The sequence below is a fragment of the Streptococcus sp. LQJ-218 genome, assembly GCF_003428885.1.
Classification (GTDB): domain Bacteria; phylum Bacillota; class Bacilli; order Lactobacillales; family Streptococcaceae; genus Streptococcus.
Window position 1 is genome coordinate 1 of record NZ_QQRU01000004.1, and the last position, 115,343, is coordinate 115,343.

General features: G+C 39.5%; 111 protein-coding genes, 2 tRNA genes, 1 other RNA gene and 8 pseudogenes (1 of these 122 running past the window's edge). 88 read left to right on the forward strand and 34 right to left on the reverse strand.

The genetic code is table 11. From position 1 onward, the window contains the following. On the forward strand, positions 1–815 hold an 815-nt coding region (locus D2908_RS04165; RefSeq protein WP_117305103.1), incomplete at its 5' end, for a Rib/alpha-like domain-containing protein. 47 nt (positions 816–862) lie between these two features. On the opposite strand, the pseudogene D2908_RS04170 reads toward D2908_RS04165, so the two are convergent. Next, a pseudogene (locus D2908_RS04170) lies at positions 863–1,243 on the reverse strand (transposase); the annotation flags it as partial. Between the two features lie 79 nt (positions 1,244–1,322). On the opposite strand from D2908_RS04170, the gene prfB reads away from it, so the two are divergent. The 5 genes from prfB (at position 1,323) to D2908_RS04195 (ending at position 7,279) form a co-directional block, all read left to right on the forward strand. Further along, positions 1,323–2,418, forward strand: a protein-coding gene (gene prfB / locus D2908_RS04175; RefSeq protein WP_117305105.1) for a peptide chain release factor 2 whose coding sequence is annotated in 2 segments (ribosomal slippage) — positions 1,323–1,394 and positions 1,396–2,418 — 1,095 coding nt in all. Because the reading frame shifts where the segments join, the coding sequence is not laid out codon by codon here. A 17-nt stretch (positions 2,419–2,435) separates the two neighbouring features. After that, positions 2,436–3,128 (forward strand): cell division ATP-binding protein FtsE, encoded by a 693-nt coding sequence (ftsE, locus tag D2908_RS04180; protein ID WP_049494898.1) that lies wholly within the window; start codon positions 2,436–2,438, stop codon positions 3,126–3,128. Beyond that, a complete protein-coding gene (gene ftsX / locus D2908_RS04185) occupies positions 3,121–4,047 on the forward strand; it encodes a permease-like cell division protein FtsX (protein WP_117305107.1) in 927 nt (308 codons plus the stop codon). The genes ftsE and ftsX overlap by 8 nt, the downstream gene beginning before the upstream one ends. A 184-nt stretch (positions 4,048–4,231) precedes the next feature. Next, positions 4,232–6,412: a PTS transporter subunit IIBC gene (locus D2908_RS04190; RefSeq protein WP_117305108.1), complete on the forward strand. Its 2,181-nt coding sequence runs from the start codon at positions 4,232–4,234 to the stop codon at positions 6,410–6,412. 51 nt (positions 6,413–6,463) lie between these two features. Beyond that, positions 6,464–7,279: an endonuclease/exonuclease/phosphatase family protein gene (locus tag D2908_RS04195; RefSeq protein WP_117305110.1), complete on the forward strand. Its 816-nt coding sequence runs from the start codon at positions 6,464–6,466 to the stop codon at positions 7,277–7,279. A 58-nt stretch (positions 7,280–7,337) separates the two neighbouring features. Here the strand turns inward: D2908_RS04195 and D2908_RS10105 are convergent, their stop codons facing one another. Continuing rightward, entirely contained in the window at positions 7,338–7,520 is a 183-nt protein-coding gene (locus tag D2908_RS10105) for a hypothetical protein (protein ID WP_240628273.1), read from the reverse strand. Positions 7,521–7,626: 106 nt separating this feature from the next. Here D2908_RS10105 and D2908_RS04205 point away from each other — a divergent pair, with 106 nt between their 5' ends. The 8 genes and pseudogenes from D2908_RS04205 to D2908_RS04240 all read left to right on the forward strand — a co-directional run bounded on the left by D2908_RS04205 (position 7,627) and on the right by D2908_RS04240 (position 17,987). Continuing rightward, entirely contained in the window at positions 7,627–8,970 is a 1,344-nt protein-coding gene (locus D2908_RS04205) for a DEAD/DEAH box helicase (RefSeq protein WP_117305112.1), read from the forward strand. A gap of 820 nt (positions 8,971–9,790) precedes the next feature. Beyond that, positions 9,791–10,981 (forward strand): methionine adenosyltransferase, encoded by a 1,191-nt coding sequence (metK, locus tag D2908_RS04210; protein WP_117305114.1) that lies wholly within the window; start codon positions 9,791–9,793, stop codon positions 10,979–10,981. A gap of 76 nt (positions 10,982–11,057) precedes the next feature. After that, a pseudogene (locus D2908_RS04215) lies at positions 11,058–11,862 on the forward strand (transposase family protein). 69 nt (positions 11,863–11,931) lie between these two features. Next, a complete protein-coding gene (gene pgdA, locus D2908_RS04220) occupies positions 11,932–13,323 on the forward strand; it encodes a peptidoglycan-N-acetylglucosamine deacetylase PgdA (RefSeq protein ID WP_117305115.1) in 1,392 nt (463 codons plus the stop codon). 78 nt (positions 13,324–13,401) lie between these two features. Beyond that, positions 13,402–14,244 carry an aldo/keto reductase gene (locus D2908_RS04225; RefSeq protein ID WP_117305117.1) on the forward strand — a complete coding sequence of 281 codons (843 nt, stop codon included), beginning with the start codon at positions 13,402–13,404 and terminating at the stop codon, positions 14,242–14,244. A gap of 278 nt (positions 14,245–14,522) precedes the next feature. Then, positions 14,523–15,440: a glycine--tRNA ligase subunit alpha gene (gene glyQ / locus D2908_RS04230; RefSeq protein ID WP_117305119.1), complete on the forward strand. Its 918-nt coding sequence runs from the start codon at positions 14,523–14,525 to the stop codon at positions 15,438–15,440. A 211-nt stretch (positions 15,441–15,651) separates the two neighbouring features. Then, positions 15,652–17,688 carry a glycine--tRNA ligase subunit beta gene (gene glyS, locus D2908_RS04235; protein ID WP_117305120.1) on the forward strand — a complete coding sequence of 679 codons (2,037 nt, stop codon included), beginning with the start codon at positions 15,652–15,654 and terminating at the stop codon, positions 17,686–17,688. Positions 17,689–17,729: 41 nt separating this feature from the next. Next, on the forward strand, positions 17,730–17,987 hold the full coding sequence (locus D2908_RS04240) for a DUF896 family protein (protein WP_117305122.1): 258 nt from the start codon (positions 17,730–17,732) through the stop codon (positions 17,985–17,987). Positions 17,988–18,101: 114 nt separating this feature from the next. Here the strand turns inward: D2908_RS04240 and D2908_RS04245 are convergent, their stop codons facing one another. Genes D2908_RS04245 through D2908_RS04255 form a run of 3 tightly spaced genes read right to left on the reverse strand, consistent with a single transcriptional unit; the run spans position 18,102 to position 20,952 of the window. Next, positions 18,102–19,346 carry an NAD(P)H-dependent oxidoreductase gene (locus tag D2908_RS04245; protein ID WP_117305124.1) on the reverse strand — a complete coding sequence of 415 codons (1,245 nt, stop codon included), beginning with the start codon at positions 19,344–19,346 and terminating at the stop codon, positions 18,102–18,104. A gap of 17 nt (positions 19,347–19,363) precedes the next feature. After that, positions 19,364–19,969, reverse strand: coding sequence for an NADPH-dependent FMN reductase (locus tag D2908_RS04250; RefSeq protein WP_117305125.1), 606 nt, complete (start codon positions 19,967–19,969; stop codon positions 19,364–19,366). A 59-nt stretch (positions 19,970–20,028) separates the two neighbouring features. Next, positions 20,029–20,952: an FAD:protein FMN transferase gene (locus tag D2908_RS04255; protein WP_117305127.1), complete on the reverse strand. Its 924-nt coding sequence runs from the start codon at positions 20,950–20,952 to the stop codon at positions 20,029–20,031. 307 nt (positions 20,953–21,259) lie between these two features. On the opposite strand from D2908_RS04255, the gene D2908_RS04260 reads away from it, so the two are divergent. The 5 genes from D2908_RS04260 (at position 21,260) to D2908_RS04280 (ending at position 27,131) form a co-directional block, all read left to right on the forward strand. Beyond that, the gene (locus D2908_RS04260) at positions 21,260–22,639 is read left to right on the forward strand and encodes an FAD-dependent oxidoreductase (RefSeq protein ID WP_117305129.1); all 1,380 of its coding nucleotides are present in this window, start codon (positions 21,260–21,262) and stop codon (positions 22,637–22,639) included. A gap of 304 nt (positions 22,640–22,943) precedes the next feature. Next, a complete protein-coding gene (gene pdxS, locus D2908_RS04265) occupies positions 22,944–23,819 on the forward strand; it encodes a pyridoxal 5'-phosphate synthase lyase subunit PdxS (protein ID WP_117305131.1) in 876 nt (291 codons plus the stop codon). Next, positions 23,820–24,401: a pyridoxal 5'-phosphate synthase glutaminase subunit PdxT gene (pdxT, locus tag D2908_RS04270; RefSeq protein ID WP_117305132.1), complete on the forward strand. Its 582-nt coding sequence runs from the start codon at positions 23,820–23,822 to the stop codon at positions 24,399–24,401. It begins immediately after the preceding gene. A 664-nt stretch (positions 24,402–25,065) separates the two neighbouring features. Beyond that, on the forward strand, positions 25,066–25,797 hold the full coding sequence (locus D2908_RS04275) for an ABC transporter ATP-binding protein (RefSeq protein ID WP_117305134.1): 732 nt from the start codon (positions 25,066–25,068) through the stop codon (positions 25,795–25,797). A 17-nt stretch (positions 25,798–25,814) separates the two neighbouring features. After that, complete coding sequence (locus D2908_RS04280) at positions 25,815–27,131, forward strand: beta-carotene 15,15'-monooxygenase (RefSeq protein ID WP_117305136.1); 1,317 nt, start codon at positions 25,815–25,817, stop codon at positions 27,129–27,131. 101 nt (positions 27,132–27,232) lie between these two features. Here the strand turns inward: D2908_RS04280 and D2908_RS04285 are convergent, their stop codons facing one another. Together D2908_RS04285 and D2908_RS04290 are read right to left on the reverse strand one after the other, a co-directional pair. Next, a complete protein-coding gene (locus D2908_RS04285; protein ID WP_117305138.1) occupies positions 27,233–27,880 on the reverse strand; it encodes a hemolysin III family protein in 648 nt (215 codons plus the stop codon). Continuing rightward, positions 27,880–28,323, reverse strand: a complete 444-nt coding sequence (locus tag D2908_RS04290) for a DUF1836 domain-containing protein (protein ID WP_117305140.1) — start codon at positions 28,321–28,323, stop codon at positions 27,880–27,882. The genes D2908_RS04285 and D2908_RS04290 overlap by 1 nt, the downstream gene beginning before the upstream one ends. Before the next feature lie 134 nt (positions 28,324–28,457). On the opposite strand from D2908_RS04290, the gene D2908_RS04295 reads away from it, so the two are divergent. The 7 genes from D2908_RS04295 to trxB all read left to right on the forward strand — a co-directional run bounded on the left by D2908_RS04295 (position 28,458) and on the right by trxB (position 32,812). After that, complete coding sequence (locus D2908_RS04295; protein WP_117305141.1) at positions 28,458–28,952, forward strand: GNAT family N-acetyltransferase; 495 nt, start codon at positions 28,458–28,460, stop codon at positions 28,950–28,952. Beyond that, positions 28,952–29,470 (forward strand): methylated-DNA--[protein]-cysteine S-methyltransferase, encoded by a 519-nt coding sequence (locus D2908_RS04300; RefSeq protein ID WP_117305143.1) that lies wholly within the window; start codon positions 28,952–28,954, stop codon positions 29,468–29,470. Before D2908_RS04295 ends, D2908_RS04300 begins: the two co-directional genes overlap by 1 nt. A 5-nt stretch (positions 29,471–29,475) precedes the next feature. Then, positions 29,476–29,832 (forward strand): arsenate reductase family protein, encoded by a 357-nt coding sequence (locus D2908_RS04305; RefSeq protein WP_117305145.1) that lies wholly within the window; start codon positions 29,476–29,478, stop codon positions 29,830–29,832. 157 nt (positions 29,833–29,989) lie between these two features. Further along, a complete protein-coding gene (locus D2908_RS04310) occupies positions 29,990–30,790 on the forward strand; it encodes an amino acid ABC transporter permease (RefSeq protein WP_117305147.1) in 801 nt (266 codons plus the stop codon). Beyond that, the gene (locus tag D2908_RS04315) at positions 30,790–31,533 is read left to right on the forward strand and encodes an amino acid ABC transporter ATP-binding protein (RefSeq protein ID WP_049497723.1); all 744 of its coding nucleotides are present in this window, start codon (positions 30,790–30,792) and stop codon (positions 31,531–31,533) included. The genes D2908_RS04310 and D2908_RS04315 overlap by 1 nt, the downstream gene beginning before the upstream one ends. Positions 31,534–31,610: 77 nt before the next feature. Then, complete coding sequence (locus tag D2908_RS04320) at positions 31,611–31,835, forward strand: DUF4059 family protein (protein WP_165847440.1); 225 nt, start codon at positions 31,611–31,613, stop codon at positions 31,833–31,835. Between the two features lie 65 nt (positions 31,836–31,900). Next, positions 31,901–32,812 carry a thioredoxin-disulfide reductase gene (gene trxB / locus D2908_RS04325; RefSeq protein ID WP_117305151.1) on the forward strand — a complete coding sequence of 304 codons (912 nt, stop codon included), beginning with the start codon at positions 31,901–31,903 and terminating at the stop codon, positions 32,810–32,812. A gap of 370 nt (positions 32,813–33,182) precedes the next feature. Here the strand turns inward: trxB and rlmB are convergent, their stop codons facing one another. Together rlmB and def are read right to left on the reverse strand one after the other, a co-directional pair. Next, the gene (rlmB, locus tag D2908_RS04330; RefSeq protein WP_117305153.1) at positions 33,183–33,911 is read right to left on the reverse strand and encodes a 23S rRNA (guanosine(2251)-2'-O)-methyltransferase RlmB; all 729 of its coding nucleotides are present in this window, start codon (positions 33,909–33,911) and stop codon (positions 33,183–33,185) included. 44 nt (positions 33,912–33,955) lie between these two features. After that, the gene (gene def, locus D2908_RS04335; protein WP_004260025.1) at positions 33,956–34,567 is read right to left on the reverse strand and encodes a peptide deformylase; all 612 of its coding nucleotides are present in this window, start codon (positions 34,565–34,567) and stop codon (positions 33,956–33,958) included. Positions 34,568–34,741: 174 nt separating this feature from the next. Here def and D2908_RS04340 point away from each other — a divergent pair, with 174 nt between their 5' ends. The 4 genes from D2908_RS04340 to ssrA all read left to right on the forward strand — a co-directional run bounded on the left by D2908_RS04340 (position 34,742) and on the right by ssrA (position 37,956). Continuing rightward, positions 34,742–36,061: a CapA family protein gene (locus D2908_RS04340; RefSeq protein WP_117305155.1), complete on the forward strand. Its 1,320-nt coding sequence runs from the start codon at positions 34,742–34,744 to the stop codon at positions 36,059–36,061. Between the two features lie 21 nt (positions 36,062–36,082). Beyond that, entirely contained in the window at positions 36,083–36,910 is an 828-nt protein-coding gene (locus tag D2908_RS04345) for an HAD family hydrolase (protein ID WP_117305157.1), read from the forward strand. Between the two features lies 1 nt (position 36,911). Next, positions 36,912–37,547 carry an SGNH/GDSL hydrolase family protein gene (locus D2908_RS04350; RefSeq protein ID WP_117305159.1) on the forward strand — a complete coding sequence of 212 codons (636 nt, stop codon included), beginning with the start codon at positions 36,912–36,914 and terminating at the stop codon, positions 37,545–37,547. Between the two features lie 61 nt (positions 37,548–37,608). Then, positions 37,609–37,956: a transfer-messenger RNA gene (gene ssrA, locus D2908_RS04355) on the forward strand. A gap of 206 nt (positions 37,957–38,162) precedes the next feature. Here ssrA and D2908_RS04360 read toward each other — a convergent pair. Continuing rightward, a tRNA-Ser gene (locus tag D2908_RS04360) sits at positions 38,163–38,250 on the reverse strand. A 161-nt stretch (positions 38,251–38,411) separates the two neighbouring features. Here D2908_RS04360 and D2908_RS04365 point away from each other — a divergent pair. The 4 genes from D2908_RS04365 (at position 38,412) to D2908_RS04380 (ending at position 44,398) form a co-directional block, all read left to right on the forward strand. Then, complete coding sequence (locus D2908_RS04365) at positions 38,412–39,152, forward strand: DeoR/GlpR family DNA-binding transcription regulator (protein ID WP_117305161.1); 741 nt, start codon at positions 38,412–38,414, stop codon at positions 39,150–39,152. After that, a complete protein-coding gene (gene pfkB / locus D2908_RS04370) occupies positions 39,149–40,060 on the forward strand; it encodes a 1-phosphofructokinase (RefSeq protein ID WP_117305163.1) in 912 nt (303 codons plus the stop codon). The genes D2908_RS04365 and pfkB overlap by 4 nt, the downstream gene beginning before the upstream one ends. Continuing rightward, the gene (locus D2908_RS04375; RefSeq protein ID WP_117305164.1) at positions 40,057–42,009 is read left to right on the forward strand and encodes a fructose-specific PTS transporter subunit EIIC; all 1,953 of its coding nucleotides are present in this window, start codon (positions 40,057–40,059) and stop codon (positions 42,007–42,009) included. Before pfkB ends, D2908_RS04375 begins: the two co-directional genes overlap by 4 nt. An 85-nt stretch (positions 42,010–42,094) precedes the next feature. Then, a complete protein-coding gene (locus D2908_RS04380) occupies positions 42,095–44,398 on the forward strand; it encodes a DNA translocase FtsK (RefSeq protein WP_117305166.1) in 2,304 nt (767 codons plus the stop codon). Positions 44,399–44,441: 43 nt separating this feature from the next. Here D2908_RS04380 and D2908_RS04385 read toward each other — a convergent pair whose 3' ends face one another. Further along, entirely contained in the window at positions 44,442–44,870 is a 429-nt protein-coding gene (locus D2908_RS04385) for a DUF6556 family protein (RefSeq protein ID WP_117305168.1), read from the reverse strand. Positions 44,871–45,032: 162 nt separating this feature from the next. Between D2908_RS04385 and D2908_RS04390 the strand changes: the two genes are divergently transcribed. The 7 genes from D2908_RS04390 to D2908_RS04420 all read left to right on the forward strand — a co-directional run bounded on the left by D2908_RS04390 (position 45,033) and on the right by D2908_RS04420 (position 52,930). After that, on the forward strand, positions 45,033–47,117 hold the full coding sequence (locus D2908_RS04390; protein WP_117305170.1) for an ATP-binding cassette domain-containing protein: 2,085 nt from the start codon (positions 45,033–45,035) through the stop codon (positions 47,115–47,117). Between the two features lie 9 nt (positions 47,118–47,126). Then, entirely contained in the window at positions 47,127–47,504 is a 378-nt protein-coding gene (locus D2908_RS04395) for a hypothetical protein (protein ID WP_117305172.1), read from the forward strand. Positions 47,505–47,664: 160 nt separating this feature from the next. After that, positions 47,665–48,807: a cysteine desulfurase family protein gene (locus D2908_RS04400; protein ID WP_117305174.1), complete on the forward strand. Its 1,143-nt coding sequence runs from the start codon at positions 47,665–47,667 to the stop codon at positions 48,805–48,807. Positions 48,808–48,815: 8 nt separating this feature from the next. Next, positions 48,816–50,030, forward strand: a complete 1,215-nt coding sequence (thiI, locus tag D2908_RS04405) for a tRNA uracil 4-sulfurtransferase ThiI (RefSeq protein WP_117305175.1) — start codon at positions 48,816–48,818, stop codon at positions 50,028–50,030. A gap of 135 nt (positions 50,031–50,165) precedes the next feature. Then, positions 50,166–50,990, forward strand: coding sequence for an alpha/beta hydrolase (locus tag D2908_RS04410; RefSeq protein WP_117305177.1), 825 nt, complete (start codon positions 50,166–50,168; stop codon positions 50,988–50,990). Between the two features lie 20 nt (positions 50,991–51,010). Then, on the forward strand, positions 51,011–51,751 hold the full coding sequence (locus D2908_RS04415) for an esterase family protein (RefSeq protein ID WP_117305179.1): 741 nt from the start codon (positions 51,011–51,013) through the stop codon (positions 51,749–51,751). A 12-nt stretch (positions 51,752–51,763) separates the two neighbouring features. Next, a complete protein-coding gene (locus D2908_RS04420; RefSeq protein WP_117305180.1) occupies positions 51,764–52,930 on the forward strand; it encodes an ATP-grasp domain-containing protein in 1,167 nt (388 codons plus the stop codon). 570 nt (positions 52,931–53,500) lie between these two features. On the opposite strand, the pseudogene D2908_RS04430 reads toward D2908_RS04420, so the two are convergent. After that, positions 53,501–54,544 (reverse strand): annotated as a pseudogene (locus D2908_RS04430) (helix-turn-helix domain-containing protein); the annotation flags it as partial. A gap of 172 nt (positions 54,545–54,716) precedes the next feature. On the opposite strand from D2908_RS04430, the pseudogene D2908_RS10235 reads away from it, so the two are divergent. The 8 genes and pseudogenes from D2908_RS10235 to D2908_RS04465 all read left to right on the forward strand — a co-directional run bounded on the left by D2908_RS10235 (position 54,717) and on the right by D2908_RS04465 (position 62,480). Next, positions 54,717–54,881: pseudogene (locus D2908_RS10235) on the forward strand (PhrA family quorum-sensing system peptide). A 444-nt stretch (positions 54,882–55,325) separates the two neighbouring features. After that, positions 55,326–57,341 carry a DUF1430 domain-containing protein gene (locus D2908_RS04435; RefSeq protein WP_117305184.1) on the forward strand — a complete coding sequence of 672 codons (2,016 nt, stop codon included), beginning with the start codon at positions 55,326–55,328 and terminating at the stop codon, positions 57,339–57,341. 1 nt (position 57,342) lies between these two features. Beyond that, entirely contained in the window at positions 57,343–57,975 is a 633-nt protein-coding gene (locus D2908_RS04440) for an ABC transporter ATP-binding protein (RefSeq protein ID WP_000571434.1), read from the forward strand. Positions 57,976–58,115: 140 nt separating this feature from the next. Beyond that, positions 58,116–58,310: pseudogene (locus D2908_RS04445) on the forward strand (hypothetical protein). A 576-nt stretch (positions 58,311–58,886) separates the two neighbouring features. Continuing rightward, complete coding sequence (gene gla, locus D2908_RS04450) at positions 58,887–59,792, forward strand: aquaglyceroporin Gla (RefSeq protein WP_117305185.1); 906 nt, start codon at positions 58,887–58,889, stop codon at positions 59,790–59,792. Positions 59,793–59,917: 125 nt separating this feature from the next. Continuing rightward, positions 59,918–60,643: a CppA N-terminal domain-containing protein gene (locus D2908_RS04455; protein ID WP_117305187.1), complete on the forward strand. Its 726-nt coding sequence runs from the start codon at positions 59,918–59,920 to the stop codon at positions 60,641–60,643. Then, positions 60,640–61,575 carry a serine hydrolase domain-containing protein gene (locus tag D2908_RS04460; protein WP_117305189.1) on the forward strand — a complete coding sequence of 312 codons (936 nt, stop codon included), beginning with the start codon at positions 60,640–60,642 and terminating at the stop codon, positions 61,573–61,575. Before D2908_RS04455 ends, D2908_RS04460 begins: the two co-directional genes overlap by 4 nt. An 8-nt stretch (positions 61,576–61,583) precedes the next feature. After that, a complete protein-coding gene (locus tag D2908_RS04465; RefSeq protein ID WP_117305191.1) occupies positions 61,584–62,480 on the forward strand; it encodes a DMT family transporter in 897 nt (298 codons plus the stop codon). A gap of 45 nt (positions 62,481–62,525) precedes the next feature. On the opposite strand, the gene D2908_RS04470 is transcribed toward D2908_RS04465, so the two are convergent. Continuing rightward, positions 62,526–63,224, reverse strand: coding sequence for a GntR family transcriptional regulator (locus tag D2908_RS04470; RefSeq protein WP_117305193.1), 699 nt, complete (start codon positions 63,222–63,224; stop codon positions 62,526–62,528). 140 nt (positions 63,225–63,364) lie between these two features. Between D2908_RS04470 and guaA the strand changes: the two genes are divergently transcribed. The 10 genes from guaA to D2908_RS04520 all read left to right on the forward strand — a co-directional run bounded on the left by guaA (position 63,365) and on the right by D2908_RS04520 (position 73,100). Further along, positions 63,365–64,927, forward strand: a complete 1,563-nt coding sequence (gene guaA, locus D2908_RS04475; protein WP_117305195.1) for a glutamine-hydrolyzing GMP synthase — start codon at positions 63,365–63,367, stop codon at positions 64,925–64,927. Between the two features lie 242 nt (positions 64,928–65,169). After that, the gene (locus D2908_RS04480; RefSeq protein WP_117305197.1) at positions 65,170–66,456 is read left to right on the forward strand and encodes a U32 family peptidase; all 1,287 of its coding nucleotides are present in this window, start codon (positions 65,170–65,172) and stop codon (positions 66,454–66,456) included. Between the two features lie 313 nt (positions 66,457–66,769). Beyond that, the gene (locus tag D2908_RS04485) at positions 66,770–66,970 is read left to right on the forward strand and encodes a F0F1 ATP synthase subunit C (RefSeq protein WP_049497680.1); all 201 of its coding nucleotides are present in this window, start codon (positions 66,770–66,772) and stop codon (positions 66,968–66,970) included. 34 nt (positions 66,971–67,004) lie between these two features. Then, the gene (gene atpB / locus D2908_RS04490) at positions 67,005–67,721 is read left to right on the forward strand and encodes a F0F1 ATP synthase subunit A (RefSeq protein WP_117305199.1); all 717 of its coding nucleotides are present in this window, start codon (positions 67,005–67,007) and stop codon (positions 67,719–67,721) included. Positions 67,722–67,734: 13 nt separating this feature from the next. Next, complete coding sequence (gene atpF, locus D2908_RS04495) at positions 67,735–68,229, forward strand: F0F1 ATP synthase subunit B (RefSeq protein WP_117305201.1); 495 nt, start codon at positions 67,735–67,737, stop codon at positions 68,227–68,229. Further along, positions 68,229–68,765 carry a F0F1 ATP synthase subunit delta gene (locus D2908_RS04500; protein ID WP_117305203.1) on the forward strand — a complete coding sequence of 179 codons (537 nt, stop codon included), beginning with the start codon at positions 68,229–68,231 and terminating at the stop codon, positions 68,763–68,765. The genes atpF and D2908_RS04500 overlap by 1 nt, the downstream gene beginning before the upstream one ends. 14 nt (positions 68,766–68,779) lie before the next feature. Beyond that, positions 68,780–70,285, forward strand: coding sequence for a F0F1 ATP synthase subunit alpha (gene atpA / locus D2908_RS04505; RefSeq protein WP_117305205.1), 1,506 nt, complete (start codon positions 68,780–68,782; stop codon positions 70,283–70,285). 15 nt (positions 70,286–70,300) lie between these two features. Continuing rightward, entirely contained in the window at positions 70,301–71,179 is an 879-nt protein-coding gene (locus D2908_RS04510) for a F0F1 ATP synthase subunit gamma (protein ID WP_117305207.1), read from the forward strand. Between the two features lie 84 nt (positions 71,180–71,263). Next, on the forward strand, positions 71,264–72,670 hold the full coding sequence (gene atpD / locus D2908_RS04515) for a F0F1 ATP synthase subunit beta (protein ID WP_117305209.1): 1,407 nt from the start codon (positions 71,264–71,266) through the stop codon (positions 72,668–72,670). A gap of 10 nt (positions 72,671–72,680) precedes the next feature. Then, on the forward strand, positions 72,681–73,100 hold the full coding sequence (locus tag D2908_RS04520) for a F0F1 ATP synthase subunit epsilon (RefSeq protein ID WP_117305211.1): 420 nt from the start codon (positions 72,681–72,683) through the stop codon (positions 73,098–73,100). Positions 73,101–73,143: 43 nt separating this feature from the next. On the opposite strand, the gene D2908_RS04525 is transcribed toward D2908_RS04520, so the two are convergent. Then, the gene (locus D2908_RS04525) at positions 73,144–74,157 is read right to left on the reverse strand and encodes a lactonase family protein (protein ID WP_117305213.1); all 1,014 of its coding nucleotides are present in this window, start codon (positions 74,155–74,157) and stop codon (positions 73,144–73,146) included. A gap of 170 nt (positions 74,158–74,327) precedes the next feature. Here D2908_RS04525 and D2908_RS04530 point away from each other — a divergent pair, with 170 nt between their 5' ends. The 5 genes and pseudogenes from D2908_RS04530 to D2908_RS04550 all read left to right on the forward strand — a co-directional run. After that, positions 74,328–76,112, forward strand: a complete 1,785-nt coding sequence (locus D2908_RS04530) for a peptide ABC transporter substrate-binding protein (protein ID WP_117305215.1) — start codon at positions 74,328–74,330, stop codon at positions 76,110–76,112. A gap of 117 nt (positions 76,113–76,229) precedes the next feature. Beyond that, on the forward strand, positions 76,230–77,396 hold the full coding sequence (locus D2908_RS04535) for an AI-2E family transporter (RefSeq protein WP_117305217.1): 1,167 nt from the start codon (positions 76,230–76,232) through the stop codon (positions 77,394–77,396). Beyond that, positions 77,386–78,615, forward strand: coding sequence for a tetratricopeptide repeat protein (locus D2908_RS04540; RefSeq protein ID WP_165847442.1), 1,230 nt, complete (start codon positions 77,386–77,388; stop codon positions 78,613–78,615). The genes D2908_RS04535 and D2908_RS04540 overlap by 11 nt, the downstream gene beginning before the upstream one ends. A gap of 140 nt (positions 78,616–78,755) precedes the next feature. Beyond that, positions 78,756–79,112 (forward strand): annotated as a pseudogene (locus tag D2908_RS04545) (ABC transporter permease subunit); the annotation flags it as partial. Next, positions 79,112–79,495: pseudogene (locus tag D2908_RS04550) on the forward strand (transporter substrate-binding domain-containing protein); the annotation flags it as partial. The pseudogenes D2908_RS04545 and D2908_RS04550, both read left to right, overlap by 1 nt. Before the next feature lie 61 nt (positions 79,496–79,556). On the opposite strand, the gene lysS reads toward D2908_RS04550, so the two are convergent. From lysS to D2908_RS04575, 5 genes are all read right to left on the reverse strand, one after another. After that, the gene (gene lysS / locus D2908_RS04555; protein ID WP_049494865.1) at positions 79,557–81,047 is read right to left on the reverse strand and encodes a lysine--tRNA ligase; all 1,491 of its coding nucleotides are present in this window, start codon (positions 81,045–81,047) and stop codon (positions 79,557–79,559) included. Between the two features lie 137 nt (positions 81,048–81,184). Then, positions 81,185–81,802, reverse strand: coding sequence for a histidine phosphatase family protein (locus D2908_RS04560; RefSeq protein WP_117305219.1), 618 nt, complete (start codon positions 81,800–81,802; stop codon positions 81,185–81,187). Continuing rightward, positions 81,802–82,284 (reverse strand): aminoacyl-tRNA deacylase, encoded by a 483-nt coding sequence (locus tag D2908_RS04565; protein WP_117305221.1) that lies wholly within the window; start codon positions 82,282–82,284, stop codon positions 81,802–81,804. Before D2908_RS04565 ends, D2908_RS04560 begins: the two co-directional genes overlap by 1 nt. Next, positions 82,284–83,126, reverse strand: coding sequence for a DUF368 domain-containing protein (locus D2908_RS04570; protein WP_117305223.1), 843 nt, complete (start codon positions 83,124–83,126; stop codon positions 82,284–82,286). The genes D2908_RS04565 and D2908_RS04570 overlap by 1 nt, the downstream gene beginning before the upstream one ends. A gap of 94 nt (positions 83,127–83,220) precedes the next feature. Beyond that, a complete protein-coding gene (locus D2908_RS04575) occupies positions 83,221–84,021 on the reverse strand; it encodes a glycoside hydrolase family 25 protein (RefSeq protein WP_117305224.1) in 801 nt (266 codons plus the stop codon). A 154-nt stretch (positions 84,022–84,175) separates the two neighbouring features. On the opposite strand from D2908_RS04575, the gene glmU reads away from it, so the two are divergent. From glmU to D2908_RS04610, 7 genes are all read left to right on the forward strand, one after another. Further along, positions 84,176–85,555, forward strand: coding sequence for a bifunctional UDP-N-acetylglucosamine diphosphorylase/glucosamine-1-phosphate N-acetyltransferase GlmU (gene glmU, locus D2908_RS04580; protein WP_117305226.1), 1,380 nt, complete (start codon positions 84,176–84,178; stop codon positions 85,553–85,555). A 9-nt stretch (positions 85,556–85,564) separates the two neighbouring features. Further along, positions 85,565–86,110, forward strand: coding sequence for an NUDIX hydrolase (locus D2908_RS04585; protein ID WP_117305228.1), 546 nt, complete (start codon positions 85,565–85,567; stop codon positions 86,108–86,110). An 11-nt stretch (positions 86,111–86,121) separates the two neighbouring features. Continuing rightward, positions 86,122–86,433, forward strand: a complete 312-nt coding sequence (gene macP, locus D2908_RS04590) for a cell wall synthase accessory phosphoprotein MacP (RefSeq protein ID WP_117305229.1) — start codon at positions 86,122–86,124, stop codon at positions 86,431–86,433. Between the two features lie 16 nt (positions 86,434–86,449). Beyond that, positions 86,450–87,142 carry a 5'-methylthioadenosine/adenosylhomocysteine nucleosidase gene (locus D2908_RS04595; RefSeq protein ID WP_117305231.1) on the forward strand — a complete coding sequence of 231 codons (693 nt, stop codon included), beginning with the start codon at positions 86,450–86,452 and terminating at the stop codon, positions 87,140–87,142. Positions 87,143–87,218: 76 nt separating this feature from the next. Beyond that, positions 87,219–87,710 carry a chromosome segregation protein RocS gene (gene rocS / locus D2908_RS04600; RefSeq protein WP_000021242.1) on the forward strand — a complete coding sequence of 164 codons (492 nt, stop codon included), beginning with the start codon at positions 87,219–87,221 and terminating at the stop codon, positions 87,708–87,710. A 98-nt stretch (positions 87,711–87,808) separates the two neighbouring features. Further along, complete coding sequence (locus D2908_RS04605) at positions 87,809–88,399, forward strand: 3'-5' exonuclease (RefSeq protein ID WP_117305233.1); 591 nt, start codon at positions 87,809–87,811, stop codon at positions 88,397–88,399. An 8-nt stretch (positions 88,400–88,407) separates the two neighbouring features. Beyond that, positions 88,408–90,171 carry a glycerophosphodiester phosphodiesterase gene (locus D2908_RS04610; protein WP_117305234.1) on the forward strand — a complete coding sequence of 588 codons (1,764 nt, stop codon included), beginning with the start codon at positions 88,408–88,410 and terminating at the stop codon, positions 90,169–90,171. Positions 90,172–90,243: 72 nt separating this feature from the next. Here the strand turns inward: D2908_RS04610 and D2908_RS04615 are convergent, their stop codons facing one another. The 7 genes from D2908_RS04615 to D2908_RS04650 form a co-directional block, all read right to left on the reverse strand. After that, a complete protein-coding gene (locus D2908_RS04615; RefSeq protein ID WP_117305236.1) occupies positions 90,244–90,543 on the reverse strand; it encodes a YbaB/EbfC family nucleoid-associated protein in 300 nt (99 codons plus the stop codon). 327 nt (positions 90,544–90,870) lie between these two features. Further along, positions 90,871–91,263 carry a DUF6287 domain-containing protein gene (locus D2908_RS10270; RefSeq protein ID WP_346426294.1) on the reverse strand — a complete coding sequence of 131 codons (393 nt, stop codon included), beginning with the start codon at positions 91,261–91,263 and terminating at the stop codon, positions 90,871–90,873. A 938-nt stretch (positions 91,264–92,201) separates the two neighbouring features. After that, positions 92,202–93,671, reverse strand: a complete 1,470-nt coding sequence (gene mobV / locus D2908_RS04630; protein WP_117305238.1) for a MobV family relaxase — start codon at positions 93,669–93,671, stop codon at positions 92,202–92,204. A gap of 282 nt (positions 93,672–93,953) precedes the next feature. Beyond that, positions 93,954–94,799 (reverse strand): replication initiation protein, encoded by an 846-nt coding sequence (locus tag D2908_RS04635; RefSeq protein ID WP_117305239.1) that lies wholly within the window; start codon positions 94,797–94,799, stop codon positions 93,954–93,956. Between the two features lie 292 nt (positions 94,800–95,091). Beyond that, positions 95,092–95,733 (reverse strand): hypothetical protein, encoded by a 642-nt coding sequence (locus D2908_RS04640; protein ID WP_117305241.1) that lies wholly within the window; start codon positions 95,731–95,733, stop codon positions 95,092–95,094. A gap of 10 nt (positions 95,734–95,743) precedes the next feature. Continuing rightward, positions 95,744–96,076 carry a replication initiator protein A gene (locus D2908_RS04645; RefSeq protein WP_117305243.1) on the reverse strand — a complete coding sequence of 111 codons (333 nt, stop codon included), beginning with the start codon at positions 96,074–96,076 and terminating at the stop codon, positions 95,744–95,746. Positions 96,077–96,084: 8 nt separating this feature from the next. After that, positions 96,085–96,363, reverse strand: coding sequence for a DNA-binding protein (locus D2908_RS04650; RefSeq protein ID WP_117305245.1), 279 nt, complete (start codon positions 96,361–96,363; stop codon positions 96,085–96,087). Positions 96,364–96,515: 152 nt separating this feature from the next. On the opposite strand from D2908_RS04650, the gene D2908_RS04655 reads away from it, so the two are divergent. Beyond that, a complete protein-coding gene (locus D2908_RS04655) occupies positions 96,516–97,082 on the forward strand; it encodes a helix-turn-helix transcriptional regulator (protein ID WP_117305247.1) in 567 nt (188 codons plus the stop codon). A gap of 64 nt (positions 97,083–97,146) precedes the next feature. Continuing rightward, entirely contained in the window at positions 97,147–98,304 is a 1,158-nt protein-coding gene (locus D2908_RS04660) for a tyrosine-type recombinase/integrase (RefSeq protein WP_117305249.1), read from the forward strand. A gap of 104 nt (positions 98,305–98,408) precedes the next feature. Here D2908_RS04660 and D2908_RS04665 read toward each other — a convergent pair whose 3' ends face one another. Both D2908_RS04665 and D2908_RS04670 read right to left on the reverse strand, forming a co-directional pair. Then, positions 98,409–98,651, reverse strand: coding sequence for a type B 50S ribosomal protein L31 (locus tag D2908_RS04665; RefSeq protein ID WP_000710764.1), 243 nt, complete (start codon positions 98,649–98,651; stop codon positions 98,409–98,411). 96 nt (positions 98,652–98,747) lie between these two features. Next, positions 98,748–99,683, reverse strand: coding sequence for a bifunctional oligoribonuclease/PAP phosphatase NrnA (locus D2908_RS04670; RefSeq protein WP_117305251.1), 936 nt, complete (start codon positions 99,681–99,683; stop codon positions 98,748–98,750). Between the two features lie 103 nt (positions 99,684–99,786). On the opposite strand from D2908_RS04670, the gene D2908_RS04675 reads away from it, so the two are divergent. The 6 genes from D2908_RS04675 to D2908_RS04700 all read left to right on the forward strand — a co-directional run bounded on the left by D2908_RS04675 (position 99,787) and on the right by D2908_RS04700 (position 101,886). Beyond that, positions 99,787–100,230 carry a flavodoxin gene (locus D2908_RS04675; RefSeq protein WP_117305253.1) on the forward strand — a complete coding sequence of 148 codons (444 nt, stop codon included), beginning with the start codon at positions 99,787–99,789 and terminating at the stop codon, positions 100,228–100,230. A 115-nt stretch (positions 100,231–100,345) separates the two neighbouring features. Further along, positions 100,346–100,612: a chorismate mutase gene (locus D2908_RS04680; protein WP_117305255.1), complete on the forward strand. Its 267-nt coding sequence runs from the start codon at positions 100,346–100,348 to the stop codon at positions 100,610–100,612. Beyond that, the gene (gene crcB / locus D2908_RS04685; protein WP_117305257.1) at positions 100,609–100,983 is read left to right on the forward strand and encodes a fluoride efflux transporter CrcB; all 375 of its coding nucleotides are present in this window, start codon (positions 100,609–100,611) and stop codon (positions 100,981–100,983) included. Before D2908_RS04680 ends, crcB (D2908_RS04685) begins: the two co-directional genes overlap by 4 nt. Continuing rightward, complete coding sequence (gene crcB / locus D2908_RS04690; protein WP_117305259.1) at positions 100,977–101,306, forward strand: fluoride efflux transporter CrcB; 330 nt, start codon at positions 100,977–100,979, stop codon at positions 101,304–101,306. The genes crcB (D2908_RS04685) and crcB (D2908_RS04690) overlap by 7 nt, the downstream gene beginning before the upstream one ends. Positions 101,307–101,424: 118 nt before the next feature. Further along, positions 101,425–101,772, forward strand: a complete 348-nt coding sequence (gene rplS, locus D2908_RS04695; protein ID WP_001068669.1) for a 50S ribosomal protein L19 — start codon at positions 101,425–101,427, stop codon at positions 101,770–101,772. Between the two features lie 42 nt (positions 101,773–101,814). Continuing rightward, a tRNA-Arg gene (locus tag D2908_RS04700) sits at positions 101,815–101,886 on the forward strand. Between the two features lie 50 nt (positions 101,887–101,936). On the opposite strand, the gene yidA is transcribed toward D2908_RS04700, so the two are convergent. Together yidA and D2908_RS04710 are read right to left on the reverse strand one after the other, a co-directional pair. Beyond that, entirely contained in the window at positions 101,937–102,743 is an 807-nt protein-coding gene (yidA, locus tag D2908_RS04705) for a sugar-phosphatase (RefSeq protein WP_117305261.1), read from the reverse strand. 12 nt (positions 102,744–102,755) lie between these two features. Next, on the reverse strand, positions 102,756–104,060 hold the full coding sequence (locus D2908_RS04710) for an HD domain-containing protein (protein WP_117305263.1): 1,305 nt from the start codon (positions 104,058–104,060) through the stop codon (positions 102,756–102,758). A 71-nt stretch (positions 104,061–104,131) separates the two neighbouring features. Between D2908_RS04710 and D2908_RS04715 the strand changes: the two genes are divergently transcribed. The 3 genes from D2908_RS04715 (at position 104,132) to ffh (ending at position 106,515) form a co-directional block, all read left to right on the forward strand. Next, positions 104,132–104,509 (forward strand): DUF1934 domain-containing protein, encoded by a 378-nt coding sequence (locus D2908_RS04715; protein ID WP_117305265.1) that lies wholly within the window; start codon positions 104,132–104,134, stop codon positions 104,507–104,509. Positions 104,510–104,599: 90 nt separating this feature from the next. Beyond that, positions 104,600–104,932: a putative DNA-binding protein gene (locus tag D2908_RS04720; RefSeq protein ID WP_000402066.1), complete on the forward strand. Its 333-nt coding sequence runs from the start codon at positions 104,600–104,602 to the stop codon at positions 104,930–104,932. An 11-nt stretch (positions 104,933–104,943) separates the two neighbouring features. After that, the gene (gene ffh, locus D2908_RS04725) at positions 104,944–106,515 is read left to right on the forward strand and encodes a signal recognition particle protein (protein ID WP_117305267.1); all 1,572 of its coding nucleotides are present in this window, start codon (positions 104,944–104,946) and stop codon (positions 106,513–106,515) included. Between the two features lie 95 nt (positions 106,516–106,610). On the opposite strand, the gene D2908_RS04730 is transcribed toward ffh, so the two are convergent. Then, positions 106,611–107,894 carry a solute carrier family 23 protein gene (locus tag D2908_RS04730; protein ID WP_049496312.1) on the reverse strand — a complete coding sequence of 428 codons (1,284 nt, stop codon included), beginning with the start codon at positions 107,892–107,894 and terminating at the stop codon, positions 106,611–106,613. 306 nt (positions 107,895–108,200) lie between these two features. Beyond that, positions 108,201–108,914 (reverse strand): 16S rRNA (guanine(527)-N(7))-methyltransferase RsmG, encoded by a 714-nt coding sequence (gene rsmG, locus D2908_RS04735; protein ID WP_117305269.1) that lies wholly within the window; start codon positions 108,912–108,914, stop codon positions 108,201–108,203. Positions 108,915–109,007: 93 nt separating this feature from the next. Between rsmG and D2908_RS04740 the strand changes: the two genes are divergently transcribed. Both D2908_RS04740 and htpX read left to right on the forward strand, forming a co-directional pair. After that, positions 109,008–109,568, forward strand: a complete 561-nt coding sequence (locus D2908_RS04740) for a LemA family protein (RefSeq protein WP_117305271.1) — start codon at positions 109,008–109,010, stop codon at positions 109,566–109,568. A 1-nt stretch (position 109,569) separates the two neighbouring features. Then, the gene (gene htpX / locus D2908_RS04745) at positions 109,570–110,469 is read left to right on the forward strand and encodes a zinc metalloprotease HtpX (protein WP_117305272.1); all 900 of its coding nucleotides are present in this window, start codon (positions 109,570–109,572) and stop codon (positions 110,467–110,469) included. A gap of 54 nt (positions 110,470–110,523) precedes the next feature. On the opposite strand, the gene D2908_RS04750 is transcribed toward htpX, so the two are convergent. Together D2908_RS04750 and D2908_RS04755 are read right to left on the reverse strand one after the other, a co-directional pair. Beyond that, complete coding sequence (locus tag D2908_RS04750; protein WP_117305421.1) at positions 110,524–112,083, reverse strand: ATP-binding cassette domain-containing protein; 1,560 nt, start codon at positions 112,081–112,083, stop codon at positions 110,524–110,526. A gap of 200 nt (positions 112,084–112,283) precedes the next feature. Next, positions 112,284–112,651, reverse strand: a pseudogene (locus tag D2908_RS04755) (helicase BlpT). Between the two features lie 167 nt (positions 112,652–112,818). On the opposite strand from D2908_RS04755, the gene D2908_RS04760 reads away from it, so the two are divergent. From D2908_RS04760 to D2908_RS04775, 4 genes are all read left to right on the forward strand, one after another. Continuing rightward, complete coding sequence (locus D2908_RS04760) at positions 112,819–113,361, forward strand: DUF177 domain-containing protein (RefSeq protein ID WP_049494836.1); 543 nt, start codon at positions 112,819–112,821, stop codon at positions 113,359–113,361. After that, a complete protein-coding gene (gene nth / locus D2908_RS04765) occupies positions 113,361–113,990 on the forward strand; it encodes an endonuclease III (protein WP_117305274.1) in 630 nt (209 codons plus the stop codon). The genes D2908_RS04760 and nth overlap by 1 nt, the downstream gene beginning before the upstream one ends. A 210-nt stretch (positions 113,991–114,200) precedes the next feature. After that, positions 114,201–114,722, forward strand: coding sequence for a bifunctional pyr operon transcriptional regulator/uracil phosphoribosyltransferase PyrR (pyrR, locus tag D2908_RS04770; protein ID WP_117305276.1), 522 nt, complete (start codon positions 114,201–114,203; stop codon positions 114,720–114,722). Positions 114,723–114,740: 18 nt separating this feature from the next. Next, positions 114,741–115,343, forward strand: the 5' portion of a protein-coding gene (locus D2908_RS04775; protein ID WP_117305277.1) for an aspartate carbamoyltransferase catalytic subunit. Its footprint extends 321 nt past the window's final position; only the first 603 of its 924 coding nucleotides appear in the window; the start codon lies at positions 114,741–114,743; its stop codon lies beyond the right edge, outside the window.

The following is a 115,343-nucleotide window of genomic DNA, read 5'->3' on the forward strand; positions in this document are numbered from 1 at the left end:
TTCCAGACGGAACTAAGTTCGAATACAAGACACCAGTTGATACAACAACACCAGGTGACAAAGACGCAACAGTTGTAGTAACTTACCCAGATGGATCTAAAGATGAAGTTCCAGTTAAGGTAACTGTTACAGATCCACGTACTGATGCGGATAAGAACACACCAACACCTAAAGAACAATCTGTTAATGTTGGTGAAACTCCAGATCCTAAGAAATCAATCGGAAACGTTGGAGACCTTCCAGACGGAACTAAGTTCGAATACAAAACACCAGTTGATACAACAACACCAGGTGACAAAGACGCAACAGTTGTAGTGACTTACCCAGATGGTTCTAAAGATGAAGTTCCAGTAACTGTTAAGGTAGTAACTCCAAACATGCCAGCGCCTTCAACTCCAAATATGCCAGCGCCTGCAACACCAAGTACAGATGCGGATAAGAACACACCAGTAGCTAAAGATCAAACAGTGAACAAAGGAGAAACTCCAAACGCTAAAGATTCAATCGGAAACGTAGGAGACCTACCAAATGGAACTAAGTTTGAATACAAGACACCAGTTGATACAACAACACCAGGTGTCAAAGACGCTACAGTTGTGGTAACTTACCCAGATGGATCTATGGATGAGGTTCCAGTTAAAGTAACTGTTGCGGACAATTCAGCACAAGCATCTGATAGCACTTCAGCTAAGAAAGAAGAAGCGAAGGAATTGCCTAATACAGGTACAGAAGCCCATGCAGGCCTAGCAACTCTTGGACTTCTTGGAGCTCTTAGTGGATTTGGACTTCTTTCTCGCAAGAAAAAAGAAGACTAAAAACTAAAAGTCTTGGCTATCTATCAATTGTAAATGATTGAAAAAAGCTAAGCTAAAGAAAGGACGAAATTCGTCCTTTCTTTTTTGATGTTCAGAGCTATAAAAATCCTCTTTTTGAAGTTTTCAAAGTTCCGAAATCCAAAGGCGTTTCGTTTGATAAGTTTGATGAGATTATTGGTGGCTTCCAATTTTGCGTTGGAATAAGGTAATTGAAGAGCGTTGATGATTTTCTCTTTGTTCTTTAGAAAGGTTTTAAAGACAGTCTGAAAAATAGGATGAACATGCTTCAGATTGTCCTCAATAAGTCCGAAAAAATTTTCAGGGTCTTTGTTCTGAAAGTGAAAAAGTAAGAGTTGATAGAGTTCATAGTGGTGTTTTAAGTCTTCTGAATAGATCAAAAGCTTGTATAGAATCTCTTTATTGGTTAATTTCAAAGGAGAGTAGAGAAAATGATGGAAAGAAATAAGAGATTATGGTATAATGAAATGATATCAAAAAGGAGTACTTATGGATATTTCAGAAATTCGTCAGAAAATTGACTCAAATCGTGAAAAATTAGCTTCTTTTAGGGGGTCTCTTTGACCTCGAAGGTTTAGAAGAAGAGATTGCTATCTTGGAAAACAAGATGACAGAACCTGATTTTTGGAACGATAATATCGCGGCCCAAAAAACGTCGCAAGAATTAAATGAATTAAAAAGCACCTACAACACCTTCCACAAAATGGAAGAGTTGGAGGATGAAGTTGAAATTTTATTAGACTTTTTAGCTGAAGATGAGTCGGTGCATGAAGAATTGGTAACGCAGTTAGCCGAACTTGATAAGATGATGGCTAGTTACGAGATGACCCTTCTCTTATCAGAACCTTATGACCATAATAATGCCATCTTGGAAATCCATCCAGGATCGGGTGGGACTGAGGCACAGGACTGGGGTGATATGTTGCTACGTATGTACACTCGCTATGGAAATGCCAAAGGCTTTAAAGTAGAAGTTTTGGATTACCAAGCAGGAGATGAAGCTGGCATCAAGTCAGTAACCCTATCATTTGAAGGGCCTAATGCCTATGGTCTTCTCAAGTCAGAAATGGGTGTTCACCGCTTGGTGCGAATCTCACCATTTGACTCTGCTAAACGTCGCCATACCTCTTTCACATCCGTAGAAGTGATGCCTGAGTTGGACGATACCATTGAAGTGGAAATCCGGGAAGATGACATCAAGATGGATACCTTCCGTTCAGGTGGTGCTGGTGGACAAAACGTCAACAAGGTTTCAACAGGTGTACGTTTAACCCACATTCCAACTGGAACTGTCGTCCAATCAACGGTTGATCGTACCCAGTACGGAAATAGAGATCGTGCCATGAAAATGTTGCAGGCAAAGCTCTATCAAATGGAGCAAGAAAAGAAAGCAGCGGAAGTTGATTCCCTCAAAGGTGAGAAAAAGGAAATCACTTGGGGAAGTCAAATTCGTTCTTATGTTTTCACGCCATATACCATGGTAAAAGACCATCGAACTAGCTTTGAAGTTGCGCAGGTAGATAAGGTTATGGATGGAGACCTAGATGGTTTTATCGATGCTTATCTCAAGTGGCGAATCAGCTAAGATAGAAAGGAACTCATATGTCAATCATTGAAATGAGAGATGTCGTCAAAAAGTATGATAACGGAACGACAGCTTTGCGAGGTGTCTCAGTCACTGTTGAACCCGGAGAATTTGTCTATATTGTAGGTCCTTCAGGAGCCGGAAAATCAACTTTTATTCGTGCCCTATATCGCGAAGTAAAAATCGAAAAAGGAAACTTAACTGTAGCAAATTTTAATCTAGTAAAAATCAAGAAGAAAGATATTCCACTTCTACGTCGTAGCGTTGGAGTGGTATTCCAAGACTATAAACTGTTGCCAAAGAAAACTGTTTATGAAAATATTGCCTATGCAATGGAAGTTATTGGTGAAAGTCGCCGTAATATCAAAAAACGTGTTATGGAAGTTTTAGACTTGGTTGGATTGAAGCACAAGGTTCGTTCTTTCCCAAATGAACTTTCAGGTGGAGAACAACAACGGATTGCGATTGCTCGTGCCATTGTAAACAATCCCAAAGTATTGATTGCGGATGAGCCAACAGGAAACTTGGACCCAGATAATTCATGGGAAATTATGAATTTGTTGGAACGCATCAATCTCCAAGGTACAACTGTCTTGATGGCTACCCATAATAGTCAGATTGTAAATACCTTGCGCCACCGTGTCATTGCCATTGAAAATGGCCGTGTCGTTCGTGACGAAGCTAAAGGAGAATATGGATACGATGATTAATAGATTTTTTCGTCATTTATTTGAATCATTAAAAAGTTTAAAACGAAATGGCTGGATGACAGTAGCTGCTGTCAGTTCGGTTATGATTACTTTGACCTTGGTTGCAATATTTGCATCTGTCATCTTTAATACGGCTAAATTAGCTTCAGATATTGAAAATAATGTCAGAGTAGTGGTATATATTCGTAAAGACGTAGCTGATAATAGTGAGACGATTGAAAAAGAAGGCCAAACAGTTACAAATAACGACTACCATAAGGTATATGATGCTTTGAAAGGTATGCCAACCGTTAAGAATGTTACTTTTTCAAGTAAAGAAGAACAATATGAAAAGTTGACAGAAACAATGGGAGAAAACTGGAAAATCTTTGAAGGTGATGCCAATCCTCTCTATGATGCTTATATAGTAGATACAAATACACCAAGTGATGTCAAGACAGTAGCAGAAGAGGCTAAGAAAATTGAAGGGGTATCAGAAGTTCAAGATGGTGGTGCCAATACAGAACGCTTGTTTAAGTTAGCTGCCTTTATTCGTGTCTGGGGTCTATTTATAGCGGGATTATTGATTTTTATTGCAGTCTTCTTGATTTCTAATACTATTCGTATCACCATTATTTCACGTAGCCGTGAAATTCAAATCATGCGTTTAGTAGGTGCTAAGAATGGCTATATTCGCGGACCTTTCTTACTTGAAGGTGCCTTCATTGGTTTATTTGGAGCAACACTTCCATCAGTTCTGGTGTTCATTGTATATCAAATGGTTTACCAATCGGTTAATCAGTCATTAGTTGGTCAGAACCTTTCAATGATATCACCAGAGGTATTCAGTCCACTGATGATTGCCTTATTATTTGTGCTTGGAATTTTTATCGGTTCAATTGGATCAGGAATTTCTATGCGCCGATTCTTGAAAATCTAAAATAAAATAGAAGTACATTTGAGGAGATTTTAATATCTCCTTTTTTACTACAAAAATTTTAGAAAAAAGTCTACTTTTTTTTATAAAAGCCTTTACAAAAAAAATTAAAGTGGTATAATTGAAATATAGAAAGTGCAAACGTTTTCGTAAAACGTTTGCCTAAATAAAAATAAAGGAGATTTGAATGATGAAAGATACATTCAAAAATGTCTTGTCTTTCGAATTTTGGCAGAAATTCGGTAAGGCTCTAATGGTGGTTATCGCTGTTATGCCAGCGGCTGGATTGATGATTTCAATCGGTAAGTCGCTTGCATTGATTGACCCAAATCTTGCCCCTCTAGTCATTACAGGAGGAATTCTTGAGCAAATTGGTTGGGGAGTTATCGGTAACCTTCACATTTTGTTTGCCCTAGCAATTGGAGGAAGCTGGGCTAAAGAACGCGCTGGTGGTGCTTTCGCCGCTGGTCTTGCCTTCATCTTAATTAACCGTATCACTGGTACAATCTTTAGTGTAAGCAGTGATATGTTGAAAGATCCTAACGCAATGGTATCAACACTTTTTGGTAACTCTATCAAGGTTTCTGATTACTTCATTAGCGTACTTGAGGCACCAGCCCTTAACATGGGGGTATTTGTAGGGATTATCTCAGGTTTTGTAGGGGCAACTGCCTACAACAAATACTACAACTTCCGTAAACTTCCTGATGCACTTTCATTCTTTAACGGAAAACGTTTTGTACCGTTTGTCGTTATTCTTCGTTCAGCAATCGCTGCAATCGTACTTGCTGCTTTCTGGCCAGTTGTTCAAACAGGTATCAATAATTTCGGTATCTGGATTGCGAATTCACAAGAAACAGCACCTGTTCTTGCACCATTCTTGTATGGTACTTTGGAACGTTTGCTCTTGCCATTTGGACTTCACCACATGTTGACTATCCCAATGAACTATACAGCTCTTGGTGGTACTTATGATGTGTTAACTGGTGCAGCAAAAGGAACTCAGGTATTTGGTCAAGATCCACTTTGGCTTGCATGGGTAACAGACCTTGTTAACCTTAAAGGTACAGATGCAAGTCACTACCAAACGTTGTTAGATACTGTTCACCCAGCTCGTTTCAAAGTTGGACAAATGATTGGTTCATTCGGTATCTTGATGGGTGTGATTGTGGCAATCTACCGTAATGTTGATGCTGACAAGAAACACAAATACAAAGGTATGATGATTGCAACAGCTCTTGCAACATTCTTGACAGGGGTAACTGAACCAATCGAATACATGTTCATGTTCGTCGCAACACCTCTTTATCTTGTTTACTCACTTGTTCAAGGTGCTGCCTTCGCAATGGCTGATATTGTGAACCTTCGTGTGCACTCATTCGGTTCAATCGAATTCTTGACTCGTACTCCACTAGCTTTCAATGCTGGTCTTGGTATGGATATCATTAACTTCGTTTGGGTAACTGTTCTCTTTGCTGTGATCATGTACTTTATCGCAAACTTCATGATTCAAAAATTCAACTATGCAACTCCAGGACGTAACGGAAACTACGAAACTGCTGAAGGTTCAGAAGAAGCTAGCAGCGAAGTGAAAGTTGCAGCAGGTTCTCAAGCTGTAAACATTATCAACCTTCTTGGTGGACGTGCAAACATCGTTGATGTTGATGCATGTATGACTCGTCTTCGTGTAACTGTAAAAGATGCTGATAGAGTTGGTGATGCAGAACAATGGAAAGCTGAAGGAGCTATGGGTCTTGTCATGAAAGGACAAGGCGTTCAAGCTATCTACGGTCCAAAAGCAGACGTATTGAAATCTGATATCCAAGATATCCTTGATTCAGGTGAAATCATTCCTGAAACTCTTCCAAGTCAAATGACTGAAACGCAACAAAACACTGTTCACTATAAAGGTCTTACTGAGGAAGTATACTCAGTAGCTGACGGTCAAGTTGTTGCTTTGGAACAAGTAAAAGATCCAGTATTTGCTCAAAAAATGATGGGTGATGGATTTGCTGTTGAACCTGCAAATGGAACCATTGTATCTCCAGTTTCAGGTACTGTATCAAGCATCTTCCCTACAAAACATGCTCTTGGTCTTGTGACTGAAGCAGGTCTTGAAGTACTTGTTCACATTGGCTTAGACACAGTTAGTCTTGAAGGAAAACCATTTACAGTTCATGTAACTGAAGGACAAAAAGTTGCCGCAGGTGACTTACTTGTCACAGCTGACTTGGATGCTATTCGTGCAGCAGGACGTGAAACTTCAACAGTAGTTGTCTTCACAAATGCTGAAGCTATTAAGTCAGTTAAATTAGAACAAACAGGTTCTCTTGCAGCTAAAACAGCAGTTGCTAAAGTAGAATTGTAATATACTTGAGGTTGGAAGCTGTTTTCCAACCTCTTGTTTTAGGAGAAAAGCATGAAATTTTTAACACTCAATACTCATAGCTGGATGGAAAAAGAAGCTGAAAAAAAATTCCAACTCTTGCTTGAAGATATTCTTGATAAAGACTATGATTTGATTTGTTTCCAAGAAATTAATCAGGAGATCACCTCACTAGAGGTGGAGGTTAATGATCTCTATCAAGCTTTGCCAGCAGCTGAGCCTATTCATCAAGATCACTATGTTAGACTCTTGGTTGAAAAGTTGTCAGAGCAAGGAAAAAAATACTATTGGACTTGGGCCTATAATCATATCGGTTATGACCGCTACCATGAAGGTGTGGCTATCTTGTCTAAAACACCTATTGAAGCAAGAGAGATTTTGGTTTCGGATGTGAATGATCCAACAGACTATCATACTCGCCGCGTTGCCTTGGCTGAAACTATAGTTGACGGTAAGGAACTTGCGGTTGCCAGTGTCCACCTTTCTTGGTGGGATAAAGGTTTCCAAGAAGAATGGGCTCGATTTGAGGCTGTTTTGAAAGAATTGAACAAACCACTTTTGCTTGCTGGAGATTTCAACAACCCAGCTGGTCAAGAAGGATATCAAGCTATTTTAGCTAGCCCATTAGGCTTACAAGACGCATTTGAAGTTGCACAAGAGAAAAGTGGTAGTTATACTGTCCCACCAGAAATTGATGGCTGGAAAGGGAACACTGAACCTCTTCGAATCGACTATGTTTTTACTACAAAAGAATTAGCCGTGGAAAATTTACATGTCGTATTTGATGGTAACAAGAGTCCGCAAGTTAGTGATCACTATGGCTTGAGTGCTATTTTAAACTGGAAATAAGGACTGATACTCTTCGAAAATCTCTTCAAACCACGTCAACGTCGCCTTGCCGTAGATATCATAGGTATAGGTAACTGACTTCGACAGTCTTATCCACAACCTCAAAACCGTGTTTTGAGCTGACTTCGTCAGTTCTATCTGCAACCTCAAAGCAGTGCTTTGAGCAACCTGCGGCTAGTTTCTTAGTTTGCTCTTTGATTTTTATTGAGTATGAAAAGAGGTTGGGATTATAAAATTCCATCCTTTTTCTGACTAGAGAAGCTACTGAAAGTAAGCTCTATGAGTGAGACTACTGAAATAGAATAAAATGTGGTATAATTGATACGATAGATAGAATCGAGGATATTATGTCATTTACGAAATTTCAATTTAAAAACTATATTAGAGAAGCCTTAAAGGAGTTGAAATTTACAACTCCTACAGAGGTTCAAGATAAGCTGATTCCGATTGTTTTGGCAGGTCGTGACCTTGTCGGTGAATCAAAAACAGGTTCAGGTAAGACTCATACTTTCTTGTTGCCGATTTTCCAGCAATTAGATGAAGCCAGTGATAGTGTACAGGCAGTGATTACTGCACCGAGCCGTGAGTTAGCTACTCAGATTTATCAAGCAGCTCGTCAGATTGCAACCCACTCGGAAGCAGAAGTGCGTGTAGTTAATTATGTAGGAGGGACAGATAAGGCTCGCCAGATTGAAAAATTGGCAAGCAACCAACCTCATATTGTTATCGGAACGCCTGGCCGTATTTATGACTTGGTTAAGTCTGGTGACCTAGCTATTCATAAGGCCAAGACCTTTGTGGTCGATGAGGCAGATATGACCTTGGATATGGGATTCTTGGAAACTGTTGATAAGATTGCTGGCAGCCTTCCAAAAGACTTACAATTCATGGTCTTCTCAGCGACTATCCCACAAAAGTTGCAACCATTCTTGAAAAAATACTTATCAAATCCTGTTATGGAGAAAATCAAGACCAAAACGGTCATTTCTGACACTATTGATAATTGGTTGATTTCTACTAAGGGACGTGACAAGAATGCTCAAATTTACCAGTTGACTCAGTTGATGCAACCGTATTTGGCAATGATTTTTGTGAATACTAAAACGCGTGCTGATGAATTACATGCTTATCTGACTGCTCAAGGTTTGAAGGTGGCAAAGATTCATGGAGATATTGCCCCTCGTGAGCGCAAACGTATCATGAACCAGGTGAAAAATCTGGATTTTGAGTACATTGTCGCAACAGATTTGGCCGCGCGTGGAATTGATATTGAAGGTGTCAGCCATGTTATCAATGATGCAATTCCGCAAGACTTATCTTTCTTTGTTCACCGTGTTGGCCGTACTGGACGAAATGGCCTTCCAGGTACAGCCATTACCCTTTACCAGCCAAGTGATGACTCAGATATCCGTGAGTTGGAGAAATTGGGAATCAAGTTTACTCCTAAGATGGTCAAAGACGGGGAATTTCAAGATACTTATGACCGTGATCGTCGTGCCAACCGTGAGAAAAAACAAGATAAACTTGATATCGAAATGATTGGTTTGGTCAAAAAGAAAAAGAAAAAAGTCAAACCGGGTTATAAGAAGAAAATTAAATGGGCGGTTGATGAAAAACGCCGCAAGACTAAGCGCTCTGAAAATCGCGCTCGTGGTCGTGCAGAGCGTAAAGCAAAACGCCAAACATTTTAATAGTAATTGTTGGAGTGCTGAGCTCCAACTTTTTGCTTTATGAGAACGAAATATCTACATTGAAACATTACATTAATACTCGATGAAAATCAAAGAGCAAACTAGGAAGCTAGCCCCAAGTTGCTCAAAACACTGCCTTGAGGTTGTAGACAAGACTGACGAAGTCAGCTCAAAACACTGTTTTGAGGTTGCAGATAGAACTGACGAAGTCAGTAACATCTATAAGATAAGGCGAAGCTGACGTCGCTTGAAGAGATTTTCAAAGAGTATAAAGACTGCAAATTGCGCTTAAAAATGATATAATGGTAAAGTTATATAGTCCCGATAAGATGGTAGAAACTTCTATTTTTTCTTTCGAGTCGTAACTCGCAAAGAATGACGGCTCCAAAGTAGTCGCTCATCATTCTACGGTTGCCGCTATCATGCGGTCACCCTATGCGCCTTACTAGCTTCAGAAATAAAAGGTATCGTTTTTATTTCTTTCGAGTCGCAACTCGCAAAGAATGACGGCTCCAAAGTAGTCGCTCATCATTCTACGGTTGCCGCTATCATGCGGTCACCCTATGCGCCTTACTAGCTTCAGAAATAAAAGGTATCGCTTTTATTTCTTTCGAGTCGCAACTCGCAAAGAATGACGGCTCCAAAGTAGTCGCTCGTCATTCTACGGTTGCCGCTATCATGCGGTCACCCTATGCGCCTTACTAGCTTCAGAAATAAAAGGTATCGTTTTTATTTCTTTCGAGTCGCAACTCGTAGAGGGTAGGAATTTTTATCAGTACTTTGTAACTCTATAACACTATTTTTAAGGGGGGACATGTTTATGTCAGAACGTAAATTATTCACGTCTGAATCTGTATCTGAGGGGCACCCAGATAAGATTGCAGACCAAATTTCAGATGCAATTTTGGATGCTATTTTAGCAGAAGATCCAGAGGCGCACGTTGCTGCTGAGACAGCTGTATATACTGGTTCTGTTCACGTTTTTGGTGAAATTTCTACAAATGCCTATGTGGATATTAACCGTGTGGTTCGTGATACCATTGCAGAGATTGGTTATACCAATACTGAATATGGCTTTTCTGCTGAAACTGTAGGAGTCCATCCATCTTTAGTGGAACAATCTCCTGACATTGCCCAAGGTGTTAACGAAGCCTTGGAGGTACGTGGAAATGCAGATCAAGATCCGCTTGACTTGATTGGTGCTGGAGACCAAGGACTCATGTTTGGATTTGCAGTGGATGAAACAGAAGAGCTCATGCCTTTGCCAATTTCACTCAGTCATAAATTGGTTCGTCGTTTGGCAGAACTTCGTAAGTCAGGGGAAATTAGCTATCTTCGCCCAGATGCTAAATCTCAAGTTACAGTTGAGTACGATGAAACTGACCGCCCAATACGTGTGGATACAGTCGTGATTTCAACCCAGCACGATCCAGAAGTCAGCAACGAACAAATTCATAATGATGTCATTAACAAGGTTATTAAAGAGGTCATTCCAGCCTCTTACTTGGATGAGCAAACAAAATGCTTCATCAATCCTACTGGTCGTTTTGTAATCGGTGGGCCTCAAGGGGACTCAGGCTTGACTGGTCGTAAGATTATCGTAGATACTTATGGTGGCTACTCTCGTCACGGTGGTGGTGCCTTTTCTGGTAAAGATGCGACTAAGGTAGACCGTTCTGCGTCATATGCGGCTCGCTATATTGCTAAGAATATCGTTGCAGCGGGTCTAGCTAAGAAAGCAGAAGTGCAATTGGCTTACGCAATCGGTGTAGCTCAGCCCGTTTCTGTTCGTATCGATACCTTCGGTACTGGAACGGTAGCTGAAAGCAAGCTTGAAAAAGCAACTCGTCAAATCTTTGACCTTCGTCCTGCAGGAATTATCCAAATGCTGGATCTCAAGCGCCCAATCTACCGTCAAACAGCAGCTTATGGACATATGGGACGTACAGATATTGATCTTCCATGGGAACGTCTGGACAAGGTAGATGCTTTGAAAGAAGCAGTCAAATAAAATTTTAAGAGGGGACCTCCTCTCTTTTTACATACACAAGACTTCCTATAAAATAAAAATTTGATACAATAAAACTATGAATTATGAAGCGAGTAAACAATTAACTGATACACGATTTAAGCGCCTTGTTGGTGTTTAGCGTACTACTTTTGAAGAGATGTTAGCTGTGTTACAAACAGCTTACCAACTTAAACACGCAAAAGGTGGACGCACCCCTAAGTTAAGCTTAGGGGACCTCCTCATTGCTACTCTTCAATACATGCGAGAGTATCGTACTTATGAACAAATTGCGGCTGATTTTGGCATTCACGAAAGCAACTTAATCCGTCGGAGTCAATGGGTAGAAGTAACTCTTATCCAGAGTGGTTTCACTATTTCAAAAACTCATCTTAGTGCAGAAAATCCAATGCTTATGGATGCCACAGAGGTAAAAATCGCTCGTCTTAAAAAAGTAACTAGAAAATTATTATGATAAAAAGACAAGACATGTTATGAAGCTTCTAGCGATGGTCATAAGCCAAGGGAGAATTGTTTAGTTGGATATTACGGTGAAGGGTTGCCACGATGTAAAGTTGTTTAAAATGAGTCGTAGAAATATCAGACCAGCTGGTAACATCTTATCTGACAGTGGTTATCAAGGGACCATAAAGATGTATTCACAAGTGCAAACTCTATGGAAATTAAGCAAACTAAAGCTATTCATTTTTGAAGACACATCCTATAACTATGCGCTGTTAAAAGAAAGAATCAAGGATGAGAATATATTTGCTCAAGTAAAAATATTTAAAATATTTTTAATAGCCGTTTGAAATCAAGTCAAACAGTTTGGATTACGAATGAATTTGATTGCTGGCATTATTAACTGTGAACGAGAACTTTAGTTTCGCAGGAAGTCTACTATTTCCTATAAAATCATTGAAATTATAGCTTGAATTTGATATGATATTTATATGGATAAAAGTAGATCAAAACGTGTCAATCACGATAAAAAGAGAATCGGGTTAATAACCCTAGTAGCTATCTTTTCAGTAAGTATTTGTGTCCTTGGTTCAATAATTGGATACAAAGTATATACAAAGCATAGTTTCGAACAAAAAATTGAATCTTTAAAAAATGATAAAGATAATCAATTGAGTGAGGGAAATCAGAAAGATCATTTTCGTAAGGGGCAAGCCGAAGTGATTGCCTATTATCCTCTCCAAGGAGAACAAGTGATTTCATCTGTAAAAGAAATCATGACACAGGATATAAAAGACAATCTAGAGGATAAGGAAAATCTAGTTTTTTATTATACGGAGAAACAAGATTCGACTTTAAAAGGAATTGTCAACCGAAATGTGATCAAACAAGTCTATGATTTAACTTCCTCAAAAGTTGAAGAGACTGAAAAAACGAGTCTAGCAAAAGTCCATTTGACAGAAGAGGGTAAACCTTTTACACTTGATCAATTATTTTCAGATGCTAGTAAAGCCAAAGAGCAGTTGTTAAAAGAAATCACCACTTTCTTACAGGATAAGAAAGTAGAGCAAGAAAAGATTGATCAGCTAGTTAAAAGCTTTTCTGATCAAGACTTATCTGCTTGGAATTTTGATTATAAAGATAGTCAAATTATTCTTTATCCAAGTCAGGCTGTGGAAAATCTAGAAGAGATTGACTTGCCAGTCACTAACTTCTTTGAGGTTATTCAATCCTCATATCTGCTTGATAAGGATTCAGAACTTTACAAAGCTTATTATGAAAAGAAAAATCGAAAAGTGGTAGCCTTGACTTTTGATGATGGCCCAAATCCAGCGACGACAAAACAAGCATTAGATACTCTTTCTAAGTACGGTATTAAGGCAACTTTCTTTGTACTAGGTCAGAATATTTCTGGAAATGAGGAGATTTTGAAACGCATGAAATCAGATGGCCATGTCATTGGAAACCATAGTTGGAGTCATCCAGTGCTTTCAAAACTTTCGCTTGATGAAGCTAAAAAACAGATTACTGATACTGAGTATGCAATAACTAAAGTATTGGGAACTAGTTCAAAACTGATGCGTCCGCCTTATGGGGCCATTACAGACGACATTCGCAATAGCCTCGATTTGAGTTTTATTCTGTGGGATGTGGATAGTCTGGACTGGAAGAGTAAAAATGAAGCAGCGATTTTGACAGAAATTCAGCGTGAAGTCAAGAATGGTTCTATCATTCTCATGCATGATATCCATGCTGAGACGGTAAATGCTTTACCGAAGGTTATTGACTACTTGAAAGGGCAAGGTTATGACTTTGTAACAATTCCAGAATTGTTAAATACTCGTCTTAACCCTCATCAGCTCTATTACGATCGTGACCAATAATACAGAAAATCTAAAGAGATCAGTTTTCCTTGAAAATTTGGCTCTTTGGATTTTCTTCTAATTTGGAAAGGAAAAGTTATGAAATCTTATACTTTGAATAATGGCGTTACGATTCCAGTTCTGGGATTTGGAACCTGGAAAGCAGAAAATGGAGAGATTGCCTACCAAGCAGTTTTAGAGGCTTTAAAGGCAGGCTATCACCATATCGATACGGCGGCCATCTATAAAAACGAAGAAAGCGTTGGTCGGGCTATTCAAGATAGTGGAATTCCGCGAGAGGAAATTTTTGTAACCAGTAAATTGTGGAATACAAATCACAACTATGAGCAAGCTCGTCAGGCTTTTGAAGAGTCTTTAGAGAAGATGGGGTTGGACTATTTGGATCTGTATTTGATTCATTGGCCAAATCCAAAACCACTAAGAGAAAATGACCAATGGAAAATCCGAAATTCGGAAGTATGGAGAGCAATGGAGGATCTTTACGAAGAAGGTAAGATCCGTGCTATCGGAGTTAGTAATTTCCTTCCCCATCATTTGGATGCCTTGCTTGAAACAGCAGCTATCATTCCAGCAGTTAATCAAGTTCGTTTGGCACCAGGTGTGTTTCAAGAAGAAGTCGTAGATTACTGTCGAGAAAAAGGTATTTTATTGGAAGCTTGGGGGCCTTTTGGTCAGGGAGAATTATTTGATAGCAAGGAAGTGCAAGAAATAGCTGAAAATCACGGAAAATCTGTTGCTCAGATAGCCTTGGCATGGAGCTTAGCAGAAGGATTTTTACCCCTTCCGAAATCTGTTACAGTATCTCGTATTCAGGCTAATCTTGATTGTTTTGAAATTGAACTGAGTCATGAGGAACGTGAAACCTTAAAAAGGATTACTGTTCAGTCGGGTGCTCCACGAGTTGATGATATGGATTTCTAGAAAATCATAAAAAGAATTGTACATTGTTCTAATTTTTGATATAATAGTCAGCAGGAAAGAAAGTCTTATGGCGTTCTTCAAGCGAGCTTGGGATAGTGGGAGCCAAGTAGGGCAAAATAAAGAACTGGCACTTTCTGTAGTATTTTCAAAAATAATGAAGTAATAAATTAGGGTGGAACCGCGTTTCTGACGCCCCTAGGTTAAATCAACCTAGGATTGTCGGACGCGGTTCTTTTTGTATCCAAAGTCACAAGAATTTATAGAAAAAGGAGAAAAACATGTCTAAAAAATTGACTTTCCAGGAAATCATCCTTACTTTGCAACAATTTTGGAATGACCAAGGTTGTATGCTTATGCAAGCTTATGATAATGAAAAAGGTGCGGGAACCATGAGTCCTTACACTTTTCTTCGTGCTATCGGACCTGAGCCGTGGAATGCAGCTTATGTAGAGCCATCACGTCGTCCTGCGGACGGTCGTTATGGGGAAAACACTAACCGTCTCTACCAACACCACCAATTCCAAGTGGTCATGAAACCTTCTCCATCAAATATCCAGGAACTTTACCTTGAATCTTTGGAAAAATTGGGAATCAATCCATTGGAACACGATATTCGTTTTGTTGAGGATAACTGGGAAAATCCGTCTACTGGTTCAGCTGGTCTCGGTTGGGAAGTTTGGCTTGACGGGATGGAAATCACTCAGTTTACTTATTTCCAACAAGTTGGTGGATTGGCAACTGGCCCTGTGACTGCAGAAGTTACCTATGGTTTGGAGCGCTTGGCTTCTTATATCCAAGAGGTTGACTCTGTCTATGATATCGAGTGGGCTGATGGTGTAAAATACGGAGAAATCTTTATCCAGCCTGAGTACGAGCACTCAAAATATTCATTTGAAATTTCGGACCAAGAAATGTTGCTTGAAAACTTTGATAAGTTTGAAAAAGAAGCTGGTCGTGCCTTGGAAGAAGGCTTGGTTCACCCTGCCTATGACTATGTTCTCAAATGTTCACACACCTTTAACTTGCTTGACGCGCGTGGCGCAGTATCTGTAACAGAGCGTGCAGGCTATATCGCTCGTATCCGTAACTTGGCCCGTGTTGTAGCCAAAACTTTTGTCGCAGAACGCAAACGCCTAGGCTACCCACTTTTGGATGAAGCAACACGAGCTAAACTCTTAGCAGAAGACGCAGAATAAAGAGAGTGACAAATTACGAAAATGGGCGAACAGAGTGAGCCTTGAGCCAGTTGCCGTAGTGATGAAGGTATCCTTAGTGAAGCTAAGGATACTAGGCAAAATTGGAGACTTTCGGCTCCAATTTTAGCAATGAAACAACGAAGTTGGTTGCTTGCGTGCCGATCACATAAGGCAAACTGGAAAATAAAAAGATACTTTTCGGAGAAAAAACATGACAAAAAACTTATTAGTAGAACTCGGTCTTGAAGAATTACCAGCCTATGTTGTCACACCAAGTGAAAAACAACTAGGCGAAAAAATGGCAACCTTCCTCAAGGAGAACCGTCTGTCTTTTGAAGCTATTCAGACCTTCTCAACCCCACGTCGTTTGGCTGTTCGTGTGATTGGTCTTGCAGACAAACAGGCTGATTTGACAGAAGATTTCAAGGGTCCAGCAAAGAAAATTGCCTTGGATAGTGATGGGAACTTCACCAAAGCAGCTCAAGGATTTGTCCGTGGGAAAGGATTGACAGTTGAAGATATTGAATTCTGTGAAATCAAGGGTGAAGAATATGTCTATGTCACTAAGGAAGAAGTTGGTCAAGCAGTTGAAGCAATTGTTCCAGGTGTTGTGGATGTCTTGAAGTCACTGACTTTCCCTGTCAGCATGCACTGGGCTGGAAATAGCTTTGAATACATTCGCCCTGTTCACACTTTAACTGTTCTTTTAGATGAAGAAGAGTTTGATTTGGATTTCCTTGATATTAAGGGAGGGCGTGTGAGTCGTGGTCATCGTTTCTTAGGACAAGAAACCAAGATTCAGTCAGCCTTGAGTTATGAAGAAGACCTTCGTAAGCAGTTTGTAATCGCAGATCCACGTGAACGTGAGCAAATGATTGTTGACCAAATCAAGGAAATTGAGGCAAAACATGGTGTAAGTATCGAAATTGACGCTGATTTGCTGAATGAAGTCTTGAACTTAGTTGAATACCCAACTGCCTTTATGGGAAGTTTTGATGCCAAATACCTTGAAGTTCCAGAAGAAGTTTTGGTGACTTCAATGAAGGAACACCAACGTTACTTTGTTGTCCGTGATCAAGATGGAAAACTCTTGCCAAACTTCATTTCTGTTCGTAACGGAAATGCAGAGTATTTGGAAAATGTCATCAAAGGAAATGAAAAAGTCTTGGTAGCCCGCTTGGAAGACGGAGAATTCTTCTGGCGTGAAGACCAAAAATTGGTTATTTCTGAACTTGTTGAAAAATTAAACCATGTCACCTTCCATGAGAAAATTGGTTCTCTTCGTGAACACATGATTCGTACGGGTCAGATTGCTATTCTCTTGGCAGAAAAAGCTGGCTTGTCAGTCGATGAAACAGTTGACCTTGCTCGTGCAGCAGCCATTTATAAGTTTGACTTGTTGACAGGTATGGTTGGTGAATTTGACGAGCTCCAAGGAATTATGGGAGAGAAATATGCCCTTCTTGCTGGTGAAAGTCCAGCAGTCGCGGCTGCTATTCGTGAACACTATATGCCTACATCAGCTGAAGGAGAACTTCCAGAGAGCAAGGTCGGTGCAGTGCTTGCCATTGCAGATAAATTGGATACGATTTTGAGTTTCTTCTCAGTAGGTTTGATTCCATCAGGTTCTAATGACCCTTATGCCCTTCGTCGTGCTACACAAGGTGTGGTTCGTATCTTGGACGCCTTTGGTTGGCACATTGCTATGGACGAGCTGATTGATAGCCTTTATGCATTGAATTTTGACAGCTTGACTTATGAAAATAAAGCTGAAGTTATGGACTTCATCAAGGCTCGTGTGGATAAGATGATGGGTTCTACTCCAAAAGACATAAAAGAAGCTGTTCTTGCAGGATCAAACTTTGTTGTGGCAGATATGCTAGAAGCAGCCAGTGCTCTCGTAGAAGCAAGCAAGAAAGAAGATTTCAAACCATCTGTTGAATCACTTTCTCGTGCCTTTAACTTAGCTGAGAAGGCAGAGGGAGTTGTAGCAGTTGATTCAGCACTCTTTGAGAATGAAGAAGAGAAAGCCTTGGCAGAAGCAGTAGAATCACTCGTTTTGTCAGGGAGTGCCAGTCAGCAATTGAAACAGCTCTTTGCGCTTAGTCCAGTTATTGATGCTTTCTTTGAAAATACCATGGTAATGGCCGAAGATCAGGCTGTCCGTCAAAATCGTTTGGCTATCTTATCGCAATTAACCAAGAAAGCAGCTAAACTTGCACGTTTTAACCAAATTAACACTAAATAAAATTTAATAAACGGACTTTATCTTATCACAAAGGAGAAGAAATGGATCCGAAGAAAATTGCTCGTATCAACGAGCTCGCTAAAAAGAAAAAAACAGAAGGCTTGACCCCAGAAGAAAAAGTGGAACAAGCTAAACTACGTGAGGAGTACATCGAAGGTTATCGTCGCTCTGTTCGTCACCACATCGAAGGGATCAAAATTGTAGACGAAGAAGGAAACGATGTTACACCAGATAAGCTACGCCAAGTCCAACGTGAAAAAGGATTACATGGACGTAGTCTCGATGATCCCAATTCATAATAAGTATTCTTTCTTTTAACAAAGATAGATGAAAGAATAACCAAAAGACTAGCAATTTGTGTTTGCTAGTCTTTTTTATCACGAAAAAAGGAACCAAGATGGTTCCTAAAATGATTAGTTACTTGCTCCAGATGTAGCGTCAGCGCCACCACCGTGACCACCGGCATCACCTGAATCAGAAGCTCCAGATGTAGCATCTGCATCGCCGTGACCATGTCCGCCAGCAGGAGCTGCAGCATTTCCACCAACTAGACGTTGACCAGTTGTTTCTAAGTACCAATCAAGCCATGGTTGGAAGTTAAAGACAATTTCATTGATACCAGCGTATGATCCATCAGGATAGTACATTGCTTGGTAGTTGTGGGTATTGATGACACCTGCAGGAGAACCTGGAACGATAGTACGGACGTATTCTTGATTTCCGTTACGAAGTGTTCCGATAACCCACTCTACGTTCTTCATACGTGCTGGTGGAAGAGAACCATGAACAGTCGACATACGGTTACCTGATTGAGGTGGTACACGTTTAGCAAACATGGTGTTTGGATCTTGGTGAGCGTTGTTGTAGTAGAGGAATTGGTTGTTGTCGTCGGCATATGTCAATTCAAATGGCATAGCTTTCAAGAACATATCAAGTTGGTTAACTGTCAGGATACCGTGGTCCAACTTGACATAGGTATCACCAGAAACAGCTCCAGTAATTTCTGCAACTTTTTCTACCCATTCTGGATCGTCAGGATCAACTTCTGTAATGGTTGTAGCAATTGGTTTTCCACAATCTAAGTCTTCTGGTTCGATTGGTTTTGGTTTTTTCAATTTCGAAACGACTCCTACGTATTTTACAAAGTTATCTAAGCAAGTTTCAAGGAATTTAACAGTGCCTTCGTTTGTGATATTTCCGTCGTTATCAAAAGCTTCCTTAGCTTTACCAAGAAGGAATTCGTTACCCGGAAGCGTGTAGGCATTAACGCCTGGAGCGTCAAGGATTTTACGAAGGTGAACTTGGGCACGTGAAGTTCCTTGGTCGTAATATGATGCTCCCACAATCATGACTGGTTTGTTTTCAAATGGATGAACTTCGTATGAAAGCCATTCAAGTACAGATTTTAGGGAAGCTGAGATAGTGTGATTGTGCTCAGGAGTAGCGATGATCACACCATCAGCACGTGTAATTTTGTTATACAAGAAACGCAATTGGAAGCTTTCGTCCCATTTTTCGTCTTGGTTAAACATTGGAACTTCGTCGATTTCAAGTACTTCTAATTCAAATTTGAATTTGAAATTGCGACGGATAAATTCCAAGAGTTTGCGGTTATATGATTGATCGTAGTTTGATCCAACAAGTCCAACAAATTTCATTCTTTCGGTCTCCTATCTTACAAATTTTCCCAGTCAAATTCTTCTGCATCTTTGCGAAGTAATTCTTGTGCATTGCGCAATTTTTCTGTAATTTTTACAAAGATACGAAAGTCGTCAAAAGTGGCATCCAATTTCTTGATGACATCAAGATCAACCAAGTCGCCACTTGGGTTAAATGCTTGAAGAGAGTATGAGAGCAAGAATTCATCTGGTAGAACATTTGCCTTGATTTCAGGAGCGTTCAAGATTTGACGAAGTTGTAATTGGGCACGTGATGAACCAAGCGTACCGTAAGAAGCACCAGTAATCATGATTGGTTTGTTCAAAAGTGGGTAAATACCGTATGATAACCAAGCAAGAGCGCTCATCAAAACAGCTGGGATAGAGTGGTCATACTCAGGAGTACCGATAATAACGCCATCTGCCTCTTCAATTTTAACAGCAATTTCTATAATTTCAACAGGTACTTGCTTGTTAGCTGGTTTGTTAAAGACAGGAATGTCTTTAATTTCAACAAGTTCAATTTCAGCTTTTTCAGCAAAGTGTTTTTGCATGTATTGAAGCAATTGGCGGTTTGTAGAACGTTTTGAATTTGTTCCAACAATAGCAATAAGTTTTAACATGAGATTTCCTTTCTCTTTTTACATAATACGATTTTAAAGCTCCATTGAAAGATCTATTTCTATAGAGTTGGAATTCCTGAAGAACAGCTTAGGTGACCTTCTTTATCGATGAGGATAGCTTCGATGCCCTCCAAACTTTCGACTTGCCAGAGGATAGAAGCAGGTCTTTCTCCAAAGAGACGAGTTGTCCAGATTTCGCCATCAACTGATTTATCAGAGATGATGGTGAGACTTGCTAGTTCCGTTTCAACAGGATATCCTGTTTGACTGTCAAAAATATGATGGTAGTCTTTTCCATCGACTGTCAGGTGACGTTCATAAATGCCTGAAGTCACGACAGATTTATTGACAACAGGGATAGTCATTAAGTGATTCCCCCTCGGATTGGCTGGGTCTTGAATCCCAATTTGCCAAGGTTGATCACCTCTTGCCTGATTTTTTCCAATGGTTAGGATATTTCCTCCTAGATTAATCAAGGCTGAGGTCACTCCCTCTTCTCTCAGAAATTGGGCAACCTTATCCGCACTATAACCCTTGGCTAAACAACCTAAGTCTATCTTCATTCCTTTCTGTTTTAGAAACACAGTAGAAGTAAAAGAATCTAACTCGATATAATGAGGATTGATCAAAGGTAGCACCGATTCAATTTCTTGAGGTCGGGCAACTTTGGCATCTGAAAAACCAATACGCCAGGTTTGAATCAAGGGACCAATACTGATGTTGAGGTGGCTAGAGGGCGCTAGGCTATGCTCTAAGCCAAGTGAAATCAGTTCGAACAGGTCTGGATGAACCTTGACTGGAGCTCTTCCAGCTTGATAATTGATTTCCATCAACTCCGATTCTTGACTATTGGCATTGAAGCGGTATTCAAGCTCTTTGAGCAAATCAAAGGATTTTTGGAGCAAGCTATCGGCTCTCTCATCCACTAATGAAATAGTAATAGTAGTTCCCATTAGTCGTTCAGAATGTGAGCTAAGAGGCACGCTACCAACTCCTTTCTCTTATGAAAAGAAGGTTGAAATATTGTAAATTTATATTAAATTTAACCCCTTACATTTTCTTTCCATGTTACTAGCATACCATAAAGTCAGCGTTTTCACAAATAAAATTTGTAAAGTTGTCAAGAAATATGCTCACGAAAAAAGAGTAATTGTAAGAAAGACTGATAAAATACAAATTATTTACATTTTTTTACAAAAAAATCAGGAAAATTAACTAAACTCTTGTAAACGCTAACAGTAAATGATATACTAGAAGGGTAAATATAAAATTGAAGGTAGGAATTTTTCTATGAGTAAAATCGTTGTAGTTGGTGCTAACCACGCTGGTACAGCATGTATTAATACTATGTTGGATAATTTTGGAAATGAGAACGAAATCGTTGTATTTGACCAAAACTCTAACATCTCTTTCCTAGGATGTGGAATGGCCCTTTGGATCGGTGAACAAATTGACGGTGCTGAAGGTTTGTTCTATTCTGATAAAGAAAAATTGGAAGCTAAAGGTGCTAAAGTTTACATGAACTCACCAGTTCTTTCAATCGACTATGATAACAAAGTAGTTACAGCAGAAGTTGAAGGAAAAGAGCACAAAGAATCTTATGATAAATTGATTTTCGCTACAGGTTCTACACCAATCTTGCCACCAATCGAAGGTGTTGAAATTGTCAAAGGAAACCGAGAATTCAAAACAACTCTTGAAAACGTACAATTCGTGAAATTGTACCAAAACGCTGAAGAAGTGATCAACAAACTTGCTGACAAGAGCCAGCACCTTGACCGTATCGCCGTTGTTAGTGGTGGTTACATCGGTGTTGAACTTGCTGAAGCCTTTGAACGTCTTGGAAAAGAAGTTGTCCTTGTCGATATCGTAGATACTGTCTTGAACGGTTACTATGACAAAGACTTCACACAAATGATGGCGAAGAACTTGGAAGACCACAACATTCGCTTAGCTCTTGGTCAAACTGTTAAAGCAATCGAAGGTGATGGTAAGGTTGAACGCTTGATTACTGATAAAGAAACTTTCGATGTGGATATGGTTGTTCTTGCAGTTGGTTTCCGTCCAAATACTGCTCTTGCTGATGGTAAAATTGAACTCTTCCGCAACGGTGCCTTCCTTGTAGACAAGAAACAAGAAACATCAATTCCAGGTGTTTATGCAGTAGGTGACTGTGCGACTGTTTATGACAACGCTCGTAAAGACACTAGCTACATCGCACTTGCTTCAAACGCTGTACGTACGGGTATCGTAGGTGCTTTCAACGCTTGTGGACATGAATTGGAAGGAATCGGTGTTCAAGGTTCAAACGGTATCTCAATCTACGGTCTTCACATGGTTTCAACTGGTTTGACTCTTGAAAAAGCAAAAGCTGCTGGTTACAATGCAACTGAAACAGGCTTTAACGATCTTCAAAAACCAGAATTTATGAAGCATGACAACTATGAAGTAGCTATCAAGATTGTCTTTGACAAAGACAGCCGTGAAATCCTTGGTGCTCAAATGGTATCTCGTGATTCTGCAATCAGCATGGGAATCCACATGTTCTCACTTGCTATCCAAGAGCATGTAACAATTGATAAATTGGCATTGACAGACCTCTTCTTCTTGCCACACTTCAACAAACCATACAACTACATCACAATGGCTGCACTTACAGCTGAAAAATAAAAATGAATGAGCTATCTGGCCTTAATTGAAGGTCAGATAGTTTTTTAGTTATACTCTTCGAAAATCTCTTCAAACCACGTCAGCTTCGCCTTACCATAGGCATATGTTACTGACTTCGTCAGCTCTATCTACAACCTCAAAACAGTGTTTTGAGCAGCCTGCGGCTAGCTTCCTAGTTTGCTCTTTGATTTTCATTGAGTATCATTCTGTACCCATACAATTATCCTTTTTTTATCTTGTCATTCATTCTAATCTAACTTAAAATGAAATGGTAGCTACCAATACAAATGATGAGGACAAACAAATGACTGAAAATAGATATGAATTAAATAAAAACTTGGCGCAGATGCTTAAGGGTGGGGTTATCATGGACGTTCAGAACCCTGAACAGGCTCGTATTGCAGAGGCTGCCGGTGCGGCGGCTGTTATGGCCTTGGAGCGGATTCCAGCTGATATTCGTGCAGCTGGTGGGGTTTCCCGTATGAGTGATCCAAAAATGATCAAGGAAATCCAAGAAGCGGTTAGCATTCCAGTAATGGCCAAGGTCAGAATCGGGCATTTTGTTGAAGCTCAGATCTTAGAGGCTATCGAAATTGACTATATCGATGAAAGTGAAGTTCTATCTCCAGCTGACGACCGTTTCCATGTGGACAAGAAAGAATTCCAAGTTCCCTTTGTTTGTGGAGCCAAGGACTTGGGTGAAGCCTTACGTCGTATCGCTGAAGGCGCTTCTATGATTCGTACCAAAGGAGAACCGGGTACGGGAGATGTCGTCCAAGCTGTTCGTCATATACGCATGATGAATCAGGAAATTCGCCGCATTCAAAACCTACGTGAGGACGAGCTTTATGTTGCTGCCAAGGACTTGCAAGTACCTGTAGAATTGGTTGAATATGTCCATGAACATGGGAAATTGCCAGTTGTAAACTTCGCAGCTGGAGGCGTTGCAACGCCAGCAGATGCTGCGTTGATGATGCAATTAGGGGCAGAAGGTGTATTTGTCGGTTCAGGTATTTTTAAGTCAGGAGATCCAGTTAAACGAGCGAGTGCCATTGTCAAAGCGGTGACTAATTACCGAAATCCACAAATCCTAGCACAAATCTCTGAAGATTTAGGGGAAGCTATGGTTGGTATTAATGAAAATGAGATCCAAATCCTCATGGCTGAGCGAGGAAAATAGATGAAAATCGGAATATTGGCCCTGCAAGGTGCTTTTGCAGAACATGCAAAAGTACTAGATCAATTAGGGGTCGAGAGTGTTGAAATTAGAAATCTAGAGGACTTTCAGCAACATCAGAGTGACTTGTCGGGTTTGATTTTGCCGGGTGGTGAGTCTACAACCATGGGCAAGCTCTTACGTGACCAGAGTATGTTGATTCCCATCCGAGAAGCCATTCTATCTGGTTTACCAGTGTTTGGAACCTGTGCGGGATTAATTTTGCTGGCTAAGAAAATCACTTCTCAGGAAGAAAGCCATCTTGGAACTATGGATATAGTGGTTGAGCGCAATGCCTATGGGCGCCAACTAGGAAGTTTCTACACGGAATCAGAATGTCAGGGAGTTGGTCAGATTCCCATGACCTTTATCCGTGGCCCGATTATCAGCAGTGTTGGAGAGCGTGTAGAAATTCTAGCAACAGTAAATAATCAAATCGTTGCAGCCCAAGAAAAAAATATGCTGGTAACTTCTTTTCATCCAGAATTGACTGATGATGTGCGCTTGCACCAGTACTTTATTAATATGTGTAAAGAAAAAAGATAGTAAAAAAGTGCAAAAAATCACTTCCTGCGCTATACTGTAATTGAAATTTGTTTAGTTTTTGCGTTAGAACTGTTTCCTCAGTCCTAGCGCCTTTTCTTTTTGATAAGTATGATTGGTGGAGAGTACAGTATATTGAAATAAGATGTGAACACATCTATTAGGAAAGTCAAATTAATTTCTAGAAATGTTTTAGCAGTTATGGTGTACTATTCTAGACTCAATATGCTATAGTTTGTAAACGATTCTGAGAATCTTATGAGCACAAGCAATGACTGCTTTCATATTGCCTCCTCTTTGAGAAATTCGATTGTAAAACTCTAAGCAGGCTCTTCCTGCTTAGAGTTTTACATATGTTACTATCTTCGTTATAGCTAACTTTAATTCTCATTTATTAAGTATACCTAAGTTTTATGTTTAAGTTTTGTATAGAATAGCTGTATCTCTTAATAAAGCTATGTTTACGCTTTCAATCAAGTCTCATTTATGATACTATTATGATAATAGAAAAAATTCTTAGTTCGCTAAAGACCTTTATTCGAGATCCAGAGGAAATAGAAATTTTATCCATTAAAAATACATTTAATAAGTTACTTACTTAATATTAATAGAATTCCAATATTGTATAATTAAATCAAAGATGACACTGGAATCAGGAGGATTTATTATGGTTAATAATGTAGCTGTTAAAGTCTCAAACCTTTCAAAAGAATTTTTGTTAGGGCAAGACAAAACTGTCTCTATTTTGAAAAATATTTCTTTATCTGTCAATTATGGGGAATTTGTATCAATACTTGGTGTCAGTGGTTCTGGAAAGTCTACTTTGCTAAGTTGCTTATCAAGTTTATCTGAACCAACAAGTGGCGAAGTTGTTATCAATGGTGTAAATCCATATACCTTAAAAGAAGGGAAGCTTGCTAAATTTAGAAGACAAGATATTGCAATAATTTTTCAAAACTATAATCTGGTACCTGCTCTACCTGTACTAGAAAATGTTACACTTCCTCTGAGACTCTCAGGAAAGAGTGTTGATAGCAATAAAGTAAAAAAAATGTTGGATAGTTTGAATTTTAAAGCAGAACTATCATCATTAGTTGCTACCTTATCAGGTGGAGAACAGCAAAAAGTGGCTATTACTCGTGCAATAATAGCTGATAGTAAAATTATTTTTGCTGATGAGCCAACAGGAGCTCTGGACAGCGTCTCAAGAAAACTTATATTTGAAACACTTCGTAATTTAGCGAGTCAAGGAAAATGTGTTCTTATGGTCACTCATGATATTGAGTTGGCTTCAAAAACTGACAGAGCACTCATTTTAAAAGACGGAAAAATATCTCGACAAATTATTAAACCTTCAGCTGATGAGCTCTACCAAGCACTTGAAAGTAGTAAAGATTAATTTGAGGAGAATTTATTATGCTAAAATTAATCATTTACCAATTTCAGTACTCAAAAAGACAATGGTTAGGAACAATACCATTACTATTTGTATCTAGCCTGATTGTTGGAACATCTTTATTTGGTATTGCTAGTTCAATAAAGACTGCTAATATTAACGCTTCACAACTTTTTCAAATGCTAATAATTTTTGGCGGGACTACTCTATTTTTCCTTATTTCAAATAATATAAGACTGCTAATAGATATCTTTAAAAAGGATTACCAATTATGGGCTATCTTAGGCGCAAGCAGAACTCAGCTATCTTTATTAGTATCTGGACAGTTTTATTTAATGGCAGTGATTGTTAGTAGTATTGGTACAATACTTTCATTTATCATGGCAGATAGTTACTACAAATTTTTACAAAATTTATTAGGAAGAGATGAGTTACCTGATTTAGTTATTACAGCCAACATTCAATCAATTTTATTGAGTGTTTTTATAGTCCCAACAATTGTCGGGATAGGGGCTTACTTTTATTCAAGTCGAATACTTAAAATATCATCAATATTAAAACCAAAAAAGAAAAAAAGAAAAGTTACAGTAGCTGGATTTGTTAATATCTCTGTTCGTTTATTCCTATGGTTACTATGTATAGGTTCTATTGTTTCAGCAGGTTTTATCAGAAACAAAGAAATAATTGAAAAACAGTCAAGCATAGTATTATTTTTACTAATTATTCACATCCTTATTATTCAATCACTATCTCCATCAATTCAAATGTTTCTAATAAAATTTTTAATGAGGATATTTCCAACTGAAAATTATGTAATTAATACAGGCTTTTGGAATCTACTATCCAATCCTAGCTATTTGAAAAGTATACAAACTTCAATGAGCATGGGAGTAACTCTCATTTCTGGGTTTATTCTTTACACCCAAAATATGTATTCATTCATGAATACAGCAAACGGAGTACTCGAAGCAAGAGCTTCCTTTATTGCTTATATGTCTGCTCCAATTATTCTGATTATTACTAGTTCTATTTCTCTTACAATTTTATCTTCTAATAAAGATATTGAGGACATTAAACAGTTAAAGACACTGGGAGTGTCAAGATCACAACTTTTTAAAATACGTATAGGCGAGGCAATAATACATTCGGTGTTAATTTTATTAGTATCAGTAATTTTCAATTTAATTATTTTAATTTTAGTTAGCTTTATTGGCCAACTTTTAGGTCAAAGTGTAGTAGACATATCGGGTTTTTGGCAACCGAGTCTTATAGTTATTTCTTTGTTAGTTATTTTTTATAGTATTACAAAGGGATTTTATTTATTTCAAGATAGATAAATTGGAATAGTTACTGATTCAAAAAGAACACACTTATTGACATTGAAACCAAAGCAGTACTAAAACTAAAAGGCAAGGATAAAAAACCTTGTCTTTTTTTTTTACATGTAATAAACAATAGCAATATATTGGAGGGCAGATGCTGCTAGGATAAAGAGATGCCAAATCATGTGGAAATAAGGTTTTTTCTTGGCGTAAAATCCAGCTCCAACTGTATAACAGAGTCCGCCAGTTACCATAAGACTCCAGAAAATTGGTGTCGTTTGACTGATAATGACAGGAATGATAGCCAGAACCAACCAGCCCATAATCAGGTAAAGAGCAAGGCTAAATTTCTCATTGACTTTTTTAGCAAAGATTTTATAGAGAATACCAAAGATGGTCGTTCCCCATTGGATGGCAATAATCAGATAGCCAAACCAGTTATTCATTAAGGTCAAGACGACGGGCGTGTATGAGCCAGCAATGGCAACATAAATCATAGAATGATCAATGATTCTCAAGACGAATTTATGGGTCGAACCATAGGCCATAGAGTGGTAAATAGTCGATGATAGAAACATGAGAAAGAGACTAATAATGAAAATCGAAACTCCGATAGATGATAAAAATCCGTGTGCTTCATAAGTATAGGTGGATGAAATAGGCAGTAAGATGAGCATGATGACTGCACCTACGGCATGGGTCACACTATTAGCAATCTCCTCTCCAAAACTGAGTTGTTTGCTGAGTTTAAGACTAGTGTTCATTAGATTTCCTCCTCTTGAGTAGGATGGATTAAGGCTAGAGTTTGATGATAGAGTTTAACAGTTTGGCATCTAGTTTGGATGATAGGGTTAGCTGGGTCAATACCTTGGTTCATGTAGTCCACAAAAGCATCATAGAGTTGGTCTGAATTTGCTTGAGTTTGGAGCGTATTCAGTGTCTGAGCTATTTCTTGGATAGAAAATACTGACTTGAGGGTTGTGATAGCAATCAGACGGGCAATCTGTTGGCGTTGGTATTTTTTCTTGTCGGGCTTTGGTAGGTAACCATGTTTGACATAATTGTTGACCATGGATGCTGTTAGGCCCTTGTCTTTATCAGGAGAGATAGGGGCGCAGACCTGATTGACATAGAGCAACACCTGGTCCAGATAGAGGTCAATGTTTGGAATTTCTGACCATTTTGGGTAAGAAAAGGTAGCTTTCATTTTTAACTCCTTTTTATCTAGTTTTAATAACTAGATTATAAAACAACAAAAACAGAAAGTCAAGTTTTAACTGCTTGTAGAAAGACTTAAATTATGCTATGATGGGAGAAACTAGTCAGAAATGAGGAGAAAAGATGGAGATTCGTTTAGCTTTTCCAAATGAAGTAGATGCCATCATGCAGGTGATGGAGGATGCTAAAAAATGTTTAGCAGATGCTGGTAGTGACCAGTGGCAAAATGGTTATCCAAATGCTGATATTATTATTGAGGATATTATCTCGGGCCAAGCCTACGTAGCCTTGGAAGAGGGAGAATTACTAGCTTATGCAGCTGTGACAAAGAGTCCAGAGGCAGCCTATGAAGCCATTTATGAGGGAGAATGGCAAGCTGGAGAGTCAGAGTATCTAGTTTTTCACCGTATCGCTGTGGCTGCAGATGTGCAGGGACAGGGGGTTGCTCAAACCTTCTTAGAGGGCTTGATTGAAGGATTTGACTATCTAGATTTTCGTTCAGATACCCATGCTGCAAATAAGGTTATGCAACATATTTTTGAAAAGCTTGGATTTAAACAGGTTGGTAAAGTGCCTGTTGATGGCGAACGATTGGCCTATCAAAAATTGAAGAAATAATGCAAAAGAAGTACGTAAAAACACTCTATTCTTCGCCAATTGGCTCCCTTTCCCTCGTAGCTGATGACCATCATTTGTATGGCATTTGGGTGCAGGAGCAGAAGCATTTTGAGAGGGGACTAGGAGATGAGACGATAGAAGAAGTTGTTAATCATCCCATTTTAGCCCCAGTTATTGCTTGCTTAGATGCTTACTTTAAAGGCAAATCTCAGGATTTATCCGACTTGCCCTTGGCGCCAATTGGAACGGATTTTGAAAAGCGAGTTTGGTCCTATTTACAAGGAATTCCTTATGGTCAGACAGTGACCTATGGACAAATAGCTCGAGAGCTACAAGTGGATTCTGCTCAAGCAATTGGTGGGGCGGTAGGACGCAATCCGTGGTCTATCTTAGTACCTTGTCATCGGGTGCTGGGAGCTGGCAAGCGTCTGACAGGTTATGCTGCAGGAGTGGAAAAGAAAGCTTGGCTCTTGGAGCATGAAGGTGCAGATTTTAAAGAGATAAACAATAGAAAGTGAAATATATGTTAGAATTTATCGAATACCCAAAATGTTCAACTTGTAAAAAAGCAAAACAAGAATTAAACCAACTCGGTATGGACTACAAAGCCGTTCACATCGTCGAAGAAACACCCAGCCAAGAGGTCATTTTAAACTGGTTAGAAACCTCAGGGTTCGAACTAAAGCAATTTTTCAACACCAGTGGAATCAAATACCGTGAATTAGGGCTAAAAGATAAGGTAGGAAGTCTGTCAAATCAAGAAGCAGCCGAGTTGCTAGCAAGTGATGGTATGTTGTTAAAACGGCCGATTTTAGTAGAAAATGGAACTGTTAAGCAAATCGGTTATCGAAAAGCTTATGAAGAATTGGGATTGAAATAGTTTTTATCTATCTCTTTGATAGATAAAATATATAACCTCCCTGTTTCAAAGTATGATAAACTAGTAGGTAGACAAAGTCTGTACCTAACCGTAGCAAATAATTTCATTGACGGCAGAAGTATGGTAGAATGAATCATTATCAGGAGAGGATGTTTTTATGAATGTTATAACGATTTTAGCATCAGATTGGTACCAAAACTTGATGCAATTGATTCCGGATGGCAAGCTTTTTAGCCTGCGTTCGGTCTTTGATGGAATTCCAAGAATTGTCGAAAAACTTCCAACAACGATTATGTTGACCATTGGTGGTGCCTTTTTTGGCTTGGTTTTAGCACTTCTTTTTGCCATTGTAAAAATCAATCGTGTCAAGATTTTATATCCCTTGCAGGCCTTCTTTGTTAGTTTCTTAAAAGGGACACCGATTTTGGTGCAACTCATGTTGACCTACTACGGAATTCCGTTGGCTTTAAAAGCCCTCAATCAGCAATGGGGTACTGGTCTCAACATTAATGCGATTCCAGCAGCAGCTTTTGCGATTGTCGCCTTTGCCTTTAATGAGGCAGCTTATGCTAGTGAAACCATTCGTGCAGCTATCCTCTCAGTCAATCCTGGTGAGATTGAGGCGGCACGCAGTCTGGGTATGACCCGAGCACAAGTTTATCGACGAGTGATTATTCCAAATGCGGCAGTTGTGGCGATTCCAACCTTAATCAATTCCCTAATTGGTTTGACAAAAGGAACTTCTCTAGCCTTTAGTGCGGGTGTTGTGGAAGTCTTTGCCCAAGCTCAGATTTTGGGTGGAGCTGATTATCGTTATTTTGAGCGCTTTATCTCAGTTGCCCTTGTATATTGGGTAGTCAATATTGGAATTGAAAGCCTCGGACGTTTCATCGAGAGAAAAATGGCTATTTCTGCACCAGATACAGTGCAATCAGATGTGAAAGGAGACCTTCGTTAATGATTAAGATTTCGAATTTAAGCAAATCCTTTTCAGGACAGACAGTCTTGGATCATCTGAATTTGGATATTCAAAAAGGGGAAGTTGTAGCCTTGATTGGTTCTTCAGGAGCTGGAAAATCAACCTTCCTTCGCAGTCTCAATTATCTTGAAACACCTGATAGTGGCTCTATTCAAATTGATGATTTTTCAGTTGATTTTTCTAAAATCACTCAAGAAGAAATCCTTGCTCTACGCCGTAAGCTTTCCATGGTTTTTCAACAGTTTAATTTGTTTGAACGCCGCACAGCACTTGATAATGTGAAAGAAGGCTTGGTTGTTGTCAAGAAATTATCTGACCAAGAAGCGACTAAGATTGCCAAGGAAGAGTTGGCTAAGGTTGGGCTTTCTGACCGTGAAAACCATTATCCTCGCCATTTATCGGGTGGACAAAAGCAACGGGTTGCCCTAGCGCGTGCGCTTGCTATGAAACCAGATGTCTTGCTCTTAGACGAACCAACTTCGGCCCTTGACCCAGAATTGGTCGGCGAAGTAGAGAAGTCTATTGCAGATGCTGCTAAGTCAGGTCAAACCATGATTTTGGTCAGTCATGACATATCCTTTGTAGCCCAAGTGGCTGATAAGATTCTTTTTTTAGATAAGGGGAAAATCATTGAGTCTGGAACACCGGATGAGATTATCAACCATCCTAAAGAAGAGCGGACAAAAGAATTCTTCGCTAGTTACAAACGAGCTTATATTTGATATAATAGATAAAGGAAAACTCAGTTAGCTGGACTAGCTGAGTTTACTCTTTAAAAAAGATAGAAATGAGAGAAATCATGCTACTGCAACTATTTTCTTTATATTTCGAGAGTTTGATCTTGACCACCATCCTCGTCTTGATTTTTTTAGGGATTTGGATTGGATTGAGAGCCCTGTCGGGAGTGGATAAGACAGCTAAAGCTCGCCAAGCCCATCTCTATGATATGATTATGATTGGGATCTTGGTTGTTCCAGTATTATCCTTTGCGGTTATGAGTTTAATTCTTGTTTTCAAGGCATAATCCTTGCTTGATTGACAAGAAAGAGTTAGAATAAAGATAGTTACAACAAGAAAGAAGGAAACTATATGTACGATACTATTATTATCGGAGCTGGACCTGCAGGGATGACTGCAGCCTTGTATGCCGCTCGAAGCAATCTCAAAGTAGGTTTGATTGAAGGTGGTCTGCCAGGTGGTCAGATGAATAATACATCGGATATCGAAAATTACCCAGGATACGCTAATATTAGTGGGCCAGAATTGGCAGAAAAGATGTTTGAACCGCTTGAAAATCTTGGTGTTGAGCACATTTATGGCTATGTTCAAAATGTTGAAGACCATGGTGATTTTAAGAAAGTGATGACAGATGACCAAACATATGAAACACGTACAGTTATCGTAGCGACTGGCTCTAAACACCGTCCTTTGGGAGTGCCTGGAGAAGAAGAACTGAACAGTCGTGGTGTTTCTTACTGTGCTGTGTGTGATGGTGCTTTCTTCCGTGACCAAGATTTGTTGGTAGTCGGTGGTGGAGATTCAGCTGTCGAAGAAGCCCTCTTCTTAACTCGCTTTGCTAAGACTGTTACCATTGTTCACCGTCGTGACCAACTTCGTGCCCAAAAGGTTTTACAAGACCGCGCCTTTGCGAATGAGAAAATCAGCTTTATCTGGGATTCTGTAGTCAAGGAAATCAAGGGTGAAAACCGAGTAGAATCTGTCGTACTTGAAAATGTGAAAACAGGTCAAGTGACAGAACAAGCCTTCGGTGGCGTCTTTATCTATGTTGGCTTGGACCCTCTTAGTGACTTTGTTAAAGAATTGAATATTCAAGACCAAGCAGGCTGGATTGTGACAGATAACCACATGAAAACTGCAGTTGATGGTATCTTTGCAGTTGGAGATGTTCGCTTGAAAGACCTTCGCCAAGTAACAACAGCAGTTGGAGATGGAGCGATCGCTGGTCAAGAGGCCTACAAGTTTATCACCGAACATAGTTAATACACTTCGAAAATCTCTTCAAACCACGTCAGCTTTGCTTTGCCGTATATATGTTACTGACTTCGTCAGTCTTATCTACAACCTCAAAGCAGTGCATTGAGCTGACTTCGTCAGTTCTATCCACAATCTCAAAGCAGTGCATTGAGCTGACTTCGTCAGTTCTATCCACAATCTCAAAGCAGTGCATTGAGCTGACTTCGTCAGTTCTATCCACAACCTCAAAAACAGTGTTTTGAGCTGACTTCGTCAGTTTTATCTATACCCTCAAAACAGTGTTTTGAGCTGTCTACAGCTAGCTTCCTAGTTTGCTCTTTGATTTTGATTGAGTATAATCATAAAAAAGTTTCCAATCAGATGACTGGAAACTTTTTTATAGTCTATTTCGAAAAACTTCGTACATGAGAATGGCTGCAGCAACACTGGCATTGAGACTTTGAACATGTCCATTCATAGGAATAGTGATCATCTCATCAACCTGTTTTTTGATGTTGCTAGAGATGCCTTTTCCTTCATTTCCGATGATGAGGGCAATTTTCCCTTTTGTATTCCACTTGTGGCAAGGAGTTCCATTCATATCTGTTCCAAAGGTCCAGAAGCCTTCATCCTTGAGTTTGTCTAGAGTTTGGCTCAGATTGGTCACTCGAGTGATTGGAACATGCTCAATAGCACCTGTGGCCGTTTTGGCAACGACAGGAGTAACTCCGACAGCACGGTGCTTGGGAATGATGACACCTGAAACGTTGGTTGCATCGGCGGTTCGCAAGATAGAACCTAGGTTATGAGGGTCAGTTAGGCCATCCAGAATCAATAGCAAAGGATTTTCTTCTTGGCGTGTTTTTGTAAGGATGTGATCTAGCTCGCTATAGGCAAATTCGGACACTCGTAGAACAAAACCTTGGTGAACAGCACCTTCAGTCATCTCAGAGAGGGATTTTTTTGAAGTCCAAGAAATGGACACCTTCTTTTCTGTAGCTAATTCCTTGACTTTCTCAAGATTCTTACCTCGGAGATCTTCTTGGAGGTAGAGTTTGTTTCCTGTGTTTGCAAGGAGGGCTTCGGTAACGGCGTGGACGCCATAGACAATATCATTTGTTTTCATGCCTCTATTATAACACAAAACCCCGTCTTGCAACGGGATTTTCTTTATTCTAGAATCAGTAAACCATCTTTAACTGCAAATGGGTCTTTTTCATTGATACGATCGTAAAACATGATACCGTTGATGTGGTCAATTTCATGCTGAACAACGATGGAGTTGTAGCCTTTAAGTTTGATGCGGTGTTTTTCTCCATCCTTGTCAAAGTAGTCAACAGTAACTCGGGCATGGCGAACTACATAGCCAGGCACGTTACGGTCAACAGACAGGCAGCCTTCTCCTTCACCAAGCGCAGCGTCTTGAACCGAGTGAGAGACGATTTTTGGATTGTACATAATGGCTTGTAAGTCGTAGGCTTCCTCTGGAGTTTCACCTTCTTCGACAATATTAGGCACCAAAACAGCGATAATACGTTTTGAGATATCTAATTGAGGAGCGGCCAGTCCAACACCACCTCGGAGTCCCATTTTTTCAGCCATGACAGGATCTTGGGAATGTTTGAGGAATTGCATCATCTTTTCACCTAGGATGATTTCTTGGTCAGATAGGGGGAAAGTGACTTCCTCGGCAACTGCGCGTAGAGTTGGGTTTCCTTCGCGGATAATATCGTTCATATCAATTAAGTGAGCAGCTTTTGTAATACGTTCTATTGCAGACATTTTCTCTCCTTTCATTACCTCTACATGATATCACAAAATGACAAGGATTGAAAGTATTACAGACTTTAGGATTTATAGAAAATAGATACGAAGTTCAATTCAATTGTGAAAGAATTACTTATCTGTGATATAATAAAAAGAAAAGGCTTGCATTAGAAAGTAGGGAGAATGAAGATGCAAAGAAGACAAGATAGACATAAACGTGGACCAGTTTTTCGTTTTATGAGGGGTTTTGTAAACTTTTTTAGGAGTTATCGCAAGTGGAGCAATAAGGGATTTGTGGCCATACTCTTGCTGGCTGTTGCTTTATCAATGGGCTTGGTCTTGTTGTTTGAAAGCTTCCAAGGAATCCCCTTGACCAGTCAAAAAAAGGATACCATTTCTCAAGAAGGGACTAAGCAAAAGTCTCAGGAGCAGGAAGAGGAAAAAACTGCCAGAATTATGGCCCACGGGGATTTGCTCTACCACGATGGACTTTTCTTTTCAGCTAAAAAAGAAGACGGCACCTATGACTTTCATGAGAATTTTGAGTATGTGACACCTTGGCTTAAGCAAGCAGATTTAGCTATTGGTGACTTTGAAGGAACCATTAATAAGGATCATTATTTGGCAGGTTATCCTCTCTTTAATGCTCCTGCTGAAGTTATGGACGCCATTAAGGATGCAGGTTATCATGTGCTAGATTTAGCTCATAATCATATTTTGGATTCGCAAATTGAAGGAGTTATTTCAACGGCCGATATTATTGAGAAAGCTGGAATCACTCCAATCGGAGTTTATACGCATGAACCACGTGATCAGGCTCCACTGGTCATTAAGGAAGTGAATGGTATCAAGGTTGCTCTTTTGGCCTATTCCTATGGATTCAATGGAATTGAGCAGTATATTTCTCAGGAAGACTATAATCGTTATCTTTCAGATTTAAACGAAGATAAGATGAAGGCTGAAATTGAACGAGCGGAAAAGGAAGCGGATATCACCATTATCATGCCTCAGATGGGTGTGGAGTATCGCTTGGAACCAACTGAAGAACAAAAGGCTCTTTATCACAAGATGATCGATTGGGGAGCGGATATTATCTTTGGGGGTCATCCACACGTAGTTGAGCCATCTGAAATTGTTGAAAAAGATGGGGATAAGAAACTCATTATCTATTCAATGGGGAACTTCATTTCCAATCAACGGATTGAATCTATGGGAGATGAAGAAAATGCTAAGTGGACTGAACGTGGCGTGCTTATGGACGTAACCATTAAGAAGAAGGATGGAAAAACAACTATCGGAACAGCTAAAGCTCATCCTACTTGGGTCAATCGAACACCAAAGGGAACCTTTTCACCAGAAGGCTATCCTTTATATCATTACCAAACCTATATCTTGGAAGATTTTATCGAGGGTGGTAGTCATCGTGACCAGTTAGATGAAGCGACTAAGGAACGAATTGATACAGCCTATAAAGAAATGAACGAACATGTGGGATTGAAGTGGGATTAGTTTGAATCCAGAGGAAAGTAAATGACGATTAAAGTAATTGCGACAGATATGGATGGGACCTTGCTGGATGCTAGAGGTCAGCTTGATCTTCCACGCTTGGAAAAGATTTTAGATCAGTTGGATCAAAGGGGTATTCGTTTTGTCATCGCGACGGGCAATGAAATTCACCGCATGAGGCAACTATTGAGGCACTTGGTGGATCGAGTGGTTCTGGTTGTTGCTAACGGTGCTCGTATTTTTGAAAACAATGAATTGATTCAGGCTCAGACGTGGGATGACGCCATTGTTGACAAGGCTTTGGCTCACTTCGAGGATCGAGCCTGTCAGGACCAGTTTGTTGTAACAGGGATAAAGGGTGGTTTCGTCAAGGAAGGTACGATTTTTACAGACCTTGAAAACTTTATGACTCCAGAAATGATTGAAAAATTCTACCAACGGATGCAGTTTGTGGACAAATTAACCTCTGACCTCTTTGGTGGGGTGCTCAAGATGAGTATGGTTGTTGGTGAGGAACGTTTGAGCTCGGTTTTGGAAGAAATCAATGACCTCTTTGATGGCCGTGTTCGGGCTGTATCGAGTGGCTATGGTTGCATTGATATTCTTCAAGCTGGAATTCATAAAGCATGGGGCTTGGAAGAATTACTCAAACGTTGGAACTTGAGGCCCCAACAAATCATGGCTTTTGGTGACAGTGAAAATGATGTTGAAATGCTTGAAATGGCTGGAATTGCCTATGCGATGGAAAATGCTGATGATAAAGCCAAAGCTGTGGCGAGTGCTCTGGCGCCAGCCAACAGCCAAGGAGGAGTATATCAAGTCTTGGAAAACTGGTTAGAAAAAGGAGAATGAAGTGGCAGTACAGTTATTAGAAAATTGGCTCCTAGAGGAACAAGAAAAAATCCAAACCAAGTATCGTCACTTAAATCAGGTTTCTGTTCTAGAGCCCGACATTCTTTTTATTGGGGACTCCATTGTCGAATATTATCCTCTGCAGGAATTATTTGGGACTTCAAAGACAATTGTCAATCGAGGCATTCGTGGCTATCAGACAGGACTGTTAGTAGAAAATCTAGATGCACATCTGTACGGTGGAGCAGTAGATAAAATTGTCCTTTTGATTGGGACGAATGATATTGGAAAAGATGTGCCTTTGAATGATGCTCTCAATAATCTCGAATCGATCATTCAATCCATTGCTCGTGATTATCCACTGACAGAGATTAAATTGCTTTCGATTTTGCCGGTCAATGAGGGCGAGGAGTACAAGCAGACAGTTTATATCCGCACGAATGAAAAAATTCAGAATTGGAATCAAGCCTATCAAGATCTTGCTTCTGCTTACATGCAGGTAGAATTTGTGCCAGTTTTTGATAGTTTGAAAGATCAGGCAGGCCAACTCAAAAAAGATTATACAACTGATGGACTGCATCTCAGTGTTGCTGGTTATCAGGCTTTGACAAAAGCCTTGAAAGACTATCTTTTCTAGTTCATTGCCTTCCTTTTTGCATTTTTGAGTTAGATAAGGTATAATGGTTTTATTGTCTTTTGGGGTCGTTACGGATTCGACAGGCATTATGAGGCATATTTTGCGACTCGTGTGGCGACGTAAACGCTCAGTTAAATATAACTGCAAAAAATAACACTTCCTACGCTCTAGCTGCCTAAAAACCAGCAGGCGTGACCCGATTTGGATTGCTCGTGTTCAATGACAGGTCTTATTATTAGCGAGATACGATTAAGCCTTGTCTAGCGGCTTGATAAGAGATTAATAGACTCGCAGTTTCTAGGCTTGAGTTATGTGTCGAGGGGCTGTTAAAATAATACATAACCTATGGTTGTAGACAAATATGTTGGCAGGTGTTTGGACGTGGGTTCGACTCCCACCGGCTCCATTATTCCTTTGCATTCTTTTGCATTCCTTGGTAAAACGTTGTTAAATCAACGTTTTTTATTTTTGTCTTTGGTATTCCTTGGTATTCTTTTGCGAAAAAGGATACAAGAAAGGAGTCACAAACAGACTCTAAAACAAACTCTATTTTTAAAAAAGCGATAAAAAAGAATCCAACATTTGTCGGATCCTAGAAATAATTTTTCTTTTTTACGGAAGACATGGGATTCGAACCCACGCACGCTGTTACACGCCTACCGCGTTTCCAACACGGCCTCTTAAGCCTCTTGAGTAATCTTCCAATGCTTACTCAAATAGTCTACCATAAAGACTCTTATCTTGCAATAAAAATTTTGGAAATAAGGAAAATGATAGAATTTGATAGAAAATGATAAAAAGTGCTTGACTTTGAAAGAAAGTGTGATAGAATGAATAGTGTAAACGATAACAGGAGGTGATTCAGTGTTAAAAATAGAGCGTAAACAACTGATTTTAGAGGAGTTACATCAACATCATGTAGTTTCTCTAGAAAAATTAGTTAGTTTGCTAGAAACCTCAGAATCAACGGTTCGAAGAGACTTGGATGAGTTGGAATCAGAAAACAAGCTTCGCCGTGTGCATGGTGGAGCAGAACTACCCCACTCCTTGCAGGAAGAAGAAACCATTCAAGAAAAATCTGTCAAAAACCTTCAAGAGAAGAAGTTGCTAGCACAGAAAGCAGCCTCCCTCATCAAGGAACAAGATGTCATCTTTATCGATGCTGGAACAACAACGGCTTTTTTGATTCATGAATTGGTCAATAAGAATGTTACAGTCGTGACCAATTCGATTCACCATGCTGCTCAGTTGGTTGAAAAGCAGATTCCAACGGTCATGGTTGGAGGAAGTGTCAAGATGGCGACAGATGCCAGCATCGGGGGCGTTGCTCTTAACCAGATTAACCAATTACACTTTGACCGTGCCTTTATCGGGATGAATGGTGTGGATGATGGCTATTATACGACTCCGGATATGGAGGAGGGAGCTGTGAAGCGTGCTATTTTAGAAAATGCCAAACAGACCTATGTTTTGGTCGATTCGTCTAAAATTGGACAAACTTGCTTTGCCAAGGTAGCACCACTCAAACGAGCTATTGTTATCACAAGTCAAGGGCATGAGCTCTTGCAGGCTATTAAGGAGAAAACGGAGGTAATAGAAGTATGATTTATACAGTCACACTTAATCCATCTATAGACTACATTGTCCGTTTGGACAAAGTGGAAGTTGGTAGTGTCAATCGTATGGATAGTGATGATAAGTTTGCTGGTGGTAAAGGTATCAATGTTAGCCGTGTCTTGAAGCGTTTGGATATTCCAAATACAGCGACAGGTTTCATCGGAGGCTTTACTGGAAAATTTATCACAGATACGTTGGCTGATGAAGAAATCGAGACACGTTTTGTCCAAGTGGCAGAAGATACTCGCATCAATGTCAAGATTAAAGCGGACCAAGAAACAGAAATCAACGGAACGGGTCCAAATGTCGAACCAGCCCAGTTAGAAGAATTGAAAGCTATTTTGTCTAGTTTGACTGCAGAAGACACGGTTGTATTTGCGGGTTCGAGTGCTAAAAACCTAGGAAATGTTATCTACAAGGATTTGATTGCCTTGACCCGTCAGACTGGTGCGCAAGTAGTCTGTGACTTTGAAGGTCAGACCTTGATTGATAGTTTGGACTATCAACCTCTTTTGGTCAAACCAAATAATCATGAACTTGGAGCTATCTTTGGAGTCAAGCTTGAAAGCCTTGATGAAATAGAGAAATACGCTCGAGAATTGCTGGCTAAAGGTGCTCAAAACGTCATTATTTCCATGGCTGGGGACGGTGCCCTTCTTGTCACATCAGAGGGAGCTTACTTTGCTAGACCAATCAAGGGAACAGTTAAAAATTCAGTTGGGGCTGGTGACTCTATGGTTGCTGGATTTACTGGTGAATTTGTCAAATCAAAAGACGCAGTAGAAGCCTTCAAATGGGGAGTAGCTTGTGGAACAGCAACGACATTCTCGGATGACTTGGCAACGGTTGAATTTATTAAAGAAACATATGAAAAAGTTGAGGTAGAAAAACGATGAAAATTCAAGACCTATTGAGAAAAGATGTCATGTTGCTTGATTTGCAAGCAACTGAAAAAACAGCAGCTATCGAAGAAATGATTCGAAGCCTAGTAGAGCATGGTTATGTGACAGATTTTGAAACCTTCAAAGAAGGCATTTTGGCGCGTGAAGCTTTGACTTCTACAGGTTTGGGTGACGGTATCGCAATGCCTCACAGCAAAAATGCGGCTGTAAAAGAAGCGACAGTTCTCTTTGCCAAGTCAAATAAGGGTGTTGACTATGAGAGTTTGGATGGACAAGCAAGTGACCTCTTCTTTATGATTGCGGCTCCAGAAGGTGCCAATGATACTCACTTGGCTGCCTTGGCAGAATTGTCTCAATACTTGATGAAAGACGGTTTTGCTGACAAGCTTCGTCAAGCAACATCAGCTGACCAAGTCATTGAACTCTTTGACCAAGCTTCAGAAAAAACTGAGGACACTGTTCAAGCCCCTGCTAATGACTCTGCTGACTTTATCGTAGCAGTTACAGCTTGTACAACAGGAATTGCTCACACATACATGGCCCAAGAAGCTCTTCAAAAAGTGGCTGCGGAAATGGGTGTTGGTATCAAGGTTGAAACCAATGGTGCCAGCGGTGTTGGTAACCAACTAAGTGCTGAAGACATCCGTAAGGCCAAAGCTGTTATCATCGCTGCAGACAAGGCGGTTGAGATGGATCGTTTCGATGGCAAACCATTGATCAATCGTCCGGTTGCTGACGGGATCCGTAAAACAGAAGAGTTGATTAACTTGGCTCTTTCAGGAGAAGCGGAAGTCTACCGTGCCGCTAATGGTGCAAAAGCTGCAACAGCAAGCAACGAAAAACAAAGCCTTGGTGGTGCCTTCTACAAACACTTGATGAGTGGTGTATCTCAAATGTTGCCATTCGTTATCGGTGGTGGTATCATGATTGCCCTTGCTTTCTTGATTGACGGTGCTATGGGTGTGCCAAATGATAGCCTGGGAAATCTTGGTTCTTACCATGAGCTAGCTTCTATGTTCATGAAAATCGGTGGTGCAGCCTTTGGCTTGATGCTTCCAGTCTTTGCAGGTTATGTTGCCTACTCTATCGCTGAAAAACCAGGTTTGGTAGCAGGTTTCGTAGCTGGAGCTATTGCCAAAGAAGGTTTTGCCTTTGGTAAAATCCCTTATACCGCTGGTGGTGAAGCAACTTCAACTCTTGCAGGTGTCTCATCTGGTTTCCTAGGTGCCCTTGTTGGTGGATTTATCGCAGGTGCTTTAGTTCTTGCCATCAAGAAATACGTTAAAGTTCCACGCTCACTTGAAGGTGCAAAATCAATCCTTCTCTTGCCACTTCTTGGAACAATCTTGACTGGATTTGTTATGCTAGCTGTGAATATCCCAATGGCAGCAATCAACACAGCTATGAATGACTTCCTAGGCGGTCTTGGAGGAGGTTCAGCTGTCCTTCTTGGTATCGTCCTTGGTGGAATGATGGCTGTCGATATGGGTGGACCAGTTAACAAAGCAGCTTATGTCTTTGGTACAGGTACACTTGCAGCAACTGTTTCTTCAGGTGGTTCTGTAGCCATGGCAGCAGTTATGGCTGGAGGGATGGTGCCACCACTTGCAATCTTTGTCGCAACTCTTCTTTTCAAAGATAAATTTACTAAGGAAGAGCGCAACTCTGGTTTGACAAACATTATCATGGGCTTGTCCTTTATCACTGAGGGAGCGATTCCATTTGGTGCAGCAGACCCAGCTCGTGCGATCCCAAGCTTCATCCTTGGTTCAGCAGTAGCAGGTGGACTCGTTGGTCTTACTGGTATCAAACTCATGGCGCCACACGGAGGAATCTTCGTTATCGCCCTTACTTCAAATGCTCTTCTTTATCTCGTTTCTGTCTTGGTAGGAGCAATCGTAAGTGGTGTAGTCTATGGTTACCTACGTAAACCCAAAGCATAAAGAATAGAAAAATGAAAAGATTGTACCGTTTGGTGCAGTCTTTTTCTCTTTCCGAAATGCCTGTGAAATATGGTATAATAGAAGAATGGCAAACAAGAATACAAGTAAAACAAGACGGAGACCGTCTAAAGCAGAACTCGAAAGAAAAGAAGCAATTCAACGAATGTTGATTTCGTTGGGAATCGCGATTTTATTGATTTTCGCAGCTTTTAAATTAGGGGCTGCAGGTATAACCCTTTACAACTTAATTCGTTTGTTGGTGGGCAGCCTAGCTTATCTAGCAATATTTGGTATCCTGCTCTACCTCTTCTTTTTTAAGTGGATCCGAAAACAGGAAGGCCTCCTATCTGGTTTTTTCACCATATTTGCGGGCTTGCTCTTGATTTTTGAGGCCTACTTGGTTTGGAAATATGGCTTGGACAAGTCCGTTCTAAAAGGAACCATGGCTCAGGTTGTGACGGATTTGACTGGTTTTCGAACGACCAGTTTTGCTGGAGGGGGCTTGATTGGGGTCGCTCTTTATATGCCAATCGCCTTTCTCTTTTCCAATATCGGTACTTACTTTATTGGTTCTATCTTGATTTTAGTAGGTGCTCTCCTAGTCAGTCCTTGGTCTGTTTACGATATTGCTGAATTTTTCAGTAGAGGCTTTGCCAAATGGCGGGAAGGGCATGAGCGTCGAAAAGAGGAACGCTTTATCAAACAAGAAGAAAAAGCTCGCCAAAAGGCTGAGCAAGAGGCTAGATTAGAACAAGAAAAGGCGGAAAAAGCTTTACTTGATATGCCTCCTGTCGATATGGAAACGGGTGAAATTCTGACTGATGATGTTGTTCTTGACGTTCCTCCTGTTCCAGAAGAAGAGTGGGTGGAACCAGAAATCATCCTGCCTCAAGCTGAACTTGAATTCCCTGAGCAGGAAGATGGCTCTGATGACGAAGATGTTCAGGTCGATTTTTCAGCCAAGGAAGCCCTTGAATATAAACTTCCAAGTTTACAACTCTTTGCCCCAGATAAACCAAAAGATCAGTCAAAAGAGAAGAAAATCGTTCGAGAAAACATCAAAATCCTAGAAGAAACCTTTTCTAGCTTTGGTATCAAGGTAACGGTTGAAAGGGCCGAAATTGGGCCATCAGTGACCAAGTATGAAGTCAAACCAGCAGTAGGTGTAAGGGTCAACCGCATTTCCAATCTCGCAGATGACCTAGCTCTAGCCTTGGCTGCTAAGGATGTCCGGATTGAAGCACCAATCCCTGGGAAATCCCTGGTCGGTATCGAAGTACCCAACTCTGAGATTGCGACAGTTTCTTTCCGCGAACTATGGGAACAATCTCAAACGAAAGCAGAAAATCTCTTGGAAATTCCTTTAGGAAAGGCGGTTAATGGCACCGCAAGAACATTTGACCTTTCCAAAATGCCCCACTTGCTAGTTGCAGGTTCAACGGGCTCAGGGAAGTCAGTAGCTGTTAACGGCATTATCGCTAGCATCCTAATGAAGGCAAGACCCGACCAAGTTAAATTTATGATGGTTGACCCCAAGATGGTTGAGTTATCTGTTTACAATGATATTCCCCACCTCTTGATTCCAGTTGTAACCAATCCACGTAAGGCCAGCAAAGCCCTACAAAAGGTTGTGGATGAAATGGAAAACCGTTATGAACTCTTTGCCAAGGTGGGAGTTCGGAATATTGCAGGTTTTAATGCCAAGGTAGAAGAGTTCAATGCCCAATCTGAATACAAGCAGGTTCCCCTACCGCTCATTGTCGTGATTGTGGATGAGTTGGCTGACCTCATGATGGTGGCCAGCAAAGAAGTAGAAGATGCCATCATCCGTCTGGGACAGAAGGCGCGTGCTGCAGGTATCCACATGATTCTTGCAACCCAGCGTCCATCGGTTGATGTCATTTCTGGTCTAATCAAGGCCAATGTCCCATCACGTGTGGCGTTTGCGGTTTCATCAGGGACAGACTCCCGTACGATTTTGGATGAAAATGGAGCAGAAAAACTGCTTGGTCGAGGGGACATGCTCTTTAAACCGATTGATGAAAATCATCCAGTTCGTCTCCAAGGCTCTTTTATCTCGGATGATGATGTTGAACGCATTGTAAACTTCATCAAGGCTCAGGCAGATGCAGACTACGATGAGAGTTTTGATCCGGGAGAAGTTTCTGAAAATGAAGGAGAAATTTCAGATGGTAATGCTGGTGGTGATCCGCTCTTTGAAGAAGCCAAGGCTTTGGTAATCGAAACTCAGAAAGCCAGCGCATCTATGATTCAGCGTCGTTTATCAGTTGGCTTTAACCGTGCGACCCGTCTCATGGAAGAGCTTGAGATGGCAGGTGTCATTGGTCCAGCTGAGGGTACCAAACCAAGAAAAGTATTGCAACAATAAAAAATAGCTTCTTTCCAAGTTTGGAAGGAGGCTATTTTAGTGATTATTGATTAGTTGTATTTTCTGAAGTTGGAGGATTGGACTGTTTTTCATTTTCAGTAGAAGGTTTACTTGGAGTAGGAGTAGAAGAATCCTGAGTTGATGCTTTCTGCTCTTCTTTTTTCTCTTCCTTAACACTAGATTTTGGTGTTTCTTCTTGCTGTGTTTTTTCTTGTGAAGTGTTGTTTTCTTTATTGGGACTAGTATTGTCCTGAGGGGATTCCTTTTGAATTTCTTTGACAATGGTTGTCGTTTGACTTGTAGTCGGTTCTTTTTTGTTGTTTTTGTTATTATCCATGGCGTTCATGATGGTAATACTAGCGGTTATTAGGCCAAGGATACTACCGATGGTAGCAATCGTTTTTTGAAAGACAGTAAATCCCTTTTTGATGTGTTCTGTTTTTGGTTTTGAAGTTCTACGATAATTAGACATACATTCTCTCCTTTAATTAAAATTTATTATACCGCATTTCTTTAAAAAAATCTTAAAAAAAGAGGAGATTTTTCTACACGAACTTCAGTAATTAGTTGAAATAAAATATGACTTATGATAAAATAAAATTGAGAAAGCGGTTTCAAAAAAGGAGGGTGTTATATGTTCGAAATTAGAAATTTGAGCCTCTCTTTTGCAGGCAGGCGGTTGCTAGAGCCAACAGATTTGATATTTGAAAGGGGAAAAGTATATACAATATATGGGAAGTCAGGCGTAGGAAAGTCTTCTTTACTAAATAAAATTGGCTTAATCTCTGCTACGGACCCTAGTGTTTCTTATTTCTTTGATGGAAAAGAGATTGATACCGAAAATAAGAAATCAGTCTCTGCCTTTATAGCTGAAGAAGTAGCCTTTGTATTTCAGGGTCAAAATCTAATAAATGATTTGACCGTATTTGAAAATTTAAAACTGACTTTAAACTTTTATGGCTTGAATCCTGATGAAATAGAAAGTAAAATTGACACAGTATTGGCGGATTTAGAGATTTCTTCTTTAAAGCACGCTTACCCAGAAGATTTATCCGGTGGTGAAGAGCAACGAGTGGCAATCGCAAGAGCCTTAGTTACAGAAAAGACTCTCATCTTAGCTGATGAACCAACAAGTTCCTTGGATAAAGAAAATAGAGAAAAAGTCTCCGCCTTGTTAATTGATTTAGCTCACAAATATCATAAAATTGTATTAATTGTTTCGCATGATGAGGCGATGATTGCAAGAGGAGATGTTCAGCTTCATTTTAAAGACCATAAATTAGTTGGGAATTGTCTTATTTTGAATTCTGATGAAGGGATAAAGGATTCTAAGAAGTGGTCCTCCTGTTTGTTGTCTTCTCATACGAAGCTATCCGTTTTGAAACATAGAAGGCCTTTTTTACCTAGATTATTAGCGTTTTTTATCGCTCTTGTAGTTGCTATAGCAGTAAGCTCTATTAACTTTCAGTCCTTATTTGCAGATAAGTATCACCAACTGGTGAACAACTCACTCGAAAATGGCTTCTTGGTGATTAATGATTCGCTTCATTTACAAACTACAAAAGTGTTGGATGATTTTCTCAGTTTTGATAAGGAGGAAATCACCTCAATTAGCACAAGTCAGAATATTCAAAGCGTCAAGCCTTATATGGAGTTTCTCTCTTTGGGTATGACGTTTGATAATTCAAAAGACTATTCACAACTTCAAAAGAACTTTCAGCCAACTTTGACTATTGATGGTCAGACCAGAAGCTTGACAAGAAATTTTTCAATTCAACCCTTGTATCAGACAAATACAACACAGAGGCAGATAGAGTATTTTGATAGGAGCAATGAAAAGGGGATTTATCTATCTGAGCAATTCATTTCAGATGAAAAATTACCGAATATAGTTTCGGGAACTACCGTGACACTGACTTTTTATATTCCAATTTCTTTATATGAATCAAGTATAGAGAAAGAGGGGAATATATTGAAAGGAGATGGCGATTTATTTGTCAAAGTGGATAAAACATATCCTGTTTTAGGGATTGTTAAAAAAAGTTATCCATTTGAATATTCCCCTTATGGAAACACCCTATTTATGAATATTGCTGAAATGGAAGAATTGCAAAATGAAGCAATTCAACAGCATCCCATGACGAAGATGGCTTTAGATGGTTTTCCTTTGAAATCATGGATGCCGAGTGCGATTCATGTGTTGCTAAAGGATAGCGGTGCTATTCCTGAAGAATTGAGTAGAATAAGAGCAATCTCTTCACAAATTACTATTTTATCATCATATGAAAACTACGAAGAATTTAATAAAGGACTCACCTATATCAGGCAATTTTTAATGTTGCTATCCCTAGTCTTACTCATCCTTGTCATCGCAGTATTGTCCTTTGTTTTCTTTTTGCTCAATCGTCCTCGACGCTCTGAAGTAGGGATTTTAAAATCTTTGGGATACAGTACTCAAAATATTGTTTGGCTTTTCTTAAAAGAATTAATTGGTTATGGTAAAACGATTTCGATATTAGCAAGTTGTTTACTCGTCATTCTTTCCATTTTAGCAATGCAAGTGCTTAAATTGGAAATTTCAGATGTTTTTAAATTCTATCTAACTTCCGTTTTCACCTTAATTGGATTATCAGTCTCAGTACTGATAATAAGTGGCTTACTACCTATATACACAACTTGTAGGCAAACAGTTGTCGATACTATCCGAAAGAATGGATGAGGTGATATCATGAAACATAAGATAATGAAGAAAATAATAGTGGTAGTGTTTGCTATCCCATGGTTAACATTTTTAAGTCAAGTACATGCAGATTATGTAAGTAAGTACAGTTCTTTAGACGGTTATAGCTTGGTAGGCTTGAATGTTCTTAATGTGACTTTTAATGCTTCTGGCTATTCTGATACTTATAGTGGCAGTGTGTCAAATATGTATTTCACTGACTGGGCTTGGTTTCCTAATACGATAAGTAATCGTTCCACTTGGAAAAGTTCGATTCCATATGGTCAACGCGCAAATGGTACAGTCCATATAGGTGTAGGAGTAAATTCGCCTTGGGGAGCGGTTAATCTCTGGGGCGGACAAAATTACTTTTCTTTAGATTTTTAACAGAAATAATCAAAGTTAGATAGAATGAATAAGAATGCTCTTGATGATGGTATCAAGAGCATTTTATGTTATTCAGATTAATGCAAACATTGCCCTTTCTTGTCGCAAGCTCCGTTTCATGATACAATAGAAGGAGTGATTTTAGAAAGCGTGAGAAAACATGATTTACTTTGATAATTCGGCGACGACCAAGCCCTATCCTGAAGTACTTGAAACTTATATGCAGGTCGCTTCAAAAATTTTAGGAAATCCATCTAGTCTCCATCGTTTGGGAGACCAGGCAACACGAATATTAGATGCTTCTCGACAACAGATTGCAGATTTAATCGGTAAGAAAAGCGATGAAATCTTCTTTACATCTGGTGGAACAGAAGGGGATAACTGGGTTATCAAGGGTGTGGCCTTTGAAAAAGCCCAGTTTGGTAAGCACATCATCGTATCAGCCATTGAACATCCGGCAGTCAAAGAGTCAGCCCTCTGGTTGAAATCTCAAGGTTTTGAAGTGGATTTTGCTCCAGTTAATGAGAATGGATTTGTGGATGTTGAGGCGCTAGCTGATTTGATACGACCAGATACGACCCTCGTTTCCATCATGGCTGTGAACAATGAAATTGGTTCTGTTCAGCCTATTAAGGCTATTTCAGAACTGTTGGCAGACAAGCCGACTATTTCCTTCCATGTTGATGCGGTTCAGGCACTTGCTAAGATTCCGACTGAAAAGTATTTGACTGACCGAGTAGATTTTGCGACCTTCTCTAGTCATAAATTCCACGGAGTTCGAGGTGTTGGATTTATCTATATCAAGACTGGTAAGAAGATTACGCCTCTGTTGACTGGTGGTGGTCAGGAACGTGATTACCGTTCGACAACTGAAAATGTGGCAGGAATTGCAGCAACAGCCAAGGCTCTCCGTTTATCTATGGAAAAGCTAGATATCTTTACTAGCAAGACTGGCCAAATGAAGGTAGTGATTCGTCAGGCTCTTCTTGATTATCCAGATATTTTTGTTTTCTCAGGTGAGGAAGACTTTGCACCTCATATCCTGACTTTTGGAATCAAGGGTGTTCGTGGGGAAGTCATCGTTCACGCTTTTGAAGACTATGATATTTTCATTTCTACAACGTCAGCTTGCTCGTCCAAGGTTGGAAAACCTGCAGGAACCCTGATTGCCATGGGAATTGAAAAAGATAAGGCCCAGTCAGCAGTACGCCTCAGTCTAGACTTAGAAAATGACATGAGTCAAGTCGAGCAATTTTTGACCAAGTTAAAATTAATTTACAATCAAACTAGGAAAGTAAGATAGGAGCATTCATGCAGTATTCAGAAATTATGATTCGTTACGGTGAGTTATCAACCAAGGGTAAAAACCGTATGCGTTTTATCAATAAACTTCGCAATAATATTTCAGACATTTTGTCTATCTACCCCCAAGTTAAGGTAACGGCAGATCGCGACCGTGCCCATGTTTACCTCAATGGAGCGGATTACATAGCAGTAGCAGAATCGCTCAAACAAGTTTTTGGAATTCAAACCTTTTCTCCTGCCTATAAGGTTGAAAAATCTGTTGCGACGCTTAAGGCTACTGTCCAAGAGATTATGCAGGATATCTACAAGGAAGGCATGACCTTTAAAATCTCTAGTAGACGAAGCGACCATAGCTTTGAATTGGATAGTCGTGAACTTAACCAAGCCCTTGGTGGTGCTGTTTTCGACGTCATTCCTACTATTCAAGCCCAGATGAAAAATCCTGATATCACTCTTCAAGTGGAGATTCGTGAGGAAGCTGCTTATCTTTCCTATGAAACCATTCGTGGAGCAGGTGGTTTGCCAGTTGGAACTTCAGGTAAAGGGATGCTTATGTTGTCAGGAGGGATTGACTCACCTGTAGCAGGTTATCTAGCTCTTAAACGTGGAGTGGATATCGAAGCCGTTCACTTTGCCAGTCCACCTTACACGAGTCCTGGAGCCCTTAAAAAAGCCCAAGATTTGACTCGTAAATTAACCAAGTTTGGTGGCAATATCCAGTTTATCGAAGTTCCTTTTACAGAGATTCAAGAGGAAATCAAGGCTATAGCGCCAGAAGCTTACTTGATGACTCTAACTCGTCGCTTTATGATGCGGATTACTGACCGTATTCGTGAGGCACGAAAGGGTTTGATTATCATCAATGGGGAAAGTCTTGGTCAAGTAGCCAGCCAGACTCTTGAAAGCATGCAGGCTATCAATGCCGTTACCAACACTCCAATCATTCGTCCCGTGGTTACTATGGATAAGTTGGAAATCATTGATATTGCTCAGGAAATTGACACCTTTGAAATTTCTATCCAGCCTTTTGAAGATTGTTGCACGATTTTTGCACCAGATCGTCCAAAAACAAATCCTAAGATTAAGAATGCAGAGCAGTATGAAGCTCGCATGGATGTTGAAGGTTTAGTTGAGCGAGCAGTTGCAGGAATTATGATCACCGAAATCACACCTCAAGCCGAAAAAGATGCTGTGGATGAGTTGATTGAAGACATTCTCTGATTAGAAAATCCATAAGAATTGAGAAAATAAGTAAAAAAAGTTAGTTTTTAATCCAAAAATGGAAGAAAAACTAACTTTTTTTCTATAATTGTGATATAATAAAATAAAATTTTGAATATAGAGAGTTTTCTGACAATGAATCAATCCTACTTTTATTTAAAAATGAAAGAACACAAACTCAAGGTTCCTTATACAGGTAAGGAACGCCGTGTACGTGTTCTTCTGCCTAAAAATTACGAGAAAGACACAGATTGTTCCTATCCTGTTGTTTACTTTCATGACGGGCAAAATGTCTTTTATAGCAAGGAGTCTTTCATTGGTCATTCATGGAAGATTATCCCAGCTATTAAGCGTAATCCTGATATCAGTCGCATGATTGTCGTAGCCATTGACAATGATGGAATGGGGCGGATGAATGAGTATGCGGCATGGAAGTTCCAAGAATCTCCTATCCCAGGGCAGCAGTTTGGCGGTAAGGGTGTGGAGTATGCCGAGTTTGTCATGGAAGTGGTCAAGCCCTTTATCGATGAAACCTATCGTACAAAAGCAGACCGACAGCATACAGCCATGATTGGTTCCTCATTAGGAGGGAATATTACCCAGTTTATCGGTTTGGAATACCAAGATCAAATTGGTTGTCTAGGAGTCTTTTCATCTGCTAACTGGCTCCATCAAGAAGCCTTTAATCGCTACATCGAGCGCAAGAAACTATCGCCTGACCAGCGTATCTTTATCTATGTAGGAACAGAAGAAGCAGATGATACGGACAAGACCCTGATGGCTGGTAATATCAAACAAGCCTATATCGATTCGTCTCTTCGGTATTACCATGATTTGATAGCAGGGGGAGTTCATCTGGATAATCTTGTTTTGAAAGTTCAGTCTGGTGCCATCCATAGTGAAATCCCTTGGTCGGAAAATTTACCAGATTGTCTCCGTTTTTTTGCAGAGAAATGGTAAGTTAGAAAAGGAGAAAGCCAATGCATATTGAAAACCTTAGCCACTGGAGTGGCAACCTCAACCGTGAAATGTACCTTAATCGTTATGGACATGCTGGGATTCCAGTTGTGGTCTTTGCTTCATCAGGTGGTAGTCACAATGAATACTATGACTTTGGCATGATTGATGCCTGTACTTCTTTTATTGAGGAAGGCCGTGTCCAGTTCTTTACCCTTTCAAGTGTTGATAGTGAGAGTTGGCTAGCAACATGGAAAAATAGTCATGATCAAGCAGAGATGCACCGTGCCTACGAACGCTACGTGATTGAGGAAGCTGTTCCTTTTATCAAGCATAAGACAGGTTGGTTTGATGGAATGATGACGACAGGCTGCTCCATGGGCGCCTACCATGCGGTCAATTTCTTCCTCCAGCATCCAGATGTCTTTACCAAGGTGATTGCTCTTAGCGGTGTTTATGACGCACGTTTCTTTGTCGGTGATTACTACAACGATGATGCCATTTACCAAAACTCGCCAGTAGATTATATCTGGAACCAGAATGACGGCTGGTTTATTGACCGTTACCGTCAGGCAGAGATTGTGCTGTGTACGGGTCTTGGAGCCTGGGAACAAGACGGTTTACCATCTTTCTACAAGCTCAAAGAAGCCTTTGACCAGAAACAAATTCCAGCCTGGTTTGCTGAATGGGGACATGATGTCGCCCACGACTGGGAATGGTGGCGCAAACAAATGCCTTATTTCCTCGGCAATTTCTATTTATAAAAGGAGTTACCTATGAATTACCTTGTTATTTCTCCCTACTATCCACAAAACTTTCAACAGTTTACCATTGAGCTAGCCAATAAAGGCATTACCGTCTTGGGAATTGGTCAGGAACCTTACGAGCAATTGGATGAACCTTTACGCAATAGCCTGACCGAGTATTTCCGTGTAGATAACCTTGAGAACATAGATGAAGTCAAACGTGCAGTTGCTTTTCTCTTTTATAAACATGGCCCGATTGACCGTATTGAGTCCCACAATGAATACTGGCTTGAGCTGGATGCAACACTCAGAGAACAATTCAATGTCTTTGGTGCCAAACCAGAGGATCTCAAAAAGACGAAATTTAAGTCTGAAATGAAGAAGCTTTTCAAAAAAGCAGGTGTCCCTGTGGTACCTGGAGCTGTCATCAAGACGGAAGCAGATGTGGATCAAGCTGTGAAAGAAATCGGTCTTCCTATGATTGCCAAGCCAGATAATGGAGTGGGAGCAGCTGCGACCTTTAAGCTTGAAACAGAGGACGATATCAATCACTTCAAGACTGAGTGGGATCATTCAACTATTTATTTCTTTGAGAAATTTGTTACTTCTAGCGAAATTTGTACCTTTGACGGGCTTGTGGACAAGGATGGAAAGATTGTCTTTTCAACAACTTTTGACTACGCCTATACACCGCTTGATCTCATGATTTATAAGATGGACAATTCTTATTACGTTCTCAAGGATATGGATCCTAAATTACGTAAATATGGTGAGGCAATTGTCAAAGAATTTGGAATGAGAGAACGTTTCTTCCATATCGAGTTCTTCCGTGAAGGGGATGATTATATTGCCATCGAGTACAATAACCGCCCTGCAGGTGGTTTCACCATTGATGTTTATAACTTTGCCCATTCCTTGGACCTCTATCGTGGCTACGCAGCTATTGTCGCAGGTGAAGAGTTCCCAGCGTCAGATTTTGAAGCTCAGTATTGTTTGGCTACTTCTCGCCGTGCAAATGCCCACTATGTCTATTCTGAGGAGGACTTGCTTGCCAAATACAGCCAGCAGTTCAAGGTTAAAAAAATTATGCCAGCGGCCTTTGCGGAACTTCAAGGGGATTACCTGTATATGCTGACCACTCCGAGTCGACAAGAAATGGAGCAGATGATTGCAGATTTCGGACAACGTCAAGAATAAGAACTCTCGGATTAAGGAAATCTACTCCCTTAATCCTTTTGTTTTGTCTGATAAAAAATAAGAGCATCCTAACAAGGTAGCTATCATAAGAATTTACTTGAAAATTATAGTGAGCTGAATATAAAGTAGTAGACTGTAGTTCCTAAAGCATTGTTGGAACTTAGTTTGAGTTTCCTAATCAATTTGTTTAGTTTTTTATTACATTTCTCTATATTTAAACTCATAGTTGATGATGCAAATAAACTCAATCCTTAGTTTAAATTTTTTCTTTCAATTATGACAAGGCTGTGCTATAATCTGAAAAGTCTTAAACTTATACTCAATCAAACTCAAAGAGCAAACTAGGAAGAAGCTAGCTGTAGGTTGCTCAAAATGCTGTTCTTAGGTTGGAGATAGAAATGACGTGGTTTGAAGAGATTTTCGAAGAATATAAATTTGAAATAAGGCTGATAGTATTAATTTCACTATCAGCCTTATAGGTTATTTAACGTTTCAGAAAAACTATAATGTCAAGATTAACTAAACAGTATCCAATTCTTTCAAATAATTTTCTATCTTCATCAACATTAAAGGATTGTTATAAATCTTACATAACTCTCTTGCTTCTATATAATAATTTTTGACTTGTTCTTTGTCTAGAAATTTGCCTCCAGCATTTCCTACAAGAATAAGTAGAGGAGCCAGTTGGTAGCTTGTCTGTCTTTGTTTACAGAATTCAATCGTCTCAAGAGCTTCTTGAATGGCTTCGCTATATTTTTCCTTTGACACTAGGTAGTGAGCGTAATTGTAACGAACTCTGATGTAGCCAAATAAAAACTCTTGATGCTCAAAATTTTTTGTCTGATATAACTCTATTAAATGAGAGTAGTTTGCCTCATATTCTTGTTCACGACCCACTAAGGAATAGAAATTAGATAGAGTATTCAATACCTTTAAATAAATCAGAGTATTTGAGGAGACTTTTAATAATATATTTTCCAATGAAGAAATAGCCTCATACTTACTGTCATATTGATAGAAGTCAATAATAGCTTTAATCCATTCAAGGTAAGTTCGGTCTTCTAGTGTTAGAAAGGTGCTTCGCTCAACCTCTATTTTATAAAGATATTCCAAATCGTCATAATTTCTGTCATCTAATAGTCGAGCAGACAATTGCTTGAAATTAGAGAGGTTAGATTTAATTTCAATTTGTTCATTAAAAAAATAATCTAATGGTACTTCAAGTCGTTGTGAGAGTTTGAACAAAAGGTCTGCGGAGGGAATGAAATGCCCTCTCTCAATTTTACTAATCTGGCTCTGTTCACAAATTCCTTCTGCAAGAGTTTGTTCGTATTGTTTTTGAGCTTGTTTAGCGAGATATAAAATCTTCTTATAGCCACAATTTTGTCTTCTTTTAGGGCTTCCATTACAGACAAAGGGAGCCTTGTCGAGTAGAGGGCAAGGAAAGTTATGGCATGTAGACTCTCGGACTTGCCTGTTTCGTTTGACTTCTTTGGAAACAGTAGTTGGGTCCTTTAGAATGGATTGTCCAATAGCTTTGAGGTTTTCACCGCGCTCTAAGCCTAATTGGATATCATTACGGTCTGAAAGGGTAAGGTGTTTATGTTTTATCATAGTAGACCTCATTTCTAACTCAAACGTCTCACACTTAATTCCACCATAAAAATCCGTTTTAGACTAATTTCCACTTCGGTTAGGCAAGTGGAAGTTACTTTGAGAAGTTAGCCTAATAAAAAAAGTTCAAAATATAATAAAACACTTGACTGAATACTATATATATACTAAAATAAAAACAAGGAAACAGAAAGCGGTTTCATCTTCATAACTAGGTGTTTTTATGTTTAGTAATACAATTCCTTACCAACAATTCATTCAGAAGAATAAACAATTAGAGATTCGAGTGCAATCACAAAAGAAGTCCAATGGTTTTGATGTTGGGAAGGCTGATTGACTTCGTATTACTTTAAAATTCAACTATTTAGAGAAAGGTATTCTGATGAGAGCTTGTAATAATACCAGATAGATATAAGAATGGTGATGTTTGATAAAATGCTTTCATAGCTAACCAACTGTTGAAAATTATGAGTTACAAAATCTAAAGTATTTAAGATTGGTTTATAAAATTAGATCTCTGTCTGTAGAAAGGAACGTGCAGTTAGAAAGGAGGAAAAAATAGGATACTATAATTCAGACTGAGATTTCTAATTAAAATATGTAGTTGCATTTCGCTCATTTTCATAATATTTCATTCAGAGGAGTAATAATATGTTAAAAATTTGATGCGGGATGGTAAAGAATAATTGAAGAAGATTCTTTTATCAATAGTTTAGTAAGCTTGTTAGTTTATAGAGGGCAGGGGTATTTCTGTCCTCTATTTTAGAATAAGGAATGCACTATGAAAAAATTATTTATACTCATATCCAACCTGCTTGCTAGTTTGTTCTTTGTTTGGGTATTTACCATTTGGACTGATACATATGTCTCCTATTATTACCCCAACGTTGTTGTACGTGATTCTTCCCCTGAAACAACTTTTCAGCATGTTGCAACACGCTTGGAAAAACTAGCAGAAGAAACGGATAGCTTTATTGCGATTCAACACCAGGATCCTAACTCAGAAGGTACTCCAGTGTTTTCTTATACAACCTTTGGGAACGGAAAGTTGCCTGATGGGCTACAGGAAAAAAATCTAGAAGATGCTCAAAGTAGTAGTGTTGAAACAAACTATTTTGTATTCGATGGACACCTAGATATTCACTTGCTAAGGGAGGAGCTAAGTCAACTTGGCTTGACTAACATGCACCTGACAATTCCATCTAAACTATCTACGTTAATGGCTATCTTTAGTAACGGATTTCAGTTAATCGGTTTATTGATTTTCATCTTAACCTTTGGAGCACTGACTTTAATTAGTCAAATTAGCCAATTACGGTCGTCGGGCATTCGCCTCATTTCAGGAGAGAAACGGTGGTCCATTTTCCTAAGACCAGTTGGTGAGGATTTGAAAGGGATAGCTGTTGGTTTCAGTTTAGCTGGCGTGCTCGCCATTCTTATGCAAAAAATTCTGTCGCTTCCAACGCAATCCCTAATGACCATAGGAGCAGGCTTGCTCAGTTATAATCTCATCTTGTTGTCGATCTCCCTGTTTTTCGCTCAACTCTTCGCAGTTGGGATAAAAAAGATACACCTGATGCAGATTATAAAAGGGCAAGTGCCTGTCAGAGGAATCATTAGTTTGATTTTAATCGGTCAACTATTAGCGATTATTATTGTAACGCTGGGAATAGGGAGTAGCTTAAAGTATTCCCAAGCCTGGCAACAGCATCGGATTGGACAAGAGGCTTGGAGCCAGGAAAGGCAACTGATTACCCTATCAATCAGCCGTGAAGGAACGAGTCCTGGTTTTGATGAACAAGCTCAAAGGAAACTCAGAACTTGGTATCAATTGATGGATCTGGCTGTTTCAGAACAAAAGGCTTTCTTATCTAGACACCAGTTAATTGACCGTACTTTGCAAAATGGCATGGCTTCCTCCAAAAACTTTATAACCTCTACAGAATGGCACGATTACAACCCGAATGGCAATGTCCTTATCGTCACACCGCAATACTTGGAGCGTCAAAACATTCCTGTAGATACAACTATTGAGCAAAAAATGAATCACCTTGATGTAGGGGGGGTTGTCTTATTGCTGCCTGAACACCTCCGTTCAGAGGAAGAACATTATAAATCTGTTTTTGAAGACGACTTAACCAGTCGCATGTCTAGTCAAGATGAACGACAGCAAATGACTGCTACGGTAGGTTATTTGGAATCAGGTCAGGATCGTTTTGTGTATAATACGACCCCTATTTCTTACCAGCAGTTTTTGAAAGATCCAATCATCATTGTTATAACACCCCAATCAACTGGTCCACAGTCCATTTTGTTTTGGGTAGACGCAGTACAGAACTACGTTCTCTTTAATCAATTGTCTGATGCCCAGGAGCTTATCCAGAGACAAGGCGTTGAAAATTGGGTCTCAGAAATGCAAACAGGTTACCACAACTACATCACATTATTGGATAATATCCAGAGGGAACGTTGGGTAATGCTAGCAGGAGCTGTGCTTGGGATTGCAACTTCAATCTTGTTGTTTAACACTATGAATAGGCTCTACTTTGAAGAATTTAGACGTGCCATTTTTATCAAACGCATTGCAGGTCTCAGGTTCTTAGAAATCCATCGCACTTATCTCTTTGCTCAACTGGGTGTGTTTTTACTGGGATTTATTGCGAGTGTATTTCTTATGGTAGAGATAGTAGTTGCTTTCTTAGTCTCGTTACTCTTTACTGGTCTATCTCTTTTACAGTTACATGTCCAAATGCAGAAAGAAAACAAGATGTCCATGCTTGTTTTGAAGGGAGGTTAATATGATTGAACTTAAACAGGTGAGTAAATCTTTTGGAGAACGAGAGTTATTTTCGAATCTTTCAATGACATTTGAGGCTGGAAAAGTCTATGCCTTAATTGGTTCAAGTGGTAGCGGAAAAACAACCTTGATGAACATGATTGGGAAATTAGAATCTTATGATGGGACGATTTTTTACCGAGGTAAAGACTTGGCCAATTATAAATCGAGTGATTTTTTCCGTCACGAATTGGGCTACCTTTTCCAGAACTTTGGCTTAATTGAAAACCAAAGTATTGAAGAAAACCTTAAGCTAGGTCTCATTGGTCAAAAGTTGAGTCGGTCGGAACAGCGGTTGAGGCAAAAGCAGGCTTTAGAACAGGTCGGCCTGGCTTATCTTGACCTAGATAAGCGCATCTTTGAGTTATCGGGAGGAGAATCGCAACGGGTTGCCTTGGCAAAAGTTATCTTAAAGAATCCACCCCTTATTCTGGCAGATGAGCCAACAGCTTCAATAGACCCAGCAACCTCTCAGTTGATTATGGAGATTTTGCTATCTCTTCGAGATGATAATAGGCTAATCATTATCGCAACACATAATCCGGCAATTTGGGAGATGGCTGATGAAGTGTTCACGATGGATCGTCTGAAATAAAAATCCTTGTTTTTAATTGCACGATGAGTTACTGAAATAGTATCATGAATCAATAATTGGAGTTAATTTAGAATTGTACTTTATTAATATTGAGGTAACTTTTTCTTGATAAAGGAAGAAATAGTGGAGAGGAAGTTAGAGTGAAAAAATTCGACAATTATATTATTGAGAAGCCTTGCGATTCTAATTCAGATAAACTGTAAAAAATCTTAATAATTGAAAGTTTGGTAGATGATATTTTGCAATTTTCTATCAGAATCAATAATAGTGTAGGAGAGATTTTCCTCCTACAACCCATTTCAAAAGAAAACTATCTTTATTCCATGTTATTTTGAGGAAGATATTGTGAAAGTCAAAGATGATGATGAAGTTGAGTGGGATTTGTTAGAATTTCAAAAATTTAGAGCATTTTTGGATTAGTAATCTGTGTTGAAGGCTCAAAACCTATGGTAAAAAAGTAGCTTTGAAAAGGTATTACCTCTAAAGATTTAGTTAAATAGTGATTTAACACAAAAAGAAATTATTGAAGTTCTGGAAAGATGTTGTTTCAGTATTGAGAAAAGGTGGGAAAAACTTGCGATTTTCACAGAGAAAGGAAGAAAAAGTATAGAAATATAGTCAATTGAAACAAGAACAAGACAAAAGAACCTTTTGTGCTATATTTTTCTCCTTTCGCTTTACAATTGGCTTGAACACCTTTATTGTATCGCGTTTGGAGTTTTTTTGTATAACCTTCGACGCGCACCCGCATAGCGGGTGTTTTTTTGTCTCGCTCCTAGCGGAGAGAGACGGATTAATAGTAGCATAATAAAACCGCTTTCTTATATATTCTTTTAGAAAACCTGTTGCTAAAAGGCTTAAAAATTGATAGAATAAGGATTGTCAAAAAAATTTTAAGGAGAATCTATCAAATGGATTTCACATGGGCTATTAAATATGCCACAGAATTCTTGGGAACTGCTATTTTGATCATTCTTGGAAATGGTGCAGTTGCCAACGTTGAACTTAAAGGTACGAAAGGTCACCAAAGTGGCTGGCTCGTTATTGCTGTTGGTTATGGTATGGGGGTTATGATTCCAGCTTTGATGTTTGGTAACGTATCAGGTAACCACATCAACCCAGCCTTCACTCTTGGTCTAGCAGTTAGCGGACTTTTCCCTTGGGCTCAGGTTGCACCTTACATCATTATGCAAGTTTTGGGAGCAATCTTTGGTCAAGCCTTGGTTGTTGCAACACACCGCCCATACTACTTGAAAACTGAAAATCCAAACAATATCTTGGGTACTTTCTCAACAATCTCAAGTTTGGATCAAGGTACAAAAGAATCACGCTTTGTAGCAACTGTTAACGGTTTTGTAAACGAGTTTATCGGTTCATTTGTTCTTTTCTTTGCAGCTCTTGGAATGACTAAAAACTTCTTTGGTGCTGAACTAGTATCAAAAGCACAAGCAGCTATCAATGCTCAAGTTGCTCAAGCAACCACTCAAGGTCAAACAATTCCTCAAGAACAAGTAACAGCTGCACTTGATCAAGCTAAAGAACAAGTAGCACCATTTATGACATCTGGTCTTGGAATTGCTCACTTGGCACTTGGATTCCTTGTTATGGCCTTGGTTACATCACTTGGTGGACCTACAGGACCTGCCTTGAACCCAGCCCGTGACTTGGGACCACGTCTCCTTCATGCTTTTCTTCCAAAATCAGTTCTTGGTGAGCACAAAGGTGATTCAAAATGGTGGTACTCTTGGGTACCAGTAGTAGCACCTATCGCAGCAGCAATTGCGGCAGTAGCTATCTTCAAATTCCTTTACCTATAAGAAATTGAAACCGAGGAAATCCTCGGTTTTTTTTAGAGAAAATTTTACGAAAAATCGGTAAATTTGAGCATAATATCTTGTAAAAAATGCTAAAATCCTTTAAAATAAAAGAGTTGGAGGAATTTATGAATGTAAATCAAATTGTACGGATTATTCCTACTTTAAAAGTTAATAATAGAAAATTAAATGAAACATTTTATATTGAAACCTTTGGCATGAAGGTTTTGTTAGAAGAGTCTGCCTTCCTGTCACTAGGTGATCAAACAGGTCTAGAAAAGCTAGTTTTAGAAGAAGCTCCAAGTATGCGTACTCGCAAGGTAGAGGGAAGAAAAAAACTAGCTAGATTGATTGTCAAGGTAGAAAATCCCTTGGAAATCGAAGGACTCTTATCTAAAATAGATTCGATTTATCGATTATATAAAGGTCAAAAAGGCTACGCTTTTGAAGTTTTCTCACCAGAAGATGATTTAATTTTGATTCATGCGGAAGATGACAGAGAAAGTTTAGTAGAAGTAGAGGAAAAACCTGAATTTCAAACAGATTTGGAATCAATTTCTTTGAGTAAATTTGAGATTTCCATGGAAATACATCTCCCAACTGATATCGAAAGTTTCTTGGAATCATTTGAAATTGGAGCATCACTTGATTTTATCCCAGCTCAGGGGCAGGATTTGACTGTGGACAATACGGTTACCTGGGACTTATCTATGCTCAAGCTCTTGGTAAATGAACTAGACATAGTAAATCTTAGCAAGAAGTTTGAGTCTACCGAATATTTTATTCCTAAGTCTGACAAATTCTTCCTCGGTAAAGATAGAAATAATGTTGAATTGTGGTTTGAAGAAGTATGAAGTGGACCAAGATTATTAAAAAAATAGAAGAACAAATCGAGGCAGGGATTTATCCCGGAGCCTCTTTTGCGTATTTTAAGGACAATCAATGGACGGAGTTCTATTTAGGACAGAGTGACCCAGAGCTTGGTTTGGAGACTAAGGCAGGACTCGTTTATGACCTAGCCAGTGTCAGCAAGGTTGTTGGGGTTGGCACAGTTTGTACCTTTTTGTGGGAAAAAGGTAAACTAGATATTGACAGACCGGTAACCGATTTTTTAGCTGAGAGTGATTATCCAGACATCTCTATTCGCCAGCTCTTAACTCACGCAACAGATCTCGATCCATTTATTCCCAATCGTGATCTTTTAACAGCGCCTGAATTAAAGGAAGCGATGCTTCATCTCAAGAGACGAAGTCACCCAACCTTTCTTTATTCAGATGTCCATTTTTTGCTGTTGGGCTTTATTCTGGAAAGAATCTTTAATCAAGATCTGGATGTGATTTTGCAGGAGCAAGTTTTTAATCCTTGGGGAATGAATGAAACCCAGTTTGGGCCGGTTGGGCTTGCTGTTCCAACAGTTAGGAGTGTAGATGCAGGCATGATACATGATCCCAAGGCTCGTCTCCTGGGCAGACATGCGGGTAGTGCTGGTTTATTTTCGACTGTAAAGGATTTACAAGTCTTTTTAGAACACTATTTAGCAGATGATTTTGCAAGAGATTTGAGTCAAAATTTTTCTCCTTTGGATGACAAGGAACGTTCTTTAGCATGGAATTTGGAAGGAGATTGGCTAGACCATACGGGCTATACAGGGACTTTTATCATGTGGAACCGTCAGAAGCAAGAAGCGGCCATTTTCCTATCGAATCGTACCTATGAAAAGGATGAGCGTGCTCAATGGATTGTAGACCGTAATCAAGTGATGGACTTGATTCGTAAAGAAGCGTAAGGAGAGACATGTCAAACATTCTAAAAGGGACTTTATTAACAGTTGTGGCTGGGATTGCTTGGGGCTTGTCAGGAACGAGTGGCCAATACCTGATGGCACACGGAATTTCCGCTCTAGTTTTGACCAACTTGCGTCTTTTAATCGCTGGTGGAATCCTCATGCTCTTGGCTTATGCTACTGCAAAGGATAAAATGCTGGCCTTTTTAAAGGATAGAAAGAGTTTGCTGTCTCTTCTTATTTTTGCTCTGATTGGACTTTTTCTCAACCAATTCGCTTATCTTACTGCTATTCAGGAGACCAATGCAGGCACCGCGACTATACTTCAGTATGTTTGTCCTGTCGGAATTTTGATTTATAGTTGTATCAAGGATAAGGTGGCTCCGACACTGGGAGAGATTGTTTCCATCATATTAGCTATTGGAGGGACCTTCTTGATCGCCACTCATGGGCAGTTGGACAAGTTATCTATGACACCTGCAGGCCTGTTCTGGGGTCTCTTTTCTGCCTTAACCTATGCACTATATATCATTTTGCCCATTGCCTTGATTAAGAAGTGGGGGAGTAGTTTGGTTATTGGTGTGGGAATGGTCATAGCTGGTTTGGTCGCCCTTCCTTTTACAGGAATTCTACAAGCTACTACCCCAACTAGTCTTGATTTTCTTCTTGCGTTTGCGGGCATTATTCTTATCGGGACTGTCTTTGCCTATACAGCCTTCTTAAAGGGAGCCAGTCTGATTGGACCGGTCAAGTCAAGCTTGTTGGCTTCAATTGAACCAATCTCGGCGGTTTTCTTTGCCTCCCTGATTATGAATGAACAATTTTATCCCATTGATTTTCTTGGTATGGCAATGATTTTAGTTGCTGTAATCCTGATTTCTTTGAAAGATTTACTCTTAGAAAAATAAAAAGACTCTTTGTCCGTGATGACAGAGAGTTTTTTGTGTAGTAATCTAATTATTTTCAAGATAAAATTCAAAACGTTCGCCTACATATTGACTTTTTACATATTCAAAAGCAGTACCATCTTCTAGGTAGGAAACCTGGGTCAAACCAAGAATAGCATGTCCTTTTTCAACTTCCAAGTAGTGGGCAATTTTTTCCTTAGCGAGACGAGCATAAATAGTCTGTTGTGATTTACCGATACGGTAGCCATGTTTTTGTAGAGTCTGGAAGAAATGACTAGTGATTTCTTCTTTCCTAAAATCCTTAATGAATTTTTCAGGAATAGAAGCAACTTCATAAACCAGAGGAACTTGGTCGGCATAGCGAACACGTTCCATTCGGATAATATTGTCCGTTGGAGAAATTCCTAACTTGGCAACTTCTTGCTCATTTGGAATAGTTTTTCTGTAGGAAATGAGTTGACTAGAGGGAACTTTACCTTGGGATTTGACAATCTCAGTAAAACTGGTTGTCCCTCGCATCTTTTCTTGCACACGTGTACTAGATACAAAGGTGCCACTTCCAACTCTGCGCTCGAGAACACCTTCTTCGACCAAGAGGGAAATTGCTTGGCGGAGGGTCATACGACTGACATCGAACTGCTCTGCTAAATCTCGTTCACTGGGAAGCCTCTCTCCAATAGCCCAACGATGTTCGTCAATATCCTTTTTAACCTGATCATGGATTTTCATATAAGCTGGTAGCATGTTTTCACTTCATTTCTATCTTTTCTCTATTGTACCCCAATAAACAAGAAAAAGTCAAACTTCGCCTTGTTTAGTTGGTAATTCGGCCTTATTTGTGATAGAATATTGGAAAAAGATATTTCTTTTGAGAAAGGAAAAAGATGAGTAACATTTCAACTGATTTGAAAGATGTCGAAAAAATCATCGTATTGGACTATGGTAGCCAGTACAACCAGCTGATTTCACGCCGAATCCGTGAGATTGGTGTTTTTTCAGAACTAAAGAGCCATAAAATTTCAGCTGCTGAAGTTCGTGAAATCAATCCTGTAGGAATTATCCTTTCAGGTGGTCCAAACTCTGTATACGAAGATGGTTCATTCGATATTGACCCAGAAATCTTCGAACTTGGAATTCCAATTTTGGGAATCTGTTACGGTATGCAATTATTGACCCATAAACTTGGAGGAAAAGTTGTTCCTGCAGCTGATGCTGGAAACCGTGAATACGGTCAATCAACCCTGACTCACAAAGCATCAGCGCTGTTTGAATCAACACCTGATGAACAGACTGTTTTGATGAGCCATGGTGATGCTGTAACAGAAATTCCTGCTGACTTTGTTCGTACGGGTACATCCGCTGACTGCCCATACGCAGCCATTGAAAACCCAGATAAACACATTTACGGTATCCAATTCCACCCAGAAGTTCGTCATTCTGTATACGGTAATGACATTCTTCGTAACTTTGCCCTTAACATCTGCAAGGCTAAAGGCGACTGGTCAATGGATAACTTCATCGACATGCAGATCCAAAAAATCCGTGAGACTGTCGGTGATAAACGTGTCCTTCTTGGTCTTTCAGGTGGGGTTGACTCATCTGTTGTTGGAGTTCTTCTCCAAAAGGCTATTGGCGATCAATTGATCTGTATCTTCGTTGACCACGGTCTTCTTCGTAAAGGAGAAGCGGACCAAGTTATGGACATGCTTGGTGGTAAGTTTGGTTTGAATATCGTCAAAGCAGACGCTGCAAAACGTTTCCTTGATAAACTTGCAGGTGTTTCTGATCCTGAACAAAAACGTAAAATCATCGGTAATGAGTTTGTGTATGTATTTGATGACGAAGCAAGCAAGCTCAAAGATGTGAAGTTCCTTGCTCAAGGTACCTTATATACAGACGTTATCGAGTCTGGTACAGATACAGCTCAAACGATCAAGTCACACCACAACGTGGGTGGTCTTCCAGAAGACATGCAGTTTGAATTGATCGAACCACTCAACACTCTCTATAAAGACGAAGTTCGTGCCCTTGGTACAGAACTTGGCATGCCAGACCATATCGTATGGCGCCAACCATTCCCAGGACCAGGACTTGCTATCCGTGTCATGGGTGAAATCACTGAAGAAAAACTAGAGACTGTTCGTGAGTCAGACGCTATTCTGCGTGAGGAAATTGCTAAAGCTGGTCTTGACCGCGATATCTGGCAATATTTCACTGTTAACACAGGTGTTCGTTCAGTCGGTGTTATGGGTGATGGTCGTACTTATGACTACACGATTGCAATCCGTGCTATCACATCTATCGATGGTATGACTGCTGATTTTGCCAAAATTCCTTGGGAAGTTCTTCAAAAAATCTCAGTACGTATCGTAAACGAAGTGGATCACGTTAACCGTATCGTCTACGATATCACAAGTAAACCACCTGCAACCGTTGAGTGGGAGTAGTCATCTAAGGACTAATTTAAGTAGTTTAACGAGCCAGTATCTTTGGATACTGGTTTTTACTTTATCTGGATTTTTGACTACTTGTTAAGACTAGGTTAATTTTCTACAGTTTAACAGTTATTATGCATAACTTAAAAGATTAGAATTGTCAAAACAATCTGTCTAGGCTTGATTTTATCACTTATTTACTATAAAATGAGAAGGAAAAACGTCAAACTTTTATATTGCAAATAGGAGAAAACATGACAAAAACAGTAAAACGTCCTGAGGTCTTATCACCTGCAGGGACTTTAGAGAAGCTAAAAGTAGCTGTTCAGTATGGAGCAGATGCTGTCTTTATCGGTGGTCAGGCCTATGGTCTTCGCAGCCGTGCAGGTAACTTTACCTTTGAACAGATGGAAGAAGGCGTCCAGTTTGCGGCCAAGTACGGAGCGAAGGTTTATGTAGCTGCCAATATGGTTATGCACGAAGGAAATGAGGCTGGTGCAGGTGAGTGGTTCCGTAAACTGCGTGATATCGGGATTGCCGCGGTTATCGTGTCTGACCCAGCCTTGATTATGATTGCAGCTACTGAAGCACCAGGTCTTGAAATTCACCTCTCTACTCAAGCCAGCGCCACTAACTATGAAACCCTTGAGTTCTGGAAAGAATTGGGCTTGACGCGTGTCGTTTTGGCGCGTGAGGTTTCGATGGAAGAATTGGCAGAAATTCGCAAACGTACAGATGTTGAGATTGAAGCCTTTGTACATGGTGCCATGTGTATTTCCTACTCAGGTCGCTGTACGCTTTCAAATCACATGAGTATGCGTGATGCTAACCGTGGTGGTTGCTCTCAGTCTTGTCGTTGGAAGTACGATCTTTACGATATGCCATTTGGTCAAGAACGCAAGAGCTTGAAGGGTGAAATTCCTGAAGAATTTTCAATGTCAGCCGTTGATATGTCTATGATTGACCATATTCCAGATATGATTGAAAATGGTGTGGACAGTCTAAAAATCGAAGGACGCATGAAGTCTATTCACTATGTTTCAACAGTAACTAACTGCTATAAGGCAGCTGTTGATGCTTATCTAGAAAGTCCAGAGAAGTTTGAAGCTATTAAGCAAGACTTGATTGATGAGATGTGGAAGGTTGCCCAACGTGAATTAGCAACAGGTTTCTACTATGGTACACCATCTGAAAATGAGCAGTTGTTTGGTGCTCGTCGTAAAATTCCTGAGTACAAGTTTGTAGCTGAAGTTGTTTCTTATGATGATGCGACACAAATAGCAACCATTCGCCAACGGAACGTTATTAACGAAGGGGACCAAGTTGAATTTTATGGTCCAGGTTTCCGCCATTTTGAAACTTATGTCGAAGATTTGCACGATGCTAAAGGTAATAAAATCGACCGTGCTCCAAATCCAATGGAACTTTTAACCATCAAGGTTCCACAACCAGTACAAGCAGGTGATATGGTCCGTGCATTGAAAGAAGGTTTGATTAATCTTTACAAAGAAGATGGAACAAGCGTCACAGTTCGTGCTTAATGAGAGTAGCAAGGTTGGTAAAGAGATCTCTCTACTTGCCTTGTCTTTAATTCTACTGACTAAATAGAATAAAGTTTAAAGAAAAATATAGACATTTTTATCCGAGATTTTATCTCGGATTTTTCAGAAAAGTCTAGATAAAAATTAGATTTATTACAAGCTTTTTCCAAAATTTTCTATATAGTAGGATCAAAAAATAGAAAAATTGTAAACAATTTCTATTAAACGCTTTCAATGTTGGTAAAAATTTGACAAATCGAAATTTTAGGACTATACTAAGTAAGTAAATTTTAATTCAAAAGGAGAATTTATCATGAATTTAACATATTTTGGTCTATGTCTTGCCTGTATGGGTGTGTCCCTTGCGGAAGGATTTTTGATGAACGGTTTGCTTAAATCTGCAGCTCGCCAACCAGATATTATTTCTGAATTGCGTAGCTTGATGATTATGGGGATTGCCTTTATTGAAGGAACGTTCTTGATTACCCTCGTCTTCTCATTTATCATCAAATAGACAAACGGAACGAGAAGAAAAGGGAGGATTTTAGATGGAAGAAAGTATTAATCCAACCATCTCTATTGGTCCTGTTACCTTTGATTTGACCATGTTAGCCATGACCTTGTTGATTGTGGGGGTTGTTTTTGGCTTTATTTATTGGGCGAGTCGCAATATGACCTTGAAACCCAAAGGAAAGCAAAATGTACTTGAGTATTTCTATGACTTCGTTATTGGATTTACAGAACCTAACATTGGTAAGCACTACATAAAAGACTACTCGCTCTTTTTCTTTGCTCTTTTTCTATTTATGGTACTGGCAAATAACCTCGGTTTGATGGCTAAGATACAGTCTACAGATGGAACCAATCCTTGGACATCTCCAACTGCAAATATACAGTATGACTTAGCCTTATCCTTCGGTGTTATTTTATTGACACACATCGAGGGTATTCGTCGTCGTGGGATAAAAAAATATCTAAAAGCCTATGTCACACCTGGCTTCATGACTCCCATGAACATCTTAGAAGAGTTTACCAACTTTTTATCACTTGCCTTGCGGGTGTTTGGAAATATTTTTGCAGGAGAGGTGATGGCTAGTTTGCTAATCACTCTGTCTCATCAAGCTTTATATTGGTATCCAGTTGCTTTTGGTGCTAACTTGGCTTGGACAGCCTTTTCTGTATTTATTTCCTGCATCCAAGCCTATGTGTTTACTATGTTGTCTTCTATGTACCTAGGAAATAAGATAAATGATGAAGAAGAGTAGAAAGGAGTAACTGATGCACGTTACAGTAGGTGAATTGATTGGTAACTTTATTTTAATTACTGGCTCTTTTATTCTTTTGCTAGTCTTGATTAAAAAATTTGCATGGTCAAATATAACAAGTATTTTCGAGGAAAGAGCAGAAAAAATTGCTACTGATATTGACAGTGCTGAACAGGCACGCCAAAAAGCAGAAGCGTTGGCTCAGAAACGTGAAGATGAATTGTCAGGTAGTCGTAAAGAAGCCAAGACAATCATTGAAAATGCAAAGGAAACAGCTGCACAAAGTAAGGCAAATATCTTAGCAGATGCTAAACTAGAAGCAGGACGCTTAAAAGAAAAAGCAAACCAAGAAATTGCGCAAAACAAAGTTGAAGCTTTACAAAGCGTTAAGGATGAGGTAGCAGATTTGACAGTTAGTTTGGCTGGTAAAATCATCTCTCAAAACCTTGATGGCTATGCCCATAAAGAACTCATTGATCAGTATATTGATCAGTTAGGGGAAGCTTAATGGATAAGAAGACAGTAAAGGTAATTGAAAAATACAGCATGCCTTTTGTCCAATTGGTACTTGAAAAGGGAGAAGAAGACCGTGTTTTTTCAGACTTGACTCAAATCAAGCAAGTTGCTGAAGAAACAGGTTTACCTTCTTTTTTAAAAAAAGTGGCAGTAGACGAGTATGATAAGGAAAAAACAATCTCTTTCTTTCAAGACTCTGTGTCGCTTTTATTGCAAAACTTCATTCAGGTTCTTATCTACAACCACAGAGCAAATCTTTTTTATGATATTCTTGTGGATTGTTTGAACCGACTTGAAAAAGAAACGAATCGATTTGAAGTGACGATTACTTCTGCTCATCCTTTAACAGATGAACAAAAGAGTCGCTTACTCCCCTTGATTGAGAAAAAAATGTCTCTTAAAGTAAGGAATGTACAAGAACGAATCGATGAAAGTCTCATTGGTGGTTTTGCCATTTTTGCCAATCACAAGACAATTGATGCGAGTATTAAACAACAACTTAAAGTTGTTAAAGAAAATTTGAAATAGAAAGTGGTGTTCTTTTGGCAATTAACGCACAAGAAATCAGCGCTTTAATTAAGCAACAAATTGAAAATTTCAAACCCAATTTTGATGTGACTGAAACAGGTGTTGTAACCTATATCGGGGATGGTATCGCGCGTGCCCATGGCCTTGAAAATGCCATGAGTGGAGAGCTATTGATTTTTGAAAATGGCTCTTATGGTATGGCTCAAAACTTGGAGTCAACAGACGTTGGTATTATCATCCTAGGTGACTTTACAGATATCCGTGAAGGCGATACAATCCGCCGTACAGGTAAAATCATGGAAGTCCCAGTAGGTGAAAGTCTCATTGGTCGTGTTGTGGACCCGCTTGGTCGTCCAGTTGACGGTCTTGGAGAAATCCACACTGATAAAACTCGTCCAGTAGAAGCGCCAGCTCCTGGTGTTATGCAACGTAAATCTGTATCAGAACCATTGCAAACTGGTTTGAAAGCTATTGACGCCCTTGTACCGATTGGTCGTGGTCAACGTGAGTTGATTATTGGTGACCGTCAGACAGGGAAAACAACCATTGCGATTGATACAATCTTGAACCAAAAAGATCAAGATATGATTTGTATCTATGTTGCGATTGGACAAAAAGAATCAACAGTTCGTACGCAAGTAGAAACATTACGGCAGTACGGCGCCTTGGACTACACAATCGTTGTGACAGCCTCTGCTTCACAACCATCTCCATTACTTTTCCTAGCTCCTTATGCTGGGGTTGCCATGGCGGAAGAATTTATGTACCAAGGGAAGCATGTTTTGATCGTTTATGATGATCTTTCAAAACAAGCGGTAGCTTATCGTGAACTGTCACTCTTGCTTCGTCGTCCTCCAGGTCGTGAAGCTTTCCCAGGGGATGTTTTCTACCTTCACAGCCGTTTGCTTGAGCGCTCAGCTAAGGTTTCTGACGAACTTGGTGGTGGATCTATTACAGCCCTACCGTTTATCGAGACACAAGCAGGTGATATCTCTGCCTATATCGCAACCAACGTGATTTCAATCACTGATGGACAAATCTTCCTTGGTGATGGTCTCTTCAATGCGGGTATTCGTCCAGCCATTGACGCGGGTTCATCTGTATCTCGTGTAGGTGGTTCTGCACAAATTAAAGCCATGAAAAAGGTTGCTGGTACACTTCGTATCGACCTTGCTTCATACCGTGAGTTGGAAGCCTTCACTAAGTTTGGTTCTGACTTGGATGCGGCAACACAGGCTAAGTTGAACCGTGGCCGTCGTACAGTTGAAGTTTTGAAACAACCTGTTCATAAACCACTACCTGTTGAGAAACAAGTAACCATTCTCTATGCTTTGACACATGGTTTCTTGGATACTGTTCCAGTAGATGATATTGTTCGTTTCGAGGAAGAGTTCCATGCCTTCTTTGACGCTCGACATCCAGAGATTTTAGAAACCATTCGTGATACAAAAGACTTGCCAGAAGAAGCAGTCTTGGATGCTGCGATTACAGAGTTTCTCAATCAGAGCAGCTTCCAATAAGAATAGAGGTGTCAAATGGCAGTATCTCTAAATGATATTAAAACAAAAATCGCCTCTACAAAAAATACGAGTCAAATCACTAATGCCATGCAAATGGTATCAGCTGCTAAGGTAGGTCGCTCTGAAGAAGCTGCTCGCAACTTCCAAGTTTATGCTCAAAAAGTTCGTAAACTCTTGACGGATATCCTTCATGGCAATGGAGCTGGTAGTTCAACTAATCCGATGTTGATTAGTCGTCCAGTTAAGAAGACAGGCTATATCGTCATTACTTCAGACCGAGGTTTGGTTGGAGGTTATAATTTCTCTATTCTGAAAGCCGTTATGGAGTTGAAAGAAGAATACCATCCAGATGGTAAAGATTTTGAAATGATCTGTATTGGTGGAATGGGAGCTGATTTCTTTAAAGCTCGCGGTATTCAACCACTCTATGAATTACGTGGCTTAGCAGACCAACCAAGCTTTGATGAAGTTCGTAAGATTATTTCAAAAACTGTTGAAATGTATCAAAATGAACTTTTTGATGAACTCTATGTCTGCTACAACCACCATGTCAATACGCTAACCAGTCAAATGCGTGTGGAACAAATGCTTCCGATTGTTGACTTGGATCCCAATGAAGCAGATGAAGACTACAGCTTGACTTTTGAATTGGAGACAAGCCGAGAAGAAATTTTGGAACAGTTATTGCCCCAGTTTGCAGAAAGTATGATTTACGGTGCTATTATTGATGCCAAGACAGCTGAAAATGCTGCTGGTATGACAGCCATGCAAACAGCAACAGATAATGCTAAGAAATTCATTAATGATTTGACAATTCAGTATAACCGTGCCAGACAGGCGGCGATTACACAAGAAATTACAGAAATCGTAGCAGGAGCTAGTGCCTTAGAATAAGCTCTAGTCCAGCTCGTATGAAAATGAACTTAGGACCTAGTTGACTAGGAACCGACAGTATCTTATATAGAATAGGAGAAGGAGATGAGTTCAGGTAAAATTGCTCAGGTTATCGGTCCCGTTGTAGACGTCTTGTTTGCAGCAGGGGAAACACTTCCTGAGATTAACAATGCACTTGTCGTCTACAAAAATGACGAAAGAAAAACAAAAATCGTCCTTGAAGTAGCCTTGGAGTTGGGAGATGGTATGATCCGTACTATCGCCATGGAATCAACAGATGGTTTGACTCGTGGCATGGAAGTATTGGACACAGGTCGTCCAATCTCTGTACCAGTAGGTAAAGAAACTTTGGGACGTGTCTTCAATGTTTTGGGAGATACTATTGACTTGGAAGCTCCTTTTGCAGAAGACGCTGAGCGTCAGCCGATTCATAAAAAAGCTCCAACTTTTGATGAGTTGTCTACCTCTTCTGAAATCCTTGAAACAGGGATTAAGGTTATCGACCTTCTTGCCCCTTACCTTAAAGGTGGTAAGGTTGGACTTTTCGGTGGTGCCGGAGTTGGTAAAACTGTCTTGATCCAAGAATTGATTCACAATATTGCCCAAGAACACGGTGGTATCTCAGTATTTACTGGTGTTGGGGAACGTACTCGTGAGGGAAATGACCTTTACTGGGAAATGAAAGAATCAGGCGTTATTGAGAAAACAGCCATGGTATTTGGTCAGATGAATGAGCCACCAGGAGCACGTATGCGTGTTGCCCTTACTGGTTTGACAATTGCTGAATACTTCCGTGATGTAGAAGGTCAAGACGTTCTTCTCTTCATTGACAACATCTTCCGTTTCACTCAGGCTGGTTCAGAAGTATCTGCCCTTTTGGGTCGTATGCCATCAGCCGTTGGTTATCAACCAACCCTTGCTACAGAAATGGGTCAATTGCAAGAGCGTATCACATCAACTAAGAAGGGTTCTGTAACCTCTATCCAAGCTATCTATGTGCCAGCGGATGACTATACTGACCCTGCGCCAGCAACAGCCTTCGCTCACTTGGATTCTACTACAAACTTGGAACGTAAGTTGGTACAATTGGGTATCTATCCAGCCGTTGATCCACTTGCTTCAAGTTCACGTGCCTTGGCACCTGAAATCGTTGGAGAAGAGCACTATGCAGTTGCTGCTGAAGTAAAACGTGTCCTTCAACGTTACCATGAATTGCAAGATATCATTGCTATCCTTGGTATGGATGAGCTTTCTGATGAAGAAAAGACCTTGGTTGCTCGTGCCCGTCGTATCCAGTTCTTCTTGTCACAAAACTTCAACGTTGCGGAACAATTTACTGGCCAGCCTGGTTCTTATGTTCCAGTTACTGAAACTGTCCGTGGCTTTAAGGAAATCCTTGATGGTAAACATGACAACTTGCCAGAAGATGCCTTCCGTAGTGTAGGTTCTATCGAAGATGTGATTGCAAAAGCTGAAAAAATGGGATTTTAAGAGGTGATCTATGGCTCAGTTAACTGTCCAGATCGTGACACCAGATGGTCTCGTCTATGATCACCATGCCAGCTATGTATCAGTTCGAACTCTGGATGGTGAGATGGGGATCTTGCCACGACATGAAAATATGATTGCGGTTTTAGCAGTTGATGAAGTAAAGGTAAAACGTATTGATAATGAGGAAAACGTGAACTGGATTGCAGTGAACGGAGGCGTTATTGAAATTGCCAATGATATCATCACAATCGTTGCTGATTCTGCGGAACGTGCTCGTGATATCGATATCAGTCGCGCAGAACGTGCCAAACTTCGAGCAGAGCGTGAGATTGAAGAAGCACAAGACAAACACTTGATTGACCAAGAACGTCGTGCTAAGATTGCTTTGCAACGTGCCATTAACCGTATTAATGTCGGAAATAGACTATAAGAAAAAATGAACTTGAGTTACCAAGTTCATTTTTTATGTATTCTTAAGGAGCAAAACTGATGCAGACAGCTTCAGGAACATGAAAGTCGTTAGAAAGTTCGGCTAGACGACCAGTTTCAGGATTGCGTTTAAAGACGGTTGCATTGTCAGAGTCTTGGTGAACAGCGATGAGGAATTCTTGGTCTGGTGTCAAATCAAAATCACGTGGAGTCTGACCATGCGTTGGAACGATTTCTAATAACTCTAAGCTACCATCTGAAAGAATTGTATATACAGCGATAGAATCATGACCACGGTTAGAGGCGTAGAGGTATTTACCATCTTTAGAGAGACGAATAGCAGCAGTACCATTAAAGCCTTCATAACCGTCTGGTAGAGTTGAAATGACTTGCATGCGTTCAAATTCGCCAACACCATCGTAGATTAAAACTTCTATAGTGCTATTAAGTTCACAAATCAGATAAGCAATTTTATAGTGGTTATGGAAAACGATGTGACGTGAGCCTGCTCCTGGCTGGCTGTGATAGGTATAGAGTTTAGATAATTTCCCTTCTTGATCAAGGTCATAAGTGACAACTTGGTCAGTTCCTAAGTCACAAGTCACTAGATAGTGGTCAGGTGTTAAGTCTGTATAGTGAACATGGGGGGAAGCTTGATTTTCATGTGGACCTTGGCCACTATGTTGATCAACATCACTAAGTAGAAGACTACCATCTTTTTGACGTTTATAAACAAGGACCTGTCCTTTATGGTAGTTGGCTGCATAGACTAAATCACGCTTTTCATCAACAGCAACATAACAGTGGGGAGCTCCTTCTTCAACGACATGATTTAATAAAGTCCCGTTAGTTTGATAGGCTGCAATTCCTCCCTTGTCGTCTTGACTACCAACAGTGTATAGATGTTGCTTCTGGTCAAAAGCAAGATAGGTTGGGCTGGGCTCAGGAGCAAAAAGTTCTAGATTTGCAAGCTGACCAGTTTCTGTATCAAAGTCTGCCTTGTAAATCCCCTGAGAAGTACGACGTGTATAAGTTCCAAAATAAACAGTTTCTTTCATAACTTTACCTCTATAATAAAGATAAGACTATTATATCACAAAAATTGTAGTTGGAGGAATTCTATAACACAAAGATAAATATAATAAAATATTAAATTAAACTTAATTTTGTGTTGATTTCTTTTTGAAAAGTGCTATAATAATCCTATACAAATTGCAAAGGAGTTTTTATGAAAAAACGTATTTTCTTAGCAGCAGGAGTTGCTGTACTCTCAACAGCTGTTCTAGCAGCTTGTTCATCTGCTAATGCTAATAAAGAAGCAACTAAACCAGTTACTTATGCCTATGTATTTGCATCAGATCCTGCGACTCTGGATTATACAGTTTCTGGGCAAAAGTCTACAAAACAGATTACTGGTAATGTCATTGATGGACTACTGGAAAATGATCAATACGGGAATCTAGTACCATCAGTTGCAGAAGATTGGACTGTTTCTAAAGATGGTTTGACTTATACCTATAAAATTCGTAAGGATATCAAGTGGTATACTAATGAAGGCGAAGAATATGGAGAAGTTAAAGCTCAGGATTTTGTAACTGGTCTGAAACACGCAGCTGACAAGAAATCAGAAGCACTTTATCTTGTACAGGATTCTATCAAAGGATTGGATGACTATGTAAATGGGAAAACAACGGATTTCTCAACCGTAGGCGTGAAAGCAACAGATGATTATACTGTTGTTTATACTTTGAACCATCCAGAATCTTTCTGGAATTCAAAAACAACAATGGGAGTCCTTGCACCAGTCAATGAAGACTTTTTAGCTTCTAAAGGAGATGACTTTGGTAAGGCGACTGATGTAACGAGCATTCTATACAATGGGGCTTATCTTCTAAAAGGACTTACATCTAAATCTTCTATTGAAATGACTAAAAATCAAAACTATTGGGATAAACAAAATGTCTTTATTGATGATATTAAGTTGTCTTACTTTGATGGTCAGGACGCAGATTCTCTTGGCCGTGGTTTTGATGAAGGAAATTATCCTGCAGCTCCTCTCTTTAAAAACTCTGCTAACTATGAACGGTTAAAAGAAAAATACAAAGATAACATTATTTATAGTCAACAACTAGGAACTACTTTCTATATTTCGACGAATATTGACCGTGCTGCTTACAACCACACCGCTAAAACAAGTGATGCAGAAAAATCATCTACCAAGAAGGCTTTACTGAACAAAGATTTCCGTCAAGCTTTGGCTTTTGCTACAGATCGTAAAGCAGCTATTTCTCAAGTATTTGGGGACGAAGTAGCACCGCGTAAGTTACGTACAAGTTTCACTCCTCCAACATTTGTACAAGTAGGAGATCAAACATTTGGTCAAGTTACTAAGACAGAATTGGATAAATTGGATAATGTATGGAAAGCAGATAATGTTGTAGTTGATATTCAACAAGTTTCTGACGATGAATTGGCAAGTATGACAACTCTAGCTACCTCTAATACTAATACTGACTGGGATATTAATGCAAATAGTGGCTGGGGACCTGATTATGCAGATCCATCAACTTATCTAGATATATTTGATCCAACATCAGGACCAAATCTTCTTGGTTCATTAGGTGTAGCACCAGGTACAGACAGCTCAGCAATCAAAGCTGTTGGGTTAGATAAGTTTAAAGAGTTAATTACTGATGCTAGTGGTGAGAAAACAGATCTTCAAAAACGTTATTCTAAGTATGCTAAGGCTCAAGCTTGGTTGTCAGATAGTGCCTTGGTGATTCCTGTACACTCAGACGGTGCTCAAATGCTAGTGACGAAAAAAGTTCCTGGCAGTGGTGCCGGTGGCTGGGTAGGTGATAAGACTAGTGAACATAGCTATAAATACCTTAAACTCCAAGATAAGATTGTCACTACTAAAGAAATGGATGAGTTCCGCAAGAAATTTGCTGATGAAAAAGCCAAATCCAATGCTGATTATCAGAAGAACTTAGACCGTCATATTCAAGACTAAACAAATCTCCTCTTTTGAGGAGATTTTTTATGTCGCTGTCTCCATGTAAGCACTTTAAAAAAGAGTTATTTTGATTCAAAAATGGTATAATGAGAGAATAATAGAAAGGAAGTATTTATGGAGCAAAAAGAGAAACATTTTAACCTATCTTGGTTTTTCAAGTGGTTTTTGGATAACAAGGCAATTACGGTATTGTTGGTAACCTTATTATTGGGACTGAATCTTTTTATTTTAAGTAAGATTAGTTTCTTATTTTCACCTGTTTTAGACTTTTTGTCAGTTGTGATGTTGCCAGTCATTTTATCTGGTTTACTATACTATTTATTAAATCCTATAGTTGATTGGATGGAGAAACATAAAATCAAACGTGTTATAGCGATTAGTATTGTCTTTGTCATCATCGCTCTCTTTATCATTTGGGGCTTGGCAGTAGCTATTCCAAATCTACAACGTCAGGTTTTAAGTTTTGCAAGGAATGTTCCAGTCTACCTTGAAGATGCTGATAGAGTTATTGATGATTTGGTCACCAAGCGTTTACCAGATGATTTCAGACCTCAGTTAGAACAAGTTTTGAAAAACTTCTCCAGTCAGGCTACAGTTTGGGCAAGTAAGGTTTCTTCTCAGGCAGTTAACTGGGTGAGCTCCTTTATTAGTGGGACTTCTCAAGTGATTGTTGCCTTGATTATCGTTCCTTTCATGCTTTTTTATCTCTTGCGTGATGGGAAAGACCTGCGTCACTATTTGACCCAATTTATGCCAACGAAATTGAAAGAACCTGTTGGACAAGTTTTAACAGATGTGAATCAGCAATTGTCCAACTATGTTCGAGGGCAAGTAACAGTGGCTATTATTGTAGCGGTAATGTTTATGATTTTCTTCAAAATCATTGGTCTACGCTATGCGGTTACGCTGGGGGTTACTGCTGGTATTTTAAATCTGGTTCCTTATTTAGGTAGCTTCTTAGCCATGATTCCTGCCCTAGTATTGGGCTTGATTGCCGGGCCAGTCATGCTTTTGAAAGTAGTGATTGTCTTTATCGTAGAACAAACTATTGAAGGCCGCTTTGTCTCTCCATTGATTTTGGGAAGTCAATTGAATATCCATCCTATTAATATTCTCTTTGTCTTGTTAACTTCAGGATCCATGTTTGGTATCTGGGGAGTCTTGCTCGGTATTCCAGTTTATGCCTCTGCAAAGGTTGTCATTTCAGCCATTTTTGAATGGTATAAGGTAGTTAGTGGTCTATATGAACTAGAAGGAGAGGAAGTCAAGAGTGAACAATAGTCAACAGATGTTACAAGCCTTGGAAGAGCAAGATTTAGCCAAGGCAGAACATTGTTTCGTCAAAGCTTTAGAAAATGATCCAAGTGACCTTCTGTATGAGTTAGCTACTTATCTTGAAGGAATTGGTTTTTATCCTCAGGCCAAGGAAATTTACCTGAAAATTGTGGAGGATTTTCCAGAAGTTCATCTTAATCTAGCAGCTATCGCAAGCGAAGATGGTCAAATCGAAGAAGCCTTTGCTTATCTTGAGGAAATCCAAGCTGACAGTGACTGGTATGTTTCGGCTTTGGCTCTGAAAGCAGATCTTTACCAGATGGAAGGTTTGACAGATGTAGCGCGTGAGAAATTATTGGAGGCCTTGACTTACTCAGAGGATCCCCTCTTGATATTGGGCTTAGCAGAGTTGGATAGTGAGTTGGAAAATTATCAAGAGGCTATTCAAGGCTATGCCCAGTTAGATAATCGTGCTATTTATGAGCAAACAGGCATTTCTACCTATCAACGGATTGGCTTTGCCTATGCACAGTTGGGGAAATTTGAAACGGCTACAGAGTTTTTAGAAAAAGCTCTGGAGTTAGAATACGATGATCTAACAGCTTTTGAGTTGGCCAGTCTTTACTTTGATCAAGAAGAATACCAAAAAGCTGTTCTCTACTTTAAGCAACTTGATACCATTTCACCTGACTTTGAAGGCTATGAGTATGGTTATAGTCAGGCCTTGCATAAGGAACATCAAGTTCAAGAAGCCCTGCGTATTGCTAAGCAAGGCTTGGAGAAAAATCCTTTTGAAACAAGACTCTTGTTAGCAGCTTCACAATTCTCTTATGAATTGCATGATGCTAGTGGAGCAGAGAACTATCTCCTTACTGCAAAAGAAGATGCTGAGGATACGGAAGAAATCTTACTCCGTCTAGCCACTATTTATCTAGAGCAGAAGCGTTATGAGGATATTCTAGACTTACAAAGTGAGGAGCCAGAAAATCTTTTGACCAAGTGGATGATTGCTCGATCCTATCAAGAAATGGACGATTTGGATGCTGCCTACGAGTATTACCAAGAGTTGGTAGGAGATTTGAAGGACAATCCAGAGTTTCTGGAACACTATATCTATCTCTTGCGTGAATTGGGATACGTTGAAGAAGCCAAAGTTAATGCTCAATCTTACTTAAAACTGGTTCCAGATGATGTGCAAATGCAAGAACTGATTGAGAGATTGTAAGAATATATTTTTAAAACTGTATCTTATTATTTTTGATAGATATAGTTTTTTCTTTTTGAAAGAGAATTTTTTTGCAAATATTCTTGGTTGATTTGTTTATTTATGCTATAATAGGAATAATTATTTTTAGGAGGTGCAGTATGTCTTATTTGTTTGAGATATTACCGAGTTTATTGAGCGGTGCAAGCATGACATTGCAGGTTTTTGCACTGGTCTTGATTTTTTCTATTCCCTTGGGCGTTTTGATTGCCTTTGCCTTGCAAGTCCATTGGAAGCCCCTCCATTATCTGATTAATATTTATATCTGGATCATGCAGGGTACACCTTTGCTTTTGCAATTGATTTTTATTTATTATGTGCTCCCAAGTATTGGAATTCGTTTGGATCGCCTTCCTGCAGCCATCATTGCCTTTGTTCTGAATTATGCAGCTTACTTTGCTGAAATCTTCCGTGGTGGGATTGATACTATCCCTAAAGGTCAGTATGAGGCTGCTAAGCCGGTTCCTCTGGTTATTTAGACTTTGAAGTCCAGCCAGATTTACTGAAAAATCGTATCAAAAACCAGAAGGCTAATCAGTACCAGAGTTTCAATGAAGCCTTGATTGATTTGAAGAATGATCGAATTGATGCCTTGTTGATTGACCGAGTGTATGCTAATTACTATCTTCGGTCTGAGGGGATAGTAAATGACTATAATGTCTTTTCAGCTGGATTTGAAAGTGAATCTTTTGCAGTCGGAGTTAGACCAGCAGACAAGAGATTACTACAAGCTTTAAACCAAGCCTTTATCGCACTATACCAAGACGGAAAGTTCCAAGAAATCAGCCAAAAATGGTTCGGAGAAGATGTAGCAACCAAAGAAGTGAAAAGTAGAGATTGAGTTTTTACTCAGTCTCTTTTTGCATCAAAAAATCCTCTGGAAAGTACCAGAGGATAAGAGCTTATTTCATTGTTGGGAAGAGCAATACATCACGAATAGTAGTTGTATCAGTGAGAAGCATGCAGAGACGGTCGATACCGATTCCCAAACCACCTGTTGGTGGCATACCATATTCAAGGGCTTCGATGTAGTCGTAGTCGATGCCTGTTGCCTCGTCGTCACCAAGTTCTTTGGCTTTCGCTTGGGCTTCAAAACGGCTTAGCTGGTCGATTGGGTCGTTGAGCTCAGTAAAGGCATTCCCGTACTCCTTAGTCATGATGAAGAGCTCGAAACGGTCTGTAAAGCGCTCGTCTTCAGGATTTTTCTTAGCCAGTGGAGATACAGCTACTGGATGACCATAGACAAAGGTAGGTTGAATCAAAGTTTCTTCAACAAACTCTTCAAAGAAGGCATTGATGATGTGTCCAACTTCAGTGTAGTGTTTCTCAACTGGAACTTTCTTCTCAGCAGCAATAGCTTTGGCTTCTTCAAAAGTCATGTCTTGCCAGAAATCGACACCAGTAATTTCTTTGATAGCATCAACCATGTGAACACGTTTAAATGGTTCGTTGATTTTGATTTCAGTACCTTGATAGTTAACTGGACCATCGCCTTTGACAGCTTTAGCAGCGTGTTGGATAATACCTTCAGTCAAGTCCATGATGTCTTGGAAGTCAGCATAAGCTTGGTACACTTCGATAGAAGTAAATTCAGGGTTATGAGTAGCATCCATTCCTTCGTTACGGAAGATACGACCGATTTCATAGACGCGTTCCATACCCCCAACGATAAGACGTTTCAAGTGAAGCTCAGTCGCGATACGAAGCACCATGTCAATGTTTTGAGCGTTGTGGTGAGTGATAAACGGACGAGCAGCAGCACCACCAGCTTCGTTGTGAAGAACAGGTGTTTCCACTTCAAGGAAGCCCTTTTGGTCAAGGTATCGACGGATTTCAGAAATGATTTTTGAACGAGTGACAAAGCGTTCGAAGCTTTCACGGTTAGAAATCAAATCAAGGTAACGTTTACGGTAAATAGTTTCAACGTCTGTTAAACCGTGGAATTTTTCTGGAAGCGGACGAAGGGCTTTGGACAAGTGAGTGATATGTGTAGCCTTGATAGAGAGTTCTCCCATATCGGTACGCATAACTTCGCCTTCGACACCAAGGAAGTCTCCTAAGTCAGCTTTTTTAAAGATTTCGTAGTTTTCTTCACCGACAGCATCTTTACGAACGTAGATTTGGATTTGACCTTCGCGGTCTTGAAGGTGGGCAAAACCAACTTTACCTTTACCACGTTTGGTTACCAAGCGGCCTGCGATAGTAGCTGTTTCATTTTTATCATGTAATTGTTCTTTATCGAGGTCAGCAAATTTATCTTTTAACTCTTGTGAATTTGCAGTACGTTCAAAACGTTTTCCGAAAGGATCGATTCCTTGTTCACGGAGCGCAGCCATTTTTTCACGGCGAACGATCTGCTGGTCATTTAGTTCTTCCATATGTTCTGTTGACATGGGATCCTCCTAGTTTTACTCAAAATTGAATACGATGAATCATTTTTTGCGATACTCCCATTTTATCATAAATAAGTAAGAAATTCACGAATAATCTTTCAAAATTAAAAAGAACTTGACGCTAAAATCAAGTTCTGTTATTGATAGGAAGTATCATTCCAAGTATCGAGAGTGAACGTTTCAAAGTTATGGGTTTCTAGAATGGTTAGGCTGGCATTTGCTAGGCCACCATTTTTACGAAGAAGTGGTTCTTTATAACCTAGAAGAGTACGAAGACTGGCAGTAAGATTAGCACCGTGACCGACAATTAGAATACGCTCAGCTGGACTATCTTTTAATGATTTGATAAATTGGATGGTCCGTTGCGTGGTGCTATAGAGGGATTCGGCTCCAAACATTTGAGTGTCAAATTGAGCAAGATTAGATCGAAAAGCTTTGATTTGTTGCGGGTAAATAGCTTCCAAGGTTGCAATCTTCAAACCTTCCAACTTCCCCAGCTGCCATTCACGGAGATTGGGAACACTTTCTAAAGGACAGGGCGCCTGGAGTTGACTTTGGATAATTTCAGCAGATTTGACCGCTCGAGGTAAATCACTTGAATAAATCTGATCAAAAGGAACATCCTTAAGATACTGGCCTAGCCGTTTTAGGGTTTCAATGGATTCGGGAAGAAGGGGAGAATCTCCACTAGCACCTTGAAAGCGTCCTTCTTGGTTCCAGACGGTACGACCGTGGCGGACAAAGTAGAGTTTCATTATTTGCTGTCCTCCAAGATATCTGCAAAGTCAGCCTTTACAAAGCTAGCCAAGTCTTGTGGTGCAACGATAATGCTGTGACCGACCTCGCCTGCAGAGACAATCATTTGATCCAAGTCTAGAGCGATTTTATCGATAAAAATGGGGTAATTGTGTTTCTGACGAATTCCGACAGGATTATTGGCTCCATGAATGTAACCAGTTGTTTTTTCCAAATCCTTTTGAGGAATCATGCTCACTTTTTTATTGCCAGAAATTTTGGCTAGTTTTTTTTCTGACAAGTGTTGAGTGATAGGGACTATTCCGATAATGGGCCCTGTTTTATCTCCCAAAAGCGCCAAGGTTTTGAAGATTTGATCTCGTTCATAATCTTGAGGAAGTTCTCCTTCCAGGGCATTGATTTGAATCCCCTTATGTTGGATACCTGCTTTAGACAGGATTTGTTCCACTAATGTTTTTTTGATTTTAACTTTTTTTGCCATTATTTATATTTATCCTCCAATTGACTCATCCAAATACCAAGCCAGATTCCCAGTGCAAAAAAGAAGGCGATGATAACATACCCAACAAGTGAGAGTCCTGTGTACTGGATACTTTCAGCATTTCCTGCATTTGGAATTAAGATCAAAAGGGTACTTGAAAGGACGATACCGATGATGAAATGATAGACGCGTGAGTGGTAGTTATTTAAGGCATAATCCATCAATTTTGAAAAAATGATGAGAGTTGCACCTGCCCCAATTCCAATCGGGAAGAAGGTTCCCAATAGGTCAAAGGTTTTAAAACCAGTCAACATAGGAGCATAGAGACCCAAAATTAAAAGTAGATTTGATGGACTGAGGCCAGGAACCAATACGCCAAGAGCTAGCAGTGCACCTGCTAGGACCAAATTAAGAAAGCTGGCACTTAAGGTTCCAACGACAAAATTTAAGGCATAGAGTCCTAATCCAGAAATGATAAAGGTTGCCCAGAACCAAGCTAAATCAATCTTGTCTCGGTCTGATTCTCGAGTTGATTCTTTGAGGAGGCTAGGAACTGTACCAATGATGGCACCTGCAAAGCTCCATAAGACAAAGACCTGATAATTTTCAAGCAGGTATTCAATCGGGTAGGAAAATAAGCCGATTCCCAGAAGCATACCGAAGGCAACTGGAATAAAGTACAAAACATTTTCTTTAAAGTCCTTAAAGGGATGGGCCAAAAAACCAATCATTCGTTCATAAATTCCTAAGATTGCTGCTAAAACCCCTCCGGAAATTCCCGGTAAGATAAATCCAAGAGCAATCACAATCCCTTTAATAAGGCGCGCTAACCATGAGAGCATGTATTTCCTCCAACTATTTCTATTTCAAAAAATCCTTACTATATTGTATCACAATCTAACACAAAAAGAAAAAGCAAATGAGAAACAAATGCTTTTAAGGTTTTAAAAAGAGTTTTTTAAAGGTTTCTTCTTTGTTTTTGAAAGAAGAGATAACATTGATATCCAAATCGTGGTCAAAGCCAGCAATTTTTCCTTTAGATGTGTACTGGTGAATATCGTAATCTAAATCAGTCTTAGGAGTTGCTTCGTAAAATCCTGAGTCAGAACCATAGGAAGGAATCCATACAGAGGTAAACTTGTCTGTATTAATACTGTGTTCTTCCATGAAGTAGACCCCAACGTAGATGCCAATATTTTTTGCACCAAGTGATTCTAGTTTTGCTCGAAAGGCTTCAACCCCTTCGTTCATATTGGACATGGTTTTGTCTTCCACGTCTAGCCAATAGTAACTAGGAGTGTATGGTGAAGAGGCGTTATAAAATACTTCGGCAGCCTTTTCCATTTCTTGGACACTTTTTCCAGCCACAAAGGCATAGACCCCAACTGGGACATTTCGTTTTTGAAATTCGGTAATGTGGGTTTTAAAGGCCTTATCTACCCCATTAACAAAGGAAGCATCGTTTTCTTTTGAAGACTGAGCGCCACTATGGACGCGAACGATAGCTCCAGAAATGTTTTGGGACAGAGTATCGTAATTAATTTCCTCAGGACGTTGCCAACCAGAAACATCAATCACCGGTTTATCTATATTATGTAGCGCTTGTGATTCTACTTGCGCGATATTTGACTTTGTTTTTACAGGATGGTCCTCAAAACGAGGGCGATTCAGGATTAAAATGAAAATCAAAATCCCAAAAAAACCAAATAAAATAAGCGGATTAATTTTCTTTCTCATACCTCATAATTTTACCTTAAAAATGAGAAAAAATCAAAAAAAATACTCAAAAAATGGATTAAGAAAGGACTTTAGAGCATTTTTTTATTCAAGAGCGCGGAATGATTTGAAATATGGTATAATAAAAGGGAATTTCTAGAGAAAAGAGAAGATTATGTCAAATTATGCCATTATTTTAGCAGCGGGTAAAGGGACTCGCATGAAATCTGATTTGCCAAAAGTTTTGCACAAAGTTGCGGGTATTTCTATGCTGGAACATGTTTTCCGTAGTGTGGGAGCTATCCAACCTGAAAAGACAGTAACAGTTGTCGGACACAAGGCGGAATTGGTTGAAGAGGTCTTGGCTAGACAGACAGAATTTGTGACTCAATCTGAACAGTTAGGTACAGGTCATGCGGTTATGATGACAAAGCCTATCTTAGAAGGTTTGTCAGGTCACACCTTGGTCATTGCAGGAGATACTCCTTTAATCACAGGTGAAAGCTTGAAAAACTTGATTGATTTCCATATCAATCATAAAAATGTGGCGACTATCTTGACTGCTGAAACAGATAATCCTTTTGGCTATGGACGAATTGTTCGTAATGACAATGCTGAAGTTCTTCGCATTGTTGAGCAAAAGGATGCTACAGATTTTGAAAAGCAAATCAAGGAAATCAACACTGGAACTTACGTCTTTGATAACGAGCGTTTGTTTGAGGCTTTAAAAAATATCAATACCAATAACGCTCAAGGTGAATACTATATTACAGATGTCATTGGTATTTTCCGTGAAGCTGGTGAAAAAGTTGGTGCTTATACATTAAAAGATTTTGATGAAAGTCTTGGGGTAAACGACCGTGTGGCTCTTGCGACAGCTGAGTCAGTTATGCGTCGTCGTATTAATCATCAGCATATGGTCAATGGGGTTAGCTTTGTCAATCCAGAAGCAACTTATATCGATATTGATGTTGAGATTGCTCCTGAAGTTCAAATCGAAGCCAATGTTACCTTGAAAGGGCAAACGAAAATTGGTGCTGAGACTGTTTTGACAAATGGTACTTATGTAGTGGACAGCACTATTGGAGCAGGAGCTGTCATTACCAACTCTATGATTGAGGAAAGTAGTGTTGCTGACGGAGTGACAGTCGGACCTTATGCCCACATTCGTCCAGGTTCAAGTCTGGGTACCCACGTTCATATTGGTAACTTTGTAGAGGTGAAAGGTTCTTCAATCGGTGAGAATACCAAGGCTGGTCATTTGACTTATATCGGAAACTGTGAAGTGGGTAGCCAGGTTAATTTCGGTGCAGGAACCATTACAGTCAACTATGACGGCAAAAACAAATACAAGACAGTCATCGGCAACAATGTCTTTGTTGGTTCAAATTCAACTATTATTGCTCCAGTTGAGTTAGGTGACAATTCGCTCGTTGGTGCTGGTTCAACGATTACCAAAGACGTTCCAGCGGATGCGATTGCGATTGGTCGTGGACGTCAGGTCAATAAAGACGAATATGCAACACGCCTTCCTCACCATCCTAAGAATCAGTAGGAGCCTATCATGGAATTTGAAGAAAAAACGCTTAGCCGAAAAGAAATCTATCAAGGGCCCATTTTTAAACTGGTCCAAGATCAGGTTGAATTACCAGAAGGTAAGGGAACAGCCCAACGGGATTTGATTTTCCACAATGGAGCTGTCTGTGTTTTAGCAGTAACGGATGAACAAAAACTCATCTTGGTCAAGCAGTACCGCAAAGCTATCGAGGCAGTCTCTTACGAAATTCCAGCTGGAAAATTGGAAGTAGGAGAAAATACAGATCCTGTCGCAGCAGCCCTTCGTGAATTAGAGGAAGAAACAGCCTATACAGGGACATTAGAACTCTTGTATGATTTTTATTCAGCCATTGGTTTTTGTAATGAGAAGTTAAAATTATACCTAGCCAGTGATTTGAAAAAGGTGAAAAATCCACGTCCGCAGGATGAAGATGAAACCTTGGAAGTCCTTGAAGTGAGCTTAGAAGAAGCCGAAGAATTAATCCAATCAGGTCATATCTGTGATGCCAAGACAATTATGGCTGTTCAGTATTGGGAATTGCAGAAAAGATAGAGGAGGTCAGTATGGGTAAACCTTTATTAACGGATGAAATGATTGCAAGAGCTAATAGAGGCGAAAAAATTTCAGGTCCCCCTTTGCTAGATGATGAGGAGACTAAGATTTTACCAACCTCTTCTTCTCGTTTTGGTTATGCCAATTCTAAGGATCATGGATTTAGCCAGGAAACCTTGAAGATTCAGGTCGAACCGTCTATTCATAAAAGCCGTCGCATTGAAAATACAAAGAGAAATGTCTTCAACTCTAAATTGAATAAAATTTTATTCGTAGTCATCTTTCTCCTGATTTTGCTTATCTTAGCAATGAAACTGTTGTAATAGAAAAGGAATTGAAATGAAAATAGGGATTATTGCGGCTATGCCAGAAGAACTAGCTTATCTGGTCCAGCATCTAGAAAATGCCCAAGAGCAAGTTGTTTTAGGCAATACCTATCATACAGGAACCATTGCCTCACATGAAGTCGTTCTTGTAGAAAGTGGAATTGGTAAGGTCATGTCTGCTATGAGTGTGGCGATTTTGGCTGATCATTTCCAGGTGGATGCTGTGATTAACACGGGATCAGCTGGGGCAGTAGCAGAAGGTATTGCTGTTGCTGATGTTGTGATTGCTGACAAATTAGCTTATCATGATGTGGATGTCACAGCTTTTGGCTATGCTTATGGACAAATGGCGCAACAACCGCTTTATTTCGAATCAGATAAAAACTTTGTTGCCAAAATCCAAGAGAGTTTATCTCAATTGGACCAGAACTGGCATCTTGGTTTGATTGCTACAGGAGATAGTTTTGTTGCCGGAAATGACAAGATAGAAGCGATTAAGTCCCATTTCCCAGATGTTTTGGCTGTTGAGATGGAAGGAGCAGCTATTGCTCAGGCAGCGCATGCCCTTAATCTTCCAGTCTTAGTCATCCGAGCTATGAGTGACAACGCTAACCATGAAGCAAACATCTCTTTTGATGAGTTTATTATCGAAGCTGGACGTCGCTCTGCCCAAGTCTTATTGGCCTTTTTGAAGGCCTTAAATTAAGCGAAAATTTGACAGTTTTTCTAGCTTATGATAAGATTTAAGTAAAGAAAAGCTAGAAAACGTTTCAGAGGATATTATGAGTATTGAAATGACCGTCAGTGAGATTGCAGAGGTCTTAGGATTATCTCGCCAAGCAATCAATAACCGTGTCAAAGAATTACCAGAAGAAGACACAGATAAAAATGACAAAGGGGTAACAGTTGTTACCAGAAGTGGCTTGATTAAGCTAGAAGAAATCTATAAAAAAACGATTTTTGAAGATGAACCTGTCAGTGAAGATGTCAAGCAACGTGAACTGATGGAGATTCTGGTTGATGAGAAGAATGCAGAAATTCTCCGTCTCTATGAACAATTAAAAGCTAAGGATCGTCAGTTATCAGAAAAAGACGAGCAGATGCGTATCAAAGACCGTCAGATTGCTGAAAAAGACAAACAACTTGATCAGCAGCAACAATTGACTCTTCAAGCCATGAAGGATCAAGAAAATCTTAAGCTAGAGCTGGACCAAGCAAAAGAAGAAGTCCAATCCACTAAGAAAGGCTTTTTTGCTCGTTTATTTGGAGGATAATCAAGGAGCTGTTTAGGTTAGTTGCTAACCTGATGGCTTCTTTTGTTTCTAAATAGTATAGTTGCTCAAGTAATATAACAGTATAGGAGAGGTATAGAATGGAACGATTAGAAGATTACATTGCTTTTGATTTAGAATTTAATCAGCACGAAGGACAAACACACTTGATTCAAGTATCGGCAGTGCGTTTTAGAGATGGTCAGGAAATCGATACCTATGACTCTTATGTTCATACTAGTGTACCCTTAAAAAGTTTTATCAATGGTTTGACAGGCATTACGGCTGAGACCTTAAAAGATGCTCCTCCAGTGGAGAAAGTTATAAAAGATTTCCAAGAGTTTGTGGGTTCTTTACCCATGGTTGGATACAATGCTGCTAAAAGTGATTTGCCTATTCTAGTAGAGCATGGCTTAGACTACAGCCAGCAGTACAAGGTAGATTTGTATGATGAAGCTTTTGAACGTCGGAGTTCGGATTTACATGGTATTGCCAATCTCAAATTGCAAACTGTTGCCTCATTTCTTGGATTTCAAGGTCAGTCTCATAATAGCTTAGAGGATGCTCGTATGACAGCGCGTGTCTACGAGTCCTTTCTAGAGTCAGACCAAGCTAGAGAATTGTTAGGGACAGAAAGTAATCTATCAAACAATCCTTTTGGAGGCTTGGATTTGTCTCAATTATTTGACTAGGAGTGCCTATGAAACCTGAAAAACCTAAAAATCTAAGTTTTAAGCAGATATACTTTAATCTAGATAAAATACTCTTTCTATTTTTCTTGACTTTCATGATGATTGAGTTTGTCTGGTTACCATCAAATTCTTGGATTGCTGGACTTCTGCTCCGTCAGACAGGCTATCTCTTTCTTTCCTACAATAATATTTTTGCCATTATAAAGGGTTCTCCCTTTGTTAGTCTTGCTTTATTTGTTCTGGTAATTGTTAATTTACTGGTCGCCTATTACCAGATAGGACTTCTCTTTATCGGTGCTCGGCATTTATTATGCCATGAAAAAAGGACCTTGCTGGAGTACAGTCGCAAGGTCTTTCACCAAAGTTTCTTGTTTATGAAGCAAGTGACGCTTGCCAAGTTAACCTTTATCTTCTTTTATGTCATGATGCTCTTTCCTTTGATTCGAAAGATTTTAAAGATTTATTATCTCAATAAAATTGTCATTCCGGACTTTATCGTTGATTATGTGGAAGACAAGTATTGGCTTGTAGGTATAGTGGTTACTATTCTGGCTTTGCTTTTGTTTTACATTTCAGTGCGTCTCATGTTTGCCCTACCTCAGCTTTTATTTGAGAAGAAAACAGTCAAAGAAGCAGTCAGATACAGTATAGAGAAGACAAGAAAGTACTCCTGGTTTTATATTTGGAACTTGCTTTGGATTGTCGTCAAAACCTACCTCTTTTTCATTCTTTTATTGATTCCAATATTAGCAAGTCAAGCGGTGATGGATGGTTTGACCCATAAGGAATCTCTTGTGCTGGGAATTATCAACTTTGTCTTGATTAAGAATTTCCACTATATGGCCTTGACTTACTTCCTCATTAAATTTGTTTCTTTCTTAACAGGAGAAGAACTAGAAATCACACCAAGGAGAAAGAAAGATCACTGGATGAGATGGGGAGTGATGGGCTGTGCTGCTATCTTTTTCGCTCTTGAGGGTTATGTTTATTTAGAAGCTCCAGTTGCCAATAAACCTTTAGTTATCTCTCACAGGGGAGTATCTAATAAAAATGGTGTCCAAAATACCATCCAATCACTAGAAAAAACTGCTCAGTTATCTCCAGATTTCGTTGAGACAGATGTTCAGGAAACAAAAGATGGCCAGTTTGTCATGATGCATGATGCCAATATCAAGAATCTGACAGGAGTTAATGCCAATCCTCAGGATCTAACTTTGGAAGAATTAACCAAACTCGATATTTCTGAAAATGGTTATCATAGCAAGGTGTCTAGTTTTGATGATTATCTCAATAAAGCCAATGAATTGCATCAAAAACTCCTAATTGAAATTAAAACCAGTCGAAAAGATAGTCCAGATATGATGAAACGCTTTATGGATAAATATGGAGCCATCATTAAGCAGAATGGTCACCAAATGCAATCTTTAGACTACCATGTGATTGATCAGGTTTTAGCTTACGATTCGCAAATTCCCGTCTATTTTATCCTACCTTATAATAGTATTTTTCCAAGAACCAAGGCTACAGGATACACTATGGAGTATTCAACATTAGATGAAAATTTTGTCAACAAGCTTTGGAATACCGATCAGAAATTGTATGTTTGGACTATTAATAGTTCAGAGTCCTTTGATAAATCTGTTCATTTGGGGGCAGATGGCATGATAACGGATGACTTGGAAATGATTCAAGACCAGCTTACCATTGCGCAAGAAGACCCCGAGTATACTGAGTTGCTTTTCAAACAGGCCATGGAATTCTTTAATTTTTAGTAAGCAAAAAGAGGAACAGTTGTTCCTCCCATGATAGGCAAGTATTCTCTTGAATGCTTGTTTTTCTTATGCTTAGAATGGCAATTTTCCAGCGAAAGCACCCAATTTTTTCTTGGTGGTTTCATCGATTTGTTCAAGAGCAGAATTGATGGCTTGAACAGTCATATCTGAGAGAGTTTCAAGGTCTTCAGGATCAACGACAGCTGGATTGAAGTCAATGCTGACAACTTTCTTATCTCCAGTTAAGATTGCTTGGACAAGGTCTTGAGCAGATTTGCCAACAAATTGCATAGCAGCAAGCTCAGCTTGGCTTTGTTCCATTTGTTTTTGAAGTTTTTGTGCTTGGCGCATCATATTTTGCATGTTCATCATAGTGATTTATAGTTTCCTTTTATCTTATTTTCTTTTTATTTTATCAATTTTCACGTTAAAAGTCTAATCTTTTTCAGAGTGAATTTATTTATAGTTGATTGAAATAAAAATAGTACACATTAGTTTGCAGGAAGATTAATCATTTACAATAAAAATATTGGAAATTTTATTGTCTTATTTTTATTCCAATCCACTATAGTATCAATAGGGATGCAAAGGGAATAAAAATATAGGATAGATATTCTAAGAGCATCAGAATATTTATCCTATATGTATTTATGAAAAGTTACTAGATAGTTTATGAGCTAGTTTAATGGTTTACTAACACTATTCTACTTTGTAGAAAAATCCCTCAGTACTGCCATTGATAAGTTGTTGTCCATACCATAAACGATCTTGTGTTGTATCAGATGTGTCAGTATAGCCATTATCTGGAGAAGAGGTGACAGACATGGTTATAGGGATTCCTGCTGGTAAAAAGGCAAGGGCAGAGCCACCAGCACCTCCATCTTTAGGAAGTAAACTTGCCTTAAGATAGTGGTCAATTTCTTTAGCATATTCAATTGAAATCTTGGATTTATCACTTACTAACCCATTTTTATCAAAGGTTAATTCAATACCTGTAGGATTTCTCCAAGTGCCTGCGACACTAGAAAAATCTCCATTGCTTTCTTTTCTGACGGAAGAGTTGTTTCTCCATTTATAAGACTTGCGACAGATTCTTCTCTTCTAGTGTCAAAACAGTGAAACTAGTACTAGATGCAGTTACTTCAGAACTTGTTGCAGAAGTCTTTTCACTCTGAGCTTGGCAAGCGGTTAAAATAGAGATAGATAATATACTAATACTGAATAGAAATAATTTTTCCATATGTTTAATCTTATAAATCTAAACCTTGGTAATCTTGGCGCCATTTACAACCTTATTTAATAAAAAACTTTGCACTCTAGAAACCATTGTGTGGCTAGCTAAAGTGCAAAGTTTTTTGAGTTTAGAACATAAAAACAGCAGTTAATCTCAAGAAAGAAAAAAGAACAGCCGAAGCTGTCTTTTTATCATTATTTGAGACCGTATTTTACAAAGGTATACTCTGTAATATTTAAATCCTTATTAAATCAACGTTTCTAAAGGGAAAGTAGCTGTAAAATATTATATATATAGCGTATTATTAAACCAAGACGGTACCAAAAAGGTACCAAAAATTAAGGTTTCGGAGCTTATAAAATAAAGAAAGATGTCTCAGGTATTTGAGATTTTTTTTGCAAAGAAAAAACTCTTGAATATAATCCAAGAGTGAAACGAACAGGACCGATGGTAGTCAGGGGTCTTTACAGCACAAGGCTGAAGGCAGTCCCATACCAGTACCAGAAAATGACACCTTTGAACGATCTGTTACCAGTCGTCCTACGTTATCCTATCCTTAGTTATAGTTTAGGATAAATAATAAAGAATGTCAACAATAATTTATATTACCTTAGGTGGTTGGAACAATTGGCTTATACTTGATTGTTTTATTCCAATTTCCTTTTGACAACAAGTAACCTATGACTTTTTATTCCTGTTGTAATCGGTCGGCAGCTTTTCAGCCTGCCGACACGACCCAACTAGTCTAATTCGTCATAGCTTGCTGTCAAAAGTTTTCTCGGCATAAAGAGGTTGTTCAGCGTTCTAGAGTTTGTTCGTAGATTTTTTTGATGACTTTGACAGCACCAACAAGTTTAATAGGTTTAAAAGCATTAAGTTGTTTTGTAAGGTTTTGGAATTCCTTTTGTTTCATGTAGTTTTTAGCCTGATTTCTCCATACCCCAAGCTTTCTGCTGGCTATATTTAGACGATCACGAAGTTGTGAAATTTTATTTTTCAAGCTATTGTTTTCAATTTCTAAAATTCGTTTTTGATTTTTAGTTTCTCGAAGTTCGTCTAATATCTCATTTTTATTACTTGCTACATTTCTCAGTATATTCAATTCCTTGTTTTGTTGCTGGATAGTTTGTGACAGTTGGCGGTTCTCGTAGAAGTGTTGGATTACAGATTTTATTAGATTATTAAGTGTTTCAGGGGAGAGTTTAATTTTGCCATCGAGAGTTTTTTTACCTATCGTTCCACTTTCAAGCTGACTGATGTTCAGTCCGTCGAAGTTTTGATATTTTTGAAGGTACTCTCGAAGTTGCTTGGTAAGTTCGTTGATAGTACCTTGTTTTGTCTTTATATCTTGGTTCATACTATCAATTGTTTCACTTTTACTACCTATGATGCTGTCTACGATATCTAGATCTTCTTTTTTGATATTAATTTCTTTTTCAAGATGTGATAGTGTATCTTGTTTTTCACTTAGCTCATGATCTAGGTTTGATAGCATTTCATTTTTTTCTTCGTTTATGAATTTAAGTTCTTCGAGTTTGTTTTTTATTTCCTCGTCAACTATTTTTATATCTTCAACTTTATTTTTCAAATCTTTATTCATTTGGTTTAGTTGGGTGTTAAATTCTATTGTTTTATCGAATTTTTCGTCAATTTGTTTTTCGATTTTTTGAAGAACCTCTTGCTTGTCCTTGTATTCCTGTGTTGATAAATGTTTTTTTGTACTATCAAGTTCTCCTCGTTGAAGATGAAAACCATGTTGAGATAAATACTTTGGGAGTTCATCTTGGATTTTTTTCAACTCCTCACGATTAAAAATTGATTTAGATGATAACTTTCCTTGCTTCATTGGTACAATTCCCATATGCATGTGGGGTGTGTTTTCGTCTAGGTGAACACTAGCATAGGCAATATTTTCTAAACCATAGTTTTCAGCGAAATAATTTTTAGAAGTTTCAAAAAATCTTCTTGTCTCCTCGGAAGTAAGTTTAGCAAAAAAATCTTTATCAGATGTTATAATCCATTCATCGCAGAGAACGGCATCTTTTCGAATAGCTCGTTTAGAAACTTTGTTCTCGTCTATATAGTTTTTGATTTGCTTTTCGTACGACATAGAGCGATCTCTATCTGTCAATTCATAATTTAAATGTGAGCGTTCGATATCGATATCCTTGTTACTGTGTTGCTTAAAAATACGTTCGTTGTGTCTGTAAGCTCCACCTAAATTACCTGATTTGTACTTCGTCATTCTGGCTACAACGTAACTCATAATTCGTCCTTTCTCGGCTCAAAGGGTCGCCGAGCGTGTGGCTAAAAATTGCCACACATAAGCAAGCCTTTATGCGGTTTTCTTTACTGAGGACGGCACTACTTCCAAGCAAAGTATAACGCACTATACTTTACCTCCGGAAAAGTGTGCGGTCTCCGACGGTTTTGCTCTCTCGAAAGAGAGCAATCGGACTGTCGAAACAGTCCGATGAAAAGAGAAGTTCGAGCCACAAACTTCTCTTTTTGTTTCGCTCCGAAGAGCGAAAGGCATTCCGAAGAATGCCTAACGACCCCCATAAAAAGCAAGTTGTTTTTCTAGTTTGGGTCGTTCTTTATGTAACAGATTTTTCATCAATTGCAAATAATCAGTATCGGAAGTTTGATGAGTTTCCAAAATTTTCTTGTATTTACTTCTAGTGTTTTTGCTAACTTTATTCCAGATTCCTTTATCACGTGTTAAAGCTAATAGATAAAGTTGTGTTTCAATTCCTAGAGTTTCAAAATAAAACGGTTTGAATATAATAGTGTCAATAACCTCAAAAATATTTTCAACGGAGCGACTTCGTAACTGAAATTCTAATCTCCACCAATGTTCATATTGTTGTGCGTTTTGTCGTTCATCTTCACTTCCGTTCGTCAGTTGTTCAACTTTTTTATCGTATAGTCGAATTTGTTTTTCTGACCTTGAAGCTCCTAGATATTTTGTTTCAAGCTTACCATTTTTATCTCTCCATTCTTTTGTTGCAGTAGGCCGTCCCTTCTTTTCTAAAATGAATTCACTACAATCAAGATTAAAAAAATCAAAAGCTAAGTCAGCTCGAGTGATTGAAATATCTTCGAGATATGGTATAATCGTATTAAGAATTTCAGTATCAACTGTTCGGAGTTTGTTAGGATTAAACTCCATTCGGAAAGGGCGAGCATTTCGAGCTTGTCCTTTTAGTTTATCATACTCTAAATGGAGGATAACTTGCCCCCCAGACTTGGTATAGGCTTGAAACATATCTGTCATAGCTTTTTGAGTGATGATTGCAATATGGTTGCTAACTAATTTTTTAAAATTATTGAAACTACTGTTGCGTATTTCAGCAGTTATAGTAATATTATCTAAACTAACTTTTAAATCCAAATAAACCTCCTTTCTTTTAGAGGTCGCCTATCGGCACCTCTTTTTTGTCTGCGTAAAGACCTCCGTAAAATGACATTCTTGGGGGAGCAACCCCAAGCCGACTTCGTCGGACCATTTTCATTTTGCTACGGTCAAACTTGCCAAAAAATGGGTGTAGTAAAATCCCACGAAATGGGAACATAGCGTGCTGTTAGAAGCGCACGCGTTATAAATTTTGAGGAGGCTCAAAAATTTAGTCTCAAAATCCCGTTTTCAAAATATTTTCATAGTTGTTTTCACAATTGTTTTAAGATTAAATGTTTTGCAAACTTGAAATATTTTTTTTGAAAAAATCAACTCTATCAATCAAAAATATTTTTTGAATTTTTTCGATGATATCTTCAGGAGGAATTTGCTTGTTATTCTTGTATGTAAAGAATCGGTCTTTAGCTTTTTTGATTTCTCCTAAATCGTCAGATTCATCAGCAAATAATAAATCATACAGTTCAAACCAACGTAATTCTGACTGTTTCCTAAATGAGTCAAAGTTTCTCCAGAAGAGGGCCCCTGCCTCCAATTCCTCAAACTTTTTGAAGAGATACTGTCTTTCAATTTTTCTACGTTCTTTAGGAATAAACATGCGAACATCTTCTACTGATACTCCAGAGTAAACTCGGTCATTTACAATTGCAATTGGTAGTCTTAAATATTTATCCTTATCAGATAAAATTCGATGGATAAATTGCTTGAGGCTAAGTCGATTATCCAGTTTGTAGTGTACTAGATTAGGATTTAGCAAATCAAAGAAATCACTTGTCTGTTTCAACATTTCCAGAAAGACTTGTTCAGTAAGTTGTTCCTCTTCATAACTTTGAAAATTAATAGAGTAGGAAGTTAGCTGCTGGGTTAACTGTGCTCGAATACCAGGATCATTCCCAAAGAATATTTTTATCATTTTTATCACCTCATATTTCGTTGATATACATCCGATAAGGCAAGCTGTATCCGTAGAATACACCTTCTCTTTCTCGTTCAATCAGATTGTGCTCCTCCAACATACGTAGGATATTAATCATTTTCTTTTTTCCTACACCGAACATCTTTTGCATTTCAGACAAACGATAGGCCAGATAAATATTGCCTTCAGAGTCAATCCATCCTTTACTTGTAACCTCCTTTTGTTTATCTTTCAGAATTGTATAAACTACTATAGCATCGATACTCAAATCTTGGTAATAAGCGTCTTGAAAGAGGATTTTAGGGATATAGTAACAATTATCTTCAAAAGTGTAAGTCATAGTATTTCCTATCTTTCATATTGTTGTAGCCATTTAGCGATTTTGTGTTTATCGTACAAGGTCACTCCGTCAATGACCATGTGGGGCATGCCTTCACGTTGCCATTTGACAATGGTAGTAGTGGATACATCAAGCCATCGACATAGACCTGACATTCGTAGCATAGGCTTATACAGTTCCTGATCTTCAAAAGCTTTTTCAATAGCTTTCTGAAGCATGGTATCGTAACGGGCAAGCAACTTCTTTTCTGTTGCTTTTGGGAGGTGGATGGTAAAGTTTTCTGTCATATTCTGACCCCTTTCTTAATTTTATAAGCTCCGAATTAAATACACAAATGTGTATCTTGAATTAAATTATAATCTCTTTTGTGTTTTGTGTCAAGAGTTTTTTCTCTTTTGTGTAATTTGTGTTATAATATGTCAAAAAGGAGGATTATTATTTGACAAACTTTCAAACACTTGTTAAAAACAGTAAATTATCTCTTAAAGAAATAAGTGAGGCTACAGGTATAGGCTACTCTACTCTCGGAAATTACAATCAAGGGAGTAGAAGTCCAAATGCTAAAAATGCGCAAATTCTATCAGAATACTTTGGAGTATCTATCCCTTACTTACTAGGGCTTGATGATAATCCTGTATTGAAAGATCCAGGAGCACCTAAAGAAATGATCAAAGATTTCTATAAAGTGTTGACAAAAGGTACAAGTATAGAACATAAAATTACTAAATGGACACCTTTTGGTGATGACCTTGCCATTATACTTGCAGAACTCAATCAGTCAGAGGCATTGTCTGATTACATTGATTTTCTAGCAACTAAAAAAGGCTTCAACCCTGTTTTAGTTAAAGCTGTTAAGGAATTTATAGCTGATGAGAAACAAGGCCTTATTCCTTTCCTGATTAACAAATCAGGAGCAGAAGACTCCCCTTATCATTATGTCTGGGAGGCATGGGTAGAGAGTCCTGAATACAAGAGACGTTCAGAAGAGAAAAAGAGTAAGAAATAACTGACAATCATGATTTCTTTATTTTATAAGCTCCGAAACCTTAAAAAATAAAGGAGAAATTAGAATGTCTATTATTAAATATAAGGCTAAAAAGTCTAAATCAGGCTATCTTTATAAGGTCAGAATCTATAGGGTAATTGATGGTAAACGTCAGGACTTCTTTAAAAGCGGTTTTAAGAGCCTTAGAGAGGCTAAACAGTATGAAGCTATGATTTACCACAAAAAAGCGTCAGGCGACCTCTCAGGGATTCTGAGAGTCTCTGAGAGACGTTTTGATGAAGTTTTTGAAGAATGGTTCAAAACTTATCAAAACACAGTAGAGAGGACGACAAGCATCCGTACAGATGATTTATTTAGAATTCATATCTTGCCAGTTCTTGGAAAGGTGAAAATTTCCAAAATTACTCCTTGGCAATGTCAGGACTTTATTACCGAAAAAGGTCAGACTTTTAGAAATATCAAACAGGTAAAATCTTACACTAGTCAAGTGTTTGATTTTGCTTTGAAAATGAAATTGATTACAGACAACCCAATGAAACAAGTGATACTCCCAAAAAGAGAGCGGAAGAAGTCAGATAACTTCTTTAGCGTTGAGGAGTTACATGAGTTTTTAGACATTATTAAAGCAGAAGAGCCTTATAAAAACTATGCCTTATTTCGTGTGTTAGCTTATAGTGGCTTAAGGAAAGGGGAGCTGTATTCTTTGAGGTGGTCTGATATTGATTTTGATAATCAATTACTTTCTATCAGCAAAAACCTAGGTAGAATCAAGGGGAAGGCCGTTGAGAAAAGCACCAAAAACAAGTTTTCAATACGGCAAATTCCTTTAGATACTGAGACAGTCTCGATTTTGAAAGAGTGGAAACAAAAGAGCAGAAAAGAAAAGGGGCAACTGTCAGTTACCCCATTGATTGATAGTGATTACATGTTTACGTTTGTTGGCCGAGATGGAAAGATAGAGCCTTTATATCAGGACTATATCAATAGTGTTCTAAAGCGCATTATTAGGAAACATGACTTGAAGAAGATAACTCCTCATGGATTCAGACATACTCATGCAACCTTGATGATTGAAGTAGGGGTTGACCCTGTCAATGCGGCCAAAAGGTTAGGGCATGCAAGTAGTCAGATGACCTTGGATACTTATAGCCATTCTACAGTAGCAGGAGAGAAGAAAGCTATCACAAAATTTGTAGATTATCTGGATAGTGCAAAAGGTTAGTTTTCCAAGACGGTACCAAAAACGGTACTAAAAACAAAAAAAGCCAATTCCAATTTCTTGGAAAAGGCTTTGTATCAACGTTTTTAAGCAATAAATGCGGTTGATTATTTGAGACCGTATTTTTTGTTGAAACGATCCACGCGTCCATCTGCTTGAGTGAACTTTTGACGTCCAGTGTAGAATGGATGTGAGTCTGATGAAATTTCCACACGAATCAATGGGTAAGTTTCGCCTTCGAACTCAACTGTTTCGTTAGAGCGTTTTGTTGAACCGCTAAGGAATTGGTAACCAGTAGTTGTGTCCATGAAGACAACTGGGCGATATTCTGGATGGATATCTTTTTTCATTTTGCAATATTTCCTTTCTGCCATGGTCTCTTTGCGAGCCATAGATTGTTACCATACTAGTCTATCAGATTCTGAAAAGTTTGGCAAGTATTTTTATCAGTTTTTAAGCAAGTTTTTTAACTTTTGGTAGATGACTTCGTTTTCTTCTAGGCTATAGGAATTGGCACCGCTTGCTAGAGGGTGGCCTCCACCATCATGTTCCTTGGCTATTTCATTGATAGGATGGGTTTTACTGCGAAGTCGAACGCGATAGTGGCCATCAGCCTGTTCCACAAAAATTCCCCAGAGACTAACACTGTCAATGCGTCCAGGTGCACCGACAATGGCTGCAGTTTCAGCATCGGTAACATTGAATTGTTTCAAGATTTCTTGACTCAGGATAACGCGAGCTGCACCATTTTCATCCACTTCCAGATGGTCGTAGATGTAGCCTTGAAGTTTAGCAATTTTGTAGCTCATAGTGTCCATTTTGCGAGTGAGAGCTGCAAAGTCAAAGTTCTGTTCTCTCAGAGACGCAGCTAGGCGGAATGTGCGTGAAGTGGTAGAAGGGTAGAGGAAGCGACCTGTATCACCAATAATTCCTGCAAAGAGCAACTCAGCAGCGCGATCTGACAAGGTCAGTTGAGTTGTTTCTGCAAATAAGGTAATCATCTCGCTAGCGCTGCTTGAACTAGTATCCACCCAAGACAGGTCACCGTATACATCATCATTTGGATGGTGATCAATCTTAATGAGAAAATCACCTTGGTTATAACGCTTATCATCAATACGAGCAGTATTAGCCGTATCACAGACGATGACAAGGGCGCCTTGGTAGGCACTATCTTCAACAAGATCCATCTCAGCCATCCAAGTAAGAGTCGGTTCATCAAAACCAACGGCTTTGATGGTTTTTTCTGGGAAATGATGTTTGAGAAGAGCTTTCAGTCCCACCTGACTTCCCAAGGCATCAGGGTCTGGTTTCATATGACGGTGAATGATAATGGTATCGTATGCTTTGATTTTTTCTAAAATTTGATGGCAAATTTCCATAAATAACCTCAATTCTTTCTCATTTCATTGTAGCACAAGAATTTTTATTTTTAAAATGAAAAAGATGTGATATAATGGAGGAAGTTAAATTGAGGAGGACGATATGGCATTAGCAAAAATTGTATTTGCCAGCATGACCGGTAATACCGAAGAAATTGCAGATATTGTAGCAGACAAATTACGTGACTTGGGTTTAGAGGTAGATGTTGATGAGTGTACAACTGTTGACGCTTCTGACTTTTTAGAAGCAGACATCGCCATTGTAGCAACTTATACATACGGAGATGGGGAATTACCTGATGAGATGATGGACTTCTACGAAGATCTAGCAGATCTCAACTTGAGCGGTAAAATCTATGGAGTAGTCGGTTCAGGTGATACTTTCTACGATGAATTCTGTAAAGCTGTTGATGACTTTGACCGAGTATTTGTAGCTACAGGAGCTGAAAAAGGATCAGAGTGCGTTAAAGTTGACCTTTCTGCCGAGGAAGAAGATATTGAACGCTTGGAGCAATTCGCAGAAGAATTAGCTGCTAAAGTAGGATAAGCATGAAGTTGCACTGATGAAAGTTGTCAGTGCAGTTTTTATTAGTTGTCCCTAGGAATGAACTAGCCCATTTAGAAGCTTTTGATACAGTCATTCAAATAATGAAGGAGACTCTATGAATTTAGATAGAATTAGACAAGAAATCGATCAAATTGATGACCAAATTGTAAAACTCTTAGAAGAAAGAATGCATCTAGTTGAAGGTGTAGTTGCTTATAAAAAAGCTTCAGGGAAACCTATTCTAGATACTAAAAGAGAAGAAGTTATCTTTGAAAAAGTCAAAAGTCGTGTCAGCAATAAAAAATACGAAGTAACAATCGTTAAGACTTTTTCAGACATTCTCAAACGTTCGCGCGATTATCAGGACAAAAACATCAAATGAAAAAAGAACAATTTTTTCCCCTAGGAATTTTTTTAGCTGCTATGTTGGGCGGATTGGTTCGCTACCTGGTTTCCACTTGGTTACCAGCCAGTCCGGAATTTCCTTGGGGAACCCTTCTTGTCAACTATCTAGGCATTTTCTGCCTAGTCTATCTTGTTAAGGGCTATCTGGTTTATAAGGGAACTAGTAAAGGTGTTATTTTAGCACTTGGTACTGGCTTTTGTGGCGGTTTGACTACTTTTTCTAGTCTCATGTTAGATGCCGTAAAATTGCTGGATACAGGGCGCTATCTTAGTTTGATCCTGTATTTGCTTTTGAGTATTGGTGGAGGCCTGCTCTTGGCTTACTATTTAGGGAGGAAGAAATGGTAATGGTCTATCTTGCAATTGCTTGTGGCTTGGGAGCTCTCGTACGGTATTTCTTTTCCCGCTATAATCAAGCTTCTAAATTGCCACTCGGAACGCTCATAGCCAATCTTTTGGGTTGTTTTTTGATTGGATTATTCTACAATCATGTGGAATCCAAGGAAGTTTATACTATTTTAGCGACGGGTTTTTGTGGCGGTTTAACGACTTTTTCGACCTTGAATGATGAACTCCAAAGACTGTTAAGTGATAAGAAGATTTTTTATTCTTACCTGACTTTGACCTACCTAGGTGGTTTGATTGCGATTTTTTTAGGAATTCTGCTATAAATTTCTTTACTTTTAGGTGGAAATTTGGTAAACTATATCTTGTGTGTAATGGACGCACAAAAATACAGTTTATCCGCTGAGGAAGATTCCTCAAGATTGACAAAGATAGGAGAATAAAATGAATCCATTAATCCAAAGCTTGACTGAAGGTCAACTTCGTACAGATATCCCATCATTCCGTCCTGGTGACACTGTTCGTGTACACGCGAAAGTTGTCGAAGGTAACCGTGAACGTATCCAGATTTTTGAAGGTGTTGTTATCGCACGTAAAGGTGCTGGCATCTCAGAAAACTACACAGTTCGTAAAATCTCTAACGGTGTAGGTGTTGAGCGTATCTTCCCAATCCACACTCCACGTGTTGAAAAGATCGAAGTTGTTCGTTACGGTAAAGTACGTCGTGCGAAATTGTACTACTTGCGTGCACTTCAAGGTAAAGCAGCTCGTATCAAAGAAATCCGTCGTTAATTCGACTAAAAAACTCTGCTTTTTCAGCAGAGTTTTTATCTAGCTCCCTTAGTTCAATGGATATAACAACTCCCTCCTAAGGAGTAGTTGCAGGTTCGATTCCTGCAGGGGGCAATAATTAGACATTCAAAAACCGCTCAGCTGAGCGGTTTTCGTTTTCCCTTTTACAGTACCCACGTATGGATGGCATGGGCAACGCCTGATTCGTCATTTGTTTTAGTGATGTATTTGGCAATTTTTTTGATTTCTGGATTTCCATTTTCCATGACAACAGGGTTACCAACGACTTCCAGCATGGCACGGTCATTTTCTTCGTCCCCAATCGCCATGGTTTGATCTTTGGTCAATCCGAGTTTTTCAGCTAAGTGAGTAATGGCTGAACCCTTGTCAACATACTTTTTAAGGAGTTCGAGGTAGAAAGGAGCAGATTTGTTGATGGAGTAGCGTTCGTAAAATTCTGCTGGAATTTTTTCAATTGCAGCATCGAGAATTTCTGGTTCATCGATGAACATACACTTGACAATTTCTTTGTCAGCCATTTCTTCAGGAGTGCGGTAGAAAATAGGCATGCTGACGAGGGTTGATTCGTGCACTGTATATTTTCCGATATTGCGATTGGCTGTGTAGATACCGTCCTTTGTAATGGCGTGCATGTGAACACCGAGCTTACGACTGAGAAATTCCATATCCAGATAATCCTCATAGGTCAAGGACTCGCTGATAATTTCATGTCCTGTAGCAGTTTCTTGGACAAGGGCACCATTAAAGGTCACTACATAGTCACCCTCGTCTCTCAACTGCAATTCGTCCAGAAGTTTAGCAACACCTGCGATAGGGCGACCAGTTGCAATCACGACTTTGACACCAGCTTGTTTGGCATCTTGGATAGCAGAAAAGACTTCAGGAGTGATTTCCTTTTGACTGTTGACTAGGGTTCCGTCGATATCAACGGCGATTAGTTTAATACTCATAAATTTCCTCTTCTAGTTTTTATTTGGCGTAAAATGATCGTTCTCAATCAAGTGTAAAAATTGCTGGGTAATGCTAGCAAAGATACTGTTTTGGTCCAACATTTCTTTTGGAAAATAGAAACGATTATCTCCGTGGCGACTGCCAGCAAGGGATTGGACGATAGGAGACAGGCTAGAGAGTTCAGCCAGTTCTCCATTTTTCTGTAGAATCTCAATCTGGGTCCGTGGATTTTCAGATTCGGGACGATAAATATCATAAGGGAGGTCGAAGTTCTTATGAATGGCAGTGTAGTAGTCTGGATCAAAGCCGATGTCCTCAACCAATTTTCTCATGCTGGCGAGTTGGTCTTGGTCTTCTTGTGAAAAGGTAATGGATTTAAAGACCTTACGGTTGACAAAACGTTGCGACAAGTCTGCGAGAATTTTGTCAGAGCTGGTCATCCAGAGCTGGAAGTAGGTATTCATCACACCATCATCCAGAGCCAGATAGTCAGACAAGGTCACATTTTTTTCAAAGAAAGGTAGGAGATGTGGAGAAGTTCGTGCAAAGAAGTCCTTGTCTGCAGGATAGAGTTCCTTGGCGCGCTTGAGGAGATTCTGTAGGAGAACTTCCATAGCGCGTGTTGCTGGGTGAAAATAAACCTGCATATACATCTGGTAACGGCTGAGGACGTAGTCTTCGATGGCATGCATGCCATTGCGCTGAAAGGCGATACCATTTTCGATAGGACGAATGACACGCAAGATTCGAGTCAGGTCAAATTCTCCATAAGATGCTCCTGTAAAATAGGAGTCGCGCAAGAGATAGTCCATGCGGTCTGCATCAATCTGACTAGAAATGAGTTGTACGACCTGCTTGTTAGGATAGGTATGGTCAATGACACTGGCTACCTTTTCTGGGAAATCTGGCGCTACTTGTAGTAAGACTTGGTGAATCTCTGTTTCAGGGTTTTGGATAATCTCCTGAGTAATGGCTTCATGGTCTGTATCAAAGAGATGTTCAAAAGTATGGGAGTAGGCGCCATGTCCAAGGTCATGTAGGAGAGCAGCGGTCATGGTCAAGAGAGACTCAGAAGGATTCCATTCCTCAGGATATTTTTCTTCAAAAATCTCCGTGATACGACGAGCAATCTCATAGACCCCTAGACAGTGAGAGAAGCGACTGTGTTCTCCACCGTGGAAGGTATAACTGGAAGTCCCCAGTTGCTTGATCCGGCGTAAGCGTTGAAATTCTTTTGTATTAATCAAGTCATATATGATTTGATTATTGACATGGATGTATTTGTGAACTGGGTCACGGAATACTTTTTCGTTCATATGACCATTATAGCAAAAAGCTAGAGTTTTTGGTAAAATAGTAGGACAAGAGACAAGAAAGAGGACTTGATGTGAAGATTCGGATGCGAAATACCATTCAGTTTGATGAGCAGTTGGAAGTGATTGACCAACTTTATGACGTGGAAGTGCATGAAAAGGGAGATTATAGCTACCTGCTTTTCTATAATGAGGAGAAGGAAAAAGTGGTTCTCAAGTTTCATGAAGAAGAACTGGTGATGAGCCGATTTTCCAATCCCAAGACCATTATGCGCTTTTTAAAGGATAGTGATAGTTTAGCCTATATTCCTACTCCAATGGGGATGCAGGAGTTTACCATCCAAACGAGCCATTATCAAGTTGATGGGCAAAAGATTGAACTAGATTATCAACTACAAAATCAAGAGGGACATCCCTTTGCCAGCTATCAATTGGAAATTACTTGGGGCTAGGCTCATGTCTTTTTCAAATTTAGCTAGCTATCTTCTTGGATTGGCTTCCTAGTGTGGTAGATTAGGCTATTTTTTGGTATAATAAAAGTTATGGAAATCGAAAAAACCAATCGTATGAATGCGCTCTTTGAATTTTATGCGGCGCTTTTGACAGATAAGCAAATGAATTATATCGAGCTCTACTACGCTGATGATTACAGCCTTGCTGAGATTGCCGAGGAGTTTGGTGTCAGTCGTCAGGCTGTCTATGATAATATCAAGCGGACAGAAAAGATTCTGGAAGATTATGAGATGAAATTGCACATGTACTCGGACTACATTGTCCGCAGTCAGATTTTTGATCAGATTTTGGAGCGCTATCCCAAGGATGACTTTCTGCAGGAGCAGATAGAAATTTTAACAAGCATTGATAATAGAGAATAAGAGGAAGAAACATGGCATTTGAAAGTTTAACAGAACGTTTGCAGAACGTTTTTAAAAATCTACGTAAAAAAGGAAAAATCTCTGAATCTGATGTCCAAGAGGCAACCAAAGAAATTCGCTTGGCCTTGCTCGAGGCCGACGTTGCCTTGCCCGTTGTAAAGGACTTTATCAAGAAAGTTCGTGAGCGTGCAGTTGGGCATGAGGTCATTGATACACTTAATCCTGCGCAACAGATTATTAAAATCGTTGATGAGGAACTGACAGCCGTTTTAGGTTCTGATACGGCAGAAATTATCAAGTCACCTAAGATTCCAACCATCATCATGATGGTTGGTTTACAAGGGGCTGGTAAAACAACCTTTGCTGGTAAATTGGCCAACAAACTCAAGAAAGAAGAAAATGCCCGTCCTTTGATGATTGCGGCGGATATCTATCGTCCGGCTGCTATTGACCAGTTGAAAACTCTGGGTCAACAGATTGATGTGCCGGTTTTCGCACTTGGTACAGAAGTACCAGCTGTTGAGATTGTACGTCAAGGTTTGGAACAAGCCCAAGCCAATCATAATGACTATGTCTTGATTGATACGGCAGGGCGTTTGCAGATTGATGAGCTTTTGATGAATGAACTTCGTGACGTGAAAGCACTAGCTCAACCAAACGAAATTCTGCTCGTCGTTGATGCCATGATTGGTCAAGAAGCGGCCAATGTTGCGCGTGAGTTTAATGCTCAGTTGGAAGTGACTGGGGTCATCCTTACTAAGATTGATGGCGATACTCGTGGTGGTGCTGCTCTGTCTGTTCGTCACATTACTGGAAAACCAATCAAGTTCACTGGTACAGGTGAAAAGATTACGGACATTGAAACCTTCCACCCAGATCGCATGTCTAGCCGTATCCTTGGTATGGGGGATATGCTCACTTTGATTGAGAAAGCTTCTCAGGAATACGATGAGCAAAAAGCCCTTGAAATGGCTGAGAAGATGCGTGAAAACACCTTTGATTTCAATGATTTCATTGATCAGCTGGATCAGGTGCAAAACATGGGGCCAATGGAAGACTTGCTCAAAATGATTCCAGGTATGGCCAACAACCCAGCCCTTCAAAACATGAAAGTGGATGAGCGCCAGATTGCCCGCAAACGTGCCATCGTCTCATCCATGACTCCTGAAGAGCGTGAAAATCCAGATTTGTTAAATCCAAGCCGTCGCCGTCGTATCGCTGCTGGTTCTGGAAATACCTTTGTCGAAGTTAATAAATTTATCAAGGACTTTAACCAGGCTAAACAACTCATGCAGGGTGTTATGTCTGGAGATATGAACAAGATGATGAAGCAAATGGGAATCAATCCAAACAACCTTCCAAAAAATATGCCAAATATGGGAGGAATGGATATGTCTGCCCTTGAAGGAATGATGGGACAAGGCGGTATGCCTGACCTGTCAGCTCTCGGAGGAGCAGGAATGCCAGATATGAACCAGATGTTTGGTGGTGGACTAAAAGGTAAAATCGGTGAATTTGCCATGAAACAGTCTATGAAACGCATGGCAAACAAAATGAAAAAAGCGAAGAAGAAACGCAAGTAAGACAAAGGAAGGCCGCAGGGCTTTCCTTTTTTAGAAAGAAGAAAAATGAGCACTTCCGTAATTGGAAATGCTCGTTTTTTGATGTGTTTAGATTTTTAATCTTTATTTTCGTATGGCAAGATCAAGTTCAAGACGATTCCTGTCATGGCTGATAGGGCAGTACCTGAAAGGGTAACTGGACCAAGTTTAAGGATAGCTCCTCCAAGTCCAAGTACCAACATGGCACTTGCGATGATTAGGTTACGCATTTGACCGAAGTCAACACGTTCTTTGATCAAGACTTTCAAACCGTTGCTGGCAATAACCCCATAAAGAAGGATTGACATCCCACCAAGTACAGCGTTTGGAATAGTTGAAATCAAGGCAGTGAATTTACCAAGGAAGCTAAGGGCAATTGCAATAAAGGCAGCATTACGGATAACTGAGACAGAAGCGATACGAGTCATACCGATAACCCCTGTATTTTCTCCGTAAGTTGTATTGGCTGGTCCACCAAGGAAGGCAGAAACTGAAGTTGCGATACCGTCACCAAGAAGAGTACGGTGAAGACCTGGTTCTTTCAAGAATTGACGACCACAAATTTGACCTAAAACAGTATGGTCTCCGATATGTTCAGAAATTGTTACGATAGCGATTGGTAAGATGGCAATCGTTTCAGGGCCGAAGTAAAGGTCGTATTGTTTGAAGGCACCACCTGTGTTGAATGGTAGGTAGAAACCAGGGATTTCAAACCAGTTTGCTTCAAGAACCGGAGTGAAATCAACCAATCCAAGTGCTAGGGCAAAGAGGTAACCACCGATAATGGCAAAGAGGAATGGAATGATTCGTAGGAATCCTTTTCCTTTTGTGTTGATAAAGGCAGCGATTAAGAAAGTAACAACTGCTACAAGAGCATTTTTCCAATTTCCATCAGCTACAAGACCAGCGTTAGTCACGGCTGAACCTGCAAGTCCAAGACCGATAACGATAATCATAGGTCCGATAACGATTGGTGGTAAAAGTTTGTCAATCCATTTTGTACCAGCAAAGCGGATGCTAGTTGAAACAAGAACGTAGATTAAACCTGTAAGAATAACCCCAGTTTGAGCGGCAGATACATCGCCACCCATTTCTTTCATAGCAAGTGACATAGCTGTGATAAAGGCAAAAGAAGAACCCAGATAAACTGGAACTTTAAATCCAGTACAAACCATGTAAATGAGTGTTCCTACACCTGATGCAAACAGTGCAACAGATACAGGCATTCCCAAAATCAGTGGCACCAAGATGGTCGCACCAAACATGGCGAAAACGTGTTGGAAGCTGAGAAGGATCCCTTTTCCAGCTGAAGGACGTTGGTCAACGTCTAAAAGCAAATCAACAGTTGATTCTTGTTTCATATAAACCTCACTTTTGGGCATCAAAAAAGAGCCCATTATTTTACAGCAATAGGCTCTCAGAGTAAGACTTCTTCAAAACATGGTTATCCCAATATTAAAGAATTTCATATATATCTGCGTCTTCGTCACCTCACGGGATGACATTAAAAACCTTTGCTTGTGATAGTATAGCAGAAAAAAATGATTTTGTAAATCATTTTTTCCCGAGCCTTGAAATAGGAGAGCGAGGTATGATTTTGTAAATCATTTTTTCCCGAGCCTTGAAATAGGAGAGCGAGGTGTGAGTTTGCAGATTATTTAATCTTTCTAAAGTGGGCGTTTATTAGGCATGCCAGCTTTACGTGGATATTTGTTTGGAGTTTCCTTTTTCTTCTCAACAATAGTAATGTAGCGAGGGTCTCCGTTAGGAAGTGTGTAACTGAGATTATCTTCAACCTTACTAAAGAGAAGATTGAGGGCGTTTTTAGCTTCAGTTAATTCTTCAGGTGCATTGCTAGCCTTGAGAGCAAGCAATTTTCCACCAATTTTTAAGTAGGGAATAGTCAACTCGGATAAGACCTGCATACGGGCTACAGCACGAGCCGTTACAAAATCATAGTGAGCACGGAAGTTCTTGTCTTGGGCAAAATCTTCGGCACGTCCATGGTAGAAATGAACACCGTCTAACTCCAGCTCCTGAGCCAATAGTTGAAGGAAGTTGATGCGCTTATTGAGCGAATCAATGATGGTCACATCTAACTGAGGATAGAGAATTTTCATGGGAAGACTAGGAAATCCAGCTCCAGCCCCGATATCAAGAAGTTTGATAGTTTCATTGGGAATCAAGTCTTGCAGAATGGGTGCAATCGAATCGTAAAAATGTTTGAGATAAACTTCTTCCTTGTCCGTAATGGCTGTTAAATTAATCCTTTCATTCCACTCGACCAAGAGCTCAAAATAACGTTCAAATTGTTCTTTTTGCTGGTCCGAAAGTGGAAAATTTTGCTCGGCAAGCAAGTTGTAAAATGTTTCTGGTTTCATAATTTTTTCCTTCTTTAGTATCATCTTATTTTACCACAATCATTAAAAATTTGATATACTGGTACTAACCTAAAAGTAGAAAGGACTTATATAATGACTTGGATTATTCTTGGAGTTATCGCTCTTATTGTTATTTTTGTGATTGTTAGCTACAACGGTTTAGTTAAGAATCGTATGCAAACAAAGGAGGCTTGGAGCCAAATTGATGTTCAGTTGAAACGTCGAAATGACCTCTTGCCAAACTTGATTGAGACTGTAAAAGGTTATGCCAAATATGAAGGTTCTACCTTGGAAAAAGTGACAGAACTTCGTAGACAAGTAGCCGTAGCAACGTCACCAGCTGAAGCTATGAAGGCCAGTGATGCCCTTACCCGCCAGATTTCTGGTATCTTTGCAGTGGCAGAAAATTATCCAGATTTGAAAGCTAGCGCTAACTTTATCAAATTACAAGAAGAGTTGACAAACACAGAAAATAAAATTTCTTACTCTCGTCAACTCTACAACAGTGTTGTCAGCAACTACAATGTAAAATTAGAAACTTTCCCAAGCAATATTATCGCTGGAATGTTTGGGTTTAAAGCAGCAGATTTCCTTCAAACTCCAGAAGAGGAAAAGGCAGTTCCTAAAGTTGATTTTAGCGGTTTAGGTGACTAAGATGCTGTTTGATCAAATTGCAAGCAATAAGCGAAGAACGTGGATTTTGTTGCTGGTATTTTTCCTACTCTTAGCTCTCGTTGGCTATGCGGTTGGTTACCTCTTTATGCGATCTGGGACTGGTGGTTTGGTTATCGCGCTGATTATCGGCTTTATCTATGCCTTGTCCATGATTTTTCAATCGACAGAGATTGTCATGTCCATGAATGGGGCACGTGAGGTTGATGAACAAACGTCACCAGAGCTCTATCATGTAGTGGAAGATATGGCTACGGTCGCTCAGATTCCTATGCCTCGTGTTTTCATCATTGATGATCCAGCCTTAAATGCCTTTGCGACAGGTTCTAATCCTCAAAATGCTGCGGTTGCTGCGACGTCAGGTCTCTTAGCTATCATGAATCGCGAGGAGCTAGAAGCTGTTATGGGACATGAGGTTAGTCATATTCGTAATTACGATATCCGTATTTCGACTATTGCTGTTGCCCTTGCCAGTGCTATTACCATGCTTTCTAGTATGGCCGGTCGTATGATGTGGTGGGGTGGTGCAGGTCGTAGACGGAGTGACGATGATCGTGACGGAAATGGCTTAGAAATCATTATGCTAGTGGTTTCTCTACTAGCTATTGTGCTGGCACCTCTCGCTGCAACCTTGGTGCAACTAGCTATTTCTCGTCAGAGGGAATTCCTAGCTGATGCTTCCAGTGTCGAGTTGACTCGCAATCCTCAAGGGATGATTAATGCTCTACGCAAGTTAGACAACAGTAAACCGATGAGTCGTCCTGTTGATGATGCCAGCAGTGCACTTTATATCAATGATCCCAAGAAAGGGGGAGGGTTCCAAAAACTCTTTTATACCCACCCACCTATCTCAGAACGAATTGAACGTTTGAAAAACATGTAAAAAACATGTAAAAAACATCCAGAGGTTTTCCTTTGGATGTTTTATTTCTAAAAGTTAAAGATCTTGTAAATCGACCACTTCCAAACCATGTTCTGTCAAACGATAGATAGTCGTACAAACTTCTTTTAAGAAACGTCGATCATGCGAAACAGTGATCAGACCACCAGGGTAATTGGCAAAGAGTTTTCTAATTTCGGGTTGAGAAGTTGGAGAAAAGTTTCGTGTAGGTTCATCCAGCAGGAGAAAGTTTGGCTTTCGCAGAACTAAATTCAAAAGAAGAAGTTTGCCTTGTTGCCCACCGGATAAGGAACGGATTTGGTGGTGCATCTCTGGATAACTGAAATTGAGACTAGCTAAGTGAGATTGAATTTTCTTTAGTTCCTCTTTTTCTCCAGTTTTGCTGAGGTAGGCTATTGGTGATAAATTCAATCGCAGTTTTTTGTGATAATTTTGTGGCATATAACCAAGGGAAATCTCTTTTTTATCATTCAGAAGTTGTTCTAACTTGGCTAATAGAGTTGATTTTCCAACACCATTTGGGCCGACGATACCGATTTTTTCTTGCCCACGGACCGTTAGTTGTAGTTCTTGCACCAAAACTCGGTTGTCAATGGACAAATTCTCCTTTTCTAGTTGGATTAAGGTTTTAGAAGCCGGTAATGGTTGGATCTCTGAGAAGAAAAGTTTTATACCTTCTTCTTCAAGTGGCTTTTGGCTCATGGACTGAGCTAGCTTTTCGTAGCGTTTTTCTTGAGAGAGAACATTTTTCATCTTTTTAGCCAATAGGCGCCCAGCAGTACTGTCTTTGGTAGCTCGAAGTGCAGTTTCTACATTTTGCTTGACTCGCCGATGTTTTTCCATGGTTTTGTCATAGGCTCTCTGGTCGTTAGCAGCTTGCTGGCTTTGTCTGGCAAAATTAGCCTTTCTTTGTTCACTGTAGCGTTCATAGTCTAAATGCTCTACTGACGTTTCTGCTTCTTTCCGGTGCTTTACCAGTCGCAAGTGGACAATAGTGTCTGCCGTTTCAGAAAGAAAGTCTTCATCATGGGAAATGAAAATAACAGTTTGCCTAATCTTTCGAATCTGACTTTTTAGCCAATCAACCGTCTCAAGGTCTAGGTCATTTGAAGGTTCATCTAAAAATAGAATCTCAAAGGGCTTTGCTAACTCATAGATGAGTTGAACTTTCAAAGCTTCGCCACCCGAGAGGCTCCCGATCTCTTGGTCGCTAGTGAAACGATTGCTATCAAAATGTAATTCCTCAGCCAAACGATAGAGGATACTGTAGTCTAATTCAGTAGAATCTAAAAAGAAGTAGTCGTGTAGAGTTCTCTTTTTCAGCTCCTTGGGGAGTTTTTGAGGAATATAGGCCAGAGACTGACGGTCAGACTGGATGTCTCCTCTGATAGTGAAATCAGGTAAAGTTTCTCCCATTAAAGTTTTAAGCAAGGTTGATTTGCCATTTCCTTCTTCACCAATAATAGCAACCTTTTCTCCGTTTTGTATGGTCATGTTTAAGTCAGAGACAAGGTCTCGTAAATCTTTGTTTTGAGTGATGGTCAGGTGATTGATTTGTATCATATGATTGCCCTTTCTAGAATGTCGATAGTGCATAACAAAAAACTCTACTTTACCTAGTAGAGCCAAAGTCACTGTCAAAAATCCTCTTTTAAAAGGGCTGAGAAAGCAGCAGAAAAAAGAATACACAAAAAGAGACAAAAACAAGATCTACTAAATAAAGGTTCTTTATTTGATAGACTTAGTTGTTCATGTCTCCATTACCTCCGAGTATTAGTACCTCTATCCTATACCTTTCAGGATATTTTGTCAATAGAAAACTGGAAATTCCAAGCTCTAAAATCCAAAATAGGTCCATAGAAGGTCAACACGTGTTTAACATGCTCGTAATGGAATTCATCATAGTTTCGCTAAGCAGTACGAGTTTGTTCATTCAGATTAAGTGTGCCAAGTCCAATCAAGAGGCTGGTCCGTTGGTAAAATTTCTCAAGGTCAATTAAGATACTGTTGTTCAATTTTGCAGCTTTTGTGAGCTCTTGATAGTAGTGTTTAGCAGCTCTTGCAGTTGAAGATCATCGGATTTTCCTTGTTTACAACTTTGGAAATTTTTATTTAACTTGGATAGGAGTTGAGTTGCATTAGTAATGAGTTCTTTGTCTTTCATATGAGCTTCCTACTTACTCTAATGTATTATTTTTTTTAGAATAGCATCAAAAAACAAAAAAACATCATACTAAATATTAAAAATCGAATTTTAATTACAAAGCTTGGTGTGCTGATTTGTAAACTTTTCATGGTATAATGAAGAGAGTAAATCTTTATGGAGGAAGTATGAAATTCAATATTCAAGAAATTCGTAATCAGTCTGAAGGCTTGCGTTTTGAACAAACGTTAGATCTAGCGGCAGACCTGCGTGCACGTAATCAAGAAATTTTAGATGTCAAAGATATCCTTGCTGTTGGGAAAGTACAGTACGAAGACCGTATGTATTTCTTAGATTATCAACTATCTTATACCATTGTTCTTACTTCAAGTCGCAGTATGGAACCAGTCGAGTTAGTTGAATCTTATCCAGTAACGGAAGTTTTCATGGAAGGTACAACTAACCAACTAGATCAGGAAGTTTTAGACGATGACTTGGTCTTGCCTATCGAAAATGGAGAACTGGACCTTGCTGAGAGCGTGTCAGACAATATCCTACTAAACATTCCTATCAAGGTTTTGACAGCTGAAGAAGAAGCTGGTCAAGGATTTGTTTCAGGAAATGACTGGCAAATCATGACAGAAGAAGAATACCATGCTCAACAAGCAGTCAAAAAAGAAGAAAACAGTCCTTTTGCTGGCTTACAAGGACTATTTGACGGAGACGAATAATGGTCTTGTCAAAAAAACGAGCACGAAAGGTGCTAGAAGAAATCATTGCTCTGTTTCCAGATGCCAAGCCCAGTCTTGATTTCACCAATCATTTTGAACTCTTGGTTGCGGTCATGTTGTCAGCTCAGACAACGGATGCTGCGGTAAATAAGGCTACACCAAGTCTCTTTGCTGCCTTTCCAACGCCACAAGCCATGTCTGTGGCGACAGAGAGTGAGATTGCTTCACACATTTCTCGCCTGGGATTGTATCGAAATAAGGCTAAATTCCTTAAAAAATGTGCCCAACAGTTACTGGACGAGTTTGATGGTCAAGTTCCTCAGACACGTGAGGAATTAGAGAGTCTAGCAGGTGTTGGTCGCAAGACAGCCAATGTTGTCATGAGTGTGGGATTTGGAATTCCAGCCTTTGCAGTAGATACTCATGTGGAGCGTATTTGCAAACACCACGATATCGTCAAAAAATCAGCGACACCACTTGAGGTGGAAAAACGGGTCATGGATATCTTGCCGCCTGAGCAGTGGTTAGCTGCCCATCAGGCCATGATTTATTTTGGAAGAGCCATTTGTCATCCTAAAAATCCAGAGTGTGACCAGTACCCACAGTTATATGATTTTAGCAATTTGTAAGATGAAACATCGAAAGTTTTTGCTTGATTTTAGGATCGCTTTATGCTATAGTAATTGATAACTAAATATTCCTTTAAACCTGTCCCGTGAGGCAGGCAAGGAGCGCGATAAAGTAGAAGGGTGAAGTCTATACTGTTTGCAGTAGGGCTTGCTTAGCTATACATTTCAAGTCTCCTTGTTTAAGGAGACTTTTCTTTTTGGAGGTTTGTCATGAAGACAAAAGAAGTTGTAGATGAATTGACTGTCAAACGAGCGATTACACGTATTACTTATGAGATTATCGAACGCAACAAAGATTTGAACAAAATCGTCTTGGCTGGTATTAAAACTCGCGGAGTCTTTATCGCCCACCGAATCCAAGAACGTTTGGAACAGCTAGAAAATCTTTCAGTTCCTGTTGTGGAATTGGATACGAAACCTTTCCGTGATGATGTTAAAAGTGGAGAGGATACTTCTTTGGTTCCTGTTGATGTGACAGACCGTGAAGTTATCTTGGTGGACGATGTGCTCTATACAGGCCGTACCATCCGTGCTGCTATTGATAATATTGTAGGCCATGGTCGTCCTGCGCGCGTGAGTTTAGCAGTTCTAGTCGATCGTGGACATAGAGAATTGCCTATCCGTCCAGATTACGTTGGGAAAAATATTCCAACCAGTCGTTCTGAAGAAATCATCGTAGAGATGACAGAACTTGATGGCCAAGACAGAGTTCTGATTACTGAAGAAGCTTAGAAAGCTAAAGGAGTAGCCATGTCAGAAAATCAACAAGCACTGAACCATGTGGTATCCATGGAAGACCTTACAGTTGATCAAGTGATGAAATTGATCAAGCGAGGAATTGAGTTTAAAAATGGAGTCCAGCTTCCTTACGAGGACCATCCGATTGTCTCCAATCTTTTCTTTGAGGATTCTACACGGACGCATAAGTCCTTTGAAGTGGCAGAGATTAAACTGGGGCTGGAACGACTTGACTTTGATGTGAAGACCAGCTCGGTCAATAAAGGGGAAACACTGTATGATACCATCTTAACCTTGTCTGCGCTTGGTGTGGATGTCTGTGTGATTCGTCACCCAGAGGTCGACTATTACAGAGAGTTGATTGCGAGTCCGTCGATTACGACTTCCATTATCAATGGTGGAGATGGTTCAGGTCAACATCCTAGTCAGAGTTTGCTTGATTTGATGACTATTTACGAGGAATTTGGTCACTTTGAGGGGCTCAAGGTCGCTATTGCAGGTGACTTGGACCACTCACGCGTTGCCAAATCCAATATGCAGATTTTGAAACGTTTGGGAGCTGAACTTTATTTTGCTGGACCTGAGGAATGGAGAAGTCAAGAGTTTGCGGACTAT

Coding starts and splice junctions, on each gene's coding strand:
- ftsE (WP_049494898.1), top strand. CDS start 2,436: ATGTCAATCATTGAAATGAGAGATGTCGTCAAAAAGTATGATAACGGA.
- ftsX (WP_117305107.1), top strand. CDS start 3,121: ATGATTAATAGATTTTTTCGTCATTTATTTGAATCATTAAAAAGTTTA.
- D2908_RS04190 (WP_117305108.1), top strand. CDS start 4,232: ATGATGAAAGATACATTCAAAAATGTCTTGTCTTTCGAATTTTGGCAG.
- D2908_RS04195 (WP_117305110.1), top strand. CDS start 6,464: ATGAAATTTTTAACACTCAATACTCATAGCTGGATGGAAAAAGAAGCT.
- D2908_RS10105 (WP_240628273.1), bottom strand. CDS start 7,520: ATGGAATTTTATAATCCCAACCTCTTTTCATACTCAATAAAAATCAAA.
- D2908_RS04205 (WP_117305112.1), top strand. CDS start 7,627: ATGTCATTTACGAAATTTCAATTTAAAAACTATATTAGAGAAGCCTTA.
- metK (WP_117305114.1), top strand. CDS start 9,791: ATGTCAGAACGTAAATTATTCACGTCTGAATCTGTATCTGAGGGGCAC.
- pgdA (WP_117305115.1), top strand. CDS start 11,932: ATGGATAAAAGTAGATCAAAACGTGTCAATCACGATAAAAAGAGAATC.
- D2908_RS04225 (WP_117305117.1), top strand. CDS start 13,402: ATGAAATCTTATACTTTGAATAATGGCGTTACGATTCCAGTTCTGGGA.
- glyQ (WP_117305119.1), top strand. CDS start 14,523: ATGTCTAAAAAATTGACTTTCCAGGAAATCATCCTTACTTTGCAACAA.
- glyS (WP_117305120.1), top strand. CDS start 15,652: ATGACAAAAAACTTATTAGTAGAACTCGGTCTTGAAGAATTACCAGCC.
- D2908_RS04240 (WP_117305122.1), top strand. CDS start 17,730: ATGGATCCGAAGAAAATTGCTCGTATCAACGAGCTCGCTAAAAAGAAA.
- D2908_RS04245 (WP_117305124.1), bottom strand. CDS start 19,346: ATGAAATTTGTTGGACTTGTTGGATCAAACTACGATCAATCATATAAC.
- D2908_RS04250 (WP_117305125.1), bottom strand. CDS start 19,969: ATGTTAAAACTTATTGCTATTGTTGGAACAAATTCAAAACGTTCTACA.
- D2908_RS04260 (WP_117305129.1), top strand. CDS start 21,260: ATGAGTAAAATCGTTGTAGTTGGTGCTAACCACGCTGGTACAGCATGT.
- pdxS (WP_117305131.1), top strand. CDS start 22,944: ATGACTGAAAATAGATATGAATTAAATAAAAACTTGGCGCAGATGCTT.
- pdxT (WP_117305132.1), top strand. CDS start 23,820: ATGAAAATCGGAATATTGGCCCTGCAAGGTGCTTTTGCAGAACATGCA.
- D2908_RS04275 (WP_117305134.1), top strand. CDS start 25,066: ATGGTTAATAATGTAGCTGTTAAAGTCTCAAACCTTTCAAAAGAATTT.
- D2908_RS04280 (WP_117305136.1), top strand. CDS start 25,815: ATGCTAAAATTAATCATTTACCAATTTCAGTACTCAAAAAGACAATGG.
- D2908_RS04285 (WP_117305138.1), bottom strand. CDS start 27,880: ATGAACACTAGTCTTAAACTCAGCAAACAACTCAGTTTTGGAGAGGAG.
- D2908_RS04290 (WP_117305140.1), bottom strand. CDS start 28,323: ATGAAAGCTACCTTTTCTTACCCAAAATGGTCAGAAATTCCAAACATT.
- D2908_RS04295 (WP_117305141.1), top strand. CDS start 28,458: ATGGAGATTCGTTTAGCTTTTCCAAATGAAGTAGATGCCATCATGCAG.
- D2908_RS04300 (WP_117305143.1), top strand. CDS start 28,952: ATGCAAAAGAAGTACGTAAAAACACTCTATTCTTCGCCAATTGGCTCC.
- D2908_RS04305 (WP_117305145.1), top strand. CDS start 29,476: ATGTTAGAATTTATCGAATACCCAAAATGTTCAACTTGTAAAAAAGCA.
- D2908_RS04310 (WP_117305147.1), top strand. CDS start 29,990: ATGAATGTTATAACGATTTTAGCATCAGATTGGTACCAAAACTTGATG.
- D2908_RS04315 (WP_049497723.1), top strand. CDS start 30,790: ATGATTAAGATTTCGAATTTAAGCAAATCCTTTTCAGGACAGACAGTC.
- D2908_RS04320 (WP_165847440.1), top strand. CDS start 31,611: ATGCTACTGCAACTATTTTCTTTATATTTCGAGAGTTTGATCTTGACC.
- trxB (WP_117305151.1), top strand. CDS start 31,901: ATGTACGATACTATTATTATCGGAGCTGGACCTGCAGGGATGACTGCA.
- rlmB (WP_117305153.1), bottom strand. CDS start 33,911: ATGAAAACAAATGATATTGTCTATGGCGTCCACGCCGTTACCGAAGCC.
- def (WP_004260025.1), bottom strand. CDS start 34,567: ATGTCTGCAATAGAACGTATTACAAAAGCTGCTCACTTAATTGATATG.
- D2908_RS04340 (WP_117305155.1), top strand. CDS start 34,742: ATGCAAAGAAGACAAGATAGACATAAACGTGGACCAGTTTTTCGTTTT.
- D2908_RS04345 (WP_117305157.1), top strand. CDS start 36,083: ATGACGATTAAAGTAATTGCGACAGATATGGATGGGACCTTGCTGGAT.
- pfkB (WP_117305163.1), top strand. CDS start 39,149: ATGATTTATACAGTCACACTTAATCCATCTATAGACTACATTGTCCGT.
- D2908_RS04375 (WP_117305164.1), top strand. CDS start 40,057: ATGAAAATTCAAGACCTATTGAGAAAAGATGTCATGTTGCTTGATTTG.
- D2908_RS04380 (WP_117305166.1), top strand. CDS start 42,095: ATGGCAAACAAGAATACAAGTAAAACAAGACGGAGACCGTCTAAAGCA.
- D2908_RS04385 (WP_117305168.1), bottom strand. CDS start 44,870: ATGTCTAATTATCGTAGAACTTCAAAACCAAAAACAGAACACATCAAA.
- D2908_RS04390 (WP_117305170.1), top strand. CDS start 45,033: ATGTTCGAAATTAGAAATTTGAGCCTCTCTTTTGCAGGCAGGCGGTTG.
- D2908_RS04395 (WP_117305172.1), top strand. CDS start 47,127: ATGAAACATAAGATAATGAAGAAAATAATAGTGGTAGTGTTTGCTATC.
- D2908_RS04400 (WP_117305174.1), top strand. CDS start 47,665: ATGATTTACTTTGATAATTCGGCGACGACCAAGCCCTATCCTGAAGTA.
- thiI (WP_117305175.1), top strand. CDS start 48,816: ATGCAGTATTCAGAAATTATGATTCGTTACGGTGAGTTATCAACCAAG.
- D2908_RS04410 (WP_117305177.1), top strand. CDS start 50,166: ATGAATCAATCCTACTTTTATTTAAAAATGAAAGAACACAAACTCAAG.
- D2908_RS04415 (WP_117305179.1), top strand. CDS start 51,011: ATGCATATTGAAAACCTTAGCCACTGGAGTGGCAACCTCAACCGTGAA.
- D2908_RS04420 (WP_117305180.1), top strand. CDS start 51,764: ATGAATTACCTTGTTATTTCTCCCTACTATCCACAAAACTTTCAACAG.
- D2908_RS04435 (WP_117305184.1), top strand. CDS start 55,326: ATGAAAAAATTATTTATACTCATATCCAACCTGCTTGCTAGTTTGTTC.
- D2908_RS04440 (WP_000571434.1), top strand. CDS start 57,343: ATGATTGAACTTAAACAGGTGAGTAAATCTTTTGGAGAACGAGAGTTA.
- gla (WP_117305185.1), top strand. CDS start 58,887: ATGGATTTCACATGGGCTATTAAATATGCCACAGAATTCTTGGGAACT.
- D2908_RS04455 (WP_117305187.1), top strand. CDS start 59,918: ATGAATGTAAATCAAATTGTACGGATTATTCCTACTTTAAAAGTTAAT.
- D2908_RS04460 (WP_117305189.1), top strand. CDS start 60,640: ATGAAGTGGACCAAGATTATTAAAAAAATAGAAGAACAAATCGAGGCA.
- D2908_RS04465 (WP_117305191.1), top strand. CDS start 61,584: ATGTCAAACATTCTAAAAGGGACTTTATTAACAGTTGTGGCTGGGATT.
- D2908_RS04470 (WP_117305193.1), bottom strand. CDS start 63,224: ATGCTACCAGCTTATATGAAAATCCATGATCAGGTTAAAAAGGATATT.
- guaA (WP_117305195.1), top strand. CDS start 63,365: ATGAGTAACATTTCAACTGATTTGAAAGATGTCGAAAAAATCATCGTA.
- D2908_RS04480 (WP_117305197.1), top strand. CDS start 65,170: ATGACAAAAACAGTAAAACGTCCTGAGGTCTTATCACCTGCAGGGACT.
- D2908_RS04485 (WP_049497680.1), top strand. CDS start 66,770: ATGAATTTAACATATTTTGGTCTATGTCTTGCCTGTATGGGTGTGTCC.
- atpB (WP_117305199.1), top strand. CDS start 67,005: ATGGAAGAAAGTATTAATCCAACCATCTCTATTGGTCCTGTTACCTTT.
- atpF (WP_117305201.1), top strand. CDS start 67,735: ATGCACGTTACAGTAGGTGAATTGATTGGTAACTTTATTTTAATTACT.
- D2908_RS04500 (WP_117305203.1), top strand. CDS start 68,229: ATGGATAAGAAGACAGTAAAGGTAATTGAAAAATACAGCATGCCTTTT.
- D2908_RS04510 (WP_117305207.1), top strand. CDS start 70,301: ATGGCAGTATCTCTAAATGATATTAAAACAAAAATCGCCTCTACAAAA.
- atpD (WP_117305209.1), top strand. CDS start 71,264: ATGAGTTCAGGTAAAATTGCTCAGGTTATCGGTCCCGTTGTAGACGTC.
- D2908_RS04520 (WP_117305211.1), top strand. CDS start 72,681: ATGGCTCAGTTAACTGTCCAGATCGTGACACCAGATGGTCTCGTCTAT.
- D2908_RS04525 (WP_117305213.1), bottom strand. CDS start 74,157: ATGAAAGAAACTGTTTATTTTGGAACTTATACACGTCGTACTTCTCAG.
- D2908_RS04530 (WP_117305215.1), top strand. CDS start 74,328: ATGAAAAAACGTATTTTCTTAGCAGCAGGAGTTGCTGTACTCTCAACA.
- D2908_RS04535 (WP_117305217.1), top strand. CDS start 76,230: ATGGAGCAAAAAGAGAAACATTTTAACCTATCTTGGTTTTTCAAGTGG.
- lysS (WP_049494865.1), bottom strand. CDS start 81,047: ATGTCAACAGAACATATGGAAGAACTAAATGACCAGCAGATCGTTCGC.
- D2908_RS04560 (WP_117305219.1), bottom strand. CDS start 81,802: ATGAAACTCTACTTTGTCCGCCACGGTCGTACCGTCTGGAACCAAGAA.
- D2908_RS04565 (WP_117305221.1), bottom strand. CDS start 82,284: ATGGCAAAAAAAGTTAAAATCAAAAAAACATTAGTGGAACAAATCCTG.
- D2908_RS04570 (WP_117305223.1), bottom strand. CDS start 83,126: ATGCTCTCATGGTTAGCGCGCCTTATTAAAGGGATTGTGATTGCTCTT.
- D2908_RS04575 (WP_117305224.1), bottom strand. CDS start 84,021: ATGAGAAAGAAAATTAATCCGCTTATTTTATTTGGTTTTTTTGGGATT.
- glmU (WP_117305226.1), top strand. CDS start 84,176: ATGTCAAATTATGCCATTATTTTAGCAGCGGGTAAAGGGACTCGCATG.
- D2908_RS04585 (WP_117305228.1), top strand. CDS start 85,565: ATGGAATTTGAAGAAAAAACGCTTAGCCGAAAAGAAATCTATCAAGGG.
- macP (WP_117305229.1), top strand. CDS start 86,122: ATGGGTAAACCTTTATTAACGGATGAAATGATTGCAAGAGCTAATAGA.
- D2908_RS04595 (WP_117305231.1), top strand. CDS start 86,450: ATGAAAATAGGGATTATTGCGGCTATGCCAGAAGAACTAGCTTATCTG.
- rocS (WP_000021242.1), top strand. CDS start 87,219: ATGAGTATTGAAATGACCGTCAGTGAGATTGCAGAGGTCTTAGGATTA.
- D2908_RS04605 (WP_117305233.1), top strand. CDS start 87,809: ATGGAACGATTAGAAGATTACATTGCTTTTGATTTAGAATTTAATCAG.
- D2908_RS04610 (WP_117305234.1), top strand. CDS start 88,408: ATGAAACCTGAAAAACCTAAAAATCTAAGTTTTAAGCAGATATACTTT.
- D2908_RS04615 (WP_117305236.1), bottom strand. CDS start 90,543: ATGATGAACATGCAAAATATGATGCGCCAAGCACAAAAACTTCAAAAA.
- mobV (WP_117305238.1), bottom strand. CDS start 93,671: ATGAGTTACGTTGTAGCCAGAATGACGAAGTACAAATCAGGTAATTTA.
- D2908_RS04640 (WP_117305241.1), bottom strand. CDS start 95,733: ATGATAAAAATATTCTTTGGGAATGATCCTGGTATTCGAGCACAGTTA.
- D2908_RS04645 (WP_117305243.1), bottom strand. CDS start 96,076: ATGACTTACACTTTTGAAGATAATTGTTACTATATCCCTAAAATCCTC.
- D2908_RS04650 (WP_117305245.1), bottom strand. CDS start 96,363: ATGACAGAAAACTTTACCATCCACCTCCCAAAAGCAACAGAAAAGAAG.
- D2908_RS04660 (WP_117305249.1), top strand. CDS start 97,147: ATGTCTATTATTAAATATAAGGCTAAAAAGTCTAAATCAGGCTATCTT.
- D2908_RS04665 (WP_000710764.1), bottom strand. CDS start 98,651: ATGAAAAAAGATATCCATCCAGAATATCGCCCAGTTGTCTTCATGGAC.
- D2908_RS04670 (WP_117305251.1), bottom strand. CDS start 99,683: ATGGAAATTTGCCATCAAATTTTAGAAAAAATCAAAGCATACGATACC.
- D2908_RS04675 (WP_117305253.1), top strand. CDS start 99,787: ATGGCATTAGCAAAAATTGTATTTGCCAGCATGACCGGTAATACCGAA.
- D2908_RS04680 (WP_117305255.1), top strand. CDS start 100,346: ATGAATTTAGATAGAATTAGACAAGAAATCGATCAAATTGATGACCAA.
- crcB (WP_117305257.1), top strand. CDS start 100,609: ATGAAAAAAGAACAATTTTTTCCCCTAGGAATTTTTTTAGCTGCTATG.
- crcB (WP_117305259.1), top strand. CDS start 100,977: ATGGTAATGGTCTATCTTGCAATTGCTTGTGGCTTGGGAGCTCTCGTA.
- rplS (WP_001068669.1), top strand. CDS start 101,425: ATGAATCCATTAATCCAAAGCTTGACTGAAGGTCAACTTCGTACAGAT.
- yidA (WP_117305261.1), bottom strand. CDS start 102,743: ATGAGTATTAAACTAATCGCCGTTGATATCGACGGAACCCTAGTCAAC.
- D2908_RS04710 (WP_117305263.1), bottom strand. CDS start 104,060: ATGAACGAAAAAGTATTCCGTGACCCAGTTCACAAATACATCCATGTC.
- D2908_RS04720 (WP_000402066.1), top strand. CDS start 104,600: ATGGAAATCGAAAAAACCAATCGTATGAATGCGCTCTTTGAATTTTAT.
- ffh (WP_117305267.1), top strand. CDS start 104,944: ATGGCATTTGAAAGTTTAACAGAACGTTTGCAGAACGTTTTTAAAAAT.
- D2908_RS04730 (WP_049496312.1), bottom strand. CDS start 107,894: ATGAAACAAGAATCAACTGTTGATTTGCTTTTAGACGTTGACCAACGT.
- rsmG (WP_117305269.1), bottom strand. CDS start 108,914: ATGAAACCAGAAACATTTTACAACTTGCTTGCCGAGCAAAATTTTCCA.
- D2908_RS04740 (WP_117305271.1), top strand. CDS start 109,008: ATGACTTGGATTATTCTTGGAGTTATCGCTCTTATTGTTATTTTTGTG.
- htpX (WP_117305272.1), top strand. CDS start 109,570: ATGCTGTTTGATCAAATTGCAAGCAATAAGCGAAGAACGTGGATTTTG.
- D2908_RS04750 (WP_117305421.1), bottom strand. CDS start 112,083: ATGCACTATCGACATTCTAGAAAGGGCAATCATATGATACAAATCAAT.
- D2908_RS04760 (WP_049494836.1), top strand. CDS start 112,819: ATGAAATTCAATATTCAAGAAATTCGTAATCAGTCTGAAGGCTTGCGT.
- nth (WP_117305274.1), top strand. CDS start 113,361: ATGGTCTTGTCAAAAAAACGAGCACGAAAGGTGCTAGAAGAAATCATT.
- pyrR (WP_117305276.1), top strand. CDS start 114,201: ATGAAGACAAAAGAAGTTGTAGATGAATTGACTGTCAAACGAGCGATT.